The sequence below is a fragment of the Streptomyces purpurascens genome (assembly GCF_045040895.1).
Lineage (GTDB): Bacteria > Actinomycetota > Actinomycetes > Streptomycetales > Streptomycetaceae > Streptomyces > Streptomyces purpurascens.
Window position 1 is genome coordinate 7,855,424 of record NZ_CP108341.1, and the last position, 114,198, is coordinate 7,969,621.

96 protein-coding genes and 5 pseudogenes (2 of these 101 only partly in view) are annotated in these 114,198 nt (G+C 71.6%); 48 read left to right on the forward strand and 53 right to left on the reverse strand.

Annotation, left to right across the window (positions count from 1 at the left end; all coding sequences use genetic code 11):
• The 5 genes from OHU35_RS35705 to OHU35_RS35725 form a co-directional block, all read right to left on the reverse strand.
• Positions 1-1,730, reverse strand: the 5' portion of a protein-coding gene (locus OHU35_RS35705; RefSeq protein WP_189726106.1) for a hypothetical protein. 1,477 nt of this gene lie to the left of the window's left edge; only the first 1,730 of its 3,207 coding nucleotides appear in the window; it begins with the start codon at positions 1,728-1,730; its stop codon lies off the left edge, out of view.
• A gap of 66 nt (positions 1,731-1,796) precedes the next feature.
• Positions 1,797-2,627: an IclR family transcriptional regulator gene (locus OHU35_RS35710; protein ID WP_405508253.1), complete on the reverse strand. Its 831-nt coding sequence runs from the start codon at positions 2,625-2,627 to the stop codon at positions 1,797-1,799.
• Complete coding sequence (locus tag OHU35_RS35715) at positions 2,624-3,994, reverse strand: alpha/beta hydrolase family protein (RefSeq protein WP_405508255.1); 1,371 nt, start codon at positions 3,992-3,994, stop codon at positions 2,624-2,626. Before OHU35_RS35715 ends, OHU35_RS35710 begins: the two co-directional genes overlap by 4 nt.
• Positions 3,991-5,280: an MFS transporter gene (locus tag OHU35_RS35720; protein ID WP_405508256.1), complete on the reverse strand. Its 1,290-nt coding sequence runs from the start codon at positions 5,278-5,280 to the stop codon at positions 3,991-3,993. Before OHU35_RS35720 ends, OHU35_RS35715 begins: the two co-directional genes overlap by 4 nt.
• A gap of 137 nt (positions 5,281-5,417) precedes the next feature.
• Entirely contained in the window at positions 5,418-5,843 is a 426-nt protein-coding gene (locus OHU35_RS35725; protein ID WP_189726318.1) for a MarR family winged helix-turn-helix transcriptional regulator, read from the reverse strand.
• A 196-nt stretch (positions 5,844-6,039) separates the two neighbouring features.
• On the opposite strand from OHU35_RS35725, the gene OHU35_RS35730 reads away from it, so the two are divergent.
• Genes OHU35_RS35730 through OHU35_RS35745 form a run of 4 tightly spaced genes read left to right on the forward strand, consistent with a single transcriptional unit; the run spans position 6,040 to position 9,830 of the window.
• A complete protein-coding gene (locus OHU35_RS35730; RefSeq protein WP_405508257.1) occupies positions 6,040-6,957 on the forward strand; it encodes an SDR family NAD(P)-dependent oxidoreductase in 918 nt (305 codons plus the stop codon).
• Positions 6,958-6,968: 11 nt separating this feature from the next.
• Positions 6,969-7,844, forward strand: a complete 876-nt coding sequence (locus tag OHU35_RS35735) for an amidohydrolase family protein (RefSeq protein WP_184588271.1) — start codon at positions 6,969-6,971, stop codon at positions 7,842-7,844.
• 10 nt (positions 7,845-7,854) lie between these two features.
• Positions 7,855-9,360: a long-chain fatty acid--CoA ligase gene (locus OHU35_RS35740; RefSeq protein ID WP_189726101.1), complete on the forward strand. Its 1,506-nt coding sequence runs from the start codon at positions 7,855-7,857 to the stop codon at positions 9,358-9,360.
• A 14-nt stretch (positions 9,361-9,374) separates the two neighbouring features.
• Positions 9,375-9,830 carry a MaoC family dehydratase gene (locus OHU35_RS35745; protein ID WP_189726100.1) on the forward strand — a complete coding sequence of 152 codons (456 nt, stop codon included), beginning with the start codon at positions 9,375-9,377 and terminating at the stop codon, positions 9,828-9,830.
• Here OHU35_RS35745 and OHU35_RS35750 read toward each other — a convergent pair.
• The 9 genes and pseudogenes from OHU35_RS35750 to OHU35_RS35790 all read right to left on the reverse strand — a co-directional run bounded on the left by OHU35_RS35750 (position 9,821) and on the right by OHU35_RS35790 (position 22,456).
• Entirely contained in the window at positions 9,821-10,648 is an 828-nt protein-coding gene (locus OHU35_RS35750; protein ID WP_405508260.1) for a PaaX family transcriptional regulator C-terminal domain-containing protein, read from the reverse strand. The genes OHU35_RS35745 and OHU35_RS35750 overlap by 10 nt on opposite strands.
• Positions 10,649-10,700: 52 nt before the next feature.
• Positions 10,701-12,368, reverse strand: coding sequence for a PHP domain-containing protein (locus OHU35_RS35755; RefSeq protein WP_405508261.1), 1,668 nt, complete (start codon positions 12,366-12,368; stop codon positions 10,701-10,703).
• A 20-nt stretch (positions 12,369-12,388) separates the two neighbouring features.
• Positions 12,389-14,215 (reverse strand): LamG-like jellyroll fold domain-containing protein, encoded by a 1,827-nt coding sequence (locus tag OHU35_RS35760; protein WP_189726097.1) that lies wholly within the window; start codon positions 14,213-14,215, stop codon positions 12,389-12,391.
• 54 nt (positions 14,216-14,269) lie between these two features.
• Positions 14,270-17,245: a glycoside hydrolase family 2 TIM barrel-domain containing protein gene (locus OHU35_RS35765; protein ID WP_189726317.1), complete on the reverse strand. Its 2,976-nt coding sequence runs from the start codon at positions 17,243-17,245 to the stop codon at positions 14,270-14,272.
• A 9-nt stretch (positions 17,246-17,254) separates the two neighbouring features.
• Positions 17,255-18,172, reverse strand: a pseudogene (locus OHU35_RS35770) (alkaline phosphatase family protein); the annotation flags it as partial.
• 51 nt (positions 18,173-18,223) lie between these two features.
• Positions 18,224-19,072 (reverse strand): carbohydrate ABC transporter permease, encoded by an 849-nt coding sequence (locus OHU35_RS35775; protein ID WP_189726096.1) that lies wholly within the window; start codon positions 19,070-19,072, stop codon positions 18,224-18,226.
• Complete coding sequence (locus tag OHU35_RS35780) at positions 19,069-19,953, reverse strand: sugar ABC transporter permease (protein ID WP_359890305.1); 885 nt, start codon at positions 19,951-19,953, stop codon at positions 19,069-19,071. The genes OHU35_RS35775 and OHU35_RS35780 overlap by 4 nt, the downstream gene beginning before the upstream one ends.
• Before the next feature lie 126 nt (positions 19,954-20,079).
• The gene (locus OHU35_RS35785; protein WP_189726095.1) at positions 20,080-21,357 is read right to left on the reverse strand and encodes an ABC transporter substrate-binding protein; all 1,278 of its coding nucleotides are present in this window, start codon (positions 21,355-21,357) and stop codon (positions 20,080-20,082) included.
• 46 nt (positions 21,358-21,403) lie between these two features.
• Positions 21,404-22,456, reverse strand: coding sequence for a carbohydrate kinase family protein (locus OHU35_RS35790; RefSeq protein WP_189726094.1), 1,053 nt, complete (start codon positions 22,454-22,456; stop codon positions 21,404-21,406).
• 147 nt (positions 22,457-22,603) lie between these two features.
• Between OHU35_RS35790 and OHU35_RS35795 the strand changes: the two genes are divergently transcribed.
• The 5 genes from OHU35_RS35795 (at position 22,604) to OHU35_RS35815 (ending at position 30,063) form a co-directional block, all read left to right on the forward strand.
• The gene (locus tag OHU35_RS35795; protein WP_189726315.1) at positions 22,604-23,368 is read left to right on the forward strand and encodes a DeoR/GlpR family DNA-binding transcription regulator; all 765 of its coding nucleotides are present in this window, start codon (positions 22,604-22,606) and stop codon (positions 23,366-23,368) included.
• Positions 23,365-24,702 (forward strand): 6-phospho-beta-glucosidase, encoded by a 1,338-nt coding sequence (locus OHU35_RS35800; protein ID WP_189726093.1) that lies wholly within the window; start codon positions 23,365-23,367, stop codon positions 24,700-24,702. The genes OHU35_RS35795 and OHU35_RS35800 overlap by 4 nt, the downstream gene beginning before the upstream one ends.
• Before the next feature lie 55 nt (positions 24,703-24,757).
• Complete coding sequence (locus tag OHU35_RS35805; RefSeq protein WP_189726092.1) at positions 24,758-27,799, forward strand: glycoside hydrolase family 38 C-terminal domain-containing protein; 3,042 nt, start codon at positions 24,758-24,760, stop codon at positions 27,797-27,799.
• A gap of 3 nt (positions 27,800-27,802) precedes the next feature.
• Positions 27,803-29,053, forward strand: a complete 1,251-nt coding sequence (locus tag OHU35_RS35810) for an alpha-L-fucosidase (protein ID WP_189726091.1) — start codon at positions 27,803-27,805, stop codon at positions 29,051-29,053.
• A 155-nt stretch (positions 29,054-29,208) separates the two neighbouring features.
• A complete protein-coding gene (locus tag OHU35_RS35815; RefSeq protein ID WP_189726314.1) occupies positions 29,209-30,063 on the forward strand; it encodes a sulfotransferase in 855 nt (284 codons plus the stop codon).
• Between the two features lie 6 nt (positions 30,064-30,069).
• Here the strand turns inward: OHU35_RS35815 and OHU35_RS35820 are convergent, their stop codons facing one another.
• Complete coding sequence (locus OHU35_RS35820; protein ID WP_189726090.1) at positions 30,070-31,197, reverse strand: ATP-grasp domain-containing protein; 1,128 nt, start codon at positions 31,195-31,197, stop codon at positions 30,070-30,072.
• A 258-nt stretch (positions 31,198-31,455) separates the two neighbouring features.
• Here OHU35_RS35820 and OHU35_RS35825 point away from each other — a divergent pair, with 258 nt between their 5' ends.
• Both OHU35_RS35825 and OHU35_RS35830 read left to right on the forward strand, forming a co-directional pair.
• Positions 31,456-32,316, forward strand: a complete 861-nt coding sequence (locus OHU35_RS35825; protein WP_189726089.1) for a metallophosphoesterase — start codon at positions 31,456-31,458, stop codon at positions 32,314-32,316.
• The gene (locus OHU35_RS35830) at positions 32,313-32,972 is read left to right on the forward strand and encodes a 4'-phosphopantetheinyl transferase (RefSeq protein ID WP_189726088.1); all 660 of its coding nucleotides are present in this window, start codon (positions 32,313-32,315) and stop codon (positions 32,970-32,972) included. The genes OHU35_RS35825 and OHU35_RS35830 overlap by 4 nt, the downstream gene beginning before the upstream one ends.
• Before the next feature lie 109 nt (positions 32,973-33,081).
• Here the strand turns inward: OHU35_RS35830 and OHU35_RS35835 are convergent, their stop codons facing one another.
• From OHU35_RS35835 to OHU35_RS35845, 3 genes are all read right to left on the reverse strand, one after another.
• The gene (locus OHU35_RS35835) at positions 33,082-33,306 is read right to left on the reverse strand and encodes a hypothetical protein (protein ID WP_189726087.1); all 225 of its coding nucleotides are present in this window, start codon (positions 33,304-33,306) and stop codon (positions 33,082-33,084) included.
• A gap of 158 nt (positions 33,307-33,464) precedes the next feature.
• Positions 33,465-33,995 (reverse strand): toxin-antitoxin system, toxin component, encoded by a 531-nt coding sequence (locus tag OHU35_RS35840; protein ID WP_189726313.1) that lies wholly within the window; start codon positions 33,993-33,995, stop codon positions 33,465-33,467.
• Positions 33,996-34,027: 32 nt separating this feature from the next.
• Positions 34,028-34,687 carry a helix-turn-helix transcriptional regulator gene (locus OHU35_RS35845; protein WP_189726086.1) on the reverse strand — a complete coding sequence of 220 codons (660 nt, stop codon included), beginning with the start codon at positions 34,685-34,687 and terminating at the stop codon, positions 34,028-34,030.
• Positions 34,688-34,925: 238 nt separating this feature from the next.
• Here OHU35_RS35845 and OHU35_RS35850 point away from each other — a divergent pair, with 238 nt between their 5' ends.
• The 7 genes from OHU35_RS35850 to OHU35_RS35880 all read left to right on the forward strand — a co-directional run bounded on the left by OHU35_RS35850 (position 34,926) and on the right by OHU35_RS35880 (position 41,074).
• Entirely contained in the window at positions 34,926-35,585 is a 660-nt protein-coding gene (locus OHU35_RS35850) for a hypothetical protein (RefSeq protein ID WP_189726085.1), read from the forward strand.
• Between the two features lie 70 nt (positions 35,586-35,655).
• Complete coding sequence (locus OHU35_RS35855; RefSeq protein ID WP_189726084.1) at positions 35,656-36,810, forward strand: FAD-binding oxidoreductase; 1,155 nt, start codon at positions 35,656-35,658, stop codon at positions 36,808-36,810.
• On the forward strand, positions 36,807-37,121 hold the full coding sequence (locus OHU35_RS35860) for a (2Fe-2S)-binding protein (RefSeq protein ID WP_189726083.1): 315 nt from the start codon (positions 36,807-36,809) through the stop codon (positions 37,119-37,121). Before OHU35_RS35855 ends, OHU35_RS35860 begins: the two co-directional genes overlap by 4 nt.
• Complete coding sequence (locus OHU35_RS35865) at positions 37,111-38,475, forward strand: FAD-dependent oxidoreductase (RefSeq protein ID WP_189726082.1); 1,365 nt, start codon at positions 37,111-37,113, stop codon at positions 38,473-38,475. Before OHU35_RS35860 ends, OHU35_RS35865 begins: the two co-directional genes overlap by 11 nt.
• Positions 38,472-39,362 (forward strand): dihydrodipicolinate synthase family protein, encoded by an 891-nt coding sequence (locus tag OHU35_RS35870; RefSeq protein WP_189726081.1) that lies wholly within the window; start codon positions 38,472-38,474, stop codon positions 39,360-39,362. The genes OHU35_RS35865 and OHU35_RS35870 overlap by 4 nt, the downstream gene beginning before the upstream one ends.
• 5 nt (positions 39,363-39,367) lie before the next feature.
• Entirely contained in the window at positions 39,368-40,369 is a 1,002-nt protein-coding gene (locus tag OHU35_RS35875; RefSeq protein ID WP_189726080.1) for a proline racemase family protein, read from the forward strand.
• Between the two features lie 30 nt (positions 40,370-40,399).
• Positions 40,400-41,074: a GntR family transcriptional regulator gene (locus tag OHU35_RS35880; RefSeq protein WP_189726079.1), complete on the forward strand. Its 675-nt coding sequence runs from the start codon at positions 40,400-40,402 to the stop codon at positions 41,072-41,074.
• Between the two features lie 9 nt (positions 41,075-41,083).
• Here the strand turns inward: OHU35_RS35880 and OHU35_RS35885 are convergent, their stop codons facing one another.
• Genes OHU35_RS35885 through OHU35_RS35895 form a run of 3 tightly spaced genes read right to left on the reverse strand, consistent with a single transcriptional unit; the run spans position 41,084 to position 43,274 of the window.
• Complete coding sequence (locus OHU35_RS35885; RefSeq protein WP_189726078.1) at positions 41,084-42,019, reverse strand: PDR/VanB family oxidoreductase; 936 nt, start codon at positions 42,017-42,019, stop codon at positions 41,084-41,086.
• Positions 42,016-42,207: a hypothetical protein gene (locus tag OHU35_RS35890; protein ID WP_189726077.1), complete on the reverse strand. Its 192-nt coding sequence runs from the start codon at positions 42,205-42,207 to the stop codon at positions 42,016-42,018. The genes OHU35_RS35885 and OHU35_RS35890 overlap by 4 nt, the downstream gene beginning before the upstream one ends.
• Positions 42,204-43,274, reverse strand: coding sequence for an aromatic ring-hydroxylating dioxygenase subunit alpha (locus OHU35_RS35895; protein WP_189726076.1), 1,071 nt, complete (start codon positions 43,272-43,274; stop codon positions 42,204-42,206). Before OHU35_RS35895 ends, OHU35_RS35890 begins: the two co-directional genes overlap by 4 nt.
• 178 nt (positions 43,275-43,452) lie before the next feature.
• Between OHU35_RS35895 and OHU35_RS35900 the strand changes: the two genes are divergently transcribed.
• Together OHU35_RS35900 and OHU35_RS35905 are read left to right on the forward strand one after the other, a co-directional pair.
• The gene (locus OHU35_RS35900) at positions 43,453-43,896 is read left to right on the forward strand and encodes a peptidoglycan-binding protein (protein ID WP_189726075.1); all 444 of its coding nucleotides are present in this window, start codon (positions 43,453-43,455) and stop codon (positions 43,894-43,896) included.
• A 350-nt stretch (positions 43,897-44,246) separates the two neighbouring features.
• Positions 44,247-45,122, forward strand: a complete 876-nt coding sequence (locus OHU35_RS35905) for a hypothetical protein (protein WP_229873101.1) — start codon at positions 44,247-44,249, stop codon at positions 45,120-45,122.
• Here the strand turns inward: OHU35_RS35905 and OHU35_RS35910 are convergent.
• Entirely contained in the window at positions 45,101-46,384 is a 1,284-nt protein-coding gene (locus tag OHU35_RS35910) for an MFS transporter (RefSeq protein WP_189726074.1), read from the reverse strand. The two genes, OHU35_RS35905 and OHU35_RS35910, sit on opposite strands and share 22 nt — an antisense overlap.
• Positions 46,385-46,553: 169 nt before the next feature.
• Here OHU35_RS35910 and OHU35_RS35915 point away from each other — a divergent pair, with 169 nt between their 5' ends.
• Positions 46,554-48,605 (forward strand): phosphocholine-specific phospholipase C, encoded by a 2,052-nt coding sequence (locus OHU35_RS35915; protein WP_189726073.1) that lies wholly within the window; start codon positions 46,554-46,556, stop codon positions 48,603-48,605.
• On the opposite strand, the gene OHU35_RS35920 is transcribed toward OHU35_RS35915, so the two are convergent.
• Positions 48,595-49,548, reverse strand: coding sequence for a hypothetical protein (locus tag OHU35_RS35920; protein ID WP_189726072.1), 954 nt, complete (start codon positions 49,546-49,548; stop codon positions 48,595-48,597). The two genes, OHU35_RS35915 and OHU35_RS35920, sit on opposite strands and share 11 nt — an antisense overlap.
• Complete coding sequence (locus tag OHU35_RS35925; RefSeq protein WP_189726071.1) at positions 49,545-50,375, reverse strand: phosphatase PAP2 family protein; 831 nt, start codon at positions 50,373-50,375, stop codon at positions 49,545-49,547. Before OHU35_RS35925 ends, OHU35_RS35920 begins: the two co-directional genes overlap by 4 nt.
• 165 nt (positions 50,376-50,540) lie before the next feature.
• On the opposite strand from OHU35_RS35925, the gene OHU35_RS35930 reads away from it, so the two are divergent.
• A complete protein-coding gene (locus tag OHU35_RS35930) occupies positions 50,541-51,149 on the forward strand; it encodes a TetR/AcrR family transcriptional regulator (RefSeq protein ID WP_184588197.1) in 609 nt (202 codons plus the stop codon).
• Positions 51,150-51,309: 160 nt separating this feature from the next.
• Here OHU35_RS35930 and OHU35_RS35935 read toward each other — a convergent pair whose 3' ends face one another.
• From OHU35_RS35935 to OHU35_RS35950, 4 genes and pseudogenes are all read right to left on the reverse strand, one after another.
• Positions 51,310-52,443 carry a hypothetical protein gene (locus OHU35_RS35935; RefSeq protein WP_372498758.1) on the reverse strand — a complete coding sequence of 378 codons (1,134 nt, stop codon included), beginning with the start codon at positions 52,441-52,443 and terminating at the stop codon, positions 51,310-51,312.
• Between the two features lie 252 nt (positions 52,444-52,695).
• Positions 52,696-52,812 (reverse strand): annotated as a pseudogene (locus OHU35_RS35940) (DUF2510 domain-containing protein); the annotation flags it as partial.
• Between the two features lie 57 nt (positions 52,813-52,869).
• Positions 52,870-53,334, reverse strand: a pseudogene (locus OHU35_RS35945) (anhydro-N-acetylmuramic acid kinase); the annotation flags it as partial.
• A pseudogene (locus OHU35_RS35950) lies at positions 53,321-54,049 on the reverse strand (MFS transporter); the annotation flags it as partial. The pseudogenes OHU35_RS35945 and OHU35_RS35950, both read right to left, overlap by 14 nt.
• Positions 54,050-54,229: 180 nt before the next feature.
• On the opposite strand from OHU35_RS35950, the gene OHU35_RS35955 reads away from it, so the two are divergent.
• Positions 54,230-56,914, forward strand: a complete 2,685-nt coding sequence (locus OHU35_RS35955) for an ATP-binding protein (protein ID WP_405508268.1) — start codon at positions 54,230-54,232, stop codon at positions 56,912-56,914.
• A 1-nt stretch (position 56,915) separates the two neighbouring features.
• Here OHU35_RS35955 and OHU35_RS35960 read toward each other — a convergent pair whose 3' ends face one another.
• From OHU35_RS35960 to OHU35_RS35995, 8 genes are all read right to left on the reverse strand, one after another.
• A complete protein-coding gene (locus OHU35_RS35960; protein ID WP_189726069.1) occupies positions 56,916-57,707 on the reverse strand; it encodes an SDR family NAD(P)-dependent oxidoreductase in 792 nt (263 codons plus the stop codon).
• A 78-nt stretch (positions 57,708-57,785) separates the two neighbouring features.
• Positions 57,786-58,904 (reverse strand): 3-oxoadipate enol-lactonase, encoded by a 1,119-nt coding sequence (gene pcaD / locus OHU35_RS35965; RefSeq protein ID WP_189726068.1) that lies wholly within the window; start codon positions 58,902-58,904, stop codon positions 57,786-57,788.
• Positions 58,901-60,199, reverse strand: a complete 1,299-nt coding sequence (gene pcaB, locus OHU35_RS35970) for a 3-carboxy-cis,cis-muconate cycloisomerase (protein WP_189726067.1) — start codon at positions 60,197-60,199, stop codon at positions 58,901-58,903. Before pcaB ends, pcaD begins: the two co-directional genes overlap by 4 nt.
• Positions 60,196-60,801: a protocatechuate 3,4-dioxygenase subunit alpha gene (gene pcaG, locus OHU35_RS35975; protein ID WP_189726066.1), complete on the reverse strand. Its 606-nt coding sequence runs from the start codon at positions 60,799-60,801 to the stop codon at positions 60,196-60,198. The genes pcaB and pcaG overlap by 4 nt, the downstream gene beginning before the upstream one ends.
• A 6-nt stretch (positions 60,802-60,807) precedes the next feature.
• The gene (pcaH, locus tag OHU35_RS35980) at positions 60,808-61,581 is read right to left on the reverse strand and encodes a protocatechuate 3,4-dioxygenase subunit beta (RefSeq protein WP_189726065.1); all 774 of its coding nucleotides are present in this window, start codon (positions 61,579-61,581) and stop codon (positions 60,808-60,810) included.
• An 88-nt stretch (positions 61,582-61,669) separates the two neighbouring features.
• Positions 61,670-62,872, reverse strand: coding sequence for a thiolase family protein (locus tag OHU35_RS35985; protein ID WP_405508271.1), 1,203 nt, complete (start codon positions 62,870-62,872; stop codon positions 61,670-61,672).
• Positions 62,869-63,513: a CoA transferase subunit B gene (locus OHU35_RS35990; protein ID WP_189726063.1), complete on the reverse strand. Its 645-nt coding sequence runs from the start codon at positions 63,511-63,513 to the stop codon at positions 62,869-62,871. Before OHU35_RS35990 ends, OHU35_RS35985 begins: the two co-directional genes overlap by 4 nt.
• Positions 63,513-64,268, reverse strand: coding sequence for a CoA transferase subunit A (locus OHU35_RS35995; protein ID WP_189726062.1), 756 nt, complete (start codon positions 64,266-64,268; stop codon positions 63,513-63,515). The genes OHU35_RS35990 and OHU35_RS35995 overlap by 1 nt, the downstream gene beginning before the upstream one ends.
• A gap of 207 nt (positions 64,269-64,475) precedes the next feature.
• On the opposite strand from OHU35_RS35995, the gene OHU35_RS36000 reads away from it, so the two are divergent.
• Entirely contained in the window at positions 64,476-64,940 is a 465-nt protein-coding gene (locus OHU35_RS36000; RefSeq protein ID WP_189726061.1) for a MarR family winged helix-turn-helix transcriptional regulator, read from the forward strand.
• Between the two features lie 23 nt (positions 64,941-64,963).
• Here OHU35_RS36000 and OHU35_RS36005 read toward each other — a convergent pair whose 3' ends face one another.
• Positions 64,964-65,944 (reverse strand): DUF3048 domain-containing protein, encoded by a 981-nt coding sequence (locus OHU35_RS36005; protein WP_189726060.1) that lies wholly within the window; start codon positions 65,942-65,944, stop codon positions 64,964-64,966.
• A 204-nt stretch (positions 65,945-66,148) separates the two neighbouring features.
• On the opposite strand from OHU35_RS36005, the gene OHU35_RS36010 reads away from it, so the two are divergent.
• Entirely contained in the window at positions 66,149-67,339 is a 1,191-nt protein-coding gene (locus OHU35_RS36010; protein ID WP_189726059.1) for a zinc-dependent alcohol dehydrogenase, read from the forward strand.
• A 15-nt stretch (positions 67,340-67,354) separates the two neighbouring features.
• On the opposite strand, the gene OHU35_RS36015 is transcribed toward OHU35_RS36010, so the two are convergent.
• A complete protein-coding gene (locus OHU35_RS36015) occupies positions 67,355-68,419 on the reverse strand; it encodes an ATP-dependent DNA ligase (RefSeq protein WP_189726058.1) in 1,065 nt (354 codons plus the stop codon).
• Positions 68,420-68,583: 164 nt separating this feature from the next.
• On the opposite strand from OHU35_RS36015, the gene OHU35_RS36020 reads away from it, so the two are divergent.
• Both OHU35_RS36020 and ligD read left to right on the forward strand, forming a co-directional pair.
• A complete protein-coding gene (locus OHU35_RS36020; RefSeq protein ID WP_229873100.1) occupies positions 68,584-70,347 on the forward strand; it encodes a SpoIIE family protein phosphatase in 1,764 nt (587 codons plus the stop codon).
• 52 nt (positions 70,348-70,399) lie between these two features.
• Positions 70,400-71,428, forward strand: coding sequence for a non-homologous end-joining DNA ligase (ligD, locus tag OHU35_RS36025; RefSeq protein ID WP_189726057.1), 1,029 nt, complete (start codon positions 70,400-70,402; stop codon positions 71,426-71,428).
• Here ligD and OHU35_RS36030 read toward each other — a convergent pair.
• The gene (locus tag OHU35_RS36030) at positions 71,415-73,556 is read right to left on the reverse strand and encodes an OmpL47-type beta-barrel domain-containing protein (protein ID WP_229873115.1); all 2,142 of its coding nucleotides are present in this window, start codon (positions 73,554-73,556) and stop codon (positions 71,415-71,417) included. The two genes, ligD and OHU35_RS36030, sit on opposite strands and share 14 nt — an antisense overlap.
• A gap of 47 nt (positions 73,557-73,603) precedes the next feature.
• The gene (locus OHU35_RS36035; RefSeq protein ID WP_189726055.1) at positions 73,604-76,081 is read right to left on the reverse strand and encodes a ThuA domain-containing protein; all 2,478 of its coding nucleotides are present in this window, start codon (positions 76,079-76,081) and stop codon (positions 73,604-73,606) included.
• 189 nt (positions 76,082-76,270) lie between these two features.
• On the opposite strand from OHU35_RS36035, the gene OHU35_RS36040 reads away from it, so the two are divergent.
• Together OHU35_RS36040 and OHU35_RS36045 are read left to right on the forward strand one after the other, a co-directional pair.
• Positions 76,271-77,242 (forward strand): multicopper oxidase domain-containing protein, encoded by a 972-nt coding sequence (locus OHU35_RS36040; RefSeq protein WP_405508275.1) that lies wholly within the window; start codon positions 76,271-76,273, stop codon positions 77,240-77,242.
• Between the two features lie 79 nt (positions 77,243-77,321).
• A complete protein-coding gene (locus OHU35_RS36045; protein ID WP_189726053.1) occupies positions 77,322-78,371 on the forward strand; it encodes a LacI family DNA-binding transcriptional regulator in 1,050 nt (349 codons plus the stop codon).
• Between the two features lie 40 nt (positions 78,372-78,411).
• On the opposite strand, the gene OHU35_RS36050 is transcribed toward OHU35_RS36045, so the two are convergent.
• The gene (locus tag OHU35_RS36050) at positions 78,412-79,194 is read right to left on the reverse strand and encodes a VOC family protein (protein WP_405508276.1); all 783 of its coding nucleotides are present in this window, start codon (positions 79,192-79,194) and stop codon (positions 78,412-78,414) included.
• A 224-nt stretch (positions 79,195-79,418) separates the two neighbouring features.
• On the opposite strand from OHU35_RS36050, the gene OHU35_RS36055 reads away from it, so the two are divergent.
• Entirely contained in the window at positions 79,419-79,664 is a 246-nt protein-coding gene (locus OHU35_RS36055) for a WhiB family transcriptional regulator (RefSeq protein WP_184590142.1), read from the forward strand.
• 79 nt (positions 79,665-79,743) lie between these two features.
• On the opposite strand, the gene OHU35_RS36060 is transcribed toward OHU35_RS36055, so the two are convergent.
• The 5 genes from OHU35_RS36060 to OHU35_RS36080 all read right to left on the reverse strand — a co-directional run bounded on the left by OHU35_RS36060 (position 79,744) and on the right by OHU35_RS36080 (position 88,294).
• Positions 79,744-80,724 (reverse strand): acyl-ACP desaturase, encoded by a 981-nt coding sequence (locus OHU35_RS36060; RefSeq protein WP_189726051.1) that lies wholly within the window; start codon positions 80,722-80,724, stop codon positions 79,744-79,746.
• Between the two features lie 188 nt (positions 80,725-80,912).
• On the reverse strand, positions 80,913-81,689 hold the full coding sequence (gene ddaH, locus OHU35_RS36065) for a dimethylargininase (protein WP_189726050.1): 777 nt from the start codon (positions 81,687-81,689) through the stop codon (positions 80,913-80,915).
• A gap of 148 nt (positions 81,690-81,837) precedes the next feature.
• Complete coding sequence (locus tag OHU35_RS36070; protein WP_405508279.1) at positions 81,838-84,222, reverse strand: Orn/Lys/Arg decarboxylase N-terminal domain-containing protein; 2,385 nt, start codon at positions 84,220-84,222, stop codon at positions 81,838-81,840.
• Between the two features lie 126 nt (positions 84,223-84,348).
• Positions 84,349-86,658 carry an excinuclease ABC subunit UvrA gene (locus OHU35_RS36075; RefSeq protein WP_359889536.1) on the reverse strand — a complete coding sequence of 770 codons (2,310 nt, stop codon included), beginning with the start codon at positions 86,656-86,658 and terminating at the stop codon, positions 84,349-84,351.
• 10 nt (positions 86,659-86,668) lie between these two features.
• Positions 86,669-88,294, reverse strand: a complete 1,626-nt coding sequence (locus OHU35_RS36080) for an ABC-F family ATP-binding cassette domain-containing protein (RefSeq protein WP_189726047.1) — start codon at positions 88,292-88,294, stop codon at positions 86,669-86,671.
• 292 nt (positions 88,295-88,586) lie between these two features.
• Here OHU35_RS36080 and OHU35_RS36085 point away from each other — a divergent pair, with 292 nt between their 5' ends.
• The 3 genes from OHU35_RS36085 to OHU35_RS36095 all read left to right on the forward strand — a co-directional run bounded on the left by OHU35_RS36085 (position 88,587) and on the right by OHU35_RS36095 (position 89,924).
• Positions 88,587-89,240: a GPP34 family phosphoprotein gene (locus tag OHU35_RS36085; RefSeq protein ID WP_405508281.1), complete on the forward strand. Its 654-nt coding sequence runs from the start codon at positions 88,587-88,589 to the stop codon at positions 89,238-89,240.
• Positions 89,241-89,386: 146 nt separating this feature from the next.
• A complete protein-coding gene (locus OHU35_RS36090; protein ID WP_405508283.1) occupies positions 89,387-89,728 on the forward strand; it encodes an isocitrate lyase/phosphoenolpyruvate mutase family protein in 342 nt (113 codons plus the stop codon).
• Entirely contained in the window at positions 89,712-89,924 is a 213-nt protein-coding gene (locus OHU35_RS36095) for a hypothetical protein (RefSeq protein WP_372498759.1), read from the forward strand. Before OHU35_RS36090 ends, OHU35_RS36095 begins: the two co-directional genes overlap by 17 nt.
• A gap of 102 nt (positions 89,925-90,026) precedes the next feature.
• Here the strand turns inward: OHU35_RS36095 and OHU35_RS36100 are convergent, their stop codons facing one another.
• Positions 90,027-90,443 carry an SsgA family sporulation/cell division regulator gene (locus OHU35_RS36100; RefSeq protein WP_184588159.1) on the reverse strand — a complete coding sequence of 139 codons (417 nt, stop codon included), beginning with the start codon at positions 90,441-90,443 and terminating at the stop codon, positions 90,027-90,029.
• 247 nt (positions 90,444-90,690) lie between these two features.
• On the opposite strand from OHU35_RS36100, the gene OHU35_RS36105 reads away from it, so the two are divergent.
• Positions 90,691-91,794, forward strand: coding sequence for a WD40/YVTN/BNR-like repeat-containing protein (locus tag OHU35_RS36105; protein WP_405508285.1), 1,104 nt, complete (start codon positions 90,691-90,693; stop codon positions 91,792-91,794).
• Between the two features lie 70 nt (positions 91,795-91,864).
• Complete coding sequence (locus OHU35_RS36110; protein WP_189726044.1) at positions 91,865-92,188, forward strand: plasmid stabilization protein; 324 nt, start codon at positions 91,865-91,867, stop codon at positions 92,186-92,188.
• Between the two features lie 10 nt (positions 92,189-92,198).
• Here the strand turns inward: OHU35_RS36110 and OHU35_RS36115 are convergent, their stop codons facing one another.
• Positions 92,199-92,492, reverse strand: coding sequence for a YciI family protein (locus tag OHU35_RS36115; RefSeq protein WP_189726043.1), 294 nt, complete (start codon positions 92,490-92,492; stop codon positions 92,199-92,201).
• A gap of 62 nt (positions 92,493-92,554) precedes the next feature.
• On the opposite strand from OHU35_RS36115, the gene OHU35_RS36120 reads away from it, so the two are divergent.
• Positions 92,555-93,247, forward strand: a complete 693-nt coding sequence (locus OHU35_RS36120; protein WP_405508287.1) for an endonuclease V — start codon at positions 92,555-92,557, stop codon at positions 93,245-93,247.
• A gap of 103 nt (positions 93,248-93,350) precedes the next feature.
• Positions 93,351-93,497 (forward strand): morphogenic membrane protein MmpA, encoded by a 147-nt coding sequence (gene mmpA, locus OHU35_RS36125; RefSeq protein ID WP_184588153.1) that lies wholly within the window; start codon positions 93,351-93,353, stop codon positions 93,495-93,497.
• Positions 93,498-93,519: 22 nt separating this feature from the next.
• On the opposite strand, the gene OHU35_RS36130 is transcribed toward mmpA, so the two are convergent.
• Positions 93,520-94,698: a saccharopine dehydrogenase family protein gene (locus OHU35_RS36130; RefSeq protein ID WP_405508289.1), complete on the reverse strand. Its 1,179-nt coding sequence runs from the start codon at positions 94,696-94,698 to the stop codon at positions 93,520-93,522.
• A 92-nt stretch (positions 94,699-94,790) separates the two neighbouring features.
• Here OHU35_RS36130 and OHU35_RS36135 point away from each other — a divergent pair, with 92 nt between their 5' ends.
• The 4 genes from OHU35_RS36135 to OHU35_RS36150 all read left to right on the forward strand — a co-directional run bounded on the left by OHU35_RS36135 (position 94,791) and on the right by OHU35_RS36150 (position 99,876).
• Positions 94,791-95,171: an MmcQ/YjbR family DNA-binding protein gene (locus OHU35_RS36135; protein WP_405508290.1), complete on the forward strand. Its 381-nt coding sequence runs from the start codon at positions 94,791-94,793 to the stop codon at positions 95,169-95,171.
• Between the two features lie 111 nt (positions 95,172-95,282).
• Entirely contained in the window at positions 95,283-96,428 is a 1,146-nt protein-coding gene (locus OHU35_RS36140) for a CaiB/BaiF CoA transferase family protein (protein ID WP_405508292.1), read from the forward strand.
• A gap of 11 nt (positions 96,429-96,439) precedes the next feature.
• The gene (locus tag OHU35_RS36145; protein ID WP_189726037.1) at positions 96,440-97,654 is read left to right on the forward strand and encodes an acetyl-CoA C-acetyltransferase; all 1,215 of its coding nucleotides are present in this window, start codon (positions 96,440-96,442) and stop codon (positions 97,652-97,654) included.
• A gap of 35 nt (positions 97,655-97,689) precedes the next feature.
• Positions 97,690-99,876 (forward strand): 3-hydroxyacyl-CoA dehydrogenase NAD-binding domain-containing protein, encoded by a 2,187-nt coding sequence (locus tag OHU35_RS36150; protein WP_405508294.1) that lies wholly within the window; start codon positions 97,690-97,692, stop codon positions 99,874-99,876.
• Here OHU35_RS36150 and OHU35_RS36155 read toward each other — a convergent pair.
• Positions 99,862-100,578 carry a MerR family transcriptional regulator gene (locus OHU35_RS36155; RefSeq protein WP_405508296.1) on the reverse strand — a complete coding sequence of 239 codons (717 nt, stop codon included), beginning with the start codon at positions 100,576-100,578 and terminating at the stop codon, positions 99,862-99,864. The genes OHU35_RS36150 and OHU35_RS36155 overlap by 15 nt on opposite strands.
• A 269-nt stretch (positions 100,579-100,847) precedes the next feature.
• Here OHU35_RS36155 and OHU35_RS36160 point away from each other — a divergent pair, with 269 nt between their 5' ends.
• The gene (locus OHU35_RS36160; RefSeq protein WP_359889558.1) at positions 100,848-102,314 is read left to right on the forward strand and encodes an amino acid permease; all 1,467 of its coding nucleotides are present in this window, start codon (positions 100,848-100,850) and stop codon (positions 102,312-102,314) included.
• A gap of 74 nt (positions 102,315-102,388) precedes the next feature.
• A pseudogene (locus OHU35_RS36165) lies at positions 102,389-102,725 on the forward strand (Appr-1-p processing protein); the annotation flags it as partial.
• A 51-nt stretch (positions 102,726-102,776) separates the two neighbouring features.
• On the opposite strand, the gene OHU35_RS36170 reads toward OHU35_RS36165, so the two are convergent.
• Together OHU35_RS36170 and OHU35_RS36175 are read right to left on the reverse strand one after the other, a co-directional pair.
• Complete coding sequence (locus OHU35_RS36170) at positions 102,777-103,664, reverse strand: arginase family protein (RefSeq protein ID WP_405508298.1); 888 nt, start codon at positions 103,662-103,664, stop codon at positions 102,777-102,779.
• A 96-nt stretch (positions 103,665-103,760) separates the two neighbouring features.
• A complete protein-coding gene (locus tag OHU35_RS36175) occupies positions 103,761-105,284 on the reverse strand; it encodes a M1 family metallopeptidase (RefSeq protein WP_405508300.1) in 1,524 nt (507 codons plus the stop codon).
• Between the two features lie 201 nt (positions 105,285-105,485).
• Here OHU35_RS36175 and OHU35_RS36180 point away from each other — a divergent pair, with 201 nt between their 5' ends.
• The 3 genes from OHU35_RS36180 to OHU35_RS36190 all read left to right on the forward strand — a co-directional run bounded on the left by OHU35_RS36180 (position 105,486) and on the right by OHU35_RS36190 (position 110,522).
• A complete protein-coding gene (locus tag OHU35_RS36180; protein WP_359889567.1) occupies positions 105,486-107,441 on the forward strand; it encodes a Xaa-Pro dipeptidyl-peptidase in 1,956 nt (651 codons plus the stop codon).
• On the forward strand, positions 107,438-108,715 hold the full coding sequence (locus OHU35_RS36185; protein ID WP_405508301.1) for a M14 family metallocarboxypeptidase: 1,278 nt from the start codon (positions 107,438-107,440) through the stop codon (positions 108,713-108,715). The genes OHU35_RS36180 and OHU35_RS36185 overlap by 4 nt, the downstream gene beginning before the upstream one ends.
• Positions 108,716-108,842: 127 nt before the next feature.
• Positions 108,843-110,522, forward strand: a complete 1,680-nt coding sequence (locus OHU35_RS36190; protein WP_372498756.1) for a BCCT family transporter — start codon at positions 108,843-108,845, stop codon at positions 110,520-110,522.
• Between the two features lie 161 nt (positions 110,523-110,683).
• On the opposite strand, the gene OHU35_RS36195 is transcribed toward OHU35_RS36190, so the two are convergent.
• Positions 110,684-111,634, reverse strand: a complete 951-nt coding sequence (locus OHU35_RS36195; RefSeq protein WP_189726028.1) for an FAD-dependent oxidoreductase — start codon at positions 111,632-111,634, stop codon at positions 110,684-110,686.
• A gap of 66 nt (positions 111,635-111,700) precedes the next feature.
• Between OHU35_RS36195 and OHU35_RS36200 the strand changes: the two genes are divergently transcribed.
• Positions 111,701-112,723, forward strand: coding sequence for an oxidoreductase (locus OHU35_RS36200; RefSeq protein WP_405508303.1), 1,023 nt, complete (start codon positions 111,701-111,703; stop codon positions 112,721-112,723).
• 25 nt (positions 112,724-112,748) lie between these two features.
• Positions 112,749-114,198, forward strand: partial view of an ABC-F family ATP-binding cassette domain-containing protein gene (locus tag OHU35_RS36205; RefSeq protein WP_189726026.1) — the 5' portion only. The gene runs 191 nt beyond the window's last position; the window shows 1,450 of its 1,641 coding nt (coding positions 1-1,450); the start codon lies at positions 112,749-112,751; the stop codon falls past the right edge of the window.

A 114,198-nucleotide genomic window follows, 5' to 3' on the forward strand; every position in this document is an offset into this window, starting at 1 on the left:
GCGGAGGCCGAGAACTCCACCGTGGGGCCGTACTTGCCGGTGACGGTCAGTCCTGCCTTCAGCGCCGCGTCCTCCTTGATGACGGCACTGGCCTCCCTGGTCATCTCGAACCGGTCGGTCGACTCCAGCTCGCGTTCCTCCGAGGTGATCGTCTCCGTCTCGGTGACGGTGGTCTGCTCGGTCTCCTCGCGCCGGGTGTGCTCGCGCAGCTTGGTCTCGCCCTTGAGGACGTTCTCGATGTGGGCGACGTCGGCGCCCTCGTAGCCGGTCAGCTGCTGGCGGACCACGAGCAGGTCGGCGACGCCGGACGGCTTCACGCTGCCCCGCGTGGTGGGTATGGGGCCGGCCTCCAGGGGGATCTGCTCGATCGGGTCCAGGTCTCCGATGCTGATCGCGTTCCAGACGGACGGCACGGGTGTGGAGGTCATGACCAGCGTGTCCCCGAGCCGCCGCACGCTGCGCTTGACCGGCTTGCCGAACAGTCTCTCCAGCTCCGCCGCTGTCCGGTCGGCCTCGCTCTGGAGGAGGGCGACGACGCGGTCCAGGGGCTGGGCCGTGACGTCGATGCCGCGTGCCGTCAGCAGGGCCCGGGTGGCCTCCGACAACTGCTGCACCGCTGCCGGCTCGAGCCGGAAACCGAGGTCCTTCAGCAGGGCCGGGACGAACCCGGGGGTGCCGGCGAGGAGGTCGGGCCTGGCGCCGAAGACCTGCCCGGCGAGTTGGGCGGCTCCCGCCACGGCGGTGGGCTCCGGGGGGTTCGGAGCGGGTTCCTCGGCCGCCGCTTCCGGAGTGCCGCCACCGCCGGTCCCGCCGCCCGTGCCGCCGCCTGTGCCGGTGCCTCCGGCCAGGGCCCGCAGGTTGGCCTCCGAGAGGAGCTTGTGGAAGGTGATCTGGCGGGCCAGTTCGGCGGGCGGGGTGTACTCGGGCGGCGGCAGCACCTGCTCCGACCGGTTCTGCGGGGAGATGCTGAAGTGCTCACCGCCGAGTCCGGTGAGTTCATCGATGGCGGTGCGCAACTGCCTGAAGACGGTGAGCAGTCGCTCGGCGCGCTGCCGTCGCTCCCCGGCCGCCTCGGCCTCCTTCTCCCGCTGCCGGCGCTCGGCCTCGACGGTGGACAGCACGGGTTCGAGGCCCGTGGCCCCCGGCAGCCGCAGGGGACGCCTGCGGGCCCGTCGCAGTTCCCGAGGGGCGGCGGGGAAGGCGGTGTGCGTCACGAGGCGGGCGACGATCTCCAGGTGGCGCAGGCGGCGGACCAGTTCCTCCAAGGGCCTGGTGTGCTCGGCGGGCAGGTACTTGACGGCCAGCACGCTGTCCCGGAGCCGGGCCACCGCCTCCTTGTACGGCGCACCCTGCACCACATCGGCCGGGGCCGCGCCGAACGCGTCCCGGACGGCGGCGATCACCGTGTCCCGCAGCGAGGGCGGGGGAGGCGCGGCGGCTCCCGGGCGGGCGTCGGCAACAGCCCCCGCCAGAGCGGGCAGCCGGTCCAGCGCGGCCACGAACCTGGCCGTCTCCTTGGCCAGCGGAGCCTGCTCGGGCTTTCCGATGAACAGCGGGCCGGCGACGTACTCGCCGACCACGCGCCGCAGTTCGGCCCGTGGGTCCGCCGCGCCGGCCGCGGCGGTCAGCGCCCGCTGGAAGTCCGTCTGCTGAGCCAGTTCGATGCCGGTGTCGTCGGGTTCCGGTGCGATCGCGGGTCGCAGCAGGGCGAGGCGGAAGAGCGGCTCCATGGTGACCCCCCGTCGGGAGGGCGGGGCACTGGTCGCGTCCCGATTCCGCGCCTCCCTGTCACCCCACTATGCGGTCGTTCGCCGCTGACCGGACGGAAGTTCACTCTCACGAGTGCTCTGGCTGTCATCGCGGAGCGTTCCGCCCTGGGCTCGCTCCGGCTGCCACCCCAGGGCCCGTGAGATCCCCCGCGCCGCCACCCGTACCGCGGGGGCCAGCACGGGCACCTGGGCGTCGGCATGCGGCACCACGATGGACACGGCGGCGGTCACCGTGCCGTCCGCCGCCCGCACCGGGGCGGCCACCGACAGGGCGTCGTCCGTGATCTGACGGTCGCTCACCGCGACACCGGTGCGGCGTACTTCGGCCAGCTCCCGCCGCAGCCGCGCCGGCTCGGTGATCGTGTACGGCGTGAAGGACTCGAGTTCGCCCGCGCAGTACTCCTGCTGGAACCGCGGGTCGCCGTGGGCCAGCAGGGCGAGCCCGACGCCGGTGGCGTGCAGCGGCCAGCGGGCGCCGACGCGTATGTGCACGCCGACCGCCGACCGGCCCGAGAGCCACTCGATGTAGACGACGTCGGACCCGTCCCGCACGGCCAGTTGCACGTTCTCGTGCGTCGCCTCGTACAGGTCCTCCAGATACGGCAGCGCGATCTGCCGCAGGGCGAGGCCGCGCGGTGCCAGCGCGGCGAGCTCCCACAGCCGGAGCCCGACGTGGTAGACGCCGGACTCGTCCCGCTCCAGGGCGCCCCACTCGGTGAGCGCGCCCACCAGCCGGTGGGTGGTGGTCAGGGTCAGCCCGGCCCGCCGGCTGATGTCCGTCAGGCACAGCGCCGGGTGCTCGTGGTCGAAGGCCGCGAGCACGGACAGCAGCCGGTCGGGCGCGGTGGGGCCGGTCATGGCCGGTTGTCTCCCGGGTGGGCGAGGTCGTGGGGGCGGGGGTAGGCGGTCGGGCGGTAGGGAACGTAGCGGGCCGCGGTCGTCGGGTCCTCCTGCCCCGCGCGGGAGTTGAGCGTGCCGGGCGTCACGTCCCAGCGGCCCGTGTCCAGGCGGTCTTCCAGGGTGTCCAGGGCGGCCAGCGTCTCGCCGGTGGTGAAGGTGCAGTGGCCGGGGCCGTCGACGTACGCCTGGCGCAGCAGCCCCGCCGAGCCGCCGGCCGTGGCCGCCCGCCGATAGGCGCTCTCGGCCTGCACCGGGATCAGCGCGTCACCCGTTGTGTGGATGTTCAGCTGGGGGTCGGTGAGCCGGCCGGAGAGCACGCTGGTGTTCCGCATCCACCCCACGGCCGAGGGGTCGGCGGAGATCCGGGGCGCCCGGGCCAGGGCCGAGAGGTCGGTACGCAGGGACAGACCCGCCTCCTTGTAGAGCTCGGTCACCTCTTTGTACAGCGGGGACCGGGCGAGCAGGGCGGTGTAGTCGACGCCGGTGTTCCAGGACGGGTTGCCGCCCGCCCGGCTCTCGGCCTCCTGCCGCCAGCTGAAGGCGGGCCTCTGGATGAGCCCTCGGACGGCGGCCAACTGGTTGGACTGCTGGGTCCCCCAGTCGGTGGGGCCCGGCTTCGGCTGCGAGGCGTCGTTGTAGCCGGGGATGTTGTGCAGGGCGGCGGCGAGGCCGATGCGGGCCCGGCCCTCGGGGGTCTGCTGGGCGGCGTCGACCTTCGTGGTGAGGCTCTTCGCGGCGGCGACCGCCTCGGCCTGGTCCGTGAACCCGGCGAGCCGGATGCCGGAGTCCGGGGCGAGCAGTGTGCGCAGCGCGAACACCGGGTCCAGGGTGCTGTTCCAGTTGGCGACGCCGCCCTGCACCAGCCCGCACATCGACAGCGAGCCGTCGAAGCGGTCGGCGTGCCGCTCGGCGAGCATGGTGGTGACGAAGCCGCCGTACGAGGTGCCCCAGGCGAGTGTCCGCCGGGCCGGTCCGAACTTCTCGGTGAACAGGTCCAGCGTGGCGAGCTGGTCGGGCACCGCTTCGGTGACCGCCCAGCCGTTCGTCGCGTACGAGGAGCCGATCAGGGCGTAGCCCTCGGCCAGCAGCTTGTCCAGGGCGGCCGTGCTCGGCGTGTTCTGGGCCCGCTTGGGGGATCCGGCCGGGGCGTAGCCGTGGCTGTACAGCAGCACCGTGCCGTTCCAGGACGCGGGTACGTCCATCACGTAGACCGCGCCGGAGGAGAGCTCGCCCTCCAGGTGGGCGTCGGTGGCGTCGGCCGCCTGCGCGGGCAGGGCGGTGGCCACGGACAGGCAGGTGGTCAGGAGAGCGAGGCGGATCCTCAACGCGGGGTTCCTTCCAGAGTGGGGGTGGCGGCGGGGGAGTCCAGGGCGTCGGTGTGCGTCTCGCGCAGCCGCCACACGGTCACGGCGGTGATCGCCGCGCCGGCGCACAGCAGCAGCGAGACGGGCGTGCTGCCACCCCCGTACGAGGCGAGGAGGCTGCCGGCGATCAGCGGGGAGAAGCCGGCGCCGACCAGGGTGGCCGCCTGGTAGCCGAGGGAGGCGCCGGTGTAGCGGACGCGGGTGCCGAACATCTCGGTGAGCAGCGCGCCGAGCGGCCCGTACATCGTGGACTGGGCGACACCGTGACCGAGGGCGAGCGCGAGGATGAGCAGGCCGGGGGAGCCCGAGTCGACCAGGGCCAGCACGGGGAAGGCGAGCGCGGCCGAGGCGATGGCGCCGGCGAGCACGACGGGGCGGCGGCCGACCCGGTCCGACAGCACGGACGCGGCGGGGAGGACGGCGAGGGCCACGCAGGAGGCGACGGTCACCGCGGTCAGCACCTGCGGCCGGGTGTACCCCTCGTCGACGGCGTAGGAGATCATGAAGCTCGTCAGCAGCGACTGCGTGGTGAACGCGCCGATGCCGACGCAGGCGGCGAGCAGCACGGGCTTCGGGCGGCGCAGCAGCTCCACGATCGGCGGCTTGTCCACCGGCTCCCGCTTGGCCTGCGCGAACAGCGGGCTCTCGGCGACCTTGAGGCGCACGAACAGCCCGACGGCCAGCAGCACGATGCTGAGCAGGAACGGCACCCGCCAGCCCCAGGAGCGGAAGTCGTCGTCGGGCAGGCCGGCGACGAGGGTGACCACACCGGCCGACAGCACGGAGCCGAGCGGTGCGCCGAGCTGGGTGAAGCTGGACCACAGACCGCGCCGGGAGCCCTGCGTCTGCTCGGCGTGCTCGACGACCATCAGCATGGCGCCGCCCCATTCGCCGCCGATCGCGATGCCCTGCACGACGCGCAGGGCGACGAGCAGGACGGGGGCCCAGACGCCGATCGCGTCGTAGGTGGGCAGCAGGCCGATGAGGAAGCTGCCCAGGCCCATCAGGACCATGGTCAGCAGCATCATCGACTTGCGTCCGATCCGGTCGCCGAAGTGGCCGAAGACGATGCCGCCGAGCGGGCGGGCGAGATAGCCCGCGGCGAAGGTCCCGAAGGCCGCGATGGTGCCGACGGCCGGGTCGGCCTGGGGGAAGAACAGGTCGCCGAAGACGAGCGCGGCGACCGTGCCGTAGACGAGGAAGTCGTAGAACTCGACGGTCGTGCCGAGCAGGCCGGAGATGGCCACGCGGCGCAACTGCCGTGAATCCGGGGCGGGTTGAGCGGCTGAGGGGGATGGCTGCACGGGGAGCTCCCTGGGGACGGGTCTCGGATAGCCCGTGAAGTTATGCACCCATCGTGCAGCAGTCAATCATTTGCACAACATCAGTTCAGGCCGTCCTCCGCGATCCGCAGCAGCAGCGCGTGCAGCGTCTCCCGCTCGGCCTCCTCCAGCGGGCCCAGCAGTTCGTTGGTTACCCGCAGCCCGGCCTCGTCGGTGTCGCGCAGGAACGCGCGGCCGCTCTCGGTCAGGACGACGATCCGGCTGCGGCGGTCGTCGGGGGAGGGGCGGCGCTCGGCGAAGCCCAGCTTCTCCAGGTCGTCGACCAGGCCGACGATGGCGCTCGGGTCGTAGCCGAGCCGGGTGCTCAGCTCGCGCTGGAGGGCGCCCTCGGTGGTGGCGAGGAAGCGCAGCACCGCGTAGTGGCGCAGGCGCACGCCCGACTCCTGGAGGCAGGCGTTGAAGAGCTGCCCCGAGCGCAGGCCCAGGCGGTAGAGCAGGTAGCCCGTGTCGGCGTGCAGCCCGCGCATCCACGGCTCGTGCGCGTCGATGGGCTTCGGGGTGACGTTCTGGCGTGCGATGGCGGGCTCCCTGTGCTCGTTGCGTCCTGGGATTCCAGCATCTCGCACCCGTGGGTCATCAACAACTATTGACGTCAACAATTATTGCTCTTAGCTTCGATCTCGAAGCCGCACCACCCGCATCAGCTCGTGAAGGGACCCACCCGTGCCCAGCATCGATCTCTCCGGCAAGGTCGCCGTCGTCACCGGCAGCGGCCGGGGCCTCGGCCTCGCCTACGCCCATGCCCTGGCCGCCCACGGCGCGTCCGTGGTGGTCAACGACGTCGACGAGGCCGTGGCCGAGGCGGCCGTGAAGTCCATCGGGGAAGCGGGCGGCAGGGCCGTCGCCGAGGTCGTCCCGGTCGGCACCTCCGAGGCCGCCGAGCGGCTGGTGAACCGCGCGGTCGAGGAGTTCGGCCGGCTGGACGTCCTCGTCACCAACGCGGGCATCCTGCGCGACAAGGTGCTGTGGAAGATGACCGACGAGGACTTCGACGCGGTGATCACCACCCACCTCAAGGGCACCTTCACCTGCGCCCGCGCCGCCGCCGTCCGGATGCGCGAGCAGGGCGAGGGCGGCTCGCTGATCCTGGTCGGCTCCCCGGCCGGACAGCGCGGCAACTTCGGCCAGACGAACTACGCCGCCGCCAAGGCCGGCATCGCGGCGATGGCCCGCACCTGGTCCATGGAGCTGGGCCGCGCGAACATCACCGTCAACGCGATCGTGCCGGTCGCGGCGACCGCGATGACCGAGACGATCCCGGCCTTCGCCCCGTACATCGAGGCCATGCGCGGCGGCGAGCCGCTGCCGGACTTCCTGCGCAAGGGCGAGGGCTTCGGCACCCCGGAGGACTGCGCGGCCCTGGTCCCGTTCCTCGCCTCCGAGTCCGCCCGGGGCATCACCGGCCAGGCCATCGGCATCGGCGGCGACAAGGTGGCACTCTGGTCGCATCCGCAGGAGATCAGGGCGGCGTACGCCGACGGCGGCTGGACCCCCGGCGCCCTGGCCGACGCCTGGCCCACCTCGGTCGGTGCCGAACCCCAGTCGGTCGGCATCCCGGCGCCGAAGTTCCCGGAGGCGTGATGGCCCCCTCGATGAACGCAGACGACCTCGTCGCGATCGACGTCCACACCCACGCCGAGGTGTCCTCCAAGGGCCACTCCTCGCTGGACGACGACCTGCACGACGCCTCCTCCGCCTACTTCAAGGTCGAGGGCAAGCGGAAGCCGACCCTGGAGGAGACCGCCGCGTACTACCGCGAGCGGAAGATGGCCGCCGTGATCTTCACGGTCGACGCCGAGTCCGCCACCGGTACCCCGCCCGTACCCAACGAGGAGGTCGCCGAGGCGGCCGCCGCCAACGCCGACGTCCTCATCCCCTTCGCCTCCATCGACCCCTTCCGGGGGAAGGCGGGTGTGAAGCAGGCCCGCCGCCTGGTCGAGGAGTACGGGGTGAAGGGCTTCAAGTTCCACCCCAGCATCCAGGGCTTCTTCCCCAACGACCGCTCGGTGGCGTACGACCTGTACGAAGTGATCGAGGAGACGGGCACCATCGCCCTCTTCCACACCGGCCAGACGGGCATCGGCGCCGGAGTCCCCGGCGGAGGCGGTATCCGCCTCAAGTACTCGAACCCCCTCCACGTGGACGACGTCGCCGCCGACTTCCCGCATCTGAAGATCATCCTGGCGCACCCGTCGTTCCCCTGGCAGGACGAGGCCCTGGCCGTCGCCACGCACAAGCCGGGCGTGCACATCGACCTGTCCGGCTGGTCGCCGAAGTACTTCCCGCCGCAGCTCGTGCAGTACGCGAACACCCTGCTGAAGGACAAGGTCCTCTTCGGCTCCGACTTCCCCGTCCTCACTCCCGACCGCTGGCTCGCCGACTTCGACAAGCTGACGATCAAGGAAGAGGTCCGGCCGAAGATCCTCAAGGAGAACGCCGCCCGCCTGCTCGGGCTGACGAAACCGTAAGGGGCGTGACATGCGCAACGAGGGACTGGGGTCATGGCCCGCACGCCGGGCCCGCAAGACCCCGCACCGCACCGCCCTGATCCACGGCGACACCACCCGCACCTACGCCGGCCTGTACGAGCGCACCACCCGCCTCGCCCACGCCCTGCGTGAGAGGGGCATCCGGCGCGGCGACCGCATCGCCTACCTCGGCCCGAACCACCCCTCCTACCTGGAGACCCTGTTCGCGGCCGGCACGCTCGGCGCGGTCTTCGTCCCCCTCAACACGCGCCTGGCCGGACCCGAGATCGCCTACCAGCTCGCCGACTCCGGCGCCAAGGCCCTGCTCTACGGCCCGTCACACGCCGGACTGGTCGCGGGACTCCCGGGCAGCACCGATGTGCGTACGTACGCCGAGGTGGGCGCCGAGTACGAGGAGGCGCTGGCGTCGGCCTCCGAAGAGCCCATCGACACACCGGTCACTCCGGACGACACCTGCATCATCATGTACACCTCGGGCACGACCGGCCGCCCCAAGGGCGCCATGCTCACCCATGGCAACCTCACCTGGAACGCGGTCAACGTCCTCATCGACCATGACCTGGTCACCGACGAACGCGCCCTGGTCTCCGCCCCGCTGTTCCACACCGCCGGCCTGAACATGCTGACGCTGCCGGTCCTGCTGAAGGGCGGCACCTGCGTCCTGGTCGAGGCCTTCGACCCCGACGCCACCTTCGACCTGATCGAGCGGCACCGGATCACCTTCATGTTCGGCGTGCCGACGATGTTCGACCAGGTGGCCAGGCACCCGCGCTGGCCGGGGGCGGACCTCTCCTCGCTGCGGATCCTGACCTGCGGCGGCTCCCCGGTCCCCACCCCGCTGATCGCGGCCTACCAGGAGCGCGGGCTGACCTTCCTCCAGGGCTACGGCATGACCGAGGCCGCGCCCGGCACCCTGTTCCTGGACGCCGAGCACGCCGTCAGCAAGGCGGGTTCGGCGGGTGTACCGCACTTCTTCAGCGACGTACGCGTCGTACGGCCGGACCTCGGCCCGGTCGACGTCGGCGAGGTCGGGGAGGTCGTGGTGCGCGGACCGCACGTCATGCCCGGCTACTGGGGACTGCCCGAGGAGACGGCCGCGTCCTTCGTGGACGGCTGGTTCCGCAGCGGCGACGCGGCCCAGGTCGACGAGGACGGCTACGTCCACATCGTCGACCGCCTCAAGGACATGATCATCTCAGGCGGGGAGAACATCTACCCCGCCGAGATCGAGGACCAGCTCCTCGCCCACCCGGACATCGTCGAGTGCGCGGTCATCGGCGTGGCGGACGACAAGTGGGGCGAGGTGCCGCGGGCGGTCGTCGTCCCCCGCGAGGGCTCCGCGCTCGACCCCGACGAGGTGCTCGCGTCGCTCGCGGGACGCCTCGCCAAGTACAAGATCCCGAAGTCGGTCGTCGTCGCGGACGAACTGCCGCGCACCGCCTCCGGAAAGCTCCTCAAGTCCCGCGTGCGCAAGCGCTACGGCACCAACTCCTAGCGAAGGACAGCTGTATGAGCATCACCGTCAACGGTCTCGACGAACTGAAGAAGCTCGCGGGCGGCGACCTCGGCACCAGCGAGTGGATCGAGGTCACGCAGGAGCGGATCGACACCTTCGCCGACGCGACCGGGGACCACCAGTGGATCCACGTGGACCCCGAGAAGGCCAAGGAGGGCCCCTTCGGCGCCCCCATCGCGCACGGCTACCTCACGCTCTCCCTCTTCATCCCGCTGTTCACCGAGCTGCTGGACGTCCAGGGCGTGACGACGAAGGTCAACTACGGCCTCAACAAGGTGCGTTTCCCCTCACCCGTGAAGGTCGGCTCCCGCATCCGGCTGACGGCCAGGCTCGCCGAGGTCGAGGACGTGCCGGGCGGCGCGCAGATCACCGTCGAGGGCGCCATCGAGATCGAGGGCGGCTCCAAGCCGGCGGCGGTGCTGCAGAGCCTGTCGCGGTTCTACGCCTGAGGCCGCGCGGGCACCAGGTCGAGCAGGCGTTCCGAGGCGTCGCGGGCGAGCGGTGACAGCCGGTCGTGCACGGACCGGAACGTCTTCTCGGCCTGGTCCGCCGGCCAGTCGTCCGGGAGGTGTTTGACGGGCAGGCGCGGATCGCGCCGGACGATGCCCAGCCACTCCGTCTGCAGCCGCAGCCGCAGCACGAGCGCGTCGTCGGCCTCCGGCAGGCCGTCCTCCCAGGGCTGCCAGCGTCGTACGAACGCCTCGTAGTGCCCGGCCAGGTCGGACAGCTCCCAGGTCTCCTCGATCATCTGGCCGATGTCCATGCCGGTGTCCGCGTGGGCCCGGAAGACCTTCACATGGGCGGACAGGCCGAGCTCGGCGACCAGTGCCGACACGTCGACCTCGCCCGGGGCGATCCACAGGCCGTTGAACAGCGGGCCGAAGCCGCTCCAGGTCAGCTGGGAGCGCAGGTCGTGGCGCTGGCGCTGCCAGGACTCGGGCAGGGAGAAGCCGAGCAGGGTCCAGGTGCCGTCCCAGTGCCGGTTGACGGCGCCGGTCTGCCAGATGCGCCGCTCGCCGTCGCGCAGCACCGCCGCCGAGCGATCGGTCAGCCCGAAGTACATCCGGCGGCCCTCGCGCTGGCGGCGCAGCAGGTCACGGCCCACCATGCGGGTCAGTGTCGAGCGGGTCGCCTGCTCGCCGATCCCGGCCCGGGCGAACACGTCGATGACGCTGCCCGAGTACACGCACACATCACGCCCGAGCACCTGGTCGCCCAGGAACGTGAGCATGAGGGACTGGGGCCGCAGCGACTCTTCACCGGTCACGCGGCCCACCGTACCTCCGCCGGATCGGTCCGTGACCTGCTGGTACCCGGGGTCAGGAACCCTCGACATCGACGAACACCGGGTTCGTATAGAACCACGTGTCCGCCCACGGGTCACCGTCCCCGGGCGCGTGCGGGACCGGCCCGTGCGGGTCGACCGAGGCACCGAGGTAGCCGGTGCCGTTCCGGTTGCCGTCGCTGCCGCGCAGCCGGACGTAGAAGGACTCGTCCCCGGCGGTGAGCGGGATGCGCAGTGTGTACGTGCCCTTGCGGCCGCTGACGTCCTTCGTGTGTACGACCTTGGTGTCCGGCGCCTTCCAGGTGTCCCGGTCGGTGACGGGGCCCCGCACCGCGCCCCGGATCACGTCGATGTGCCGGAGCTCGGGCAGGATGCCCTGCGCGTTGGGGCGGGAGGCGGTCGTGACGGTGACGTACAGGCTGATCCTCTCGCCCTTGCGAACGCGCAGCCGGCCGCCCAGGGTGACGCCGCGACCGGCGTCGCGGTCCCGCTTGACCCGGACGTCGAGCCCGTCGAGCAGATGCCCGTGGTCCAGCCAGACGCGGCCCGCGCGCAGGCCCGCCATGACCGCGCGGTAGCCGTAGCGGGTGACACCGACGTGGGTGCGACTGAACTGGCCGGGCCAGAAGTCGCTGCCGGGCTGCGGGGTGTCGGTGTTCACGGGGTCGGGGAGCTTGCCGGTGTTGTCGAAGTTCTGTCCGGTCGGCCAGTCGCCGTTCTTCCAGGTGTCGAAGACGGTCCGGTGGTTGTCGGAGTTGGTGGTGATCGAGAACAGTCTGCCCTCGGCGAGCAGCGCGTCCCACAGCCCGCCGACGGTCGCCGTCGCCCAGTCGAAGCCGCCGTACGTCAGGTAGGCGTCCGCCGGGTAGCCGGACCAGGACTGGGCGGACGGCTTGTTCTCGTACTCGCCGCGGATCGAGGTCGTGCCGCGCCAGCCGGGGATGGCGGCACCCTGGGCGCCGGGGGCACCCTCCATGCCGATCATGATCTCGGGAGCTGCGTCCCGCCAGTTGCGCAGCTCGTGCGGGGAGTCGATCCCGAGCCGCAGCGGGTGGTTGGCGAGCACGAGGACGTCGTCGACATAGCCCGAACGGCGCTGCTCGGCCAGCCACTTGATCGCCTTGACGGCGTGCGCCTCGTTGCGGGCCGTGTCGGTCGCGCCGGCCGAGCCCTCGGTGTAGTTGAGCAGCTTGCCGTCGTAGGCGAGCTCGAACCGCGTGAGCAGATCCACCTCGTGGGGGCCGGGCGCCGCGAACACCGTGCAGTGCTCGGCGGCCGGGATGTACCACTCCAGGCCCTGGAAGATCAGCTGACGCGGGTTCTCCGCACGGGCTTTGAGGATCTCCTTGTGCTCCAGCCGCGCGCCGTAGTAGGCGTGCCCGAAGTTGGAGTGCTCGTTGAACACCATCCAGTCCAGGCCGTACTCGGCGGCGGCTTTCGCCTGCTGGGAGAACGTGTACTTGGCGTCGTGGCTGTAGACGGAGTGGACGTGGTGGTCGCCCACCAGATACGCAAGCCGCGGGTCGTCGCCGCCGAGGCGCTGCGGTGAGGCCGCGGCGGGCACGGCGGCCGAGCCGAGGGTGAAGGCGGCGCCGAACAGGCCCGCGCGGCGCAGGAGTCCGCGCCTGGACAGGCCCTGCGGATCGAGTGCGGAGGGCGAGACGGAGGGGTCGGCCCAGTCGGGCAGCTGCTGCTCGGTCATGGTGATCCTCGAGAAGGGAGTCAGTGCGTCATGAAGGAGGTGACGGGCAGCGCCCGTTCGACGATGCGGACGTCACCGAGACGTCCGTGCAGGATCTGGTCGATCTTCCCGCCGTACTCGTAGCCGCCCAGCAGCCACGGCAGCCCCACGGAGGTGATGCCGACGGAGGCCGCCTTGGGGTTGCGGAGCACCGGGCAGCCCTCGACGTACAGCGTGCTGTGCTTGCCGTCGTTGACGACCGCGAGGTGCCACCAGGTCTCCAGCGGGGTCTCCTGGGCCCAGTTGGTGGCGATGCCCTGCTGGTTGAGCGGGCGCATCGCCCACTGCGGTTCACGGTCGTTGGACAGCGACAGTGTGGCCAGCGGCTCGTCCGGGTCGTCGGCGGTCTTGCCGGCGGCGCCGCCCGTGCCTGTGCGCGAGACCAGGCCCGACCAGGCGTTGTGGTCCGGGTCCCAGTCGGCGGGCAGACGGTAGAACGCCTCGATGGTGTAGCCGTCCCCGAAGGTGGCCGAGTTCAGCGGGGCGCCGTCGACCGTGCGCAGATAGGCGCCCTTCAGCGGCGACTTGAAGCCCTGGAACTCCAGGCTGCCGTGGCCCGGCTGGTCGGGGTGGTGGTCCGCCGACCAGCCCAGGGTGCCGCCGCCCACCGTGACGAGGGAGAGGTCGTTGCCCCGCCCGGACAGGTCGCGGACCGTGCCGTCGGCGGGCTTGTCGAAGCGCCAGTACGCCATCGTGCCGGGGACCAGCAGCTTCGCGGCGGGCCGGGCCGGCCGCGCGGGCACCGGGGCGAAGCCGGAGAAGCGCCGCTGGAAGTCGATCTCGACGGAGAACCGGTCGGCGTCGCCGCTCAGCTCCATCTCCTGCCGCTCCAGCTCGTTGAGCCCCTTCCCGGCCCGGCCCAGGATCCAGGGGGAGACCGTCTCCACGTCGATGACGTTCCGGTCCAGGTCGAAGCGGTAGAGGCGGATCATCGCCGCGCCGCCGAAGTAGCGGTTCTGGTAGTTCGTCAGATGCAGATGGACATCGTGCCCGGCCGCGTTCTTCCGCGTCGCGCGGGCGGCGGGCCAGTAGTGCCCGTTGAGGGTGAGGAAGATCTGGTCGTGCTCCTGGACCAGCTGGTCCCACAGCTGCTGCCCGTACTCCGACAGGGAGTCGTCCTCGACGACCAGTTCGTGCGTCGTGAGGATCACCGGCGTCTTCGGGTGCTTCGCCAGAACCTCCTTCGCCCAGGCGTAACCCTGCGGCGACAGCCGCCAGTCCAGCGCCAGCACCATCCACTCCCGGCCGCCCGCCGTGAACAGGTGGAAGGTGTTGTAGCCGTCCGCGGAGGCGCCGCCGAACGTCGGCTTCCCCTTGAACCGCCGCGGACCGAAGGCGTCCAGGTACGGCGTCGCCCCGCGCTGGTCGGTCGTCGACGACTTCACGTCGTGGTTGCCGGCCAGGACGCTGTAGCCGACGCCCCGCCGGTCCAGCAGCCGGAACGCCTCGCCGATCGCCGCGAACTCCTCCTTCGCGCCGTTCTGCGTGAGGTCCCCGAGATGCGACAGGAAGACGAGGTTCTCCTCCTTGCCGTGCTCCAGCAGATAGCGCAGCGACGCCTCGACCGGGGCCTTGTCGATGCTCGGCCCGTCGAAGAGGTACTGGGTGTCGGGCATCACGGCGAGCGTGAAGCGGCGGCTGTGCGGATCGGGACGCCAACTCGACGGCGCCGCCACGGCGGTGGCGGCCGGCAGCGCGGCCACCACCCCGGCGGTCGCGCCGAGCAGCGCCGTGGCACGAAGGAAACTGCGTCTTCCGGCACCGGCCTGGGGCGCCTCGCCCAGGTCGTGGTCATGCGAAGTGCACACGGGTGCTCCATGAGGTGACAGAGAAGAGAGGTGACAGAGAAGGGAGGGAAGAACTCAGAGAACGCGCAGCGTCCAGCTCCAGCGATGGACGCCGGCCGCGACGAGATAGGAAGCGAAGGTGTCGGGCCCGCACGACGCCGTGCCAAGACCGCGGTGCGCCGCGTCGAGGTGCACCACGCACCCGGCACGCGGCACCAGTTCGTCGTGATGCGCCGCCGAGGCGAGGTCGGCCGCGCGATGGCGGGTCACGGACACCTGGCAGGGCCGGTCCAGCCGCACCGCCAGCCCGGTGGCGTCCGGCGCGGACAGCGTGAACCGCCGTACGCCGTGCCGCCCACCGCTCTCCTGCGGCCGCAGATACGGCGTGAACAGCTCGTCCACCGGCAGACCGTGATGGCCGACGGGCGCGCCCGCGCCCCGGTCCGGATACGACTCCCAGGGGCCCTGCCCGAACCACTCGAGCAGGTTCAGCCCGGCGACCGTCTCGAAGACCGACCCGACCCGGGCCACATCGTCCAGCGCCTCGGGCAGCTCGGCGCTCTCCTCCACCAGCAGCCCGCCCTCGACGGCCGTGAACACCTGCTCGTGCCGGACGGTCCCGCCCGGGCAGAGATGGTCGGCGACGACGGCCACCCGTCCCGGGTCACGCCGTACGGCGACGACCTTCCGGGTGGGCGCGTCCAGCCCCCAGTCCCGCCAGCGGCCCGCCATGCCGCCCAGTTCGTCGTTGTCGGTCGGCGCCCGCCACAGGGACAGCGTGGGCGCGGCCGCCAGCAGCGGATGGACCAGCAGCCCGTCCTCGTCGACCTCCACCGGGCGGTTCGTGACCGGGGTGTGCCGCACCGGTTCCGCCGCCCGCAGCCGCACCTGCGGCAGGCACACGACCGTGCCGCGCGGCGCCCAGGCCTCGTCCCCGGCCGTCGTGACCCGCAGCGTCAGCCAGGCCTCGCCGCCGTCCTCCGGCAGCTCGAACGGCAGCGGCACGGCGGCCGTCTCGCCCGGCCGCAGATCGGGCAGCTCGGCGGGAGCGGTCAGCGTGCCACCGTCGGCGAGGGACAGCTCCCACTCGCCGGACAGCCAGTCCAGGCCCCGGAAGTGCTGGTGGTTGCCCAGGACGATGCCCTCGTGCCGGTAGCACTCGATCCGCACCGGCGCGGCGATCTCCCGGTGCTCGAACATCACGGGCTTGGGGGTGCGGTCGGGGAAGACCACCCCGTCGGCGATGAAGGCGCCGTCGTGGTCGCTCTCCCCGAAGTCGCCGCCGTACGCCCAGCGATGCCCGGGCGCGGCGACACCGTTGTCATAGAGCCCGGCGCCCCCACGCCCGGCCGGTCTGCCGTCGTTCACACGCTGGAGGATGCCGTGGTCCCAGAACTCCCAGATGAACCCGCCCTGAAGACCCGGGGTGGCCTCGATGGCCTCCCAATGGTCGGCCAGCGTGCCGTTGCTGTTGCCCATGGCGTGCGAGTACTCGCACTGGATGAGCGGCTTGGTCTGGGTCCCGGACATGGCGTGCGCCAGGCACTCCTGGAGGGGCGCGTACATCGGGCAGGCGATGTCGGAGGCCAGGTCCGGATCGGCCCAGCCCAGCTTGGCGGCGCCCTCGTACTGCACCGGGCGCCGGGCCGGGTCGTGCCGGCGTACCCAGCCCGCCGCCGCGTCGTGGTTGGCGCCGTAGTCGGACTCGTTGCCCAGCGACCAGATGATGACGGAGGGGTGGTTCTTGTCCCGCAGCACCATCCGCGCGACCCGGTCGACGAAGGCACCCAGATAGCGCGGATCGCCGGCGATCTCGTGCGCGTGGTCGTGGGACTCGAGGTCGGCCTCGTCGACGACGTAGAAACCGAGCTCGTCGGCCAGGTCGTACAGGGACGGGTCGTTCGGGTAGTGCGCGGTGCGGATCGCGTTGAAGCCGAACCGCTTGAGCAGGACGAGGTCCGCGCGCATGTCGTCGTAGGACACCGTCCGGCCGGTCAGCGGATGGAAGTCGTGCCGGTTGACGCCCCGGATGAACACGCGCTCGCCGTTGACCAGCAGGTCCCGGCCGGAGATCTCGACGTCACGGAAGCCGATCCGGTGGTGCGAGGTGTCGGCGACCGTGCCGTCGGCGCGGTGCAGCCGTACGGTCAGCCCGTACAGCTCGGGCGTCTCGGCACTCCAGGTGCGCACGTCCGGTACGGCGGTCCGCAGCCGGGCCTCGCCGAGGAAGTCCGAGACGCGCTCGTCCTCGGCGTTGGCGCGGTCGAACTCCGTGTCCTGGGTGAGCAGGTGCCCGTCCAGCTCCCCGCTGACGTACCAGCCCTCGGGCAGCGCCCCGCCCGTGTCCCGCACCCGGCAGTCCACCCGCAGGTCGCCGTCCCGCCGGGCCCGCACGGCCACGTCCGCGAGATGCAGCGGGTCCCGCGCGTACAGCAGCACCGAGCGGGTGATCCCGCCGTGCCACCAGTGGTCCTGGTCCTCGATGTGCGACGCGTCCGACCACTTCACGACGGTCAGGCGCAGGGTGGCCCTCCCCCAGCCTTCGGCCGGGGGGACCCCCATCTCGCTTCGCCCGCCGGGGCGCAGCACCGGCGTCAGGTCGAACTCGGCGGCCAGATGGGAGTCCTTGGAGATCCCGACCGGCCGCCCGTCCACATGCACCAGCAGCACGCTCTCGGCGGCCCCGACCTGGAGCACGATCCGCCGCCCGGCCCACTCGGCCGGCACGTCCACCGCCCGCTCGTACACCCCCGTCGGATTGGCCGCGGGCACCTGAGGCGGGAACTCGGCGAACGGCATGCGGATGTTCAGGTACCGGGGAAGGTCGTCCGTCCCCTGCATGGTCCACACGCCCGGCACATACGCCGACGACCAGACCTCCCCGGGCGGGGCGTCCGGCGCGGGCAGCAACTGGAAGCGCCAGTCGCCGTCCAGGGAAACGGCCCCGGCCCGCCGGTCGACGGCGTTCATGGGCAGCCGCCCCCAGGAGGTCACCTCGGGTGCCTCCCAGGGGCGCAGGGCGATCAGGGGATCGAGGGGTGCGTCGTTCATGACCATTCTCGGAGTCGGTGCGGTGGGCCTGGGCAGGACACGGCCCCGCAGGCCCCAGGCGGGGTCGACGGGGATGCCGAGACGGTCCAGGACGGTGGGGGCGATGTCGATGAGACGGGGCGCGTCGAGCCGGATGCCCGCCGGGCCGCCGGGCTCGGCGAGGATGACGAAGACCTCCCGCTCGGCACGCGTGTCACCGCCGTGGCCGCCGGAGTCGAGGTGACCGTGGTCCGTCGTCACCAGCACGGTCCAGCGCTCCCCGGCGCGTGCCGGGTTCGAGCGCCGGGCGTCGATCGCCTCCAGCAGCCGTGCGAGGTGCGCGTCCTGGGCGAGGAGGGCGCGATCGTAGGCGGGGGAGAGGGGGCCCGTGGCGTGGCCCGCCTCGTCGGTGGCGCCGAAGTAGACGAACACCACGTCCGGGTCGTCCTCGGTGAGCCAGCGTGCCGCGGTGTCGGCGACGCGGCGGTCCGCGCTCGCGTAGCCGTCGGACTCGCCGTCGTAGGACACCCGCCGGCCGATCGCGGGGCCCAGGACACCGCGGCGGACCAGCTCCGGCCAGGACACCGCGGCCGCGGTGCGCAGACCGGGCCTGGCTGCCACGGCGCGGCTCAGGAAGTCGGGGTGGCGGGTGTAGTCGGCGCCGGTGAAGTCGTTGCCGGTCACCCCGTGACGGTCGGGCCACACCCCGGTCAGCACGCTCGACCAGCCCGGCCCGGAGTCGGTGTAGGCCATGCTGGTCGACGGCCCGTTCCCGGCCTGGCCGTCGGCCTCCCCGTAGGGCAGCAGGCTCGTGCCGTGGGCACCCGAGGCCATCAGGCCGTGCAGCACGGGTGCCGCGGACGCGGAGAGGGCCAGCCGGTCGAAGCGCAACCCGTCCATGCCCACCACGAGCACCTTGCCGTACGCGTTCGCGTCGCCGTCCGCCACCGCCTGCCCCTCTCTTCTCTCGTGCTCGCCGCACGGCCTGTGCCGAGCGGGTCAGGTGCCCTGCACGGCCCCTTCGGTGGCGCCCGCGATGAACCCGCGGGCGAAGATGGTGAACACCACGACCAGCGGAATCGACGCCATGAGCACACCGGCCATGACCATGCTGTAGTCGGTGGTGTGGCCGACGTGGAGCTGGGCGAGCGTCACCTGGAGGGTGAGGTGGCTGGGGTCGGTGAGCACGACGAGCGGCCAGATGTAGTCGTTCCAGGCACCGACGAAGGCGTAGATGGCGAGGAAGGACAACGCGGGCTTGATCATCGGCAACACGATGTTCCAGTACTGGCGGAAGAACCCCGCGCCGTCGATGCGCGCGGCGTCGAGGAGTTCGTCCGGCACGCCGTTCTCGATGTACTGGCGCAGCCAGAAGATGCCGAAGGCGTTGGCGAGGGCGGGCAGGACCAGCGCCTTGAGCGTGCCGACCCAGCCGATGTCGGACATGAGGATGAACTGCGGGAGTACGGCCAGCTGGAGCGGCAGCATCATGAACCCCACCAGCATGGCGAACAGCACCTTGCGTCCGGGGAAGTCGAACTTGGCGAAGGTGAAGGCCGCCAGGGAGTCGATGAACAGGACCAGGACGGTGGTGACGGTCGCGACGACGAGGGTGTTCACCATCGACCCGAAGAAGTCGATGGTGTCGAGCACGTGCCGGACGTTCTCCAGCAGGTGGGAGCCGAAGGTCAGCTTCGGCGGGCTCTTGTAGATGTCCTCGGTGGTGTTCGTCGCCATGACGATCGTCCATACGAACGGGAAGACCGAGATCAGCACGGCCAGGCCGAGGAATATGTGCGCGGTCAGCCCCTTGGGGCGCCGTGACCGCCTCTTGACCACTGCGGTCATGACTTCCTCCCGCGCTGGACGACGCGCCAGTTGACGACGACCAGCAGCATGATCAGTACGAAGAAGGCCCACACGATGGCCGCGCCGTAGCCGTAGTCGTTGTTGACGAAGGCCGACTGGTAGAAGTACAGCAGCGTGGTCAGGCCCGCCTGGCCCGGGCCGCCGAGGTTCGGGTTGGCGGCGTTGCTGCCGAACAGCACCTGGGGCTCGCTGAAGCTCTGCAGGCCGTTGATGGTCGAGATGACGACCGTGAACAGGATGATGGGCCGCATGATCGGCATGGTGATCTGGAAGAACGTGCGGATGGGCCCGGCTCCGTCCAGCCTGGCCGCCTCGTAGATCTGCGTGGGGATGGCCTGGAGGCCGGCCAGATAGATGATCATGTTGTAGCCGGTCCACATCCAGGTCATCAGCAGCGCGATGACCAGTTTGATCAGCCACGGATTGCTCATCCACGGGACGGGTGAGATGCCGACCGTGCCCAGAATCGCGTTGACCAGACCGAAGTTGTTGCTGAACACCGCGCCGAAGAAGATCGACACGGCGACGATCGAGGTGACGTTCGGCAGGTAGAGGGCGATGCGGTAGAAGCCCTTGAAGCGCCGCACCGAGTGCAGCAGCGTCGCCAGCACCAGGGCGCCGAACAGCGTGGGGACGGTGGACAGGACCCAGATCACCAGGGTGTTGCGGATCGACATCCAGAAGATGGGGTCGTCCCACAGGAACCGGAACTGCTGCAGGCCGACGAACTGGATGGTGCCCATGCCGTCCCAGCGCTGGAAGGCCAGGTACAGCGAGTAGAAGACCGGGAAGAACGAGAAGGCGCCGAAGATCAGGAAGAAGGGGGAGATCGCCAGATACTGCCGCCAGTGGGACAGCACCCCGCGACGCCTCGGCCGCAGGGAGCCCGCCGGCGGCGTGCGCCGGGGGCGGAAGCGGGCCGGGACCGGCCCGCCGTGGCGCCGGGGCACCGCGGCGGGACCGGTGACCGGAGGTGACGCCATCGCTCAGCTCACCCCCTGGCGACGGGCGATCTGCTTGGCCTGGCTGACCGCGTCCTTCCACGCGTCGTCGGGCTTCTTGCCCTTGGACTCGATGCTGGTCAGCTCGGTCATGAACGGAGCCATGACGGCGGCGTCAGCGGGTGCCTCGTAACTGGCCGGTATGGCCTTGGCGGCCGGGCCGAACACCTCGATGACCTTCTGCCCGCCGAAGAAGGGGTCGCCGCCCGTCATGGCCGGCATGGCGTACGCCGCCGGCGCGGCCGGGAAGATCGCGGCGTCGGCGAAGCCGCGGGCGTCGTTCTCCGGACTGAGGATCCAGCTGATGATCTTGAACGCTTCTTCGGGGTTCCGGCACTGCTTGGGCAGGGCCAGATAGGAGCCGCCCTGGTTGGCCGGTCCGCCGGGCATCGCGCAGACCCGCCACTTCCCCTTGGTCTTCGGGGCCGCCTGCTCGATGTCCAGCGCGTGCCAGGCCGCGCCGAGTTCGGTGCTCAGGCTCTTGCCGACGGCGGCGTTCCAGCTGTTGTCGTTGATCTTGGCGTCGAGACCGAGGGTGTAGGGGCGGACCGCCGTGGTCCACGCCTTGCGGATGTGGTCCTGGTCGCCGATGAAGTGGTTGTCCTTGTCGATGAACCGCTCGGTGCCCTGCCCGACCACCATGTTGAACACCGAGCCGATGTTGTTGACCAGGTAGGTGCCGGACACCTTCTCCTTCAGCTCGGTGCCGAGCGCGAAGTACTCCTCCCAGGTCCCCGCCCGGGCGGCGACCTTGTCGGGGTCGGTGGGCAGCCCGGCCTTGTCGAACAGGTCCGCCCGGTAGAAGAGCGCGGTGGGGCCGATGTCGATCGGGAAACCGATCTGCTTGCCGTCCTCGGTCCGGGCGAGCTTGGTCTTCCAGTCCAGGTACTGGGACGAGATGTCCTTGAAGCCCAGGTCGTTCAGGTCGAGGAAGCGGTTCGCGTTGGGCAGGAAGGACGCCATGTCCTCGCCCTTGATGCCGGTGATGTCGGGCACGGAGGTACCCGCGGCGAGGGTGGTGGTGAGCTTCGACTTGAAGTCGCCGCCGATGGAGGCGACGGTCAGCTTCACCTCCTTGCCGAAGTGCGTCTTCGCCTCGGCGACCACCTTGTCGCTGAGCGCGCCTCCCCAGTACCACAAGGTGAGGTTCTTGCCGTTCTTGCTGCCGGCCGAATCCGAGCCGTTGCCGCATGCCACGGTCAGACCGGAGGCGGCCGCGGTGAACGCTGCGGCCTGGAGGAAGCGTCTGCGGGAAAGGTCCACGGGTCACTCCTGTTGTTGCTGTTCGACGTGGAGAGGGGTGCGGGGATCAGTGCCGCCGTTCGGATGCGCGTGGGCCGACGGACGTGTGAGGGGCCGGCGGGGTGAGGGGGGCGTACGCGACCGCCGGCCCGGGGTCCGCCGGGAGCCGGTCGGCCAGGAAGCCGTACGACCGCTTCAGTTCGGGATCGGTCAGGGAGTGCCACCAGCGGTGCACGCCGTACCAGCCGGGGGCGGCCAGCGCCCCGCCGTGGTGCCCGACGGACAGCCCGGCCGCGAGCACCGCGAACCGCAGCCGTTCCGCCAGCGGCCAGCCGCCGAGCGAGGCGGTGACGAAGGCGGCGCCGAAGACGTCTCCGGCACCCGTCGCGTCGAGCACGTCGACGTCGAGGGCGGGCACGTCCGCGTACTCGCCGGTGATCTGGTCGACGGCCAGTGCGCCGTCCCCGCCCCGGGTGACCACGGCGACCGGCACCAGCTCGGACAGCGTGCCGAGCGCGGCCACCGCGCTGTCGGTGCGGGTGTAGGCCATGGCCTCCGTCTCGTTCGGGAGGAAGGCGTGGCACAGGGCCAGCTGCTCCAGGAGAGCGGTCGGCCACTCCTGGGTGGGGTCCCAGCCGACGTCGGCGTAGACCTGCGTGCCGTTGGCGGCGGCCTTGGCGAGCCACTCGCGCGGTTCGGCCTCGAGGTGGACGAGGGCGGTGCGTGCCGCGGGCGGGTCGCCCATCAGCACGTCCTGCGAGTACGGCGGCTCCTGGCCATGGGTGAGCAGGGCGCGGTCGTGGCCGAAGGCGACGGAGACGGTGACCGGGGTCGGCCAGCCGTCCGCCGTCCGGGAGAGCGAGAGGTCGATGCCCTCCTGGTCGCACAGGACGTCACGGCAGTGTTCGCCGTAGAAGTCGTCGCCGAACACGGTGGCCAGGGAGGTCCTGAGGCCGAAGCGGGAGGCCGCCACCGCGAGGTTCGCGATGCCTCCCGGGCCGCAGCCCATGCCCTCGGTCCAGATCTCCTCGCCGGGCGTCGGCGGCTTCCCGAGCCCCGTGAGGACGAGGTCGTAGAAGAGCAGCCCGGTCAGCAGCACATCGGGCCGGTCGTCGTCCACGGATGTGTCCTCTCGCTCGAGTTCGACGGAGATCGTCAAAACTCTTCATTTCCGTGACCGGAATCGTGCGCCGCTCGGAGAGATTGGTCAATACCCGAGCAGAACTGAGCATGGAAATGATTGAAGATGACGAGTAGTGTTCCGGCCGTGCTGGCAGAACGACGACACCAACTCATCCTGCGGGCCCTTCGCTCCGGAGGCCCCGCGGCTGTGACCGACCTCTCCGAGCGGCTGGGTGTGAGCCCCGCCACTATCAGGCGTGACCTGGTCAAACTGGAAGAAGACGGTCTTCTCACCCGCGTCCACGGCGGCGCCGTCGTCGAGGAGGGCGACCAGCCCTTCGCCGAGGTCGCCGAGGTGCGCGTGTCCGAGAAGGACGCCATAGCCGAGCGCGCCGCGGCGCTCATCGAGGACGGCCAGTCGGTCCTGCTGGACATCGGGACCACCGCCTACCGCCTGGCCCGGCAACTGCACGGCCGCCGGCTCACCGTGATCACCAGCAACCTGGTGGTCTACGAGGAACTCGCCGACGACGAGGGCATCGAACTGGTCCTGCTCGGCGGCATGGTCCGCCGCGAGTACCGCTCCCTGGTCGGCTTCCTCACCGAGGACAACCTGCGCCAGCTGCACGCCGACTGGCTCTTCCTCGGCACCAGCGGAGTACGGCCCGGCGGGCAGGTCATGGACACGACGGTCGTGGAGGTGCCGGTCAAGCGCGCCATGATCAAGGCCAGTGAGAAGGTCGCCCTGCTCGCCGACACGGCGAAGTTCCCCGGGCACGGGATGGCGAAGGTCTGCGGTCCCGAGGACCTGGACGTGGTGGTGACGAACGCGCCGGTCGACACGGCGACGCGGGCCTCCCTTCAGGAGGCAGGCGTCGAGGTCGTCGTGGCGGGAAAGGTGCAAGCGTGAAGCTGACGATTCTGGGCGGCGGAGGATTCCGCGTACCGCTGGTGTACGGGGCGCTCCTCCAGGACCACGCCGAGGGCCGGGTGACACACGTCGTCCTGCACGATCTGGACGCCGGACGGCTGTCGGCGGTCACCCGTGTCCTCGCGGAGCAGGCGGCCGGCGTCCCCGACGCGCCCGAGGTGAGCGCCACCACCGACCTGGACGAGGCCCTGCGCGGCGCCGACTTCGTGTTCTCCGCGATCCGCGTCGGCGGCCTGGAGGGCCGCGCGAACGACGAACGGGTGGCCCTGGCCGAGGGCGTCCTCGGCCAGGAGACGGTCGGCGCCGGCGGCATCGCCTACGGCCTGCGCACGGTCCCGGTCGCCGTCGACATCGCGCGGCGGGTGGCCCGGCTCGCGCCCGAGGCCTGGGTCATCAACTTCACCAACCCGGCCGGCCTGGTCACCGAGGCCATGTCCCGCCACCTCGGCGACCGCGTCATCGGCATCTGCGACTCACCCGTAGGCCTCGGCCGCCGCATCGCGCGCGTGCTCGGCGCGAACCCCGAGGAAGCCTGGATCGACTACGTCGGTCTCAACCACCTCGGCTGGGTGCGCGGTCTGCACGTCGCCGGGCGTGACGAACTCCCGCGCCTGCTCGGCGACCCGGATCTGCTCGGCTCCTTCGAGGAGGGCAAGCTCTTCGGCGTCGACTGGCTGCGGTCCCTCGGCGCGATCCCCAACGAATACCTGCACTACTACTACTTCAACCGCGAGGCCGTACGGGCGTACCAGCAGGCCGAGAAGACCCGCGGCGCCTTCCTGCACGACCAGCAGGCCCGCTTCTACGCCGAGATGAAGAACCCGGACGCCCCCGCCCTGAAGGTCTGGGACGACACCCGCGCCGAACGCGAGGCCACCTACATGGCCGAGAACCGCGAGACGGCGGGCGCCGGCGAACGCGACGAGGACGATCTGTCCGGCGGCTACGAGAAGGTGGCCCTCGCCCTGATGCGGGCCATCGCCCGGGACGAGCGCACGACCCTGATCCTCAACGTCCGCAACCGGCGCACCCTGTCGGTCCTGGACACCGACGCCGTCATCGAGGTCCCCTGCCTCGTCGACGCCAACGGCGCCCACCCCGTCACCGTCGAGCCGCTGCCCGACCACGCCACCGGACTGGTCTGCGCGGTCAAGGCCGTCGAGCGCGAGGTGCTGTCCGCCGCCGACTCCGGCTCGCAGGCGAGCGCCGTGAAGGCCTTCGCGCTGCACCCGCTCGTCGACTCCGTCAATGTGGCCCGCCGGCTGGTCGAGGGCTACACCGAGGTCCATCCCGGGCTGGCGTACCTTAGGTGAGCGCGGATCGGTAAGCGCTTTCCCTCCCCGCTCTTCCCGTTTCTGGAGACACTTCATGCACGACGAACGCAGCCGCATCGAGGAGCGCGTGCAGCGCCTTCACGACCAGCGCATCAAGGCCGCGATCTACGCGGACACCGTCCCCTTCGAGGTGGAGGCCTGGCAGGCACCGGGGGAGCCGGTCCCGTTCGAGGAGGCCGCCGCCGCCTCGTACGAGCCCTTCGCGATGGGCACCCCGTGGGGCCCGCCCTGGGGCACCACCTGGTTCCGCATGCGCGGCCAGGTGCCCGCCGAGTGGGCCGGCAAGCGCGTCGAGGCCGTCATCGACCTCGGCTTCGTGGGCGACTGGCCCGGCAACCAGGCCGAGGCCCTGGTGCACCTCACGGACGGCACCCCGCTGAAGGCCGTCAACCCGCTCAACCAGTACGTGGCGATCGCCAACCCGGCGACGGGCGGGGAGACGGTCGACTACCTGGTCGAGGCCGCCTCCAACCCGGACATCCTGGCGGACAACTTCTCGAAGATCACCCCGCTCGGCGACAAGCTGACCGCGGGCGACCAGCCGATCTACACCTTCCGCAGCGCCGACATCGCGATCCTCGACGAGGAGGTCTGGCACCTCGACCTCGACGTCCAGGTGCTGCGTGAGCTGATGCTGGAGCTGGGCGAGCACGACCCGCGCCGGCACGAGATCGCCCACGCGCTCGACCGGGCGATGGACCTGCTCGACCTGGACGACGTCTCCGGCTCCGCACCCGCCGTCCGCGCGGCGCTCCAGCCGGTCCTGTCCCGCCCCGCCCACGCCAGCGCGCACACCGTCTCCGGCGTCGGCCACGCCCACATCGACTCCGCCTGGCTCTGGCCGATCCGCGAGACCAAGCGCAAGACGTCCCGCACGTTCTCGAACGTCACGTCCCTGGCCGACGAGTACGACGACTTCATCTTCGCCTGCTCCCAGGCCCAGCAGTACGAGTGGGTGCGCGACAACTACCCCAAGGTGTGGGCCCGCATCCAGGAGTCGGTCAAGAAGGGCCAGTGGGCGCCGGTCGGCGGCATGTGGGTCGAGGCCGACGGCAACCTGCCAGGCGGCGAGGCCGTCGCCCGCCAGTTCATCCACGGCAAGCGGTTCTTCATCGAGCACTTCGGCATCGAGACCAAGGGCGTGTGGCTGCCGGACTCCTTCGGCTACAACGCGGCCTACCCGCAGCTCGCCAAGCTCGCCGGGAACGAGTGGTTCCTCACCCAGAAGATCTCCTGGAACCAGACCAACAAGTTCCCCCACCACACCTTCTGGTGGGAGGGCATCGACGGCACCCGCATCTTCACCCACTTCCCGCCGGTCGACACCTACAACGCCCGCTTCAGCGGCGAGGAGATGTCCCGCGCGGTCCGCAACTACTCGGAGAAGGGCGGCGCCAGCCGCTCCCTGGCCCCCTTCGGCTGGGGCGACGGCGGTGGCGGCCCCACCCGCGAGATCATGGAACGCGCCCGCCGGCTGGCGGACCTGGAGGGCTCGGCGAAGGTCGTCGTCGAACACCCCGACGAGTTCTTCGCCAAGGCCCGCGAGGAGTACCCGGACGCGCCCGTCTGGGTCGGCGAGCTCTACCTGGAGCTGCACCGCGCCACCTACACCTCCCAGGCCCGCACCAAGCAGGGCAACCGCCGCTCCGAGCACCTCCTGCGCGAGGCCGAGCTGTGGGCGACGACGGCCGCGCTGCACGCACCCGGGTACGCGTACCCCCACGAGAAGCTGGACCGCCTCTGGAAGACGGTGCTGCTGCACCAGTTCCACGACATCCTGCCCGGCTCCTCCATCGCCTGGGTGCACCGCGAGGCCGAGGCCGAGTACGCCCGCGTGGCCGGTGAACTCAAGGAACTCACGGCCGAGGCCCTCGCCGCCCTCGGCGCCGGCGGGCCCCGTGCCTTCAACACGAGCCCCTACGACCGCGCCGAGGTGGTCCGCACCGCCGACGGCGCACCGGCGTACGTGGAGGTGCCCGCGAGCGGCTCCGCACCCCTCGCCGACGCCCGGCCCCCGCAGCCCGTGACGGTGAGCGGCCGGGTGCTCGACAACGGGCTGGTCCGCGTGGAGATCGCCGAGGACGGCACCCTGTCGTCCGTGCGCGACCTGCGCGCCAACCGCGAGGTCCTGGCCGACCAGGGCAACCTGCTGCGCCTGCACACCGACCTGCCCAACTACTGGGACGCCTGGGACATCGACAAGCACTACCGGAACCGCTACACGGACCTGCTGGACGCCTCGTCCGTCACGGTCGTCGAGCAGGACCCGCTGGTCGGCGCCATCCGCGTCGAGCGGTCCTTCGGCAAGGGCTCCACGATCACCCAGACGATCACCGTCCGCGCCGGCAGCCCCCGGATCGACATCGAGACGGACATCGACTGGCACGAGACCGAGAAGATCCTCAAGGCGGCCTTCCCGGTCGACATCCGCGCCCCGCACTCCTCCGCCGAGATCCAGTTCGGCCACATCCAGCGGCCCACCCACACCAACACCAGCTGGGAGGCGGCCCGCTTCGAGGTCTCCGGCCACCGCTGGGTGCACCTCGGCGAACCCGGCTACGGCGTCGCCGTCATCAACGACTCGACGTACGGCCACGACGTCTCCCGCACGGTCCGCGAGGACGGCGGCACCACGACCACCGTCCGCCTCAGCCTGGTCCGCGCCCCGCGCATCCCGGACCCCGAGGCCGACCAGGGCCGCCACCGCTTCACCTACGCGCTGCTGCCCGGCGCGAGTATCGAGGACGCCGTCGCCGAGGGCTACGCCCTCAACCTCCCGCTCCGGGTGGCCGAGACGGCGGGCGCCCCCGCACCGGTCGTCTCCGTCGAGGGCGAGGGCGTGACCGTGGAGGCGGTCAAGCTCGCCGACGACACCTCGGGCGATGTCGTCGTACGGCTCTACGAGTCCCGCGGCGGCCGCGCCCAGGGCGTCCTGCGCACCGGATTCCCGCTCGCCGGCGCACAGATCACCGATCTGCTGGAGCGGCCCCTGGAGGACGCGGACCTCGCCGACGGCGAGGTCTCCGTCACCCTGCGGCCCTTCCAGATCCTCACACTGCGTCTGCGTAGGGGCTGACCCATGGCCGTACAACCCTGGTTCACCGACGCCAAGCTGGGGATCTTCATCCACTGGGGCATCTATGCCGTCGACGGCGTGCAGGAGTCCTGGTCGTTCTACGACGACATCGTCCCGTACGACCAGTACATGTCCCAGTTCGACCGCTTCACGGCCTCCCGCTACGACCCGCGCGACTGGGCGAAGCTCTTCGCGCGGGCCGGCGCCCGGTACGCCGTGCTGACCAGCCGCCACCACGACGGCGTCGCCCTCTGGGACACGGCCCACGGCGACCTCAACGTGGGCCGCGATCTGATCGCCGGCTACGCAGACGCCCTGCGCGAGCAGGGACTCAAGGTCGGCCTCTACTACTCGCACTCGGACTGGAGCCACCCCGACTACGCCTCCACCCGCAAGCCCGGCCGCCCGCCGGAGCTGGAGGACAACCGCTACTCCGAGGTCGCCGCCGAGTTCGAGGACCTGGCCGCCTGGGAACGCTTCCTGGCCTACCGGGACGGCCAGATACGGGAGCTGGTGTCCCGCTACAGGCCCGACCTGCTGTGGTTCGACGGCGAGTGGGACCGCAGCGAGGAGCAGTGGCGCATCCCCGAACTCGCCGCCCTCATCCGCTCCGAGGTCCCGGACGTCGTCTTCAACGCCCGCATGCTGAGCGAGGGCGACTACGCCACCCCGGAACAGGGCGCACCCGTCATCCCGCCGGAGGGCCCCTGGGAGCTCTGCCTCACGATCAACGACTCCTGGGGCCACCAGCACCACGACCACAACCACAAGTCGGTCGACCAGCTGATCCGCTACTTCACCGAGACCATCGGCGGCGGAGGCAATCTGCTCCTCAGCGTCGGCCCGCGGGAGGACGGCACCATCCCGGCCGAGCAGGCGGAGCGGCTGGAAGGACTCGGCGCCTGGATCGCCAAGCACGCGGAAGCGGTGTACGGCACCGTCCGGGGACTCCCGCCCGGCCACCACTACGGCCCGAGCACCCTCTCCAAGGACCGGCGCACCCTCTACCTGACCCTGTTCGACGCCCCACGCGCCGAGATCAACGTCCGCGGTCTGCTCAGCAAGGTGCGCGGGGTCTCGGTCCTGGGCAGCGGCACGGAACTGCCCCACCGCGTCACCGGCGGTCTGCACGAGACACCGGGCATCCTCTGGATCGAGCCCCCCGCTGCGGCGGACCTCGACCCGTACGCCACGGTGCTGGCCGTCGAACTGGAAGGGGAACTGGAGCTGTACCGCGGCGCGGGCCGGTTCTGACGAAAGTTTAAGAAAGCGGTGAAAGGCCTGCTCACGGGCGGTATGTGGACGCCCGTGAGCAGGCCGGTTCGCCTGTGCGACACCTGCGGTTCGCCCGGTCCCCCTGGGATCGGGACGCACAGCGAAAGAAAGGTGTCACCGTGCGAGACCCGCGCATGTCCGTCATCGGCAAGGGACTGAAGCGTCGCGGAAGGCTGGTGATAGAGGCGGTCAGTCCCCCGCGCCGGAACCTCGACGCCATCCCCGGCCCCCGCCCGGACACCGACACCTACACCGCCCCGACCGCTCCCCGGCTGGTGGACTCGCCCGTCTTCGTGCTGTCGTCGGTGCGCTCCGGCTCGACCCTGCTGCGCGTCCTGCTGAACAGCCACAGCCGCGTCCGCGCCCCGCACGAGATGCACCTGCGCACCGTGCACGTCAGCCTGTCCCGCGACTTCACCGCGGACGCCATGCGGGCACTCCACCTCGACAAGGACGAGCTGGAACACGTGCTGTGGGACCGGGTGCTGCACCTCGAACTCACCCGCAGCGGCAAGGACGTCATCGTCGACAAGACCCCGCCGAACACCCTCATCTGGCCCCGCCTGCGCCGATGCTGGCCGAACGCCCGCTACATCCTGCTGCTCCGCCACCCCGGCGCGGTCGTCGCCTCCCTCACCAGCCGGCGCACCGACCCCGATCACGAGGCCGTCCGCGCCGAGGTCCTCGAGTACAGCGAGAAGCTGGAGGAGGCCCGCCGGAACCTCGACCCGCACGTGATCACGTACGAGGAGCTCACCGCCGAACCGGAGAAGGTCACCCGCGGCATCTGCGACCACCTCGGCGTGTCCTGGGAGCCCGGCATGCTCGACTACGGCAGCAAGGACCACGGCACCTTCCGCCCCCAGCTCGGCGACTGGTCCAGCACCATCAAGTCCGGCCGCATCCAGACGGCCCGCACCGCCGACCCGGACGTCGAACTGCCCCCACGCCTGAGGGAACTGGCCCAGGCGTGGGGGTACAGCGCCTAGAGGGAGCTAGAGGGGCAGGGCCCCGAGCGCGGCCTGCGGGGCCGCCCCGACGGAGTCGACCGGCACCGGCGGCAGCGGCTCGGCCGCCTCCGCCCGCTGCTGCGGCAGCGCCACCGGACGCAGCGGGCGCGGCCCCGACACCACGGCGTAGTCCTGGCCCAGGAACGGCGGAACCACCTCGCCCGGGTCCTCGCCGAGCGCCAACTGCACAGCCGCCCAAGGGGCGTTGATCCCGCACAGGGACAGCTGGTGCAGGCCGCCGGCCGGGCGGGTGTTGACGTCCATGAGGACCGGACGGTCGCCGAACATCCGGAACTGGATGTTGGACAGGTAGTGCAGACCGAAGCCCTCCGCGAGCCGCCGGGCCGGGTCGAGCCACTGCTCGTGCAGCGTGAAGCCCCGGCGGCGGCCGTTCTTGGTGCGGCCCACGGCCATCCGGACCCGGTTGTCCGGACCGGTCAGGCAGTCCACCGACACCTCGGGCTGCTCCAGGCGCGGCATCACCAGCCAGTCCACCGGCTCCTCGGCCTGCCGCAGCGCCTCCAGCACCAGGTCGAGCGGCACGTACGGGCTGGGGAACCCGTCCAGGTGTGAGAGCGAGAAGGGTGAACGCGTGATCACGCGGAAGCCCACCCCGCCCGCTCCGGACGCCGGCTTGAAGCACGCCTTGTGCCCGCCTGCCTCCAACTCCTCGACAGCGGCGACCAGTTCGCCCTCCGAGCGGACCCGGTACCACGGCGGCACCGGCACGCCGATCGCCTGGACCGCCTCGTAGGCGATCACCTTGTCGTGGAAGACGGCCACCGCCTCGGGCGGGGGCGCCAGCACCGCCGTACCGGCCGCCTCGAACTCGGCGCGGTGCGCCACGATCGCCGACTGGTGCAGCCGGGGCACGAACACATCGATGCCGCGCCGCGCGCACTGCACCAGCGCGTACTCGACGTACCCGGCCGGGGACAGGCCCTCGGGCTCCAGCTCGGCGGTGTCGGCGGCGGCCAGCACGGGGGAGTCGGGGTCGCCGTGCGTGGCATGGATCTCGACGGCCCGGTCGCTGGGATTTCTCCGCAGCTGATCCATGAAGAACACGTTCTCCGCGTACGTGCGGTTGAGCCAGACGCGTACGCGAGAGACCATGCAGGCCGCCTTTCACGGTTCGCGGGCAGGACTCAGCGGCCCGTGCCCGGGCAGGTTGAATGTGGGTACACCAAACCGCCCCTGCGAAAGGGAAGTTTTCAGCGGTGGTGTTGGGGCCGATCATACGGCTTCGGCGGGCCCTCTCGTGCAACGCGCGTGTGAAGGATTCCTCCCGTCGCGGCCGGCCGGCCGGTCTTGTCCCCGAGCGCCGAGATGTGATCTCTTGGTGGCGTTCGTGTGTGCGGAGGGGGATGAAGGGTGACATCGACGGCCGGTGGTGCCGGACAGCTGCTGGCCATCAGCGATCTGCACATCGGCTATCCGGAGAACCGCGCCCTGGTCGAGCGCATGGCGCCCGTGACGGACGACGACTGGCTGCTCGTCGCCGGTGACGTCGCGGAGACCGTGGCCGACATCCGCTGGACCCTCAAGACGCTCGCGGGCCGCTTCCGCAAGGTCGTCTGGGTGCCCGGGAACCACGAGCTGTGGACCCATCCGAGCGATTCCGTCACCCTGCGCGGCGTCGCCCGGTACGAGTACCTGGTCGAGCTGTGCCGGGAACTCGGCGTGACGACACCCGAGGACCCCTACCCCGTCTGGGACGGCCCCGGCGGCCCGGTGGCCGTCGCCCCGCTGTTCCTGCTGTACGACTACTCGTTCCTGCCGGCCGGGTGCACGACCAAGGAGCAGGGCCTGGAGTACGCCCACGGCACGGGGATCGTGTGCTCCGACGAGTATCTGCTGCACCCCGACCCGTACCCCAGCCGGGAGGCCTGGTGCCGGGCTCGGGTCGCCGAGACCGAACGCAGGCTCGCCGAACTGCCCGAAGACCTGCCCGTGATCCCGGTCAACCACTACCCGCTGGACCGGCACCCGATGGACGTGCTGTGGCACCCCGAGTTCGCCATGTGGTGCGGCACCGGCCTGACCGCCGACTGGCACCGCCGGTTCCGCGTCCACACGATGGTCTACGGCCATCTGCACATCCCCCGCACCACCTGGCACGAGGGCGTGCGCTTCGAGGAGGTGTCGGTGGGCTATCCCCGGGAGTGGCGCAAGCGGTCCGAGCCGCCGGGCCGGCTGCGGCGCATCCTGCCGAGGGAGGGCGAGGAGAGGTGATCGAGGAACTGCTGCCCGCGAGCGTGGTCACCGTGGAGGCCTACGGCCGGGACGGCGCGGACACCCCGCTGTACCCGGAGGAGGCGGCGCTCGTGGCGCGGGCGGTCGCCAAGCGCCGGCGGGAGTTCGCCGTCGTACGCTCCTGTGCCCGCCGCGCCATGGAGAAGCTCGGTGTGCCGCCGCAGCCGATCCTGCCCGGGGAGCGCGGCGCCCCGGGCTGGCCTGCCGGGCTGGCCGGCAGCATGACCCACTGCGACGGCTACTGCGCCGCCGCCCTGGTCCGCGCCGCCGACCTGGCCTCCCTCGGCATCGACGCCGAGGTCCACGGGCCACTGCCCGAGGGGGTCCTGCCCTCGGTGTCCCTGCCGTCCGAGGCGGAGCGGCTGCGCCGGCTGGCGGCACAGCGCCCCGACGTCCACTGGGACCGGCTGCTGTTCAGCGCGAAGGAGTCCGTCTACAAGGCGTGGTTCCCCCTCACCGGGAAGTGGCTGGACTTCATGGAGGCGGACATCGAGATCTCCGTCGACGGCGGCTTCCGCGCGGCGCTCCTCGTCCCCGGACCGCTGGTGGGCGGCCGCCGCGTCGACCGCTTCGAGGGCCGCTGGACGGCGGGGCGGGGCCTGGTGGCGACGGCGGTCGCGGTACCGCACGCCTGAGGCGCCGCGCCCCTCAGGGGCGCGGAGAACTGCGCGACCGACCCCGAACAGGCCGCACCCGGAAGACCACCTGCACTCCCGAGCTCGACTCCGCCCCCCCGCCCCGGCGCTACGACTCGGGACACCAATTCCGCAGCAACCGGAAGAACTCCTCCTCGTTCCCGGTCAACCCCGCCCGTTCGAGAGCCGCCTCCGCCTCGGCGAGGACGGCGGGCGGCACGATCGCGGGACGGCTGCCGGTCTCCAGATCGAACGCGGCCCGGATGGTGTGCAGCAGTCGCAGATAGGCCTGGACGGCGGTGCGCTCACGGTCGGTCGGTACGGCGGTCTGCATCGGTCGGCTCTCCCCGTGTCGGCGTCATCGGTCCCGCGCCGGTGCGGCACGCACGCCCCGCACAGAAGGGGCGCACCTCCAGCTTGCCGTCCACCACTGACAATCCGGCCCCGCCGCCCCCCGGTTCGCCCGCTCGGCGGAAGAACCCGGACGGCCCGTCAGCCCTGCGGACCCCGGTACCCCAGCGACGCCTCGATCCGCCCCGCCAGATGGTCCCGCTGCACCGGCCCCCGCGACGACGAACCGGCCAGCCACGCACGGCACTTGCTGGCCAGCAGCAGACCGAAGCTCTCGGCCTCCTTCTCGTCGTCCTGGTCGAAGCGGGTGCGCGCCGCGACCTTCAGGACCGTAGCCTGGAGATCGGCGTTGTCGTCGAGCAGCCGGGCCGCGACCGCCGCGCCCTCGACGTGGTGGGAGCAGTGCCCGGCGTTCATGTGCCACAGCTCGTGGCCCAGGATCACCAACTGGTGGTCCGGCGCGGTGCGTTCCTCGATCACGACGAGATCCTGCTCGGCCATGTCGAGCCACAGCCCGCTGGCGGTCCCGACCGGGAAGGCGGCCGTACGGAAGTGGACGGGCCGGCCACGGCGTCTGCTCATGGTGTCGCACAGCGCGGCGTACAGCTCGTCGGGCCGCGCCGGCGCGGGGAGGGTCAGCTCCGCGACCAGCTCGCCGCACAGGCGGCGCATTTCCTTACCGATGCCCACAGTTCTCCCCACGGTCACGAATCGGGCCGCTTGACGCTCTCCAGGAGCATGTCCAGCCACTCCGCGACCTTGTCACGGTGCTGGTCGGTGGGCAGCTGCGCGGCCCGCCAGGCGATGCCGCGCACGCCGTGGTCCTGCAACAGCCGCTCCAGCGGGTCGTCGGCCGCCGCGGCCGCCTCCCGCTCGCGGTCGGCGAGCTTCTGCAGCAGCTCCTGCTCGATGTGCTGGAGGGCGCTCACCAGCGCCTCGGGGTCCTCCGCCGTGAGGAAACCGGCGTGCACCCGGAAGAACCGCTGGAGGGCGTCGCAGTGCTCCATGGTCGGCCGCCGGTCGCCGTTGATGAGGGCGCCGGCCTGCTGCCGGGACATGCCCGCGCCGTCGGCGATCTCCTGCTGGGTGTACTTGCGGCCGGTGGGCTTGAGCCGGGTCCGGCGCAGCAGGTCCAGGCGCTGCAGGAACCGGGCCTGCACATCGGGCTCGCCCGCGGGCCTGCCGCAGAGCAGGGCCTTCACCACCGGCTCCGGAACCCCGGAGGCGACGGACAGCCGGCCGATGCCGAAGACCTCGGCGTGCGGCACGCCGAGCCGGTCGGCGAGCGCGGTGACACGGGAGACGACGGCCGGTAGCACGGCCGTCGGCGTGGCGCCCGGACTTTCGACGAAGCCACCCGTCACCGACAGATCTCCTACGTCTCTCACAGGCTTCTCACAAGTGGATGCCGTGACTTTCCCCGGCGTGAACTTCCCGGAGCGTAGCCGGTGCTTCGAACTCACATCCAGGTCTCGCCACAACTGTGGCCAATTTCAGCCGTCAACAGGCATGAAATGCCACGATAGTTGACACGCCTCAGCTCCGGGCAGCAGGATCGGGGCGCCGCGTCAAGGCCGCACAGGCAAGAGGGGTGACCTCCCGATGGCATATCAGGCAGGAGGGCAGCGGCCGGCACCGCGGCCCGTCGCCGAGACTCCAGAGGCCCAGGCCTATCTGGAGGACTACGCCGGGCTTCTGGAGGCCGTCTCCTCCCCCTCGCTCGTCGTCGACCACTGCTGGGACGTGGCGCTGACCAATAGCGCGTTCCGGTCACTTTTCGGTGGCGTGGGTCCGCACCCGACGGCCATGCCGGGCGACAACTTCCTCAGGTTCGTGCTGTTCCACCCCGACGCCCCCACGGTGCTCGGCGAGCACGAGTCGAGCTGGTGTCTGCCGATGCTCGCGCACTTCGCGCGCACCGTGGAGAGCCACGGCCCCGACCACGGGCTCCAGGCCATCCGCCGTGACATCGCCCAGGACCCGATCATGGAGGCCGCGTACCGGCAGGGCCTGCCGCACTGGATCCGCTCGGTCGGCGAGGACGCCGTCGAGCACGACGGAGCCGTACGCCCACTGGTGCACCCGGACCCGCGCCGGGGTGCCACCGAGTGCCGGGTCGTCGTCGAGACGTCCAGGACGCTCGAGGAGCTGGGCTGCACCCGGCTCACGTTCGTGCCGCGCGAGGCCCGCCGCACCCCGTCCAGGGAGCGCGGGACGCGTCGTGGCGCCTCCCACCTGAGGGTCGTACCGGCGGCCGACTGAGCGCTTCCGGCCTCGCTCAAACGACGTTCGCCCCATTCCCAGACGATGTGATGTGTGACATAGTACTGGCGTGAGCGAGTCGCTGACCTGCGATGTCGTGGTGGTCGGAGCCGGAGTGGTCGGCGCCGCCTGTGCCTTGTACGCGGCCCGCGCCGGCCTCGATGTCGTCGTGGTGGACCGGGGCGCGGTGGCCGGCGGTACGACCGGCGCGGGGGAGGGGAACCTCCTCGTCTCCGACAAGGAACCCGGACCCGAGCTCGAACTCGCCCTGCTTTCTGCCCGGCTCTGGGCCGAACTGGCCCGGGAAGGGCTGGGGAAGGCCGTCGAGTACGAGGCCAAGGGCGGTGTCGTCGTCGCCGGCACCGACGGGTCCCTGGCCGGTCTCGAGGAACTCGCCGCCGGGCAGCGCGCGGCCGGGGTCGAGGCCGTCGCCGTGCCGCCCGACCGGCTTCCCGACCTGGAGCCGTACCTGGCTCCCGGTCTCGCGGGCGGCATGCACTACCCGCAGGACGCCCAGGTGATGCCCGCCCTCGCGGCGGCGCACCTGCTGCGCGCCTCGAACGCCCGGCTGCTCACCGGCCGGGAGGTGACCGCGGTGCCGCGCGGCCCCGGCGGTGCGGTGCGCGGGGTGCGGACCGACCGGGGCCACATCCACGCCCCGGCCGTCGTCAACGCGGCCGGCACCTGGGGCGGCGAGATCGCCGCCCGCGCGGGCGTGTCCCTGCCGGTGCTGCCCCGGCGCGGCTTCGTCCTGGTCACCGAGCCGCTGCCGCCCCGCATCCGGCACAAGGTGTACGCCGCCGACTATGTGGGCGATGTCGCGAGCGACTCGGCGGCGCTGCAGACCTCCCCGGTGGTGGAGGGCACGCCCGCCGGGCCGGTCCTGATCGGCGCCAGCCGCGAACGGGTCGGCTTCGACCGGTCGTTGTCGCTCCCGGCACTGCGCGCGCTGGCGGCGGGCGCGACAGACCTCTTCCCGTTCCTCGCCGATGTCCGGGCCCTGCGCACCTACGTGGGCTTCCGGCCGTATCTGCCGGACCATCTGCCCGCGATCGGCCCGGACCCCCGGGCGCCCGGACTTCTCCACGCCTGCGGGCACGAGGGCGCGGGCATCGGTCTCGCCACCGGCACGGGCCGTCTGATCGCCCAGGCGCTGACCGGGCAGGCGCCCGACCTGGACCTCGGCCCGTTCCGGCCCGACCGCTTCACCGAGGAGGCCGAGTGAATCCGCTGGAGCTGGCGGGAGCCAGGCCCGGCCCCGCCTTCACGGTCACGTTCGACGGGCGGCCCGTCGAGGCGCTGCCCGGGCAGACGGTCGCCGCCGTGCTGTGGGCGGCGGGCATCACCTCCTGGCGCGCCACCCGGGGCGAGGGCCGTCCGCGCGGGGTGTTCTGCGGGATCGGCGTCTGCTTCGACTGCCTGGTGACCGTCAACGGCCGCCCCAACCGACGCGCCTGTCTGGTGCCGGTGCGGCCGGGGGACGTGATCGGCACACAGGAGGGCACGGGCCATGAGGGGGTGTGCCATGCGGACTGACCTGGTCGTGATCGGCGCAGGGCCGGCCGGTCTCGCCGCGTCCCTCGCGGCGGCCGCGCGGGGCACCCGGGTCGCGCTCGTCGACGGGGCGACGGAGCCGGGCGGGCAGTTCTACCGGCAGCCCGCCGCCGGGCTCGGGGCCGGGCGGCCCGAAGCGCTGCATCATCAGTGGCGGACCTGGGAGCGGCTGCGCGACGGACTCGCCGCCAGTGCCGTAGGGGTGCTGACCGATCATCATGTGTGGTGTGTGGAGCGCGGGTCCGGCCGCTTCGTCGTGCACGCGCTGCTCGGGCCGGAGCAGGAGGAGCCGGCCGAGGTGCACGCCCGTGCCGTGCTCCTGGCCACGGGCGGCTACGAGCAGGTGCTGCCCTTCCCCGGCTGGACCCTGCCGGGCGTCGTCACCGCCGGGGGCGCCCAGGCCATGCTCAAGGGCGGCCTGGTGGTGCCGGGGCCCCGAGCCGTCGTGGCCGGGACCGGGCCGCTGCTGCTGCCCGTGGCGACCGGGCTCGCGGCAGCCGGCGTCGAGGTCGCCGCGCTCGTCGAGTCCGCCGACCCCAAGCGCCTCGCCCGCCATGGCCCGGCGCTGGCCGGCAAGCTCCCCGAGGGCGCCGGATACGCCGCCCGGCTGCTGCGCCACCGCGTGCCGTTCCTCGCCCGTCACACCGTCGTCCGCGCCCACGGCGACGAGCGGCTGACCGGCGTCACGGTCGCCGCCCTCGACAGCCGCGGACGCGTCAGGACCGGCACCGAGCGGCACCTGCCCTGCGACACCCTGGCCGTCGGGCACGGCATGCTTCCGCACACCGACCTGGCGGAGGGTCTCGGCTGCGGCCTCGACGGCCTCGCCGTGGCCGTCGACACCGAGCAGCGCACGGACGTACCCGGCGTGTGGGCGGCCGGCGAGGCCACCGGCATCGGCGGCGCGGCCCTCGCCCTCGCCGAGGGACACATCGCCGGGTGCTCCGCCGCGGCGTACCTGCACGGCACCGCCCCCGACCCGGCCCCCGCAGCCCTCAAGGCCCGTACGCGGCTCAGGAGATCGGCCGCCGCCCTCGACGCCGCCTACGCGCCGCCCGCGCACTGGCCCGAGCAGATCACCGACGACACCGTGGTCTGCCGCTGCGAGGAGGTCACCGCCGGTGCCGTGCGCGACGCCCTGGACCTCGGGGCGGGTGACGTGCGCACCGTGAAGCTGCTCACCCGGGCCGGGATGGGCTGGTGCCAGGGCCGGATGTGCGCCGGCGCGGTCGCCGGCCTCGCCGGATGCCCGCCCGCCCCGGCCAGAAGGCCCCTCGCCCGTCCCGTGCCGCTCGGCGTCCTCGCACGGCAACATCCCCAGGAGGGACAGTCATGACCGATCACCGCCCCTGGCGCGGCGTCCTCGTCGCCACCGCGCTCCCGCTGAACGACGACCTCTCCGTGAACTACGACCAGTACGCCGAACACTGCGCCTGGCTCGTCGAGAACGGCTGCGACGGCGTCGTGCCGAACGGCTCCCTCGGCGAGTACCAGGTGCTCACCCCCGAGGAGCGCGCCCGGGTCGTCGAGACGGCCGTCGCCGCGATCGGCGGGCAGCGCGTCATGCCCGGCGTCGCCGCGTACGGGTCCGCCGAGTCCCGGCGCTGGGCCGAACAGGCGGGCGAGGCGGGCTGCGAGGCGGTGATGCTGCTGCCGCCGAACGCCTACCGCGCCGACGAGCGGTCCGTCCTCGCCCACTACGCCGAGGTCGCGAAGGCCGGCCTGCCGGTCGTGGCCTACAACAACCCGATCGACACCAAGGTCGACCTGGTGCCCGAGCTGCTCGCCCGGCTGCACGGCGAGGGGCACATCCGAGGTGTGAAGGAGTTCTCCGGCGATGTCCGCCGGGCCTACCGGATCGCCGAACTCGCCCCCGAACTGGACCTGTTGATCGGCGCGGACGACGTCCTGCTGGAGCTGGCCGTCGCGGGCGCCAAGGGCTGGGTCGCGGGCTACCCGAACGCGCTGCCCCAGGCCTCGGTCGAGCTGTACCACGCGGCCGTCGACGGCGACCTCGACACCGCGCGGGACCTGTACCGGCAGCTGCATCCGCTGCTGCGGTGGGACTCGCGGGTGGAGTTCGTCCAGGCCATCAAACTGTCCATGGACCTCGTCGGCCGCCACGGCGGGCCCTGCCGCCCGCCGCGCATGCCCCTGCTGCCCGAGCAGGAGGCCGCCGTCCGGGCCGCCACCGAGAAGGCCGTAGCGGCCGGATTGTCGTAGGGATCATGCGCAGCAGACTCGTCCTGCACGCCGTCGACTCGCACACCGAGGGCATGCCCACCCGGGTGATCACCGGCGGCGTCGGCAGCATCCCCGGCGCCACCATGAACGAGCGGCGGCTGTACTTCCGCGAACACCGCGACGACATCAAGCAGTTGCTGATGAACGAGCCCCGCGGCCACTCCGCCATGAGCGGTGCGATCCTCCAGCCGCCGACCCGCCCCGACTGCGACTGGGGCGTCGTCTACATCGAGGTCTCCGGCTATCTGCCGATGTGCGGGCACGGCACGATCGGTGTGGCGACCGTGCTCGTCGAGACGGGCATGGTCGAGGTCGTCGAGCCGGTCACCACCATCCGGCTCGACACCCCGGCGGGTCCGGTCGTCGCCGAGGTGGCGGTCGAAGACGGCGTCGCCAAGGCGGTGACGCTCCAGAACGTGCCCTCCTTCGCCGTCGCCCTCGACCGCGAGGCCACCCTCGCCGACGGGCGGACGGTGACGTACGACCTCGCGTTCGGCGGCAACTTCTACGCCATCCTGCCGCTGGAGCGGTTCGGTCTGCCCTTCGATCGGTCCCGCAAGGACGACATCCTCCAGGCGGGCCTGTCCCTCATGGCCGCCGTCAACGCCGAGGACCCGCCCGTCCACCCGGAGGACCCGTCCATCCACGGCCTCCACCACGTCTACCTGGCCGCCCCCGGCTCCACCGCCCGCCACTCCCGGCACGCCATGGCCATCCACCCCGGCTGGTTCGACCGCTCGCCCTGCGGCACGGGCACCAGCGCCCGCATGGCACAACTGCACGCGCGCGGCGAACTCCCGCTGCACACCGAGTTCGTGAACGAGTCCTTCATCGGCACCCGGTTCACCGGCAGACTGCTCGGCACGACCGAGGTGGCCGGCCGCCCGGCCGTACGGCCCAGCTTCACGGGACGCGCCTGGATCACCGGCACCGCCCAGTACCTGCTGGACCCCGACGACCCGTTCCCCGCCGGGTTCGTCCTGTAGCCCCGACCACGAGAGGACACAGCGACCGTCATGGCTGCCCCGCGGCACACCCCCGCCCTGCCCCTGCTGGGCAGCAGGAAGCCCAGCCACCGGGAGCGGGTGGCGGACGCGCTGCGGGCCGCCCTGATCGCCGGTGAACTGCGCCCCGGCGAGGTCTACTCGGCCCCCGGCCTCGCCGCCCGCTTCGGGGTCTCCGCCACCCCCGTGCGCGAGGCCATGCTCGACCTCGCCAAGGAGGGCCTGGTCGACACCGTGCCCAACAAGGGCTTCCGCGTCACGGCCGTCTCCGAGCGCCAACTCGACGAGTACACCCACATCCGGGCGCTGATCGAGATCCCCACGACGGCCGGCCTGGCCGTCACCGCCGACCCGGTGGCGCTGGAGGCACTGCGCCCGGTCGCCCAGGAGATCGTCACCTCCGCGGCGGCCGGTGACCTCATCGCGTACGTCGAGGCCGACCTCCGCTTCCACCTCGGCCTGCTGGCCCTCGCCGGCAACGACCATCTCGTCGACGTCGTACGGGACCTCAGACGCCGCTCCCGGCTGTACGGGCTGACCGCACTCGCCGGGCAGGGGCGGCTGGAGGCGTCGGCGGAGGAGCACCTGGAGATCCTGGACGCGCTGCTCGCCCGGGACGAGGAGGCCGTACGGACGGTGATGACCCGGCACCTCGGGCATGTCCGGGGCCTGTGGGCAGCGCCCTGACCGTCCGGATCACAGGTCCAGCACGAGGCGCTTCCCACGGCAGCGGGACACACAGATGAGCATGGTCTCGCCCGCCGCGCGTTCGTCGTCGGTGAGTACCGAGTCGCGGTGGTCCGGTTCGCCCTCCAGGACGTCGGTCTCGCACGTGCCGCAGGTGCCCTCGGTGCAGGAGAACAGCACCTCGACCCCGGCGGCGCGTACGGCGTCGAGCACGGACACGTCCGGTGCGACCGTGAGTGTTCTGCCGCTCTGTGCCAGCTCCACCTCGAACCCGGTGTCGCCGCCCGTCTCCTGCTCCTTCGGCCGGAACCGCTCGACGCGCAGCCCCCCGGACGGGCTCCTGGCCTCCACCGCGTCCAGCAGCGGGCCGGGCCCGCAGCAGTAGACCAGCGTGCCCTCGGGTACGTCGTCCAGCACCGAGGGCAGGTCCAGCAAGCCCGTCTCGTCCTCGGGAGCGATCGTCACCCGGTCGCCGTACCGGCCCAGTTCCTCGCCGAACGCCATGGACCGGCGGGTGCGACCGCCGTAGAGCAGCGTCCACTCGGCGCCCGAGGCCTCGGCCGCCGCCAGCATCGGCAGGATCGGGGTGATGCCGATGCCGCCCGCGACGAACCGGTAGCTCGGGGCGGGCTCCAGGCCGAAGTTGTTCCGGGGACCGCGCACCCGGACCTTGTCGCCCGGCCCCACCTGCTCGTGCACATGGGCTGATCCACCCCGCCCGTCGGGCTCGCGCAGCACCGCGATCCGCCAGGCCGACCGGTCCGCCGGGTCGCCGCACAGCGAGTACTGCCGCTCCAGGCCGGGGCCGAGCACGACATCGATGTGGGCGCCCGGTTCCCAGCCCGGGAGCGGCTCGCCCAGCGGGTGGCGCAGGGTGAGGGCGAGCACGCCGTCGGCGGCGAACTCACGCCGCTCGACGACGAGTTCGGCTTCGTACACGCTCATGAGCTGTTCCCTCGCGGCTCGTGGACGGAGTGCCCCTGCGGGTGGGCGAGCATCCACTCCCACATCTCGACCGGGTCCTGCGCGGTGTGCTCACGGCCGCAGTGGCAGGTGCCGTGCAGGACGTCGGTGCCGGGCAGCCAGTCGATGCGGTAGATCTCGCCGGTCCTGGACGAAGAGGCTGACGTCACTGGACCTTCTCCAGGGGCTTGTCGCCCTCCTCGACCAGCCGGGCGAGGATACGGCGGGCGGCCAGACCACCGGTGTCGATGTTGATGCTGAGTTCCTGGTAGCCGGTGCGCTCGGTGCCGAGCGTCTTCTGCAGCAGGTTGAGCGCGGTGACGTCCTGCATCACGACCGTGTGGTTGTTGCCCCGCAGGAACTCGGTGACCTCGGCGTCGTCCGTCGCCCAGTCGCGCGAGACGGCCCAGAAGTCGTACACCTTGCCGTCGCCGGACGGAGTGATCGCGTAGGTGATCTCCGTGTGGAAGCCGTTCGGGTCGCTGCCGTCCGGCTCGGGCAGCACCCCGACCGGGGCGATGCGGCTGTGCAGCAGATACAGGCAGGGGGCGTGGTACTCGATGTCCTGCCAGCGGGTGATCCGGCCCTCGATGCCGGTGGACTTGGCGTAGAACGGCGGGCAGTCTGCGTCGTCCATGTGCCGGCTCACCCGGACGATCCCGGCGCCCTCGTCGACCTCCGTGGTGATCGGCGTCTCGGCGACCTCGGGGGTGCCGATGTACCCGCCGTGCAGATACGTCTCGTGGGAGAGGTCGAGGAGGTTGTCGACGAGCAGGCCGTAGTCGCAGTCGATGGGCTCCATGCCGCGCACGGTGACCCAGCCGGGGGAGTCCAGGTGCCGGGCGCGGGGGATGGTCTGCGGGTCGGCGAGCGCCGGGTCGCCGATCCACACCCAGATCAGCGAGTCCTGCTCGACGACCGGGTAGGAGGCGACCCGGGCGGTGCGCGGCACCCGTTTCTGTCCCGGCACGTACACGCACGTACCGGTCGTGTCGTAGGTGAACCCGTGGTACCCACACACGATCCGGTCGCCGTCCAGCCGCGTCGGCGCCTCGGAGAGCGGATACCGGCGGTGCACACACCGGTCGTGCAGGACGACCGGCGTGCCGTCCTCCTCGGTCCGGTACAGCACGAGCGTCTCACCGAGGATCGTCCGGCCGAGCAACTCCCGCCCGACCTCGTGACTGTAGGCGGCGACGTACCACTGGTTCCTGGCGAAGGCGGTCATGTGAGGCATGGGGGTCGGCTCCCGTCTCTGGTGGTGCCGACATCGTCCTGGCGGCCTTCGGGGCGCCGCAACGGGCCTTCCGTCAGGCGGAAGTCCCTTCCGGGGAAAGCAGTTTCCGAATCAAAAAGTGAAATCGAAACGGAATTCTGGACTTTATTGTCGCGGCGGATTGTCTTAGTCTGGATGCATGGAAAAGACAAGAACGCAGTTCTACGTAGTGAAACGCGGTGACAATCTCACCAAGATCGCGCGGATGCATCACGTGACCCTGGATCAGATTCTGGAGTGGAACCCTCAGATCGAGGATCCTGACCTCATTCATCCCGGCCAGCGAGTGCGCGTGGCCCCGCCCCAAGAACAGGACGGTGAGGACGGCGAGTACGCGCCCTTTCCAGGCGCAGACTTCTTTCAAGCGTCAGTGACGAGTCCCGTCATCGAGGCCATGGGCTACCGCCTCATCGACGAGAACTGCTCGGTGTATTCCGGCGGTCCTGATGCGACCTGGAGCCCGGCGGACCAGAAGTCGTACGCCAAGTGGCAGCGCAAGCTCGGTTTCAGCGGCGCCGACGCCGACGGTATTCCGGGTCGGACATCCTGGAACAAGCTCCATGTGCCCGCAGTGTACGAATGACCAGAACCGAAAGCCGGACGGCCCGTACGCGCAGCCGGATGAACGGCTCGCGTAACGGGCCGCCGCGGACCGCTTGGCGTGCCCGGGCCCGGGCGCGTATCGCCTATCTCGAAACGGAGCTGCACCACGAGAGCACCAGACGGGTTCGTGGCGACCGGACGGCGCTCGTCGAGGGAATGCGAGGGCATCTCGAAAAAGCCCGGGCGGCTGCGGACGAGGATTTCGGATGGCGGAAACTGTGGTCGGGATCGGCGGCCCGTGAAGGCGTGTGCTCGAATATTCGCAGCGCCGAGGTATTGCTGATTCAACTGGTTTCCGATGCGGAAGTCGCGGGCCGCGCCAGTGAGATCATGGCACTGGTCAAGGATCACCTGGAGACCGACGACCCCCGCCGTACACGGCTCGCCCTGCGGCTGCGCCCCGTCATCGCAGGCGACATCACACCGAGCGACCGGGATCTCATGGCCAGGGCGCTCGACGCCGCCTACAGCAGCCTGGACGACGAACTGGCCCGGGTGCGCAGCCTGCGCAACATCCTCTGGGCCGCCACCGTCCTGGTGATCATCGGCGTGGTCAACCTGGCCCTCTACGGATGGCTCTCGCCCAGTTCGCTGAGCCTGTGCTTCTCGCCCCAGGGCGGCTCCACAGGCGCGGTGACGGTCGTGTGCCCCACCGCCGAGTACCACAACGAGCCCGCCGACACCGACCCGAGCAGGCTGGCCGGCGCGACGGACATCCTGACCGTCGAGATCGCCGGGCTCGCCGGTGCCGCCCTCACCGTCATCGCGTCGCTGCGCCGCATCCGGGGCACCGACTCCCCCTACATGCTCCCCCTGGCGTCGGCGGTGCTGAAGCTCCCCACCGGTGCCCTGTCGGCCTTCCTCGGACTGCTGCTGATCCGGGGTGCCTTCGTCCCCGGGCTCAGTGACCTGGACAGCAGGGCGCAGGTCCTCGCCTGGGCCGCGGCCTTCGGCGCAGCACAGCACCTGGTGACCCGGCTCGTCGACGACCGCGCGCAGATGACGCTGTCGGAGGTGGGCAAAACCACCGAAGCCGTGCTCGATCCCGAGAGGGTCGCCGTCAAGGAGGGGCTACCGGCGTCTGCCGCCGGATCGCCCAACGGAGCGGGACCGCACGACGAGCCGGAAGAGGCGGCGAGCGGGGACGGCGACGACGACGGGCCCGCCCCCGACGGGAAACCCGCTCACCGCCGCAGCGGTGCGTGAGCCGTCTCCGGCAGCCGCAGATACACCAGCGACGACAGCAGGCAGAGCACGGCGACGTACCACGGGAACAGCCCAGAGTGCCCCAGCTCCTTGAACAGGGTGCCGACGTACGGAGCCGTGCCGCCGAAGAGGGCCACCGTCAGCGAGTAGGGGAAGCCGATACCGGCCGCGCGCACCCGGGGCGGGAAGATCTCCGCGTTCACGGCCGCGCTGATCGAGGTGAAACCGGTCAGCAGCACCATGCCCGCGCACTGCACGAGCAGCAGCACGGCGAACGAGTCGCGCAGGCTGTGCAGCAGCGGCACCGTGAGCAGGGCGAAGCCCAGGCCGAAGAAGAGCAGCAGGGGGCGGCGGCCGAAGCGGTCCGAGAGCAGTCCGCCGAGCGGCTGCAGCAGGGCGAAGAAGGCCAGTGAGATCGTGCCGGCGAGCAGCGCGTCCGACTTCTCCAGGCCCGCGTTGAGTTCGGCGTACGTCGGCAGATACGACGTCCATGTGTAGTAGGCGATGGTGCCGCCCGCCGTGATGCCGCAGATCAGGAGCGACTCGCGCGGGTGCCGGCGCAGCGCCTCGAACAGACCGGGGCGCGGGGCCTGCTGCTGCTCGGTGCTGCGGGTCTCCTGCGCGCCCTGCCGGATCCAGAAGCCGACCAGGCTCAGCACGGCCCCGAGCACGAACGGGACCCGCCAGCCCCAGCCGTTCATCTGCCCGTCGCTCAAGCTGTCCACCAGCAGCGTGGCGATGCCGGAGGCGACGAGCTGCCCCACGGTCGTCGACACGTACTGGAAGCTGGAGAACAGCCCGCGCCGGCCGGGGCCCGCCGACTCCACCAGGAAGGTCGTCGAGGCCGCGAACTCGCCGCCCACCGACAGGCCCTGCAGCAGCCGGGCGAGGACGAGGACCACCGGCGCCAGCACGCCCACCGAGGCGTAGGTCGGGGTGAGCCCCACCAGCAGGCTGCTGCCGCCCATCAGCAGGATGGTGACCGTCAGCGCGGCCCGCCGCCCGTGCCGGTCCGCGACCGCGCCCATCAGCAGCCCGCCGACCGGCCGCATGAAGAAGCCCACCGCGAAGACCGCGAACGTGGACAGCAGCGGCACCAGCGAGTTGTCCGCGCTCGCGGGGAAGACCTGGGCGGCGATATAGGTCGCCAGGAACGTGTAGGCGTACCAGTCGTACCACTCCACGGCGTTGCCCACGGAGGCGGCGAGGAGCTGGCGGACGGGCCGTTTCGTCGGCGGGGAAACCGTCTGCGTCTCTGTCACGCCCCTCACCCTCCCCTGCCAACGCCCGGGCACACCTTCCGTACCGGCGACTTTCACATGAGTGTCACCAGCCCCTTCCTTGGCGTTTGGTGTCCCTGAAACACTCCTTCCGCGCAGATTCCGTCATGTTCCGGCCATCCAGCACCTCAGGATGAGAGGTCTGTCCTTCATGTCCGAAGTAAACCGGCGCCGCTTTCTTCAACTCGCGGGTGCCACCACGGCCTTCAGTGCGCTGTCCGCCAGCATCCAGCGTGCCGCCGCGCTTCCGGCGAACCACCGCACCGGGTCGATCGAGGATGTCGAGCACATCGTCGTCCTGATGCAGGAGAACCGTTCCTTCGACCACTACTTCGGGACCCTGAGAGGCGTCCGCGGCTTCGGCGACCCGCGTCCGGTCACGCTCGACAACGGCAAACCGGTCTGGCACCAGGAGAAGGACGGCAAGGAGATCCTGCCGTTCCACCCGGACGCCGACGACCTCGGCATGCAGTTCCTGGAGGGCCTGCCGCACTCCTGGCCCGACGGCCATCAGGCCTACCGCGGCGGCAAGTACGACCGGTGGGTGCCCGCCAAGGGCACCACGACCATGGCGTACCTGACCCGCGAGGACATCCCCTTCCACTACGCGCTCGCCGACTCCTTCACCGTCTGCGACGCCTACCACTGCTCGTTCATCGGCTCCACCGACCCGAACCGCTACTACATGTGGTCCGGATACACGGGCAACGACGGCACCGGCGGCGGCCCGGTCCTCGGCAACGACGAACTCGGCTACGGCTGGACGACCTACCCCGAGCGCCTGGAGCAGGCCGGCATCTCCTGGAAGATCTACCAGGACATCGGCGACGGCCTGGACGCGGCCGGCTCCTGGGGCTGGATCGAGGACGCCTACCGGGGCAACTACGGCGACAACTCGCTGCTGTACTTCGACAAGTACCGCAATGCCAAGCCCGGCGATCCCTGGTACGACAAGGCCCGCACCGGCACGAACGCCAAGGCGGGCGAGGGCTACTTCGACCGGCTGAAGGCGGACGTCAAGGCGGGCAGGCTGCCCCAGATCTCCTGGATCGCCGCCCCGGAGGCCTTCTCCGAGCACTCCAACTGGCCGTCGAACTACGGAGCCTGGTACATCGCGCAGGTCCTGGACGCCCTCACCTCCAACCCGGAGGTCTGGTCGAAGACCGCCCTGTTCATCACGTACGACGAGAACGACGGCTTCTTCGACCACGTGGTGCCGCCGCTGCCGCCCAAGGACGCCTCCCGCGGCCTGTCCACCGTCGACGTCTCCCTCGACCTCTTCCCTGGCGACGCCAAGAACACGGCCGGTCCGTACGGCCTCGGCCCCCGGGTGCCGATGCTGGTCGTCTCGCCGTGGAGCAAGGGCGGCTACGTCTGCTCGGAGACCCTCGACCACACCTCGATCCTGCGGTTCATGGAACGCCGCTTCGGTGTGGGCGAGCCCAACATCTCGCCCTGGCGCCGGGCCGTCTGCGGTGATCTGACGGCCGCGTTCGACTTCTCCCGCAAGGACCCGCGGCCGGTCCCGCTGCCCGGCACCGACGCGTACGAGCCGCAGGACCGCGAACGCCACCCCGACTACAAGCCGGCCCCGCCCGCCGATCCGCGCATGCCCCGGCAGGAACGCGGCCTGCGCCGCACCCGGCCGCTGAAGTACGCCCCGCACGTGGACGCCTCGGTCGACGCCGCCGCCGGGAAGCTCACCCTCGCCTTCGCCTCCGGGCTGAAGGCCGGCGCCGCCTTCCACATCACCTCAGGCAACCGCTCCGACGGCCCCTGGATGTACACCACGGAGGCCGGCAAGTCCCTCTCCGACACCTGGAACTCGGCCTACTCGGCGGGCTCGTACGACCTGACCGTGCACGGCCCGAACGGCTTCGTGCGGGTCTTCAAGGGGTCGAACAAGAAGGCCGGCTGCGAGGTCACCGCACGCCACACCGGTGACGACGTGGAACTGACCTTCACCAACAAGGGCTCCGGCACGGCACGGCTGAAGCTCTCCGACCGTTACGGCACCAAGCCCTCGACCGTCACCGTCCGCCCGGGCGCGACGGTACGGCGGACCGTCGACCTCGACCGCAGCCGCCGCTGGTACGACCTGACCGTCACCGCCGAGGGCGACGCGGCGTTCCTGCGGCGGTTCGCGGGGCACGTCGAGAACGGCCGGCCGGGTGTGAGCGACCCGGCGATCGTCACCGGGTAGCCGGGAAGAGGTGCCCCGGATCGTGCGGCCGGGGCACCAACGCCGGTTCGGCCGTGGCCGAGCCGGGTTCCAGGGCCAGGACGGCGGCCACCGGATGGTCGTCGTCCACCGGACGGTCGTGGTCCACGGGCGCCGCCCTGCTGAGCAGCACCACGCCCCAGGACGCCAGGCCGGCCCCGGCGAGCGCGAGCAGCACGCCCGCCGCGCCGCCCTGCAGGCGTTCGCCCAGCAGCGACAGCCCGATCACCGCGGCGGCCAGCGGGTTGGCCAGGGTCACCATCGCGAGCGGGGCCCCCAGACCGCCCCGGTACGCCACTTGCGACAGCAGCAGCCCGCCGGCCGCGAAGGCCGCCACGAGCAGTGCCACCCCGACCACCTGGACGCTCAGCAGCGGACCCGAGCGGTCCGTCGCGGCCACCGTCACGGTCTGGGTGAGGGCCGAGGCGACTCCCGACGCGATGCCGGACGCGGTCGCGTGCCGCAGCCCCGGGCGGGCGCCCGGCCGGGACAGCACCCCGAGGAGGGCAGCGGTGGCACCCGCCACCGCCAGCGCCTCGGGAACGCTCAGCACGTCGTCGGGCGCCGGGCCGGACGCCGTGACCAGGATCGCGCCCAGGCCGAGAAGCGTCAGCGCGGTGCCCTTCCACTCCACCGCGCTCACCCGCCGCCCCGCGAGCCGCGCCCCCATGGGCACCGCCGCGACCAGGGTGAGCGCGCCGAGCGGCTGGACCACGGTCAGCGGTCCGTACCTCAGGGCCACGACGTGCAGCAGCGCGGCCGACGCGTTCAGTCCGACCGAGCACCACCAGGCGCCGCTGCCGAGCAGCCGCAGCACGCCCGAGCCGGGGGAGCGGGAGGCGAGCCGCTCCTGGGCGACCGCCGCTGCCGCGTAGGCGACGGCGGAGACGAGGGACAGGGCGACGGCGACGGCCACGGCGTTCATCGGCCTGCCCCCGCGAGTGCCTGCTCCTCGGATCGCGCCTGCGCCGGTACGAGCCTGCCCTGCGCGCGGCCCGCCGTGGTCGCCGTGCGGTGCGGCGCGTGCACGACCGCGAGCGCGAGGCCGAGCAGGGCCGTCGCCACGATCGCGTCCAGCCAGTAGTGGTTCGCGGTGCCGACGATCACCAGCAGTGTCAGCAGCGGATGCAGCAGCCAGAGCCGGCGCCACCGTGACCGGGTCGCGACGATCAGGCCGATCGCCACCATCAGGGCCCAGCCGAAGTGCAGCGACGGCATCGCCGCGAACTGGTTCGAGAGGGAGTCGGTGGCGGGATCGCCGTAGACCGACGGCCCGTACACGCGCGCCGTGTCCACCAGGCCGGTCGCGGCCAGCATCCGGGGCGGCGCGAGCGGGAACAGCAGGTGCAGCGCCAGCGCGGCGGCGGTGACGGCGGCCAGGACCCGGCGGGCCCACACGTAGTGGGCCGGGCGGCGCAGATAGAGCCAGACCAGGAAGGCGACGGTGGCCGGGAAGTGGACGGCCGCGTAGTAGGTGTTCGCGACATGCGCCAGACCGTCGCCGTGCAGCAGCAGGGACTGCACCGCCCCCTCGCCGGGCAGATGGACCGCTCGCTCGAAGTCCCACACGCGGTGCGCGTTGTGGAAGGCCTCGCCGGTGTGGCCCGTGGCGAGTTGCCGCCCGAACTTGTAGACGAGGAAGAGCCCCGCGACGAGCAGGAGCTCCCGGACGAGCGGCGGTCGGGCTATGACGTGCGGCGGTCGCGCTGTCGCGTCGGACCCCGCCGGCGCAGGCTCGGTGCGGGCATTCATCCCCCGGCCCCTTCGGTCACGGTGGTGCTGTTATCGGTACGAGTGCGTACCGATACGCCAGTGTACCGATACGGTCGCGTTCCGGTACACTGGCGTATCGATAGACGTAGAACACACTGCCGGCCGGAATTTTTCGGCCGCCCGACGAAAGCCAGGAGCAGAGCCATGACGTCGCAGGCTGGGGACCGACCCGAGCCGGTCGGTGCCACGCGCCGCTCCAAGATCACGCCCGAGCGTGAGCAGGAGTTCTTCGAGGCCGTGCTGGAGCAGCTCCGCGAGTGCGGCTACGACTCCGTCACCATGGAGGGGATCGCCGCCAGCACCCGCTGCAGCAAGTCCACGCTCTACCGGCAGTGGAAGACCAAACCCCAGTTCGTGGCGGCGGCGCTGCGCTCCCACCGGCGGACGCGCTGCATCGACACCGGCTCGCTCGCGGACGACCTGCGCGAGGCCGCCCGGGCGGCGGGAGAGCTGTCAGGCCGGGACACCAAGCTCCTCCAGGCGCTCGCCCACGCGGCCCCGCAGGACCCGGAACTGCAGCGCGCGTTGCGCGAGGCGCTGGTCGAACCGGAGATCGCCGCGCTGAAGGAGATCATCCGGCGCGGGGTCGAGAGGGGAGAGGTGCCCGCCGATCATCCGGCGCTGGAGTACATCCCGGCGCAGATGTTCGGCGTCCTGCGCATCCGGCCCGTCCTGGAGGGTGAGTACGCGGACCCGGACTACCTGGTGCGCTTCGTGGAGGCCGCCGTGCTCCCGGCTCTGGGCCTGAGATGAGACCCGGGCCGCCGTCCGTCGGATGACAGGACGGTGACCCGACCGCGCCGACCCGTGGGGACGGGGGCGGCGCGCACCCCCCGGCCGGGTGGGGTTCCCCTGTGAGCGGCGGGGGCGCCCCACCCGGCCGACCGGTTGCGGGCGGGGCGGTCGTTCCTTGTCAGACGTCCTGGCCGTTGCCGCTGCCCGTCGACACCTTGATGCCCTTGGCGATGTCGTCGAGGACGGACTCCTTCTGGCCGGCGTCCACGCCGAACCGGACGACGACCATCTGCTTCGCGTTCGCGGGGGAGGGGAACGCGAGCGACTCCACGATGCCGTCGGCGCCCTTGGTGGTGACGGCCTTCCAGCGGACCAGGTAGCCCTTCTGCCCGGCCACGGTCACCGCCTTGGAGGCCAGTACGTCGTGCGAGGTGATCCCGCCGTAGGACTTGCCGCCGTAGGACTCGTCGGCGTTGGCCGAGATGTCCGCCTTGGCGATCTCTTCGGCGGTGCTGCCCTTGGTGCCGAGGGCCAGGGCCGGTGCGGAGTAGGCTCCGCCCTTCGTGCAGGTCGAGGAGGTGTCGCCGGGGCACTTGTAGGAGTCGTCGGACGTGAGTTGCGCGCCGACCGTGATCTCCTGGCCGTACCAGCCCTCCGGGATCGGCATGCTGATCCCGCTGACGCCGTCGGTCACCGACCCGCTCCTGATCTTCGGCGGCTCGGACTGCTCGGGAGACGGGCTCTGACCACCGGGTCCGCCGGAACCTCCGGAGCCGCCATTGCCTCCGGATCCCCCCGACCCGCCCGGCCCGCCGAACGGCCCGCCCTGGCCACCGGTTCCGCCCGGGCCGCCCGGTCCCTGCGAAGTGGCCGAACCGCCGCCCGAGCCGCCGTTGTCGGTCAGCGCGTACACGCCGACACCGATGCTCGCGAGTACAACGACGGCCGCCGCGACGGCAATCCCGATCCGCAGCCGGCTTCCACGGGCGGCCGGGGGTGTGGCGGGGTAGCCGGGATAGGCACCGGCGCCCGGGTACCCGGGGGTGTTCGGGTACGGGGCCGGCCCTGGGGGTTGGCCGGGGGTGCCCGGGTATCCAGGGGTGCCTGGGTATGCGGTGGCGCCGGGGTGTCCGGGGGCGCTCGGATGTCCGGTGGTGCCTGGGTATCCGGGAGGGCCCGGGTGCCCGGCGGCGCTGCCATGCCCGGCAGCGTCTGGATGTACGGCAGCGGTCGGATCCCCCGCCGGGGCTGAACCACCTGCGGCGCCCGAGTCTGTCGCGGCCGCCGGGTCTCCCGCAGCCGCCGGATTCACCGCGGAGCCGGAGCCTGCCGCAGGGGCGTGATCGCCTGCAGCGGGCGAGTGCCCCGCAGCGGAACTCGTGGCAGCGGCCGAGCTGTCCGCGGTGTTCGAGTCCCCCGCGCGCGCCGAGCCCTCGGCAGCGGCCGGATCCCCCGTGGCGGAGCCTATGGCGGGAGCCGGGCCGGGCGTGGTGCCCGAGTCCTTCGCCGCACCCGGATCCCCCGCAGAAGCCGAACCCTCCTCAGCCGCCGGATGCGTCGGCGGTTGTGCCGGACGGATGCGGGCCGTCCAGGCCTTGCCGTCCCACCAGCGCTCGGTGGCGGGCCCGTCACTTTTCTGTCCGGGGTCCGGGTACCACCCGGAAGGAGTCTCCTGCGTCATGCCCCCACCGTATGAGGCGTCGGTGAAAGAGGCATGAGAGGAGTCGACCAGGATCGGTCATTCCAGGAGCAAGCGGGTCGGACGCAGGCGGGTGGGCGGTGGCAGCCGCAGCCCGTCCCGGCCCGGGGTCACCGACCCCAGCACGCTGGGATGCCGGGCACCGGTGCTCGCGGGTGAGGTGCCGGGCAGGCCGTGCAGGGTCAGGAATCCCAGGACGGCGAAGGCGTAGGCCTCCTTCGCCCCGGACGGCAGCCCCAGTTCGTCCGAGGCGCGCACCGCCACCCCGGGCAGCAGATCCCCGAGCATCCTCATCAGGACCGGGTTGCGCGTCCCGCCGCCCGAGGCGACCACCTCCGTCGCGCCCACCGCCCGCACGGCGTCCGCCACGGTCCGGGCCGTGAGCATCGTCAGGGTGGCGACGACGTCCTCGGCGGGCAGCGTCCCGAACCCGGCCAGCGCGTCCCGCAGATGACCGAGATGGAACAGTTCCTTGCCCGTCGTCTTGGGCGCGGGCAGCGCGTAGCGCGATCGCCCTCGCGACCTCGCGCGGGGGAGGCGTCTTCTGGGACCGCTCCGCCGCGAACTCCGGTGTCTCGTCCAGCCGCAGCCTGAGCCACAACGCCCCGAGCCCCAGCGGCAGCGTCAGCAGGAACGGCAGCCGCCAGCCCCACGCGCCGAGCTGCTCCTCGGTCAGCGCGGTGGCGAGCAGCGCCGCGGCGCCCGCACCGCCCAGCAGCCCCAGTGCCACCGTGAACGACTGCCACGATCCGTACAGCCCCCGCCGGCCCGGCGGTGCGAACTCGGTCATCACCGACACCGCACCGCCGAACTCCCCGCCGGCCGACAGCCCTTGGAGCACCCGAAGGAAGGTGAGCAGCCAGGGCGCCAGCGCGCCCGCCTGGGCGTACGTCGGCAGCACGCCGATCAGCGTCGTCGCCACCGTCATCAGCGTGATCACCAGGACCAGCACCGGCCGACGGCCGACGCGGTCCCCGAGACGGCCGAAAAGCGCCGCCCCGACCGGTCGGAAGAAGAACGCGAGCGCGAACGACGCGTACGTCTTCACCAGAGCCTCGATCTCGCTGCCGCCCTCCGGTGTGAAGAACCGCGCCGCGATGATCGTCGCGAAGTAGCCGTAGACGCCGAACTCGTACCACTCGATGAGATTGCCCACCGACCCCGCGACCAGCGCCCGCCGGCCGCGCCGTGTGTCCCGTCCCTGGTGAATGGACGTCACCTCCCGTACCGTTGTGCCTTGTTGACCCGAAGGCGGCTGGTGACGGGCCGAATGCGTCGTCCGATCGCCGTCGGCTTCACCCGTCACGGCAACAGGTGCCCGGACCGCCCTCCACTCAGGCAATCGGACGGCTACGCTCGACGTCTGTACGTCGTTCGGGCGACTTGGGGAGGTAGCGGGATGACGGAGGTACGGCCCACGGCCGGCGCCTCGGCTTCCCTTTGGGAGCGCGACGACGAAGTCGCCGACGTCGCGCGGGCGGTCGACGGCCTGTGCGCGGACCGCTCCTCGTCCGGCGGACTGCTGGTCTTCCGGGGCGAGGCCGGACTCGGGAAGACCACGCTGCTGGCCGAAACCCGCCGCATCGCCGAGGCCCGCGGCTGCACGGTCTGGTCGGCACGCGGCGGCGAGACCCTCAGGTCGGTCCCCTTCAACGTGGTACGGCAGTTGCTGCAGCCGGCACTGGTGTCGATGCTCCCCGAGGAGGCACGCGAGTACCTCGGCGACTGGTACGACATCGCCGGCCCCGCCCTCGGCATAGCGGACCCCGGCGACCGGCAGGCCGACCCGCAGGGCGTGTGCGACGGACTGGTCGCCGCCGTGCGCCGGCTCGCCCGCCGGGACTGGCCGCTGGTGCTGCTGATCGACGACGCCCACTGGGCCGACCAGGAGACCCTGCACTGGCTCGCCGGGCTCGCCGAGCGCCTCGACGAGATGTCCGTGCTGGTCGTGGTCACCCGCCGCCCCGGCGAGGTCTCCGGCACCAGCGCCCGCCACCTCGACACCGTCGCCGCCGCCGCGGACGGCCCCGTCGCGACGCTGAGCGCCCTCACTCCGGACGCGACGGCCGGACTCACCCGCGCCACCCTCGGCCCGCACGCCGACGCCGCGTTCTGCCGCGAGGTCTGGGCCGTCACCGCCGGAAACCCCTACGAGACCGTCGAACTCCTCGCCAAGGTCCAGGACAGCGAACTCGAACCGGTCGAGGCCCGGGCCGGGGACTTGCGCGAACTGAACCGCTCGGCCCGCGGCGGCGGCCTCGTCGCCCGCCTGGAGGAACTCGGCATCGACGCGACGCGGTTCGCCTGGGCCGCCGCGATCCTCGGCACCGACATCTCCACCGACCTGGTCGCCAAGCTCGCCACCCTTGGGCCCGACGACGCCCGCCGCTGCGCCGAACTGCTGCGCACCGCCCGCATCCTCACCACACCCGACCCCGCGACCGGCCGCAGCGCCGACGGCGACCTGGAGTTCGTCCACCCGCTGATCGCCACCGCCGTCTACAACTCCATACCCGACGCCCTGTGCACCGCCATGCACGGCATCGCCGCCCGGATCGTCACCGACGAGGGGCGCGGCGCCGCCGCGGCCGCCCGCCACCTCCTCGAAGTCCACCCGGACGACGACGAGGAACTCGTGGGGCAGCTGCGCGAGGCCGCCCGCGAGCACCTCGCCGTCGGCGCCCCCGACGCCGCCCGCCGCTGCCTGGAGCGCGCCCTGGAGGAACCGCCCCGGCCCGAGTCCCACCCGCACGTGCTGTACGAACTGGCCGAGGCCACCTTCCTGACCGCGCCCGCCCGCACCATCGGCCATCTGCGGACCGCGCTCGGCATGCCCGGCCTCGGCGGGGACAAGCGGGTGGACGCCGTCTTCCGGCTCTCCCAGGCGCTGCTCCACAACGACCAGCTGGAGGAGGCGGTTCGCACGGTCGAGGCGGAGGCCGCGCGGCTGAGGCCCGGGCCCGCCCGGATGCGGCTCCAGGCCGTGCACTTCATGTGGGAGGGCATACACGCCGGCGAGGCCACCTCGCCCGACCGCTCCCGGCGGCTCGCCGACCTCGCCGCCACCTGCACCGGCCGGGACAACTCCGAACGCGCGCTGCTGATGCTGCGCGGCTTCGACGCCCTCATGCACGGCGAGAACGCGGAGGAGGTCGCCGAACTGTGCGACCGCGCCCTCGTCAACGGCCGCCTGGCCCCGGGGCTCGGCTGGACCGACACCGAGTGGGGCATCGAACTGCTGCTGATGCTGGCCAACGCGTACGCCTTCACCGACCGCCTCGACCGCGCCGAGACCCTCTACAACGAGGCCCTGCGCGCCTACGAGACGGCCGGCTGGAGCGGCGGCCACCTCGCCCTCGCTCATGCCTACGTCGGGCTCGGCCACCGCAGGCGGGGCCGTCTGAAGGAGGCGGAGTCGTCCCTGCGCGAGTCGCTGCGCCTCGCCGAGCGCGTCGGCCGTGGTCTGCCGCTGTACTGGTCCGCGACCTGCAACCTCGTCGACACGCTGCTCGCCCGCGGCCATGTCCAGGAGGCCTGGGAGGTCGCCGAACGGTACGGCTTCGCCCCGCCCTACCCCTCCACCATCGTCCTGCCGGACCCGCGTTCGGTGCGCGGGAGGCTGCTGCTGGCCGTCGGCCGCACCAAGGACGGCATCAACGAACTGGAGGCCGCCGAGAAGGCGGCGGCGGCACGCGGCCACCACAACCCCGTGCTCGTCCCCTGGGCGGCCGATCTCGCCCGGGCCCTCAGCACCGCGGACCCGGCCCGTGCCGCCCGGCTCGCCGTCGACGTCCGCCGGCAGGCCGAGCGCTTCGGCACGGACACCGCCATCGGCGAGGCCCTGCGCTGCGCCGCCGCCCTGGAGACGGGCCAGCGCGCGGTCCGGCTCGCCGCCCAGGCGGTCACCTACTTGGAGGCGTCGCCCTGCCAGTACGAGCACGCGGCGGCCCGCATCGAGTTCGGCATCGCGGCCCGCTCGGTGAGCGACCTCGAACGCGGCCTGGACCTGGCGGTCTCGTGCGGCGCGGACGGACTGGCGGAGCGGGCGCGGGCCGTGCTCAAGGCCGGCGTCGGACCGGCGTAGCTCAGACGCGGAGCAACTGGTCGGTCACCGCCGCGAGCCGCGCCCGCACTCCCGGGTCGTACGCCGCCTCGTGGGCCCGTGCCGGACTCGTCCCGTCGAAGTACCGGCCGCTGCCCGACTCCCGCGTGGCCAGGGCCAGCACGCCCGCCGCGCCGTCGGCGACCGTGTTCCAGGGCGTGACATCCGCTTCGCGGACCATCCCCGTGTCCATGTAGGTCGCCGGGTGCAGCACGTTCACCGAGACGCCGGTGCCGTTCAGCTCCTCGGCGAGGGCGAACGTGTGCGCGGCGAGCGCGAACTTGCTGCGGCAGTACGCCGAGACGCCGCTGTAGCGGCGGGTGAACTCGGGATCGTCGAAGGAGAGGGGTTCCTGACCGGCCGACCCGACGTTGACGATCCGGGCCGGCGCGTTCGCCCGCAGCACGGGCAGCAGAGCCCGGGTCAGCACCACGGGTGCCAGATAGTTCACCGCGAGCCGTAGCTCATGCCCGTCGGCGCTCAGCTCACGGCCCGCGTCGGGCGCCCCGAAGCCCACGCCCGCGTTGTTGACCAGCACGTCGAGCTCGGGATGCGCGTCGGTGACATGCCCGGCCAGTTCCCGTACCTGGGACAGCGAGGCCAGGTCCGCGACGAACGCCTCCGCGTCCCCCTCCGTGCGCAACTCCTCCGCCAGCCGTTCGGTCCGGCCCGCGTCACGGCCGTGGACGAGGACGACATGTCCGGAACGGGCCAGTTCGAAGGCGACGTGGCGGCCGAGGCCCGAGGTGGCGCCGGTGATCAGGATGGTGGACATGACTCCACCGTAGGCATGCGGTGCGGGCCCGGGCGAGCTACCGCTGAGGCTACGACCAGCAGGATCACCCTCCGGCGCCTACGAAGAGCCCTCCTCCTCCGCCAGTACCCGCTGGGCCGTCGCGAACGCCGAGTTCGCCGCCGGCACCCCGCAGTACACGGCCGTCTGCAGCAGCACCGCGCCGATCTCCTCCGGGGTGAGCCCGTTGCGGCGGGCCGCCCGGACGTGCATGGCCAGCTCGTCGTAGTGGCCGTGCGCGACGAGCGCGGTGAGGGTGATCATGCTGCGCTCGCGGCGCGACAGCGTCGGGTCGGTCCAGATCTCGCCCCAGGCGTAGCGCGAGATGAAGTCCTGGAAGCGCGCGGTGAAGGGCGTCTGCCGGGCCTGCGCCCGGTCGACGTGCGCGTCGCCGAGCACCTCGCGCCGCACCTCCATCCCGCGTCCGACGGGCCCGCCGAAGTGGGCCCGCAGCGCTGTCAGTACCGCCTCCGGGCACTGTGCGGGCGCCAGGTGCGAGGCGCCCGGGAGCTCGACGAGCGTCGAGCCCGGCACCGCGTCGGCGATCTCCCGCAGATGCGCGGGCGGCGTCGCCGGATCCTCGCGGCCGGCGACCAGCAGCGTCGGTACGGCGATCTCGGGCAGCCGGTCCCGCAGATCGAACGCGGCGAGCGCGTCACAGCAGGCGGCATACGCGTCCGGGTCGGCGTCCCGGTGGTCCCGCACCAGCTCCGGCACGGTGAACCCGGAGGTGAACCAGCGCGCGTCCGCCCCCTCCGCCAGCCCGGCCAGCCCCTCCCGCCGCACCAGCGCGGCCCGCTCCTGCCACGGCCCGGCCCCGTTGAAGTGCGCCGACGAGCAGATCACGGCGAGCGACGACAGCCGCTCCGGACGGTGCACCGCGAGCTGCAGCCCCACGGCCCCGCCCAGCGACACACCCGCGTACGCGAACCGCTCGATGCCGAGCGAGTCGGCGAGCGCCAGCACCAGACCGGCGAGGTCACCGACCGTCGCGCCCGCCTTGATGAGCTCGGCCGCCGAACCGCCGTGCCCCGGCAGATCCCAGCGGACCACCCGGTGGGTGATCGACAGCTCGGGCGCCACCTTGTCCCACAGGGCGTACGACGTGCCGAGGGAGGGGCCGAGCAGCAGCGGGGGAGCGGAGGCGGGCCCTTCGGTGTGGTGGTTCAGGAGTGTCAACGTCGCTCCAGAGCGCGGTCGGTGAGGGCTCCGGCGGAGCCGGTGTAGTGGGTGGGATCGAGGTCGGCGTCCGCCAGCTCCGGTGCCTCGGCGAGCGGGCGTCCCTCGGCGGCCAGCCGGGTGAGGAGTTCCTTGGCGCGGGCGCGGCCCAGCACCGGAGCCAGCTCCGCGGAGAGCCGTTCGGAGACGATCAACCCGCCGGTCAGGTCCAGGTGTGCGCGCATGGCCTCGGGCCTGACCAGCAGTCCCTCGGCCAGCTCCACGGCGTCCCGGGCGGCCCCGCCGACCAGCCGCAGCAGGTCCCGCAGCGGTTCCCACTCGGCGTGCCAGGACCCGGCCGGCCGCTCGTCCTCCGCGGCCAGCGAGCCGTACAGCGTGGCCGCGAGCTGGGGTGCCCGTCGCGCGGCGGAGGCGATGAGGGTGGACCGTACGGGGTTGGACTTGTGCGGCATGGCGGACGAGCCCCCGCCGCTGCCCTCCGCGACCTCGGCGATCTCGGTGCGCGACAGGGTGAGGACGTCCACGGCGAGTTTGCCGAGCGCCCCCGCCGTGAAGGCGAGGCACCCGGCGAGATCGGCGACGGGCGTCCGCAGGGTGTGCCAGGGCAGTTCGGGTGCCCTGAGGCCGAGTTCACCGGCGTACGCCGCCGGCAGTCCGGTCGGATCGCTCGCGCCGTACGCGCCGAACGCCGCCAACGTGCCCGCCGCGCCGCCGAGTTGGGCGGGCAGCGAATCCCGTACGGCCGTCGTCCGGTCCCGCGCGTCGAGGACCAGCGCCCGCCAGCCGGCCGCCTTCAGCCCGAAGGTCGTCGGTACGGCGTGCTGGGTGAGCGTTCGTCCCGGCATCGCGGTGTCACGGTGCTCGGCGGCCAGCCGGGCGAGAGCCCGCTCGGTGCGTCCGAGGTCGGCGAGGACCAGGTCCAGGGTTCGCGCGGCGACCAGCATCGTCGCCGTGTCCATGATGTCCTGGCTGGTCGCGCCCCGGTGGACGTAGGGACCGTAGGTCTTGCCGACGGCCTTCGTCAGCTCCGCGACCAGCGGGATGACGGGGTTGCCGCCCGCGCGGGCCCGCTCGGTGAGGGACGGTACGTCGAAGGCGCGGGCGCCTGCGGCCGCCTCGGTCACCGCCGTCGCCGCCTCGGCCGGGGCGAGCCCCAGCGCGGCCTGGGCCCGGGTCAGCGCGGCCTCCGCGTCGAGCAGCGCCCGCAGATACGCGTGGTCGCTCGTCGCGGACGCGGCCGCCGAGTCGGCCCACCCGGGGGCGAGCAGGCCGGTGTCGCCGTGCGCAGCTGTCACTGGAACTCCAGGAAGACCGTCTCGCCTTCGCCCTGAAGGCGGATGTCGAAACGGTACGTGCCGGGCGTCTCCTCCGCGGCGATCAGCGTGTCGCGGCGCCCGTCCTCCAGCCGGGACAGCAGCGGGTCGGCGGCGAGGACCGCCGCATCGCCCGGCAGGTAGATCCGGGTGTACAGGTGCAACAGGAGCCCTCGCGCGAAGACGCACACGCTGAGGTACGGGGCGTTGCGCCCGCGCGCTCCGGGCCGCAGCGTGCGCGCGTACCAGTGGCCGTTCGCGTCGGTCTGGATGCGTCCCCAGCCCGTGAACTCCACGCCGTTGCGCCCCAGGAAGCCGCCCGAAGCCGGGTCGCGGCGCATCGAACCGTCGGCCGTCGGCAGGGTGCCCTCCGGGTCCGGGCCCCACAGCTCGATCAGGGCGTCGGGCAGCGGATCGCCCTCGCCGTCGGTGACGTACCCGTGCACGGTGACCGTGTCCGGATGTCCGGCGGGCGCGATGTCCTCGCCGCCGCGGAACGGCAGGGCATGGCCGTAGAACGGGCCGACGGTGTGCGAGGGGGTGGGCAGCACGCTCTCGGGCCTGCTGGTGTCGATCTTCGTCATGGCAGGTCAGCGCCCTTCTTCGATCCAGGTGGCCTGCGGTCCGTCGAGCACGATGTCCCAGTGGTAGCCCATCGAGAACTCCGGCACCGACAGGCTGTGGTCGTACGTCGCGACCAGCCGCTGCCGGGCCGCGTCGTCCGTCACCGACTGGATGATCGGGTCGTAGGGGAAGAGCGGGTCGCTCGGGAAGTACATCTGCGTCACGAGCCGCTGGGTGAACGCCGAGCCGAAGAGCGAGAAGTGGATGTGGGCCGGCCGCCAGGCGTTGACGTGCTGGCGCCACGGGTACGGGCCCGGCTGGACGGTCGTGAACCGGTAGTGGCCCTCGGCGTCGGTGAGGGTGCGGCCCACGCCGGTGAAGTTCGGGTCCAGCGGGGCGTCGTGCTGCTCGCGCTGATGGGCGTAGCGGCCCGCCGAGTTGGCCTGCCAGATCTCCACGAGCTGGCCGCGCACCGGGCGGCCGCCGCGGTCCAGCAGCCGGCCGGAGACGGTGATGCGCTCACCGATCGGCTCGCCGTCGTGCTGCCGGGTGAGGTCGTTGTCGATCTCGGTGATGTCCCGCTCCCCGAACGCCGGGGAGGACAGCTCGACCAGTTCCGGGTCCTTGCTGACGTCGATGGTGACCGGCGGCTGCTTCGGGTGCCGGAGCACCGAGGAGCGGTACGGCGCGTAGTCCCGCCGCGGCTGGTGCTCGACGGGCCCGCCGTCGGCGAGGCGCTTCTCGTACGCGGCGTGCTCGGCCGCGATCTCCTGATCGATGTCGTGCTGAGTGAGAGTCATGGAAATCCCTGAGGTTCTTGAGGATCGTGCCCCGTCAGGGGCGCGGGGAACTGCGCGACCAGCCACACACGGCCCCGCAGCCGAACGCCTAGCGTTCAAGGACGAGCGCGAGTCCCTGGCCCACCCCGATGCAGAGCGTGGCGACACCGACGCCACTCCCACGCCGGGCGAGCTGATGGGCAACCGTGCCGGCGAGCCGGGCACCCGATGCACCGAGCGGATGCCCGAGGGCGATCGCCCCGCCCTGCGGGTTGAGGACCGCGGGGTCGAACTCGGGCCACTCGGCCACACACCCCAGCACCTGCGCCGCGAACGCCTCGTTCAGCTCCAGCACCGACAGGTCGTCGAACCCCTTGCCCGCCTTGGCCAGCGCCCGGTTGACGGCCTCGACGGGCGCGAGCCCGAAGTAGTGCGGGTCGGTCGCGGAGACACCGGTGGCGGACACCCGGGCCAGCGGCTCGCGACCTGTGGCCTTCAGGCCCTCCGCGTCGACGAGGAGCAACGCGGCAGCCCCGTCGTTGAGCGGTGAGGCGTTGCCCGCCGTCACCGTGCCGCCCTCCGTACGGAACGACGGCTTCAGCTTGGCCATCGACGCCAGGGAGGCATCCGGACGGACACACTCGTCGGCGGCGAAGACCACCGGATCGCCCTTGCGCTGCGGGACCGCCACCGGCGTCGACTCACGCTCGAACAGTCCCTGTTCCCGCGCCCGCGCGGCCTTCTCATGGCTGTGCAGCGCGAACTCGTCCTGCTGCTCGCGGCTGATCTTGTGCTTGTCGGCGATGAGTTCGGCCGACTCGCCCAGCGGGATCGTCCACTGCGGCTCCATGCGCGGGTTGACCATCCGCCAGCCCAGAGTCGTGGAGTACAGCTCGGTGTGCCCGGCCGGGAAGGGCCTGTCGTTCTTGGGCAGCACATAGGGCGCACGGGTCATCGACTCCACACCACCCGCCAGCGCGATGGAGGCGTCGCCGACCGCGATGGCACGGGCCGCCTGGATCACGGCCTCCAGCCCGGAGGCGCACAGCCGGTTGACGGTCACGCCCGGCACCGAGGTGGGCAGGCCCGCCAGCAGCGCCGCCATGCGGCCGACGTTGCGGTTCTCCTCACCGGCGCCGTTGGCGTTGCCGAAGTACACGTCCTCGATCCGGCCCGGATCCAAGTCCGGGGTGCGGGCGAGCAGTTCGCGGATCGCGTGCGCGCCCAGGTCGTCCGGACGGACCGAGGCCAGAGCGCCGTTGTAGCGTCCGATCGGCGTGCGGACCGCGTCGACGATGTAGACGTCCTTCACTTCACACCCTCCGGCACGCTCAGTTCGGCGTCGGTCCTGGCGACGACCTCCTCGGCGCTCACGCCCGGCGCGGTCTCGACCAGGACGAGCCCGTCCTCGGTGACGTCCAGGACGCCGAGGTCGGTGATGATCCGGTTCACACACCCCTTGCCGGTCAGCGGCAGGGCGCACTCGGTGAGGATCTTCGGCGAGCCGTCCTTGGCGGTGTGCGTCATGACGACGACGACCGTACGGGCCCCGTGCACCAGGTCCATCGCCCCGCCGATGCCGGTGATCAGCTTGCCGGGGACCGCCCAGTTGGCCAGATCGCCCCGCTCGGACACCTGCATCGCGCCCAGCACCGCCACGTCGATGTGCCCGCCCCGGATCATCGAGAAGGACAGCGCCGAGTCGAAGAAGGACGCGCCCGGCAGGACCGTCACGGTCTCCTTGCCGGCGTTGATCAGGTCCGGGTCGACCCTGTCCTCGGTGGGGTAGGGGCCGGTGCCGAGGATGCCGTTCTCCGATTCGAGGACGACCTCGACGCCCTCGGGCAGGTAGTTGGGGATGAGGGTGGGCAGGCCGATGCCCAGATTGACGTACTGGCCGTCCCGCAGCTCGTGCGCGGCCCGCGCGGCCATCTGTTCACGCGTCCAGGCCATCAGTCGCTCACCGTCCGCTGCTCGATCTTCTTGTCCGCCGCCTGCTCAGGAGTGAGCGCGAGCACCCGCTGCACGAAGATGCCGGGCAGATGCACCGCGTCCGGATCGATCTCTCCGGGCTCCACCAGCTCCTCCACCTCGGCGATCGTCACCCGCCCGGCCATCGCGGCCAGCGGGTTGAAGTTGCGGGAGGACTTGTTGAAGACCAGGTTCCCGTGCCGGTCGCCCTTCGCCGCCCGGACCAGGGCGAAGTCGGTACGGATGCCCCGCTCCAGCACGAACTCCGTGCCGTCGAACTCCCGCACCTCCTTCGGCGGCGAGGCCAGCGCGACCCCGCCCTCACCGTCGTAGCGCCACGGCAGACCGCCGTCGGCGACCTGGGTGCCCACCCCGGCCGGGGTGTAGAAGGCGGGGATCCCGGCGCCCCCGGCCCGCAGCCGCTCGGCCAGCGTCCCCTGCGGGATCAGCTCGACCTCCAGTTCCCCGGCCAGGTACTGCCGCGCGAACTCCTTGTTCGCACCGATGTAGGACCCCGTCACCCGGGCGATCCGGCCGGCGGCGAGCAGGACCGCCAGGCCCGACTCCATCGCCCCGCAGTTGTTGGAGACCACCGACACCCCGGCCACCCCGCGCTCGTACAGCGCCTGGATCAGCACGTTCGGCACACCGCTCAGCCCGAAACCACCCACCGCGAGCGACGCGCCGTCCGGCACATCGGCCACCGCCTCCAGGGCTGTGGCGACCACCTTGTCCATCCGAGAAGCCCCATCTCTTCCGAGCGCCCCGACGTGATTTAGTCAGCGCACTGAGTATTTCCGTGAAGCTCCTCTCACGCTGCCATCGCCACAGCAGGGCGTCAAGACCTCGGCATATGCGCCCCTGATCCCTTGTGCAGTCAGCAGACAGCCCGGGAGCGGGCCGGTATTGTTCAGTGCACCAACGAAAACGACCGAGGGGTGCACATGGCGGCGGCCGACCTCACCACCCACCCCGGGCACCTGGCCCGGCGGCTCCAGCAGGCGCACTACCTGCTGTGGAACACGATGGTCTCCGAGGAGATCACCTCGCCCCAGTACGCGGTCCTCAACACACTCGTCGCCGAGCCCGGCCTGGACCAGCGCACGGTGGGGGAGCGGGTGGGGCTCGACCGGTCCACCATCGCCGAGGTGATCAGCCGGCTCATCAGGCGGGGACTGCTCGACAAGGTCCGCGACCCGCAGGACGGCCGCCGCTTCCTGCTGCGCCTCACGGACGAGGGCGTACGCACCCACCGCAAACTGACCGTGCGCACCGCCCGGATGAACCAGATCTTCCTCGCGCCGCTGACCGCCGAGGAGCAGACGGTGTTCTTCGACCTCATCCGGCGCGTGTCGGACGCGGCCGAAGGCCTGCGCAACCCGGGGGAGCCCCTGGTGGCGCCCCGCTGACCGGCGCGGCCCGCGCGGGCCGGTCAGGGCGCCTTGGCGTACACCACCCACACCTGGCCCTTCGCGAAGTTCACGGGTGTGCCGTCGCGGGTGGTGAACGCCGTGCCGTCCGTGGCGTCCTCGCGCTCCCAGTTCACGTCGTAGGCGCGCCCGTCACGCAGCACCTTCGCCTTCCCCGAGCCCACCGTCTCGGTGTACGGCGTGTTGTTGCCGAGGAAGTCGCGGAAGGCGGACTCGCGCACCTGCACGTACTGCACGACGACCGTCGCTGCCGCCATCCGCTTGCCGTCGGCCGTGGTGGCGGGCGTGCCGTCCATGCCGACCAGCCAGCGGTCCCGGGAGTCCGACCAGGTGAAGGTGAAACGGGCCGCCGGATAGCGCACCGTCTGCGAGGTCGTCGTGGTGCCGCCCGCGGGGGCGGAGCCGTAGCGGAAGCCGGTGGTCAGGGCGGCCCGGCCCGGGGCATCCGGCACGATCCGCTCGGGCCGCACATAGAGGTTGTGCGGGGCGGACCTGTCGGGGTCACGGAAGAAGGCGTCGGAGGCGCTGCCCGGCGTCGCCGTCCGCAGCGGTGCCTTGTCGATCAGCGGCAGGAGCTTCGTCTGGGCGCCGGAGAAGGCGAGGGTGGGCCGGTCGAACTGGCGCAGCAGCTCCAGATCCGACTCGCGGGCGCTGCGCACCGGGCCGACCGCCTTCGGCAGCTTCGTGGCGTACACCGCCATCAGGCGGCTCAGTCCGCCCTCGACCTGCTCCACGTACACCACGTCCGCGGCGTCGACACCCGTGGGCGGCCGGGCCGTGCCGGCGTTGTCGATCTTGACGGCGAGCACGGAGCCGTCGGTCGGGGTGGGTGACGCGCCGCGCTCCGACGCGGCGGCCGATCCCCGCCCGTCGTCGGGCGGCCCGCCCCCGCTCGTGCAGCCCGCCGACAGCGCCGCCGTCACCGTCGCGGCCAGCAGCGCCGCTGTCGTCACGGCCCGCCGCCCGCGTGCCTCTCGTCCCATGCCCACCGTCGCCACCGCGTCTCATGTCATCTGTTTGTTCTGATTGTGCGCTTATCTGAGCATCGATGGCCATGTCCGATCGTTTCCGACGGGACGTTGTCCCCGTCGCGTCCGTCGATCGGCTCAAGGTTCAGCGCGGGGCACCCGGGTACCCGGGCCCCGCCGACCGACCGACGCGCACGCTGACGGAGGGAGCGCGAGGCGATGAGGGCAGTGACCTGGCAGGGCAAGCGTGACGTGCGGGTGGAGAACGTGCCCGATCCGACGATCCAGGAGCCGACGGACGCGGTCATCCGCATCACCTCAACCGGGTTGTGCGGGTCCGACCTGCATCTGTACGAAGTGCTCACGCCGTTCATGACACCGGGGGACATCCTCGGCCATGAGCCCATGGGCATCGTCGAGGAGGTCGGCGCCGGTGTACCGGACCTCCAGGCCGGGGACCGGGTCGTGGTGCCGTTCCAGATCGCCTGCGGCAACTGCTGGATGTGCCTCACCGGCCTGCCCACCCAGTGCGAGACCACCCAGGTCAGCGGCGAGGGCATGGGCGCCGCCCTGTTCGGCTACACCCGCCTGTACGGCGCCGTGCCGGGCGCCCAGGCCGAGTACCTGCGGGTCCCGCAGGCGCAGTTCGGCCCGATCAAGGTCCCGGAGGGCCCGCCCGACGACCGCTTCGTCTACCTCTCCGACGTCCTGCCCACCGCCTGGCAGGCAGTCGCCTACGCCGACGTCCCGCAGGGCGGCAGCGTCGCCGTGCTCGGCCTCGGACCCATCGGCGACATGGCCTGCCGCGTCGCCCGGCTCCGGGGCGCCGGACGGGTGTTCGGCGTGGACCGGGTCCCGGAGCGGCTGCGCCGGGCCCGCGCGCGGGGCGTGGAGACGTACGACCTCAGGTCCTTCGACGACGAGAAGGAACTCGTCGCCGCGATCCGCGACGAGACCGACGGCCGAGGCTTCGACGCCGTGATCGACGCGGTCGGCACCGAGGCCCACGGCAGCGCGGCCGCGCGCATGGTGCAGAACGCCTCGTCGATCCTGCCCCGCAAACTGAGCGGCCCGCTCGCCGAGCGCTTCAGCATCGACCGGCTCACCGCCCTCCACACCGCCATCGACCTGGTGCGCCGCGGCGGCACCCTCTCGCTGTCCGGGATCTACGGCGGCCTGGCGGACCCGCTGCCGCTGCTCACCCTGTTCGACAAGCAGGTCCAGATACGGATGGGCCAGGCCAACGTCCGCCGCTGGAGCGACGACATCATCCCGTACCTGACCGACGAGGACCCGCTCGGTGTCGGGGACTTCGCCACCCACCGGCTGCCGCTGTCGGAGGCCCCGCACGCCTACGAGATGTTCCAGCGCAAGCAGGACGGCGCGGTCAAGGTGCTGATGCGGCCCTGAGCGCCCCGAGCGTCCTCAGGCGCCGAGGATCTCCGCCAGGTCGTAGCGGACCGGCTCCTGAAGCTGCGCGTACGTGCAGCTCTCGGGGGTCCGGTCCGGGCGCCAGCGGCGGAACCGGGCGGTGTGCCGGAAACGCTGCCCGTTCTCCATGTGGTCGTACGCCACCTCGGCCACCCGCTCCGGCCTGAGCGGCACCCACGACAGATCCTTGCGGCCCGACCAGCGGCTCGGCGCCCCGGGCAGCCGGGCCTTCTCGTGCGCGGCCTCCTCGGACCAGGCCGCCCACGGATGCCCCTGCGCGTCGTCCAGGCGCAGCGGCTCCAGCTCCTCCACCAGCTCGGCACGCCGCTTCATGGGGAAGGCGGCGGACACACCCACGTGCTGGAGGGTGCCCCGGTCGTCGTACAGGCCGAGCAGCAGCGAGCCCACGACGGGGCCGCTCTTGTGCAGGCGGTACCCGGCGACGACCACGTCCGCCGTGCGCTCGTGCTTGATCTTGAACATCGCGCGCGCGTCCGGGCGGTAGCGCACCGTCAGCGGCTTGGCGATGACACCGTCCAGGCCCGCCCCCTCGTACTGCTCGAACCACTGCCGCGCCACCTCGATGTCGGTGGTCGCGGGCGCCAGGTGCACCGGCGCCGTCACCCCCGCCAGCTCCCCGGCCAGCAGCTCCCGCCGGTCGGTCATCGGGACGTCCATCAGCGACTCGTCCCCCAGCGCCAGCAGATCGAAGGCGACGAGTGAGGCCGGCGTCCGCTCCGCCAGCATCCGCACCCGCGAGTCCGCCGGATGGATCCGCTCCGTCAGCGCGTCGAAGTCCAGATGCCCCTCCCGCGCGATCACGATCTCCCCGTCCACCACACAGCGCTCCGGCAACCGCTCCCGCACAGCCGTCACCAGCTCGGGAAAGTACCTGGTCAACGGCTTGCCCGTACGGCTGCCGAGCTCGACCTCGTCCCCGTCGCGGAACACGATCGCCCGGAACCCGTCCCACTTCGCCTCGTACTGCATGCCCGCCGGGATCGCCGCCACGGACTTGGCGAGCATGGGCAGCACGGGGGGCATCACCGGGAGATCCATGCCTTGACTCTAAGAGCCGCTCGCTGGCTCCGCCTGTTGAGCGGACCCGTGAAAGCCGCAGGTCAGGGCGAGTTCCTGCGGAGCTGCGGATGCGCGGCCCCGCCCCGGGCGACACACTGGACCGTGGCGTGTTCCGATCAGGGAGGGGGACGAGGAGGAGCCGCATGGGCTTCGACCAGCTTCCGCCGACCTGGCTCTTCTCGGGGGCCGACGACGCGCTGCTGTCGATGGTGTCCGACGCGCCGACGGAGGCGCTCGAGAAGGCCCACGAGTACAAGATCCTCCGCAACGTCCTGGACGGCACGTCCGCCGCGGTGGCCATCCTGGACGAACGGCTGCGCTATCGGTACGTCAACGGCGCCATGGCCCGGATGAGCGGCGTGCCGCCCGACGCCTTCCACGGCCGGACCATGGCCGAGGTCCTGCCGGACGTCCACCGCTCGGAGGACACCCTGCGCATGATCCTCGGCGACGGCCGGCCCCGGGCGCTGTCCGTCACCGGTATGACGCGTGTGAGTTCGCCGTTCAGACACCGGCAGTGGAGCGCGGTGTACCACCGCCTCCAGGACGGCGACCGGGTGCTCGGGCTGTGCGGCATCGCGGTGGAGGTCAGCGGACTGCGCCAGTACCTGGACGACCTGGAACGGGCCCACCAGCGGCTGGCCCTGCTGGACACCGCCGCCACCCGGGTGGGCACGACCCTGCGGGTCGAGCAGACCTGTGCCGAGCTGGCCGAGTTCGTCGTGCCGAGCCTGGCCGACCGGGCGTCCGTGCGGATCGTGGACACGGAAGGGGCCGACGACCTGCCGCCGCCGGCCCCCGGCGTCCTCCGGCTGCGCATCATGGCCTCGGCGGGCGGCCCGGACATCGTCGCCCGCATCGGACTGACCGCGAAGAGCGGATACTACTTCGACGTCCCGCGCGACTCGCCGGTCCGGAGCTGCCTGGACACGGGCCGCCCGTGGGTGGGGAACCTCGCCTCGGACGACGTGCTGCTGAAGATGCTGCGCACGCCACTCGACCTGGAGGTGATCCGAGAACTCGGAGTCCACTCCATCGTCGTGGTTCCGCTGCCGACACGGGAGCACCCGGTCGGTGTCCTGTACCTGCTCCGTGCCGGCGATTCGGCGCCCTTCACCGACGAGGACGTGGTGGTGGCCCAGGAACTGGCCGCCCGAGCCGCCGTTGCCATCGACAACGCCCGCCAGTACACCCTCGAACACTCGATGGCGCTGGAACTGCAACGTGCCCTGCTGTCCGAGCCGGGCGGTCCGCACCCGGACATCGAGACGGCCTCCCGCTATCTCCCCGCCGGGCAACGCGCCCTCGTCGGCGGGGACTGGTTCGACTCGATGGCCCTGCCCTGCGGCCGCACCCTCCAGGTGATGGGCGACGTCATGGGCCACGGCTTCACCGCCGCCGTCGCCATGAGCCAGTACCGCTCCCTGCTGCGGACCATCGCCGCCTCCGGCGCCCCCGTCGAACGGATCCTCCAGGAGGCCGACCACCGGCTGGCGAGCATCGGCCTCGACCGGGTGGCCACCTGTCTGCTCGCCCTCGTCGACCCCGGCCAGGGCACCTGCACCTTCGCCGGCGCCGGGCACCCGCCGCCCGTGCTCCTGCATCCCGACGCCCCGGCCGAACTCGTGCACGTCCCGACCGGACCTCCCCTCGGCACCGACCTCGGCGGGTACGAGGCGCTGACCCTTCCGGTGCGGCCCGGAACCGTGCTGCTCATGTACACCGACGGCCTGATCGAGGACCGCCGGAGGGACATCGACTCCTCGTTGCGGCGGCTGACCCATCTGCGCCTCGACGACATCGGCGGCCCCCTGGAGAGCGTCGTCGACGCCCTCCTCGCACGCCTCGTGCACGGCACCACCGAGGACGACGTCACCCTGCTCGCCACCCGGCTGCGCGCCCCGTGACGTCTGAACGCTCCGCGTGCGAGGCCCACGCGCTGCGCCTACCGTGGCGAGCATGGGTGACGCGGTGGAACTGGAGGCGGGAGGCCGGACCGTACGGCTGTCCAGCCCGGACAAGATGTTCTTCCCTGAGCGCGGCTTCACCAAGCTGGACCTCGCCCGCTACTACCTGGCCGTCGGCCCCGGCATCCTGCGCGCCCTGCGCGACCGGCCCACGACCCTGGAGCGCTACCCCGAGGGGCTGAACGGAGAGAACTTCTTCCAGAAGCGGGCGCCCAAGAACATGCCCGACTGGATCCCGACCGCGCACATCACCTTCCCCAGCGGCCGCAGCGCCGACGAGATGTGCCCCACCGAGGCCGGAGCGGTGGTGTGGGCCGCCCAGTTCGGCACCCTCACCTTCCACCCCTGGCCGGTACGCCGCGACGACGTCGACCACCCGGACGAACTCCGCATCGACCTCGACCCGCAGCCCGGCACCGATTACGACGACGCCGCCCGCGCCGCCCACGAACTCCGGGCGGTGCTCGACGAGTTCGGCGGACTGCGCGGCTTCCCCAAGACCTCGGGCGGACGGGGCCTGCACGTCTTCGTGCCCATCGAACCGCGCTGGACCTTCACCCAGGTCCGGCGCGCCGCCATCGCCGTCGGCAGGGAGCTGGAGCGGCGCATGCCCGACCAGGTGACCATCAAGTGGTGGAAGGAGGAGCGGGGCAGACGCATCTTCGTCGACTACAACCAGACGGCACGCGACCGCACGATTGCCTCCGCCTACTCGGTACGGCCCCGCCCGCACGCCCCCGTCTCCGCGCCCCTGAGCTGGGACGAGGTGGGTCTCGCGCACCCCCAGGACTTCGACCTCGCGACCATGCCCGCGCGCTTCGCCGAACTCGGCGACGTGCACGCGGACATGGACGACCACCGCTATTCGCTGGAGACCCTGCTCGACCTCGCCCGCCGTGACGAGCACGACCACGGGCTGGGGGACCTGCCGTACCCGCCCGAGTATCCGAAGATGCCGGGGGAACCGAGGCGGGTACAGCCGAGCAGGGCCCGCAAGGAGAAGCCCCCTACAGCTCCTTGATCCGGATGTCCCGGTAGGACACCACATCCGTCGTGCCGTGCACCTGGAGCCCGAGGTAGCCGGAGGCGAACCGCCGCCCGTCCGTGCCCGGGTCGTCCGAGCGGGGCGGGGTGAACGCCTGGCCGCCGGTGTTGTCGAACTCGTTGATCAGCACACCGTTGCGGTACACCGAGTAGTGCTGGTCGACCACGCGGATCTCGTAGTCGTTCCAGGTGCCCTTCTGTGTCACGCCGGCACCGGCGAGCCCCACCCGGTCGAAGCCGTAGACCGACCCCGTCTTGTACATGTCGCCGTCGGGCCGGTCGAGCACCTGCACCTCGTGCCCGTACTTGATGGCGACCCACTCCGGCCGTGACTCCTCCGGGTGGTCGTGGACCCAGGGGAAGCGCACGAACACACCGGAGTTGGCGTTGCCCGTGCCCGGAGCGTCGTCACGCCACTGGAGCCGCAGCGAGAAGTCGCCGTACTTGCGCTGCGGGAACCACAGCATGCCCATGCCGGGCGTCGTGGTGCTGGAGGTGATCGTCCCGTCGGCGTTCAGCCCGAACGAACCGCCGCCCACCTGCTGCCACTTGGCCAGCGACTCCGCGCTGCCGTCGAAGAGCGCGCGATAGCCCTCGGTCTGCCCCGGCTTGCCGATGCCGGACTGGCGGGCGGCCTTCCGGACGGCGTTGTACTCGCGCTGGTCGATCACGCCCTCCTTCAGCAGCGCGTCGAGGACGGACGTCACGTGCTTGAGGAACAGGGCGTGGGACGTCCACTCCTTCTCGTCCTCGATCAGCTCGCCGATCCGGCACCGGTTGTCGGTCACCCGGTTGCGCACTCCCGAGTCGACCGAGCCGACGATCACCGTCAACCGCTCGTCGTACTCCGGGCAGTCGGGCGCCGGAACCTGGCCGGAGACGACCGTGAAGGTCACGGTGCGTGCCGCCGAGGTGTTGCCCGCCTTGTCGCTCGCCCGGTACGCCACCGTGTGCCCGCCCGCCCGGTCGACCACCACCGGGGCCGAGTAGGCGAGATACGGCCCGCCGTCGAGCGAGTACTCGATCTTCTCGACGCCCGAACCGTGCTCGTCGGTCGCCGTGACGGTCACCCGGGCACTGTTGACATACGCCCCGGCGGAGTTCTTCGTGCCCTCCACGGACACACCCGTCACCGGCGGGGTCGTGTCCTGCGGCGGTGCCGCGACGACCGTGAAGCGCACGTTCTTCTCGGCCGCCACATTGCCCGCCTTGTCGGTGGCGCGGTAGCGGACGGTGTGGGTGCCGACCTGGTGCACCATCACCGGTGCGTTGTACGGCTGCCAGGCGCCGGAACCGACCGCGTACTCGATCGTGTTGACCCCGGACCCCGTGTCGGAGGCGGAGACGGTGACCGTCGCCATGTCGATGTACGCCCCGTCGGGATCGCGCTCACCGCTCACCGTCGCCGAGGTCTCCGGCGCGGTCGTGTCGTCCGACTGCGGCGCCACGACCGTGAACGCCGCGCTCTTCTCCGCGGAGACGTTCCCCGCCTTGTCGAAGGCGCGGTAGCGGACCTTGTGGGCGCCGACCTGGTCGACGACGACCGGCGCGGTGTACGGCTGCCAGGCACCCGCGTCGCCGATCGCGTACTCGATCTTCTCGACGCCCGAGCCGCCCTCGTCCGTGGCCTGCAGCGCCACGCTCGCCGAGCCGACGTACTCGCCCTGGGTGTTCTGCGTCCCGCTCACCTGCGCCGACGCCTCGGGCGCCGTGGTGTCCTCGCCGGTGCCCTCGGTCACCACGAGGATGCCCTGCATCTGGCCGTGGCCGGGGATCGTGCAGTGATAGAAGTACCGGCCGGGCGTGAGCGTGACCTGGGCGGTGTGCTTGCCGCCCTGGGCGTCGTTCGGGTTGGCCAGGATGTTGAGCGTGACGTCGTCGTTGAACTCGGGATCGCTCGTCACGAACGTCAGCGTGTGCGGCATGCCCGTGGTGTTGCCGGTGGCCACACTGTTCTCGAACACGATCGTGGCCGTGCCCGCGACGGCTGTCTTGGGCGCCGAGAGGTACTTGTCGATGTCGTTGCCGGCCGTCCAGGTGAGGACCTGTTCGGCGGCCTTCGCCTCCGGCTGCCCGGACGCCGGCATCGCCTGCACGCCGAGCATTATGAGCAGGGCGGCCAGCAGGGCGGCCCAGATTCTTCGTTGCCGGGTCACTCGGTCCCCCTAGCCAGCTGGTCGGCGGCCGGGGTCGGCCCGCCGCCCTTGTAGGTGACCCGCCACAGGGCCGACTTGGAGTCCGAGGTGAAGAAGCCGCGGCCGTAGTCGAGGACGTACAGCGCACCGTCCGGACCGAACTTCCAGTCCATGAGGTTCTTGATGCCGTCGTTGCCGATCGGCACGATCTTCTTCAGCGACTCCGAGTGCACCGGCAGACCGCCGTCGCCCTGCGTCTTCGGGTCCATGAGCACCGCGTTGCGCGGCTGGTCGGCGTCGTAGAAGTCACCGACGAACCACTTGCCGTCCCAGTAGGCGGGCCACTTGGCCGCGCTCGTGCCGGCGGCGTCGTACCGGTAGACCGGCCCGTTCATCGCGGCCTGGCCGCCGCCCTTCAGCCAGGGCAGCCGGTACGTCGCCTCCTCCGCCTTGTACGAGGGGACGCCGTTCGCGTCCCGCGGGTAGTCCGGCGCGCCGCCCTGCGGCGAGTACCAGATGTTGTTTCCGGTGACGGGCGGCAGATTGACCAGGCCGTCGTTGTTCGGCGACTCGTTCTTCGGGCGGTCGCAGTCGTACCAGCCCAGCGGCTTGGACGGGTCCGGCAGATTGCGGTCCCGGTAGGGCTGCTTGTTGCCCATGCAGTACGGCCAGCCGCGGTTGCTCGCCTTGGTGATGGCGGCGAACGTGTCGTACTTGGCCGGACCCCAGGTGGTCGAGGGCGCGCTCGCGTCCGGACCGACCCAGCCCGCGTAGAGAACATCGGTCGACTTGTCGACGAAGATACGGGCCGGGTTCCTGACCCCCATCACATAGATCTCGCCGCGGGTCTTGCCGCCGCCCTCGTCGGTCTCCTTCCCGGTGAAGAGGTTGCCCTCGGGAAGCGTGAACGTTCCGTCCGGCTCCGGGTGGATGCGCAGGATCTTGCCGTTGAGGTTGTTGGTGTTGCCGGCCGTGCGGCGCGCGTCCGCGAAGGAGACGCCCTTGTAGTTCGGCTGCGGGTTGTTGCCCGAGTAACCGGCGCTGAACCCGCTGGAGTTGTTGTCACCGGTGGCGATGTACAGATTGCCCTTCGAGTCCCAGGCCATCCCGCCGCCCGAGTGGCAGCAACTGTGGATCTGCACCGGCCACTTCAGCAGCACCTTCTCACTGGCCAGGTCCAGCTTGTTCGTGGCCAGGTCGAGCGTGAAGCGGGAGACGCGCCGTTCCGCCATCCGCGTGTCGCGGTTGATCCCGGAGTGGGGCGTGTAGTGCAGATACACCCAGCCGTTCTGCGCGAACCCCGGGTCCAGCTCGATACCGAGCAGCCCCTCCTCGACCTTGATCAGCTCGTCGCCGCCGCCCTTGTTGCCGAAGACGTTGAGCGCACCCGCGAGCGTGACCTGCTTGGTCTTCGGGTCGTAGACGTGGATCTCGCCCTTGCCCTTGCCGATGTCGGGGTTGTTCCAGTCGGTGACCACCGGCTGCGAGGAGTCGGCGCCGCCCCGGCCGATGTAGAACACCCGGCCGTCGGGCGCGGTGACCAGGCCGTGCGGTTCGCCGATCTGGTCGTTCTGCCCCGGCTGGTTGGGCTTGGTCAGCCGTTCCGCCTGGTAGTTGGCGTTGATGGTCGCCTTGCAGTCGGCCTGCTCCAGCCGGGTCGTCCACAGCAGCGCGCCGCGCAGATGGGCGCGGAAGTCGGTCTCGTCGTACGACGACACCGTGCCGCCCATGCCGGTGTAGAAGGAGCGGCCGCCGTCGTAGTCACGGCACCAGCTGACCGGATGGTCCCAGCCGTTGGCACCTGCGCCCGGCTGGTAGCTCGACTCCCGTACCCGGGCCACCGTATGGACGTCACCCGACGGGTTCTTCGCCCAGTTCAGCCACTTGTCCGGGTGTTTCCACTGCACCGGCAGGTCCTTGGTGGCCGGGTGCCGGCGGTCGCCGACCTCGACGGTCGCCCGCTGCACGGCCGAGGGGCTCGACGCGGCCGGGCGGGCTCCCACCAGCCCGGTGAACCAGTCCGAGTACGGCTCCGCGCGCGCCGCGTCGTGGAGGCCGACGAAACCGCCGCCGGCCTCCATGTACGCCTCCAGGCCCGCCTCCTGCTCCGCGTCGAGGACATCGCCCCCGCCGGTCAGGAACACGATCGCGTTGAAGCGGCCGAGCCTCGTCTCGTTGGTGAACACCGAGGCGTCGGCGGTGGCTTCGACCTTGAAACGGCGGTTCGCCGGGCCCGAGAGCCCGATCGCCTCGATCGCCTCGATCCCGGCGTTCACGACCGGGGACTCCTCCCCGGCCGCGGCGGAGCCGTGGAAGAGCAGCACCTTTACATTCGCGCCGCCCGGCGGCGACTTGATCGACATCGTTGTCAGCGGGGGTTCCGGATACGGCCTCGCGTTCGCGGCCGGCCCGGACAGCAGCCCGGCGGTCACGACTCCGGCGGCCACGGAGGCCGCCCAGACACGTCTTCCCTTGCTCAACCCTCGTAAGTGCATGGGCACCTCCTCGGTCACAGCAACACCGCCAAGGAAGCTAAACCCCTTTGCATCTCTCGCCAATACCTATGACCGGGATGACTCCAACTTTGTCTTGAGTGTGGATAAACGGGGGCGTGGCCGGTACCGTCGCACAGGTTCATCACAGGTACGCCTCTGCAAAAGCCTTACCAGGGTGGGGAGTTCCGCATGGACAGACGCAGCTTCAACCGGCGGGTCCTGCTGGGCACTGCGGCAGTCGCGACATCGTTGTCCGTGGCGCCGGAGGCCATCAGCGCCGACGGACCGGCGAAGACGGCACCCGCCGGAGGCGAGGTGAAGCGCATCAAGCTGTACGCCGAGAAGCTCGCCGACGGCCAGCTGGGCTACGGGCTCGAGAAGGGCAAGGCGACCGTCCCCGGCCCGCTGATCGAGCTCAACGAGGGCGACACCCTGCACATCGAGTTCGAGAACACCATGGACGTCGCGGTGAGTCTGCACGTCCACGGCCTGGACTACGAGATCACCAGCGACGGCACCAAGATGAACCGCAGCCATGTCGAACCGGGCGGCACCCGCACCTACACCTGGCGCACCCATGCCCCCGGCCGCCGCAAGGACGGCACCTGGCGGGCGGGCAGCGCGGGTTACTGGCACTACCACGACCATGTCGTCGGCACCGAACACGGCACGCAGGGGCTCCAGAAGGGCCTCTACGGCCCGGTGATCGTCCGCCGCAAGGGCGATGTCCTGCCGGACCGGACGCACACGGTCGTCTTCAACGACATGCGCATCAACAACAGGCCGCCGCACTCCGGGCCGAACTTCGAGGCCACGGTGGGGGATCGCGTCGAGTTCATCGTGATCACGCACGGCGAGTTCTACCACACGTTCCATATGCACGGTCACCGCTGGGCGGACAACCGCACCGGCATGCTGACCGGCCCCGACGACCCCAGCCAGGTCATCGACAACAAGATCACGGGCCCGGCCGACTCGTTCGGCTTCCAGGTGATCGCGGGGGAGGGGGTCGGGGCCGGGGCCTGGATGTACCACTGCCATGTGCAGAGCCACTCCGACATGGGGATGGTGGGGCTGTTCCTGGTGAAGAAGCCGGACGGGACGATTCCCGGGTACGACCCGCACGAGCACGGGGGTGAACAGCCGGGGCACGAGCACTGACCTCACGCGCGAGAGCGCTCTCACGGAGCTCGTCGCCCGGGGCTATCCTGATCCGCAACCGCAGATGAGGAGCCCCGAAGTGACCGACACCGCGCCGCGTCCCACGCTGGAGGCCGTGGCCGCCCGGGCCGGTGTCTCGCGGGCCACCGTCTCGCGCGTGGTCAACGGCGGGGACGGGGTGCGGGACGCTCTCGTGGAGCGGGTCCGCAAGGCCGTGGACGAGCTCGGGTACGTGCCCAACCAGGCCGCCCGCTCCCTGGTGACCCGGCGGCACGACGCGATCGCGGTCGTCGTCGCCGAACCCGAGACCCGGGTCTTCGCCGACCCGTTCTTCGCGCTCCAGCTGCGCGGCATCAGCAAGGAGCTCACGGCCCACGACAACCAGCTCGTCCTGCTGCTCACGGAGGGCCGGGACGATCACGCCCGGGTCGGCCGGTACCTCGCCGGCGGACATGTCGACGGGGCCCTCGTCTTCTCCCTGCACCTCCACGACCCGCTGCCCGAGCTGATCCAGCGGGCCGGTGTCCCCACCGTCTTCGGCGGCCGCCCCGGCTGGAGCGGCGACCGGCAGGGCGTGGTGTATGTCGACAGCGACAACCGCGGCGGCGCCCGCGACGCCGTCCGCCACCTGGCCGGCCTCGGCCGCACCCGGATCGCGCACATCACCGGCGCACTCGACCAGACCTCCGCGGCGGACCGGCTCGACGGTTACCGGGACGTCATGGTGGACGCCGACCCGCGGCTGATCGCCGAGGCCGACTTCACGCCGGCCGGGGGCGAGCGTGCGATGCGCGAGCTCCTCGACCGCTGCCCGGACGTGGACGCGGTGTTCGCCGCCAACGACCTCACGGCCTCCGGTGCCCTGCGCGTCCTGCGCGAGTCCGGCCGCCGCGTCCCCGACGACATCGCCGTGATCGGCTTCGACGACATGCTGCCGGTCGCGGAACAGACCGATCCGCCCCTGACGACGGTCCGTCAGGACATCGAGGAGATGGGCCGCCTGATGGCCCGCCTGCTGCTGCGCGAACTCGACCGCGGCACCTCGCACGGGGGCTCGGGCGAGGCCACCGGCGACACGCCCTCCAGCGTGGTCCTGCCGACGACGTTGGTCCGACGCGCGTCCGCCTAGCCGGTCGGTGTCGTTCGGCGGAGGCCGCCCCGAGTCGGCCTCAGGCCCGCGGCTCGCTGCGGATCACCGCGAAGCGTGCCCCGTACGGGTCCGCGAGCTTGGCGAGGCGGCCTGCGCCCGGCATCTCCGTGGCGGGCAGGCGGATCGTGCCGCCCCGCTCCCGGGCCCTGGCGACGAGGGCGTCCGGGTCGGTGACCTCGAAGTACGGCAGCCAGTACGCCTCCTCCTCGACCGGGTCGTCGGCCAGCGGCACGACGCCGCCGAACATGGCGTCCTCGGGTTCTCCGGCGGGGACGAAGGTGGTGTAGGCGCCGCCGGGGAAGTCGACGCCGAAGGTCTCCAGGCCGAGCACGGAGTGGTAGAAGGCGGCCGCCGCGGGGACGTCCGCCGTGTACAGCTCCACCCAGCACAGCGAGCCGTGCTCCTGGACGACGTCCAGGCCCTTGTTGCGTCCCGGCTGCCACAGGCCGAACTGCACCCCCGCCCGGTCGGCGAGGATCGCCATGCGGCCCAGGTCCAGCACGTCCATGGGCTGCGTCAGCACCGAGCCGCGCGCCTGCCCCGCCGTCTTCGCCGTGGTGTCCGCGTCCGGGGCCTGGAAGTACACCGTCCAGGAGGGCGGGCCCTGCTCAGGCGTGGTCTGCATGCCGCCGGCGGCGGTTCTGCCGCCCAGTTGGAAGAGACCGTACCCCCCGACCTCGGGGTCGCCCGGCTGGAACCGCCAGCCGAACAGGTCCCCGTAGAAGGCGGCGGCGCCGTCGATGTCGGGTGTGCCGAGATCGATCCAGTTCGGAGCGCCGGTGACATAACGGGTGGTGAGCATGGTCGCCCTCCTCGCACAGGGTCCCGTCGTCTCTCTGCCGAGTCTCGCACCGCCCACTGACAAGCGCCGCCGGAGCACCGCCGGGGCGTGGTGCGCGACGCTCCCGCGCGCCGCCGTGCGTCGGCTCGTCCGGGAGGTGATGATCGGAGTGGCCGGGGGCCGTTGAACGCGGTGTTGATCCCGCGTTGATCGAACGTTTTTCGCCGACCGCGACGCTTCTGGCCATGCACATCGACACCATCACCTCGCCCGAACTCGCCTGGCAGCAGGAAGCGTTGTGTGCGCAGACCGGGGCGGACTTCTTCTTCCCCGAACCGGGCAGTTCGGTGCGGGAGGCGAAGCGGATCTGCGGCCTGTGCCCGATCCGCGCGGCGTGCCTCGAGTACGCACTGGACAACGACGAGCGTTTTGGCGTCTGGGGCGGCCTGTCGGAGAAGGAACGGCTGGAGCTGCGGCGCAGGTCGAGCTAGGTCCTGTCGCACGCCGAGCCCCTTGGCGGGGTGTCCTGCCAAGGGGCTCGGGTGTGTGGCTGTCTACAGGGCTACAGGGTCAGGCGCCGGCCGCGCGGGCCGCCATGCGGGCCTTGCGTGCGGCCAGCTTCTCGTCGAACTTCGACGCCTCGGAGTCCAGGCCGCCCATGAACAGGCCGAGTTCCTCCTGCGCCTTGAGGCCCTCGGGGCCCAGGCCGTCGATCTCCATGATCTTCAGGAAGCGCAGCACGGGCTGGAGCACGTCGTCGTGGTGGATGCGCATGTTGTAGACCTCGCCGATCGCCATCTGCGCGGCGGCCCGCTCGAAGCCGGGGATGCCGTGACCGGGCATCCGGAAGTTCACGACCACGTCCCGCACCGCCTGCATCGTCAGGTCGGGCGCGAGCTCGAACGCCGCCTTGAGCAGGTTGCGGTAGAAGACCATGTGCAGGTTCTCGTCGGTCGCGATGCGGGCCAGCATGCGGTCGCAGACCGGGTCACCGGACTGGTGGCCGGTGTTGCGGTGCGAGATGCGGGTGGCCAGCTCCTGGAAGGCGACGTAGGCGACCGAGTGCAGCATCGAGTGCCGGTTGTCCGACTCGAAGCCCTCGCTCATGTGGGACATGCGGAACTGCTCCAGCTTGTCCGGGTCCACGGCGCGCGAGGTGAGCAGGTAGTCCCGCATCACGATGCCGTGCCGTCCCTCCTCCGCCGTCCAGCGGTGCACCCAGGTGCCCCAGGCGCCGTCACGGCCGAAGAGCGAGGCGATCTCGTGGTGGTAGCTGGGCAGGTTGTCCTCGGTCAGGAGGTTGACGATCAGTGCGATGCGGCCGATCTCGGTGACCTTGGACTGCTCCTTCTCCCAGGCCTCGCCGTCCTCGAAGAGGCCGGGGAAGTTGCGCCCGTCGCTCCACGGCACGTACTCGTGCGGCATCCAGTCCTTGGCGACCTGCAGATGCCGGTTGAGCTCCTTCTCGACCACTTCCTCCAGTGCGTACAGCAGCTGAGCGTCGGTCCAGGCGCCGGCGGGACTGCCGAGGTGGGGAGTGGCGATCGTCATGGACTCTCCAGGGGACATACGTACGAGCGGTGAGCGGTAACTTACGGAATCGTAGGCTACGTTTCCGTAGGTTACGATGCCGTAGGTTAAGAGCGCTGTAAAGGCCGCTGATCAGCGGGTCGCTCGTGGGCCCGGCGCCGTCCCCGGACCCGCAGGTCGAGGGCCGGAAGAGTGAGGCGCCGGCCCGGTCAGGTGTACAGCTCCCGCAGCCGCACCGAGAGGCATGTCACACATCCCTCGAGTTTCTCGAACTCGCTGATGTCCACGACGACCGGTTCGTACCCGAGGTCCGAGAACAGCTCCGCGGTCTTCGGCGCGCTCGCCGCCATCAGCAGTTTGTCACCGCCGAGCAGGACCACGTGCGCCCCGGCCTCCTCGGGCACCGGCAGGAAGCGCGCGAACAGCGACGGCGTGTCCATCTTCGGGATGTGCCCGATGACCGTGCCGTCCGGCAGCGCCGTCACCGCCGACTTCAGGTGCAGCACCTTGGTCACCGGTACGGCGACGACCCGCGCGCCCAGCGGCTCGAACGCGGCGCGCAGCTGCTGGACGCCGGCGGCATTGGTGCGCCCGCCCCGGCCCACGTACACCGTGTCGCCGATCTTCAGGACGTCGCCGCCCTCCAGGGTGCCCGGCTCCCAGATCCAGTTCACCGAGCAGCCCAGACCGGCCACGGCCTCCTCGACCCCGGCGGTCTCCGCACGCCGGGACTCGGCGCCGGGGCGGGCGATCAGCGCCACGTTCCGGTACATCACGACCGTGTCCTCGACGAACACCGAGTCCGGGCAGTCGTCGGCCGGATCCACCTCGATGGTGTCCCAGCCGTGCGCGCGCAGCGCCGTCACGTACGCCTCCCACTGCTCGACCGCGAGGTCGGCGTCGACCCTCTCCCGCTCGATGTGCGTCACCAGCCCCTCGGCAAGACGTGGGCTGGGGCGGCGGACGAGGGCCTTCTTGCTGGGCACGAGCGTGACTCCGTATCGGATGGGACGTGTCGGGACCGCACCGACGGGGCCTCCGGGATCGACCGGAACGCATCGGGCGTCAGCCGACCATGATGCAGGGCGATCCCGCGAGACGACACCCCTGGGCCCGGCACCGTTGGCCCAGGACTCACCCCACCGGCCTGGCTCCCCCCGGGGCGCTTCGCTGTGCCGGTGTCGCCGCACCCTCGGCCCGCTCCGGCCCGGCAGGGCGCAGGCACTCGATCAGGTAGTCGCCGGTGTCGGGGTCGCGGGTCACTCCATGGGTCTCGCTGCCGAAGCCGGGGAAACGGCGGTCGAAGGACTCCAGGGCGCGGAGGTAGCGCAGGAGGGGGCCGTCCGGGGCTCCGACGCTCTCGCCCGGCATGAGTACGGGGATTCCGGGCGGCGTCACGGTGACCATCGCGGCGGCGACGCGTCCGGGCGCGTCGCTCAGCCGGATCCGTTCCGTCCCGTCGCGGATCAGGCGCTGGTAGCAGAGCTGCGGCGGGGCGACCGGCTCCGGGAGCTGCTGGAAGGCGGTGTCGAGGAGCTCGACCAGGCGGGCCTCGCGCAGCTGGTCGTGCATCTCCTGGCAGAGTCCGCGCAGCGTCCGCCCGGCGTAGCGCCGCGGGTGCTCGGCGACCAGCCCGGGCAGCACACGGTCGAGCGGGGCGTCACCGTCGTAGAGATCCTTGAAGTCCATCAGGGCGTCCAGCAGCGTGCCCCACTTGCCCTTGGTGATGCCCATGGAGAACAGCACGAGCGTGGTGTAGCTGTCGGTCTTCTCCACGACGATGCCGCGCGTGCCCAGATACGCGGTGAGCACCCGGGCGGGGATGCCCCAGTCGGCCATGTCGCCCCTCGCGTCGATCCCGGGGCAGGTCAGGGTGACCTTGATCGGGTCGAGCATGCAGTAGCCGTCGGTCAGCCCGGGGAAGCCGTGCCAGTCCGCGCCGGGCTCCAGATGCCAGCAGGACGGCTCGGTCCGCAGCAGGTCCGCCGGCGCCTCGTCGAAGGGCAGGCGGGTGCCGCTCTCCGGATCGGTCACCTCACCGGGCTGCCACACGCCGAAGAACCAGGAAGGCCGGTCCCCGGCGGCCTCGATCCGCCGCCCGAGGCGCACCATCTCCTGGCGGAACCGGACCGCCTCGGTCACCGCCTCGTCGACCAGCCACTGTCCCTGCGGACCGTCCATCATCGCCGTGGCCACGTCCAGCGAGGCGATCATCGGGTACAGCGGTGACGTGGTGCCGTGCATCATCAGCGCCTCGTTGAACCGGTCGTGTTCCACCGGCGCCCGGGGTGCCGGCCTGACGTGCACCATGGCGCCCTGCGACAGCGCCGCCAGCAGCTTGTGGGTCGACTGCGTCGCGAAGACCGTCGGCCGGTCGGGGCCGGGGAAGGCCTCCTGGTCCACCGACATGCCGTAGCGCCCCGCGTAGAGGGGGTGGAAGCGGGCGTAGGCGAACCACGCCTCGTCGAAGTGCAGCCGTGGCGTGCCGGCGGCGAAGGCCCGGGCCGCCGCCACCGCGTCGTAACACAGGCCGTCGTACGTGGAGTTCGTGAACACCGCGTACTGGGCGCGCGACGACACCGCGTCCGCTGTCAGCGGGCTCGCGGCGATCCGCGCCGCCACCGAGTCCGCCGAGATCTCCGCCGGGGGCAGCGGGCCCGCGAGGCCGTAGCCGTTGCGGGTGGGGATCAGGTACACCGGCCGGGCGCCGGAGACGACCAGGCCGTGCAGGACCGACTTGTGGCAGTTGCGGTCCACCAGGGCGATCTCGTCGCGGGTCACGCTGAAGTGGCCGACCAGACGGTTGCAGGTGGAGTCGCCGTGCAGCACGAAGTACGTGTGCTCGGAGCCGAAGACCCGCGCGGCGTTGCGCTCCGCCTCGCCGATCGGCCCGGTGTGCTCGAAGAGCGAGCCGAGCTCCTCGACCGAGATCGACAGGTCGCTGCGCAGCAGCCGCTCCCCGAAGTAGTCGTGGAACGCCCGGCCCACGGGCGACTTCAGGAAGGCGACACCGCCGGAGTGCGCCGGGGTGTGCCACGAGTACTCGTGGGCGTCGTCGAAGCGGCGCAGCGCCTTGAAGAACGGCGGGAGCAGAGCGTCCTGGTAGGCGCGCGCGGCGGTGGCGATCCGCCCCGCGATGAACGCCGGAGTGTCCTCCAGCGGCCACACGTAGCCCACCACCGACTGCGACACCCACAGCGGCAGGTCACGCAGCTCCTCGCCCGCCATGACCAGGAACACCGGCAGGTTCTGGAAGCGGCGCCCGATCCGGCGCAGTACCGCCGCACCGCCCGGTTCCTTCTCGGCCCCCGGCCCGGGCGGCAGATCCCAGGCGACCATCGCGGCGGCGAGCCCCGCCTCGGTCCTGAGCACCGCCTCGGCATCGGCGACGCCCACCACCCACCGCACCTGTAAGCCGCGCGCCCGGATCGCCTCGGCGATCCTCGCCAACTGCCCCGCGGCGGCACCCCCGTCCTCCGGATGCTCCGCGACCGCGACCAGGACCGTGCTGTCGCCCATGTGGTTCCCCTCCCTCGGCGGCCCGCGCCGCCCCCACCTCCAGTCTTCGCGGGCCCGCACGCGTGATCGGCCTGCCGAGCGCCAAACCACCCCATCGGTCCACGGCGCGGACCGCGGCTTGACGCGTCAACGCCCGGGATCGACCTCCGGAGGCACGCCCGCCGCACCCTGCACCGCCCTCCTCAGATGCTCCCCGGTGAACGAACCCTCCGCCTCCAGGAGCTGCCGCGGCGTGCCCTCGAAGACGATCTCGCCGCCGTCCCTGCCGCCGTCCGGACCGAGGTCGATCACCCAGTCGGCGCGGGCGACGACGTCCAGGTTGTGCTCGACGACGATGACCGTGTTGCCCGTGTCGGCCAGCCGGTCCAGCAGGGCGACGAGTCCCTCCACGTCCGCCATGTGCAGGCCGGTCGTCGGTTCGTCGAGCACGTAGACCGCGCCCGTCCGGTGCAGCCGCGTGGCCAGCTTGATGCGCTGCCGCTCGCCCCCGGAGAGGGTCGAGAGGGGCTGGCCGAGCGTCAGATACGTCAGCCCGACGTCCCGCAGGGCACGCAGCCGGCGCCGTACGCCCGTGTCGTCGAAGAAGCCGAGCGCCTGCTCGGCCGTCATCTCCAGGACGTCGGCGATGGAACTGCCCCGCACGGTGAGCCGCAGGACCTCGTCCCGGAAGCGCCGCCCCTCGCAGTCGTGGCAGGTCGTCGTCACCGGGTCCATGAAGGCGAGGTCGGTGTAGCTGATGCCCCGGCCCTCGCAGGTGCCGCAGGCTCCGCTCGAGTTGAAGCTGAAGAAGCCCGCCTCGGCCCCCGTCTCGCGGGCGAAGATCTTCCGTACCGTGTCCATGATCCCCAGATAGGTCGCCGGAGTGGACCGGCCCGAGATCCCGATCGACGACTGGTCGACGACCACGGCCTCGTCGTGGGCGGCGGTGAACTCCGCGACCAGGGTGCTCTTTCCCGACCCGGCGACCCCGGTCACCGCCGTGAGCACACCGGCCGGGAACCGTACGGTGACGTCCCGCAGGTTGTGCCGGTCGGCGCCCTTGACCCACAGGTCGCCGACGGGCCGGCGCACCTCGCCCTTGACCGTCGTACGGGTGCGCAGACAGCGGCCGGTGAGCGTGCCGGACGCGGCCAGCTCGTCCGGCGTTCCCTCGAACACGACCGTGCCGCCGCCGGTACCGGCCCCCGGCCCCATGTCCACCACATGGTCGGCCAGCGCGATCACGTCCGGGTCGTGCTCGACGACCAGCACGGTGTTGCCCTTGTCGCGCAGCCGCAGCAGCAGATCGCCGAGGCGGCCCACATCGCGCGGGTGCAGTCCGACGCTCGGCTCGTCGAAGATGTAGGTCATCCCGCTCAGGCTGGAACCGAGGTGCCGCACCGTCTTCAGCCGCTGCCCCTCCCCGCCGCTGAGCGTCGCCGTCTCCCGGTCGAGGCTGAGGTAGCCGAGCCCGATGGTCTCGATCCGCTCCAGCGCGGCCACCGCCGCCCCCGCGATCACCCCGGCCACCGGGTCGTCGATCTCCTTCAGTACGGCGATGAGGTCGGTGACCTGCATCCGTGCGCAGTCGGCGATGGACCGGCCGTCGATCCGGGTCGCGAGCGCCGCCGCGTTGAGCCGGGCTCCCCGGCAGGCCGGGCAGGCGCCCTCCACCAGGAACTCCCTGACCAGGTCGCGGGTCTTCTGGCTCATGGCCGACAGGTCCCGCTTCAGGTACAGCCGCTCGAAGCGGTCGGCCAGCCCCTCGTACTCGGTGGTCCAGGTGCCGCCGGTGCCGTTGACGGTGACCTTGCTGCCGCCGGGCCGCCCGCGCATCAGGAACTCCCGCTCGGCGGCCGTGAACCGCCCCACCGGCTTGTCCGGGTCCAGGTCGGCGCTGTTCGTGTACGCCTGCCCCTGCCAGGTCCCGGCGGCGAACGGCGGGAAGCGGACCGCCCCGTCGGCGAGGGAGCGGTCCGGGTCCAGGATGCGGTCCCAGTCGGGACGGACCGTACGGCCGAGGCCGTCGCAGTCGGGGCACATGCCCGACGGGTCGTTGAACGAGTACGCCGTCGCCGGCCCGGCGCTCGGGGTGCCGTGCCGGGAGAACAGCACCCGGATCACCGAGTAGACATCCGTCATGGTGCCCACCGTCGACCGGGAGTGGCCGCCGACGGGCCGCTGGTCGACGACGATCGCGGGGGAGAGGTCCTCGAGACCGTCCGCGTGCGGCCGCTCGTACTTGGGCAGCCGGTTGCGGACGAACCACGGATACGTCTCGTTCAGCTGGCGCTGCGACTCCACCGCGATCGTGTCGAACACGACGGACGACTTCCCCGACCCCGAGACGCCGGTGAACACGGTCAGCCGGCCTTTCGGGATGCGGAGGGTGACGTCCTTGAGGTTGTTCTCGCGAGCTCCGGTCAGGGTGATGACATCGTGCGTGAAGTCGGTCATGCCGCCGACGCTAGGCGGAATACCCGACAGCCTCTGGCGTGATTTCCTTCAGTTCTCCGTCCTCCAGCTGCAGCCAGCGCGTGATGCCGATCGACTCCAGGAACGGCAGGTCGTGACTGGCCACGATCAGCGCCCCCTCGTACGACTCCAGGGCCGTGGTCAGCTGCCGCACGCTCGCCATGTCGAGGTTGTTGGTCGGCTCGTCGAGCATGAGCAGCTGCGGCGCGGGCTCCGCCAGCATCAGCGCGGCCAGCGCCGCCCGGAAGCGTTCGCCGCCGGACAGCGTCGCCGCCTTCTGGTCGGCCCGGGCGCCCCGGAACAGGAAGCGGGCCAGCCGCGCCCGGATCCGGTTGTTGGTGGCGTCCGGGGCGAACCGGGCCACGTTCTCGGCGACGGTCAGCTCCCCGTCGAGAACGTCGAGCCGCTGCGGCAGGAACCGCAGCGGCACATGCGTCCGCATCTCGCCCGACTCCGGATCCAGCTCGCCGGTGATCGTGCGCAGCAGCGTGGTCTTGCCCGAGCCGTTGCGCCCGATCAGCGCGACCCGCTCCGGACCGCGCAGCTCGAAGCCGCCCTCCACCCGGGCGCCGTACCGGAGCCCGAGATCCTGGAGGGTGAGGACGGTACGCCCCGGCGGCACGGCCGTGTAGGGCAGGTCGACACGGATCTCGTCGTCGTCCCGTACGGCCTCCACCGCCTCGTCGAGCCGCTCCCTGGCCTCGGCGAGCTTCTCCTCGTGCATGATGCGGTGCTTGCCCGCGGACTCCTGCGCCGCGCGCTTGCGCGCCCCCATGACGATCTTCGGCTCGCGCTTCTGTTCGAACATCTTCTGTCCGTACCGCTTGCGGCGGGCCAGCTTGACCTGGGCGTCGGCCAGTTCGCGCTTCTGTTTGCGGAAGTCGGACTCGGCGACGCGCACCATGCGCTCGGCCGCCTCCTGTTCCACGGCGAGGGCCTCCTCGTAGTCGGAGAAGTTGCCCCCGTACCAGGTGATCTCGCCGGAGCGCAGATCCGCGATCTGGTCCACGAGGTCCAGGAGTTCGCGGTCGTGGCTGACGACCACCATCACGCCCGGCCAGGACTGGACGGCCGCGTACAGCCGCCTGCGCGCGTACAGGTCGAGGTTGTTGGTCGGCTCGTCCAGCAGCAGCACATCGGGGCGGCGCAGCAGCAGCGCGGCCAGTCGCAGCAGGACCGACTCGCCGCCCGAGACCTCGCCGATGGTGCGGTCCAACTCGATGTGCCCGAGCCCGAGTTCGCCCAGGGTGGCCAGGGCGCGCTCCTCGACGTCCCAGTCGTCGCCGACGGTCTCGAAGTGCGCCTCGGACACGTCGCCCGCCTCGATGGCGTGCAGCGCTGCCCGCTGTGCGGCGATGCCGAGCGCCTGGTCGACGCGCAGGGTGGTGTCGAGCGTGACGTTCTGCGGGAGGTAGCCGACCTCGCCGGCCACCCGGACGGCGCCGTCGGCCGGGGCCAGCTCACCGGCGATCAGCTTCAACAGGGTCGACTTTCCCGACCCGTTGACGCCGACCAGGCCGGTCCGGCCCGGCCCGAACGCGACGTCCAGGCCCTCGAAGACGGAGGAGCCGTCGGGCCAGGTGAAGGAGAGGGACGTGACAGTGATGGAAGTAGGCATGCGGGCCTCTTTCGCGGTTGCTTGATGCGGTCAGGGGCAAACGCGTATCGAGACACCTGCGACCAGGGAGGAGGGACTCCACGGGCATGAGAAAAGCCCTGCACCGGAGGACGGCTCAGTCGCCGAGGTCGCACGCAGCGCACACACCACAGGTGTGTGACGCGGTGTCTCAGGACCTCAGACGAGCAACGTCCTTCTCCAATCGGCGGCAACAGGACGCTGAACAACGTACGAGGGGGCGTCGGGCCTGTCAACGAATTAACGTGCGGCCCGAGCTTCCCGAGGAGGCCCCGTGACCGACGGCCCGCTCTCGTTGCCGGCCCGGCTCTGCCTGCTGGCCTGGGGCTCCGCGCGGCCGACGGCCGCCGGCACCGGCCATCCGGCCGTCCTGGTGCGGGCCGGTGCCCTCACCGAACTGGCCCAGCGCGGCCTGCTCACCGACGAGGACGGCATCGCCACGCCGGTCGACCTCGACGCGCGTACCGGTGACGCGGTCCTCGACGGGCTGCTGGAACTGGTCCACGAGTCGTGCCCGCACCCCTGGCGGACATGGGTGACGCTGCGGGCCCGAGTGACCCTCGACGCCGTGCGGGAGCAGCTCGTGGCCGGGGCGTATCTGCGGGCGGAGAAGAAGCGGGTCCTCGGCGTGTTCCCCTCCGTCGACTACGCGCTGGAGCGCGTCGCCGCCGTGGACGCGCTGCGGGAGGAGACGCGGCAGGCGCTCCAGGGGCCGCCGCCCGTCGCCGAGACTTCCTGGCGTGACGCGGCGCTCGTCGCCCTCGCCGCGGCGGCGGACCTGCTGCCCGAGAGGGACGTCCGCGCCCACGAGCAGCGCGTCGAGGAGCTGACCGAGCGTGCCGGGGGTACGGCGCCCGGGCTGCGGAAGATCGTGCGCGAGGTGCGTACGGCGGTGGCGGCGGAGTCGACAGCGTCCGTCCTGCGCTGACCACGTCCAGGTCGGACTCCTGCCAGCCAAGGCCCCCGTCCCGCTGCTTGGGTTGCCGGCATGACGAACCAGAGCGACCGAGCCGCGGCCTTCCGTGCCCTGCACCTCCCCGGGACCCCGCTGGTTCTGCCCAACGCCGGGACGCCGTGAGCGCCCGGCTGGTCGAGGAGGCGGGAGCCGCCGCCGTGGCGACGACCAGCGCCGGGCTCGTCCGGGCGCTCGGCGCGCCGGACGGCGAACGGGTGGACCGCGACGCGGCCCTCGAAGCCGTCGCCCGTATCGCCCGCGCCGTGACCGTCCCCGTGACCGCGGACATCGAGAGCGGCTACGCCGAGGACGCCGCGGGCGTCGCCGCCACCGTCCGAGCGGTTCTCGCCGCGGGAGCGGTGGGGGTGAACATCGAGGACGCCGTACGGCGTCGGCGCCGGAGCGGGCGGTCCGCTGCGGGACCTCGAAGAGCAGGCCGAGCGGATCGCCGCCGCCCGTGAGGCGGCCGACGCGGCGGGTGTGCCGCTGTTCGTCAACGCCCGGACCGACACCTTCCTGAGTGGCGCTGGGGTGGGGGCACCTCCCACGCCTTTCGGGCAGTGGGGGAGGACCTCACCTTGGAGCGGGCCGCCGCGTTCCGCGCCGCCGGGGCCGACGGGATCTTCGTCCCCGGGGCCGTCGACCCGGAGATCGTGAAGGAAGCCGCGCGGGAGCTGCTGGACACGGGGACATACGGGTCACTTGCGGGCGCTCTGGACTACAACGAGGTCAACGCCCTGCCGGCGCAGGGGCGTTGGCTCAGCACGCGTCGCGCATCAGCTCCGCCAGGCCGTGGTCCAGATCCAGCTGGAGGTGCTCGAGACCGACGGGCACGAGCTCGCTCGTGGCCTCCAGGAACCGGCGCACCTCACTGGAGCGGACATGCACGACGGCGGTGCCCTCGGGCGCGTGGAACTCCAGCACGGTGCGGTCGTACCCGTACGGCCGCACCCGCACGTCCCCGTGTCCCTCGGCCTCCTTCAGGCCCGCGGCGAGGAGCTCGCGGGAGAAGGTCCAGCAGACCTCGACACCCTCCAGCGTGGCCGGGGCGGGGAAGGTCATGCGGACGGCGAACGGGTCGCGTCGGTCGTAGTGCAGCGTCGCGGGAATGCTCGGCATACGCGGCGCGGCGGCGACGAGACGGGCCTCCACGGGCTGCTCGATGACGATGGACAACGCCTTGCTCCCTTGTGACGGCTGGACGGACTTCCGGTCGGATTGCGGCCGGGCATTGGAAGAGACGCCGGATTCAGCCAATCCGTGCACACGAAGTGCGAGTGACCTCTGTCACCGTGTTCATGCACCAGAGTGACGTGACTCTCCTCATGTGCCACGGCGGGCACTTGTGGCGCTCACCGGAACAACCGCCGCGGCCGCGAGGCCGTCTGGACGGCGCCCGGGCGGTGGGCTAGCTTCCCCGGCCATGAGGCCCTTGGGGAGCACGCGACGGACGGGACGAACACGGCGCAGGGTGACCGCTGCGGCGGCCTGCGCGGCGGCACTGGCCGCCCTGACCGCCGTACCGGCACAGGCGCACGAGCCGGAGCGCCGGGTGCCGCACTGGGAACTGAAGGACACCGGCACCCCGGACGTTCGGTTCCGCGGCCTCGCCGCCGTCAGCCGGAACACCGCCTGGGTCGCCGGGACCGGCGGCACCGTCCTGCGCACCACCGACGGCGGGGCGAACTGGCGGAACGTCTCGCCCCCGGGTGCGGCGGAGTTGCAGTTCCGGGACGTCGAGGCGTTCGACGCGCGCCGGGCCGTGGTCCTGGCCATCGGTGAGGGCGAGGCGTCCCGGGTGTACCGGACCGACGACGGCGGGGCGACCTGGACGGAGTCCTTCCGCAACACCGACCCGAAGGCCTTCTACGACTGCCTCGCCTTCTTCGACTCCCGCCACGGCCTCGCGATGAGCGACCCGGTGGACGGGAGGTTCCGCATCCTGTCGACCGGTGACGGCGGCCGTACCTGGAAGGTACTGCCGAACGCGGGTATGCCGGCCGCGCAGGAGGGCGAGGCCGGATTCGCGGCGAGCGGCCAGTGTCTGGTCACCTCCGGGCCGAAGGACGTCTGGCTCGCCACCGGCGGGGCCGCACGCGCGCGTGTGCTGCACTCCGCCGACCGAGGGCACACCTGGACGGCCACCGACACGGCCCTCCCGGCGGGCGACGCGGCCCGCGGCGTCTTCGCACTGGCTTTCCGCGACCGCGGCCACGGCCTCGCCGTCGGCGGCGACTTCCGCCCCGACCAGCCCTCCCCGCAGGCCGCCGCGCGCACCTCCGACGGCGGCCGCGCCTGGCGCCCCGCCGCCACATCCCCGCCCGCCTACCGCTCCGGCGTCGCCTGGCTCCCGCACAGCCGCACCGCCGCCCTCGCCGTCGGCCCCACCGGCACCGACCTCACCGCGGACGGCGGCCGCACCTGGCGGACGGTCGACGCCGGTTCCTACGACACCGTCGACTGCACCCCGCACCGAGGGTGCTGGGCCGCCGGTGAGAAGGGCCGGGTTGCCCGCCTGGAGCACTGAGCATGCGGACTGCCCTGATCGTTGGCAGTGTGGGTACTCGTTCACTGGTCGTGAGAGGAAGTGAGCGGTGATGCCACGCGGTTCGAGCTCCAAGCGGGAGCGTCAGTACGAGCACATCAAGGACAGTGCGCGGGACCGGGGCGAGAGCACCGGCCGCGCCAAGGAGATCGCCGCGCGGACGGTGAACAAGGAACGCGCCCGCTCCGGCGAGTCGAAGACCGCCGGCCGAACCTCCACCCAGGACATGTCCTCCGGCAAGCGTGGCGGGCAGCGGTCGGGCCAGGGGTCCCAGGGCCCCACCTACGACCAGCTGTACCAGGAGGCCAAGCGCCGCGGCGTCGACGGCCGCTCCAGCATGAACAAGAGCCAGTTGCAGCGCGCACTGGGCAAGTGAGGCGCACGCCTCAGAGGGTCTCCCGGTAGGCCTCCAGCGCGGGTGCCGTCTTCGTCGCGACGAACTCGGTGACGCGGTACGCGCACACGCCCGCGGTGACGAACGGGTCCCCGGCGGTGATCTCCTCGATCCGCGCACGGTCCCCCGCGACGGCGATGATCACCCCGCCGTCGCGGGGGTTCTTGCGTCCGGACGCGAGGAAGACGCCCCGCTCGTACTGCTCGTCGAGCCACGCCACATGCGCCTCCAGCACGGTGTCGACGGCGTCCAGCGGGGCGGTGTAGGTCAGCTCCAGCACGAACATGATCACGAGCCTACCCCCGGGCACCCGTGCGGCCGGCGGGAAGCCCGTAGGCTCAGGCCACCATGACGACCGTACGCATCCCCGAACACTGGCCCACGACCGAGGAACAGGCCCGCGCCGTCCAGGACGAACTGCGCGAGCGCGTGATCCTCGACGAACCCGGACCGCCGCCCGGCACGGGCCATGTGACGGGGGTCGACGTGGCCTACGACGACGCACGCGATGTCGTCGTCGCGGCGGCGGTCGTCCTGGACGCGTCGAGCCTCGAGGTCGTCGCGGAGGCCACGGCGGTGGGCCGCGTCTCCTTCCCCTACGTGCCCGGACTGCTCGCCTTCCGCGAGATCCCCACGGTCCTGGCCGCCCTCGACGCCCTGCCGCTCCCTCCGGGCCTGGTGGTCTGCGACGGCTACGGCCTGGCCCACCCCCGCCGCTTCGGCCTCGCCAGCCACCTCGGCGTCCTGACCGGCCTCCCCACGATCGGCGTCGCCAAGAACCCCTTCACCTTCGCCTACGACGACCCGGACACCCCGCGCGGCAGCAGTTCCGCGCTGCTCGCCGGCTCCGAGGAGGTCGGTCGCGCCCTGCGCACCCGGGAGGCGGTCAAGCCGGTCTTCGTCTCGGTCGGCCACCGCGTGACGCTCGCGGGCGCCTGCGCCCACACCCTCGCCCTGACCCCCGGGTACCGCCTCCCGGAAACCACCCGCAGAGCGGACGCCCTCTGCCGCAAGGCGCTGCGGGAGACCTACCCGGCCTGACCGGCCACCGCCGACCGAGGAGACCGGCCGGTGTGATCTGAGTACCGGCTCTGAGTACCTGTACGGATGCCCGGCCCCGGCCCTCGTCGGCAGGCTGGGGCGCATGACAACGCACCGCGCTCCCAAGCCTGTTGCCGGACCGACCCAGACGGTCGAGCGTGCCGTCACGATCGGGCTCGTCCTGGCCGTGCTGGCGGGGCTCGCCTGGATCGCCGGGATGATCTACACCATCGCCGAGTGGCCGATGTAGGACGGAGCCCCCTCGGCGTTCCTCAGCGGGTCGACGCGACGCGGAAGCGGATCCCCGCCGCGCGCAGCCGGTCGATCAGCGCGTCGCCCATCGCGACCGCCGTGGTGAGCTGACCCGCCCGCTCCGGCAGGTCGTCGAAGGCCAGGCACAGCGCCGACTCGGCGAGCATCTTCGCCGTCTCGTCGTACCCCGGATCGCCGCCCGAGACCTCCGTGTACACCCGCCTGCCGCCGCCCTCGCCCACGAAGCGCAGGGAGAACCAGCTCTTCGCCCGCTTCTCGGGGCTCGGCCCGTCCCCGGGCTTGAGCCGGTCCGACAACCAGCGCCGCGCGGGCGGCACCTGGGCCGCCGCGACCAGCGCGCCGACGGCCGCGACCCCGCCCACCGCGACGGGCAGGTGCCGGACGGCCGCGTACTGCCGGTAGCGGAAGTCGGGGCCGTACCGCTCGAGGGCCGCCGCCGACCGCCGCACTATCTGCGGGTCGATGGTCGGCATCGGCAGCGCCCAGGCGCCGACCTCCTTGGCGAACCGTGGCGTCCCGGTCGGCGCGGAGACCCGCCGTCCCACCAGCCGCGGCTCGTGCCGTCGCCGGTCCCGCACGGCCGCCGCCATCTCCCGCTGCCGCGCGAACTGGTTCAGGGCCGAGTTGAAGGTGCCGCCCGAGAAGGCCGCGTCGGCGGTCACGAAGCCGTCCACGGTCAGGGGCACGTCCTCGGGCAACTGCTGCACGGTGAAGTACACGCCCAGATCGTGCGGGATCGAGTCGAAGCCGGCGGCGTGCACCAGCCGGGCCCCGGTCTCACGCGCGCGTGCGTCGTGCCGGACGTACATCAGGTCCACGAACTCCGGCTCGCCCGCGAGGTCGAGGTAGTCGGTCCCGGCGTCCGCGCAGGCGGCCACGAGCTCCTCGCCGTACATCACGTACGGGCCGACCGTCGTGGCCACCACGCGCGCCTGCTCGGCGAGGGAGCGCAGCGAGGCCGGGTCGGAGACGTCCGCCCGCACCACCCCCACCTGCGCGTCGTCCGGCAGCCGCTCGCGCAGCCGCTCCAGCTTCTCCGCGCTGCGGCCCGCGATCGCCCAGCGCAGTCCGTCCGGTGCGTGCGCGGCCAGATACTCCGCGGTGAGCACTCCGGCGAAACTGGTGGCTCCGAAGAGCACGATGTCGTACGGACGGTCCGTCCTGTTCAGCCTGCTCATGACACCCCTCGGTCGTGCAGCCCGTGCCGCTGTCGGTGGCCGAGGCTAGCGTGAGGAGTGCGGAGCCCGACGACGAGCCCGGAGGAACGACGATGGCCGTGCCCAGGAATGCCCTGAAGAAGTGGGAGAAAGTGCGCGAGTTCGCGCTGGGGCTGCCGGGTGCCGTCGAGGAGTTCCCCTGGGGCGAGTCCGTCGCGAAGGCCAACAAGAAGGTGTTCGTCTTCCTCGGCGTCCAGGACGGCAGTTACCCCCTGGGTGTGACGGTGAAGCTCAAGGACGAGACGGCCCACGCCCACGCCCTGTCCAGCCCCGGCGCCGAGCCCGCCGGATACGGCCTGGGGAAGTCCGGCTGGGTGAGCGTCCCCCTGGAGCGGCCGGGCGCCCCGGCCGCGGAGATGCTCTGCGACTGGGTGGAAGAGAGCTATCGGGTGATCGCGCCGAAACGGCTGATAGCGGAACTGGACGAAGGCTGACTCCGTCGGGCAGATTACTAAGCGCTTGCTCTCTTCAGGTCTTGTGTCGATCGGAACGCGTTCTTAGCATCACTGGTGTTACATCAGTTGTGTCACAGCACTGGGGGCTGGATGACCACGGCAAGGACGCCAGGACACGGCCCGCTCGGCGGCGTGCGCGTCGTCGAGCTGGCCGGCATCGGGCCCGGCCCGTTCGCCGCCATGCTCCTGGCCGACCTCGGGGCCGACGTCGTGCGCGTGGACCGCCCCGGCGGCCCCGGACTGGCGATCGACCCGGCGTACGACGTCACCAACCGCAACAAGCGCTCGGTGGTCGTCGACCTGAAGGCCCCGGACGGCCCCGGCCGTGTGCTCGACCTCGCCGCACGCGCCGACATCCTGGTCGAGGGCTACCGCCCCGGTGTCGCCGAGCGCCTGGGCGTCGGCCCCGAGGCCTGCCACGCCCGCAACCCGCGCCTCGTCTACGGGCGGATGACCGGCTGGGGGCAGGACGGCCCGCTCGCCGGGCGCGCCGGGCACGACATCGCGTACATCGCCCCCACCGGCACGCTCGGCATGATCGGCCGGCCGGACGAGCCGCCGGCCGTCCCGGCCAACCTCCTCGGCGACTACGCGGGCGGCTCCCTGTACCTCGTCGTCGGCGTCCTGGCCGCGCTGAACCACGCGCGCGCGACCGGCACCGGCCAGGTCGTCGACGCCGCCATCGTCGACGGCACCGCCCACCTCGCCACGATGATCCACGGCATGCTCGCCGCCGGCGGCTGGCAGGACCGCCGCGGCGCCAACCTCCTCGACGGCGGCTGCCCGTACTACGGGACGTACGAGACGGCCGACGGCCTGCACATGGCCGTCGGCGCGCTGGAGCCGCAGTTCTACGAGGAGTTCCTGACCCTCCTCGGCATCGAGGACCAGGCCGCGGCCCGCAAGGACGTCACCCGGTGGGGCGAACTGCGCGAACAGATCGCGATCCGCTTCAAGACCCGGACGAGGGACGAGTGGACGGCCGTCTTCGAGGGCTCCGACGCGTGCGTGGCGCCCGTCCTGTCCCTGCGCGAGGCCCCGCACCACCCGCATCTCGCCGCCCGCGGCACCTTCACCGACCACGGCGGCATCACCCAGCCCGCCCCGGCCCCCCGTTTCTCAGCGACCCCGACCTCCGTCCGCACCGGCCCGGCGCGGCCGGGCGCCGACACGGCGGACGTCGCCCGGGACTGGGACGTCCCCGGGCTCCTCACAGCGCCCCGCAACCCTCAGTGAAAGGCCCCCTCGTGAGCACCGAAGCGTACGTGTACGACGCGATCCGCACCCCGCGCGGCCGCGGCAAGGCCAACGGCTCCCTGCACGGCACCAAGCCCATCGACCTGGTCGTCGGACTCATCCACGAGATCCGCGCCCGCTTCCCCGGCCTCGACCCGGCCGCCGTCGACGACATCGTGCTCGGCGTCGTCGGCCCGGTCGGCGACCAGGGCTCCGACATCGCCCGGATCGCCGCCATCGCCGCGGGCCTGCCCGACACGGTGGCCGGCGTGCAGGAGAACCGCTTCTGTGCCTCGGGCCTCGAGGCAGTCAACCTGGCCGCCGCCAAGGTGCGTTCCGGCTGGGAGGACCTCGTCCTCGCGGGCGGCGTGGAGTCGATGTCCCGGGTGCCGATGGCCTCCGACGGCGGCGCCTGGTTCAACGACCCGATGACCAACCTCGACGTGAACTTCGTGCCGCAGGGCATCGGCGCCGACCTCATCGCCACCATCGAGGGCTTCTCCCGGCGGGACGTCGACGAGTACGCGGCGCTCTCCCAGGAGCGCGCCGCCACCGCCACGAAGGACGGCCGCTTCGAGAGGTCCGTCGTCCCGGTGAAGGACCGCAGCGGCCTCGTCGTCCTCGACCACGACGAGTTCCCGCGCCCCGGCACCACCGCCGACTCCCTGGCCAAGCTCAAGCCGTCCTTCGCCGACATCGGCGAACTCGGCGGCTTCGACGCGGTGGCGCTCCAGCAGTACCACTGGGTGGAGAAGATCGACCACGTCCACCACGCGGGCAACTCCTCCGGCATCGTGGACGGCGCCTCGCTCGTCGCGATCGGCTCCAAGGAGGTCGGCGAGCGCTACGGCCTCACGCCGCGCGCGCGGATCGTCTCCGCCGCCGTGTCCGGCTCCGAGCCCACGATCATGCTCACCGGCCCCGCCCCCGCCACCCGCAAGGCCCTCGCCAAGGCCGGACTGACCATCGACGACATCGACCTCGTCGAGATCAACGAGGCGTTCGCGGCGGTCGTGCTGCGCTTCGTGAAGGACATGGGCCTGTCCCTGGACAAGGTCAACGTCAACGGCGGCGCGATCGCCCTCGGCCACCCCCTCGGCGCGACCGGCGCGATGATCCTCGGCACGCTCGTCGACGAACTGGAGCGCCAGGACAAGCGCTACGGCCTCGCCACGCTGTGCGTGGGCGGCGGCATGGGCGTCGCCACGATCGTCGAGCGCATCTGACCCCCTCCCAACGGATCACTACGGAGCACATCCCCATGAGCACTGAATCCACCACCATCCGCTGGGAACAGGACCGCACCGGCCTCGTCACCCTCGTCATCGACGACCCGAACCAGTCCGCGAACACCATGAACCAGGCGTTCCGCGACTCGCTCGCCGCCGTCACCGACCGCCTGGAGGCCGAGAAGGACTCCATCCGGGGCGTCATCATCACCTCCGCCAAGAAGACCTTCTTCGCCGGCGGCGACCTGCGCGACCTGATCCGCGTCACCCCCGGGACGGCCCAGGAGCTGTTCGACGGCGGCATGGCGATCAAGCGGAACCTGCGCCGCATCGAGACCCTCGGCAAGCCGGTCGTCGCCGCGCTCAACGGCGCGGCCCTCGGCGGCGGTTACGAGATCGCCCTGGCCTGCCACCACCGCGTCGCGCTCGACGCGCCCGGCTCGAAGATCGGCTGCCCCGAGGTCACCCTCGGCCTGCTCCCCGGAGGCGGCGGCGTCGTCCGCACCGTCCGCCTGCTCGGCATCGCCGACGCCCTGCTGAAGGTCCTCCTCCAGGGCACCCAGTACAGCCCGCGCCGCGCGCGGGAGAACGGGCTCGTCGACGACGTCGCCGAGACCCAGGAGGAACTGCTCGCCAAGGCCCGCGCCTTCATCGACGCCAACCCGGAGTCCCAGCAGCCCTGGGACAAGCCGGGCTACCGCATCCCGGGCGGCACGCCCGCCAACCCCAAGTTCGCCGCGAATCTGCCCGCCTTCCCGGCGAATCTGCGCAAGCAGACGGGCGGCGCCCCCTACCCGGCGCCGCGCAACATCCTCGCCGCCGCCGTCGAGGGCTCCCAGGTCGACTTCGAGACCGCCCAGGTCATCGAGGCCCGCTACTTCGTGGACCTCGCGGCCGGGCAGACGTCGAAGAACATGATCCAGGCCTTCTTCTTCGACCTCCAGGCCGTCAACTCGGGTGCCAACCGGCCCAAGGGCATCGAGCCCCGCAAGGTCCGCAAGGTCGCCGTCCTCGGCGCCGGCATGATGGGCGCGGGCATCGCCTACTCCTGCGCCCGCGCCGGCATCGACGTCGTCCTGAAGGACGTCTCCCTGGAGTCGGCCCTCAAGGGCAAGGGCTACTCCGAGAAGCTGTGCGCCAAGGCCGTCTCCAAGGGCCGTACGACCCAGCAGAAGGCGGACGCGCTGCTCGCCCGCATCACACCCACCGCCGAGGCGCAGGACCTGGCCGGCTGCGACGCCGTCATCGAGGCCGTCTTCGAGGACACGTCCCTCAAGCACAAGGTGTTCCAGGAGATCCAGAACGTCGTGGCGCCCGACGCGCTGCTGTGCTCCAACACCTCCACCCTCCCCATCACCGCACTCGCCGAGGGCGTCGAGCGCCAGAGCGACTTCATCGGACTGCACTTCTTCTCGCCCGTCGACAAGATGCCGCTCGTCGAGATCATCAAGGGCGAGCGCACGGGTGAGGAGGCCCTGGCCCGCGCCTTCGACCTGGTCCGGCAGATCAACAAGACCCCGATCGTCGTCAACGACTCGCGCGGCTTCTTCACCTCCCGCGTCATCGGGCACTTCATCAACGAGGGCGTCGCCATGGTCGGCGAGGGCATCGAGCCCGCGTCGGTCGAGCAGGCCGCCGCCCAGGCCGGCTACCCGGCCAAGGTGCTGTCCCTGATGGACGAGCTGACGCTGACGCTGCCCCGCAAGATCCGGGGCGAGACGAAGCGGGCCGTCGAGGAGGCGGGCGGCACCTGGACGGCCCACCCCGCCGAGGCCGTCATCGACCGCATGGTCGACGAGTTCGACCGCACGGGCCGCAGCGGCGGCGCCGGCTTCTACGACTACGGCGACGACGGCAAGCGCGCCGGGCTGTGGCCGGGACTGCGCGAGCACTACACCAAGCCCGGGTATCAGATCCCGTTCGAGGACATGAAGGAGCGCATGCTCTTCTCCGAGGCGCTGGACACCGTCCGGCTGCTGGAGGAGGGCGTGCTGACCTCGGTCGCCGACGCCAACATCGGCTCGATCTTCGGCATCGGCTTCCCGGGCTGGACCGGCGGCGTGCTCCAGTACATCAACGGCTACGAGGGAGGCCTGCCCGGATTCGTGGCACGCGCGCGTGAACTCGCCGAGCGCTACGGCGACCGGTTCGCACCGCCCGCGCTGCTCGTGGACAAGGCGGAGAAGGGGGAGCGGTTCAGCGACTCAGCCCGGGGCTGACTCTTCCGGAGGCTCCGTGAGCCACTCGCCCAGCTCTTCCTTCAGCGACCGCTGAAAGGCCGTGAGGAGCGCCTGCACCACCAGAGGGTGCATGTGCGCCGACAGGGACCGCACGTCCCGGGCGTCACGCTCAGCCACCTCGCCCCGGAAGAGCTGGGAGAGTTCACGGGCCGCGGCGCGCGTGTGTTCGATGAGAACCTTGCGCGCCGCGAAGATCGCCTCCTGGGAGAGCGGCACGTCCAGCAGTCCGACGCCCAGCCGGAGCAGACCGAGGTCGGCCTCGTACCCGTTGTCCCCGGGCCGGACCACGCCCATCGCGGCCAGCCGCTCGACGTCCTCGGCGCCGAGCGGCCGCCCGGCCCGCCGCTCCAGCTCCTGCCGCGTGACCGTCTCGACGGTGTCCGGCGCCCAGGAGGCCACCACGGCCCGGTGGATGGCGAAGTCGTGCGCGCTCAGGTCCGGCGGAAGTCGCCGCAGATAGCGCTCTATGCCCGAGAGCGTCATGCCCTGCCGCTGCAACTCCTCGATCAGCGCCAGCCGGTCCAGGTGCTCCTGCCCGTAGTGCCCCACCCGCCGGGGGCCGAGCACCGGCGGCGGCAGCAGCCCCTTCGTGCCGTAGAAGCGGACCGTGCGCACCGTGACACCGGCCCGGGCGGCCAGCTCGTCGATCGTGAGGGTCGGCTCCTCGGTGTCGGTCGTCATGTGCAGCAGTATCGCTGTCTCACCAGTGCTGTGAAACCTCGGTCGCATCCCCGCATGACCATGAAGTGAACAGCCGGTGATCGCTGTGCCTGTTCCTGGTGGACCTTGTGAGAAGTGACGCTGTGTGACGCCCGTCACCGAATGCGCGCAGACCGGTGTGGGAAGGTGCAGCCTTGGTCCGCGCCGCGTCATAAGGGTGGTGCGGGCCATCGCACTGTACGGACCCCGGGCCCACGACGTCCGGGGTGATCCAGAGAGTGGAACCACCCGTGAGCAAGGACGCCGTCAACACGGCTGCGGCGACGCCGCGTACCGATGCGGCCCAGGTGCCCGCGGACGCGGGCGACGCCGGCTACAGCAAGGACCTCAAGCCCCGCCACGTCAACATGATCGCCATCGGTGGCGCGATCGGCACCGGACTCTTCCTGGGTGCCGGCGGGCGGCTGCACAACGCGGGCCCGGCGCTGGCGATCGCCTACCTGGTGTGCGGCATCTTCGCCTTCTTCGTCGTGAAGGCCCTCGGCGAACTCGTGCTCTACCGCCCCTCCTCGGGCTCCTTCGTGTCGTACGCGCGCGAGTTCCTCGGTGAGAAGGGCGCCTACGTCGCCGGCTGGATGTACTTCCTGAACTGGTCGACCACCGGCATCGCCGACATCACCGCGATCGCGCTCTACACGCACTACTGGAGCCTGTTCACCGACATCCCGCAGTGGGTGCTCGCGCTGGTCGCGCTCGCGGTCGTGCTGGCCGTGAACCTGATCTCGGTGAAGATCTTCGGCGAGATGGAGTTCTGGTTCTCCATCATCAAGGTGGCCACGCTCGTCGGCTTCATGCTCATCGGCATCTTCCTGCTGGCCACGCAGCACAAGGTGGGCGGCCAGACGCCGGGCATGAGCGTGATCACGGAGAACGGCGGCGTCTTCCCGCACGGCATGATGCCCGTCGTCCTGGTCATGCAGGGCGTGATCTTCGCGTACGCCGCGCTGGAGCTGGTCGGTGTCGCCGCGGGTGAGACCGCCGAGCCGGAGAAGGTCGTCCCGCGCGCGGTGAACTCGATCATGTGGCGGGTCGGGCTCTTCTACGTCGGCTCGGTCGTCCTGCTGGCCCTGCTCCTGCCCGGCTCGGTCTACTCGGCCGACCAGAGCCCCTTCGTCACGGTCCTGTCGAAGATCGGCATCCCCGCGGCGGGCGACGTGATGAACCTGGTCGTCCTGACGGCCGCCATGTCCTCGCTGAACTCGGGCCTGTACTCCACGGGCCGCATCCTGCGCTCCATGGCGATGGCCGGTTCCGCGCCCAAGTTCACCGCCCGCATGAACCGCAGCCAGGTCCCCTACGGCGGCATCCTGCTCACCTGCGCGGTGTGCGTGCTCGGCGTCGGACTGAACTACCTCGTGCCGGCCCAGGCCTTCGAGATCGTGCTGAACGTCGCCTCCCTCGGCATCATCAGCACCTGGGTGATCATCATGATCTGCCACCTGGTCTTCGTCCGCCGTGCCAAGGCGGGCCTGGTCGACCGCCCCTCCTTCCGCCTCCCCGGCAGCCCGGTCACGGAGATCACCACGATCGTCTTCCTGCTGGCCTGCCTCGCCATGATGTGGAACGACCCCGAGGTCGGCCGCAAGACACTCCTGCTCGTCCCGCTGATCGCGGCCATGCTGGTCGCGGGCTGGTTCGGCATCCGCCGCCGGGTGTCCGCGACGGCCGACCAGGAGCTGTCCCAGCTCACGAAGTAGCAGGCCGGGGCCATGGTCAGTGGCCGCGTCCACGGTGGCGTCATGTCGGGGATCAGGTATGTCCGGGGTGACGCCACCGTGCCCGGCACCGGGGCCGCGCGGCGAACGACTTCGGGCTGGGCGCGGTGCGGTTCGTGCAGGTCGAGCCGTATGTGTGGGTGGCCAACATGATCGGCCGGCGCGGCATCAGGGCCGGCAGCAAGGGCGCCCCCGTCCGCTACGAGGCGATCGACACGGCCCTCGGCTCCCTCGCCGGCAAGGCCGCCGAGCTGGGCGCGTCCGTGCACATGCCGCGCATCGGCTGCGGCCTGGCCGGCGGGAAGTGGTCCCGCGTCGAGCCGCTCGTCGAGGAGCGGCTGGTGCGACAGGGGATAGGGGATACGGGTGACGGTGTACGACCACGGGGACTGAGGCGACGCGGCTCGGACCGGCTCAGCCCTTGCCCCCGCCCCCCGACAGGGGTCAGCCCTGCCCGTCGAAACCCCGCAGCAGGCACTCGGCCAGGCGTTCCGCGAGCGACCCGTCGGGATCCAGCCGGGGGTTGAAGATCGCGACGTCGAGGCCCACCGCTCCGCCGTCGGACAGTGCCGTGCGCAGGACGGTTTCCAGTTCCTGCCAGGTCAGGCCGCCCGGCAGCCGGTAGTCGACGGCGGGCATGGCCGCGTCGTCCAGCACGTCGACGTCGAGATGGACCCAGTACCCGGCGCCCGCGCCGTCGCCCGTCAGCAGCCCGACCGCGCGCCGGGCCGCCTCGGCCGCCCCCAGGTCACGCACGGTGTCGAGCTCCATCGCGTGCAGCGCGGACGGCAGCGGCTGCATGCCGTACGCCGCGGACTCCTCCGTGTCCCGGAACCCCAGGGCGACGACGTCCTCGTCCCGCACCAGGGGGCCCCGGCCCTCCAGGTCGGCCAGGACGCGCGGACCGCGCCCGGTGGCCAGGGCGAGTTCCATGGAGGCCGCCTCACCGGCCGGTTCCGCCGACGGCTGGTAGAAGTCGGTGTGCCCGTCGAGGAAGAGCAGCCCGTGCCAATCCCGGCGGCGCAGCGCGAGCAGATTGCCGAGCAGCACGCTGCAGTCGCCGCCCAGCACCACCGGGAACCGGCCGTCGTCGAGGACAGCGGAGACGGCATCGGCCAGGGCGACGGAGTACGCGGCGATGCCGTCGGGGTTGAGCACCCCGGTCTCAGGATCCCTTTCCGGGTCGTACGCGGGTGGCTCCACCCGGCCCGCCCGCACCGCGCCGAGGCCTTCGGCCAGCCCGGCCCCGAGCAGCGCCTCCGGCAGTCCCTCGACCCCGGTCGGGCGCAGCCCCAGCACGGACGGTGCCTCGATGATCGCCGCATCCCGCACGCCCGGCTCCCTTCACCCGCCGGCCGACGCGCCGCCCGGGCCCATACGCCGGACGCGCATGGGCCCACCGTAGACCGCCGTGCGGGAGGAGGCGCGTCAGCGCTTGTGCTCGCCGCTCCCGTGCCGCGCGTGCTCGTGAACCCCGTCGGTCGCGGCGATCTTCTTCCACGACCTCGGCTGTGACACCGTCCCGCCGGCCTTCGCGACGGACACGGTCCGGGCCGCCGCCGACGCCGGCTTGGACGCCTGGAACAGCCATGTGTCGAACAGCGCGGCCAGGGGCTTCCCGGACACTTCCTCGGCGTAGCGCCGGAAGTCGGCGACCGACGCGTTGCCATGGGCGTACTTCTGCGGCCAGCCCTTGAGGATCGCGAAGAACGCCTCGTCACCGATCTCGTTGCGCAGCGCCTGCACGGCCAGCGCGCCCCGGTCGTAGACCGCCGCGTCGAACTGGTTCTCCGGACCCGGGTCCCCGGGCTTCACCGTCCAGAACGAGTCGTCCGCCGGATGCGAGGCGTACACGTAGTCGGCGAGTTCCTGAGCGGTGCCCTCGCCCTCGTGCTCGGACCACAGCCACTGCGCGTACCGCGCGAACCCCTCGTTGATCCAGATGTCCTGCCAGCGCTTGAGGGACACGTCGTCCCCGTACCACTGGTGGGCGATCTCATGGACGACGAGGGACACGTTCGACCCGTTCGCGAACTGTCGCGGGCTGTAGTACGGCCGGGTCTGGGTCTCCAGCGCGTACCCCGTGGTGGTGTTCGGCACATAGCCGCCGAGCGCGTTGTAGGGGTACGGCCCGAAGTACCCGGCCAGCCAGTCCGCGATCTCCCCGGTCCGTTCGATGCTCGCCCGCGCCGCGCCGGCGTGGTCGCCCAGGTCCTTGCTGTAGGCGTTGAGGACCGGAATGCCGCTCTCGGTCGTGCCCGTCGTGATGTCGAACTTCCCGACCGCCAGCGTGGCGAGGTACGTGGCCTGCGGCTTGTTCGAGCGCCAGTTCCAACGGGTCCAGCCGAGGCGCGAACTCGTCGACTGGAGCGTGCCGTTGGAGATGGCCTGCGTGCCGTCCGGGACCAGTACGGACACGTCGTAGGTGGCCTTGTCGAGCGGGTGGTCGTTGCCCGGGAACCACCACGCCGCGGCCTCGGGCTCGTTCGCCGCGACACCGCCGTCCGGAGTGCGGTGCCAGCTGGTGAAGCCGTAGGCCTTCTTCGACGACGGCACCCCGCGGTAGCGCACGACGACCGTGACGGACGCGCCCTTGGCCAGCGGCGTCTTCGGCGTGATCTCCAGCTCGTGCTCGCCCGACGTCGTGAACGAGGCCTTCGCGCCGTTGACGCGCACCTCGCCGACATCCAGCAGGAAGTCCAGGTTGAACCTCGACAGCTCCTGCGTGGTGCGGGCCACGAGGGTCGCCGTGCCCTCCAGTTCGTCCGTGGCCGGCTGGTACTTCAGCCGGAGGTCGTAGTGGGAGACGTCGTATCCGCCGTTCCCGTAGGCCGGGTAGTAGGGGTCACCGATACCCGGCGCGCCGGGGGAGTGGGGCGCGGCCGACGCCGGGATCGCCAGCAGGAGAACGGCCGCTGCCAGGGCTCCCGGCGCGATGATTCTGCGGTGCACGCAAGGCTCCAAGTCGTAGGTCCCGAAATGCTGTCCGGAGCCTATTGACTCCCTGTGTCACTAGTCATGTCCATGGTCCCTGCTGTCACACGATCGCCATTCGGCCGACATGAGGCACCCGCCCCTCGGGCCCCTCCCGGACACGCCGGTCCGTCAGCTGCCCTCTTCTGAACAGGAGTTCACCGATGTAGCGTCCGGCGCATGCCGAAACGCACGCGCTTCACGACCTGGAGACCGCTCGCGACGGCGGCCACGGCCGCCCTCTTGGCCACACTGCTCACCCCGGCCGCGGCACAGGCCGCCCCGCGCGGGAGCGAACCCGTCTACTCGTACGAGAAGGCCATCCGTGAGGCCGTCTGGGTGGACACCGGACTCGACGGCGACGGCGACGGAAAGGCCGACCGGGTCGCCGTCGACATCGTCCGCCCCCGCGAACCCGCCCGGCAGGGCCGCAGGATCCCCGTCATCATGGACGCCAGCCCGTACTACTCCTGCTGCGGGCGCGGCAACGAGAGCCAGCGCAAGACGTACGACGCGAACGGCGACGTCGTCCAGATGCCGCTGTACTACGACAACTACTTCGTGCCCCGCGGCTACGCCTTCGTCGGCGTCGACCTGGCCGGAACCAACCGCTCCGACGGCTGCGACGACGTCGGCGGCCGCTCCGACATCCAGTCCGCGAAGGCCGTCGTCGACTGGCTGAACGGCCGCGCCAAGGCCTACACGACCCGCTCCGGCACCACCCGCGCCAAGGCCGCCTGGAGCAACGGCCGCACCGGCATGATCGGCAAGAGCTGGGACGGCACCATCGCCAACGGCGTCGCCGCCACCGGCGTCAAGGGCCTGAAGACCATCGTCCCGATCAGCGCCATCTCCTCCTGGTACGACTACTACTTCCAGCAGGGCGCCCCGCTCTACGACTCCGGCCCCGAGTGGCTGTCCGACTACGTCAACAGCCCCGACGCCCGCGAGAAGTGCGGCGCTGTGCAGCAGAAGCTCGTCGACGGGGCCCCGCGCACCGGCGACTGGACCCCGCTGTGGACCGAGCGCGACTACGTGAAGAACGCGAAGAAGGTCAGGGCCAGCGTCTTCCTGATCCACGGCACGCAGGACCTCAACGTGCGCATGAAGCACGTCGGCCAGTGGTGGGACGCCCTCGCGAAGCACGGCGTCGAGCGCAAGATCTGGCTCTCCCAGACCGGCCACGTCGACCCCTTCGACTTCCGCCGCGCCACCTGGGTCGACACCCTGCACCGCTGGTTCGACCACGAACTCATGGGCTACGACAACGGCATCGACCGCGAGCCCATGGCCGACATCGAACGCCGTCCCGACCAGTGGAGCACCTCCACGGTCTGGCCGCCGGCCGGCACCCGGGCCACCACCCTGCGTCCCGACCGGGGAGCCCAGCCCGGCGTCGGCACCCTCGGCCTGGACCGCGGTCACGGCACCGAGACCTTCACCGACGACCCGAAGCTGAGCGAGACCGACTGGGCCGCACAGATCGACAAGTCGACACCGGAGAAGGCCGGATTCGTCACCGGACCGCTCACCCGCGAGCTGCGCCTGTCCGGCTCCTCCGAGGTCACCGTCACCGCGACGCCCTCCACCCCGACGGCCCATCTCTCCGCCGTCCTCGTGGACGTCGGCCCCGACACCATCCGCGACTACGCCGACGCCGGCGAAGGCATCACCACCCTCACGAACCGCACCTGCTGGGGCGCGAGCACCGCCGGCGACAGCTCCTGCTTCAAGGAGGCCAAGGCCAAGACCGCCGACGTCGACTACACGGTCGTCAGCCGCGGCTGGGCCGACCTCGGCAACCACGCCTCGGAGGGGAAGGGTTCCCCGCTCACCCCGGGCAAGCGGTACACGATCACCCTCGACCTGGCGGCGACCGACCATGTCGTCCCGAAGGGCCACCGCCTGGCGCTGATCGTCGCGGGCACCGACCAGGGCCTCATCGACCCTCCCGCCGACACGCCGAAGCTCGCGCTCGACCTCTCCCGCACCTCGGCCGACGTGCCGTTCGTCGGCGGACCCGCCGCCTTCGCCCGCGCCACCGCGGGTGCCGCGCTCACCACGCCCGTCGCCGCGCTACTGGACGGCGTCCGGGAACCGCGCACCACCCACCGCGTCCCGGAGGGAACCCAGTGAACCGCGTCCGCGCCCTGACCCTGACCGCCGCCCTCGCCGCATCCCTGGTCGCCGTCCCCGCCCAGGCGGCCACGGCCACCGACTCCCCGCCGCGCACCGGCTTCGAGCGGACCGGCGGTGCCCGGTGGACCACCCAGCCCGAGGAGCAGGAGTTCCTCAAGGCCGTCGACCGGTCGAGCAGCCGGGTCTCCATGACCCGCTTCGGTACGACGAAGCAGGACCGGCCGCTCCAGCTCCTGCGGATCGGCACCGGCCCGAGCCCGAACAAGGTGCTCCTCGTGTGCAGCCAGCACGGCGACGAACCCTCCGGCCGCGAAGCCTGTTTGACCACCGTCCGTGACCTCGCCCACGCCCGTGACAGCCGCACCCGGCGCTTCCTGGACCGCACCACCGTCCTCGTCGTGCCCACCGCCAACCCCGACGGCCGGGCCGCCGACACGCGCGGCAACAGCGACGGCGTCGACATCAACCGCGACCACCTCGCCCTTCAGACCGCCGAGGGCCGCGCCCTGGCCGCGCTCATCCGCGACCAGCGCCCCGACATCATCTACGATCTGCACGAATACGGAGCAACACCCCAGTACTACGACAAAGCCCTCTTCGACCTGTGGCCGCGCAACCTCAACACCCACGACGCGGTCCACGACGAGGCGAAGACCCTCTCCGAGGCCTACGTCCGCCCCGCGGCACAGCGGGCCGGCCACTCGACCGGCACCTACGGCATCTGGACCGACCCGGAAACGGGCGAACCGGTCAAACAGGTCGCCGGAGATGGGCAGGAGCGCATTCTGCGCAATATGTCCGGTGTAAAGCATTCGATCGGACTGCTCATCGAGAGCCGTGTGGACCCGCTCACCGAAGCGGAGAAGGCGGACGAGGCGCTGAACAACCGGCGCCGGGTCACCTCCCAACTGGACGCGCTCAAGGGCCTGTTCGGATACACCGATCAGCGCCGGGGCCGCATCGAGGCGACGACGGCCAAGGCCCGGCTCGCCGGCTACCTGGCCACCGGCCCGGTCTACGTCGGCGGCGCCGACAACGACACGCCCGAACCCGCCGAGGTGATCCAGAACCCGCCCTGCGGCTACCGGCTCACCGCCGCGCAGTACACCGAGGTCGGCGACGAACTCGCGCTGCACGGTGTGCGCGTACGACGGGGCGCCGAGGGCGTGCTCGTACCCCTGCGCCAGCCCCTGCGGGCGCTCGTCCCGTTGCTGCTCGACGCACGGGCCACGTACCACCTCACGGCAGCCGAGTCCGAAACGCAATGTTGAGGAGGATGAATTTGCGCCACACGTGGTAGGGGCGTTACGGAGGACTTACGTTCCTCCTACGTTTCAATGAAAGGTGCCGCCTGTGACACACGACCGACCAAGCGAGAGCGATCCCCATGGGGGAGGCGTGCTGCCGGGATCGGAAGCGGGCCTCCCCGGTCAGGAGAGGCCCCAGACCGACCGGATCGTCTTCGGTGTCACGGCGGCGCTCACGCTCGCCTTCGTGATCTGGGGTGCCACGGCGACCGACTCGCTCGAATCCGTCTCCACCAGCATGCTCAGCGGGCTGATGCACAACGGCGGCTGGGCGTTCATGCTCGCCGCCTCCGGCTTCGTTGTGTTCGCCCTCTGGCTCGCGGCCAGCCGTTACGGCCGTATCCACCTCGGTGCGGAGGGTGAGGAGCCCGAGTTCCGCACGGTGTCCTGGGTCGCGATGATGTTCAGCGCGGGCATGGGCATCGGCCTGATGTTCTACGGCGTGAGCGAACCGCTGTCGCACTACTCGACGGCCCCGCCGGGCACGAACCCCGCCGACTCCGGTGAGCGCATGGAGACGGCCATGGCCACCACCCTGTTCCACTGGACGCTCCACCCCTGGGCGATCTACGCCGTGGTGGGCCTCGCCATCGCCTACAGCACCTTCCGCAGGCGGCGCCGCCAGACCATCAGCGCCGTCTTCACCCCGCTCATCGGCAAGAAGCACGCGAACGGCGCCGCCGGCCGGGTCATCGACATCCTCGCGATCGTCGCGACCATCTTCGGCTCCGCCGCCTCCCTGGGGCTCGGCGCGCTGCAGATCGGCTCCGGAGTGCAGGAGCTGGGCTGGATGGACAAGGTGAGCACCGGGCTGCTCGTCGCGATCATCGCGGTGCTGACCCTGGCCTTCGTCGCGTCCGCGATCTCCGGTGTGGAGAAGGGCATCCAGTGGCTGTCCAACACCAACATGGTGCTGGCGCTGATCCTCGCCCTGTTCGTGTTCGTGGCGGGCCCGACCATCATCGTCCTCGACCTGCTGCCGACGTCGGTCTTCGCCTACCTCGGTGACCTGCCCCAGCTGGCCGGCCGTACGGAGGCCAGCGGCGGGGAGGGCGTCGCGGACTGGCTGGGCAGCTGGACCGTCTTCTACTGGGCGTGGTGGATCTCCTGGACGCCGTTCGTCGGCATGTTCATCGCCCGGATCAGCCGGGGCCGGACCATCCGGCAGTTCATCGGCGGCGTCATCCTCGTGCCCAGCACGGTCAGCCTGATCTGGTTCGCGATCTTCGGCGGCTCGGCGATGAAGATGCAGGAGGAGAACAAGCTCGGCAAGGAGGCGACCCCCGAAGGCCAGCTCTTCGACGTGCTGCAGCAGTTCCCCATCGCCACCGCCACCAGCCTGCTGGTGATGGTCCTCGTCGGCATCTTCTTCGTCTCGGGTGCCGACGCGGCGTCGATCGTCATGGGAACGCTCTCGCAGAAGGGCGCGCTCGAACCCGGCCGCCTGGTGGTGGTGTTCTGGGGCGTGGTCACCGGAGCGGTGGCCGCGATCATGCTGCTCGTCGGCAGCGGCTCGGGCGACGCGCTGACAGGTCTGCAGAACCTCACCATCCTCGCGGCGGCGCCGTTCGTCGTCGTGATGACCTTCATGTGCGTCGCGCTCATGCGCGACCTGCGCCGTGACCCGGTGATCGTGCGTGAGCAAATGGGTTCCGAGGCCGTCGAAATGGCCGTCATGGCAGGCCACGAGAAGTACGACGGCGACTTCGAGTTCCGTGTCGGCCCGGGCGTCGGCCCGGACGTCGAGGGCGACCCCATCGGCAAGCACTGACCCGGGCGACCGCCCTGCCGGATGCCCCCGACCGGGGCGTCGGAGCCCGACAGCTCCGATGCCCTCGGCCGGGGGCATCCGGCTTCGGCGGACCGGGCGTCTCGGCCGGGGTGCACAGCCGTGCGGCGACCCGCGACCTCGGCCGCGCGGCCACCCGCCCCTCAGTCGCACACCAGCCGCGCCGCCTCCTCCGCGCACCCCCACGCCACCGTGACCCCCGCGCCGCCGTGGCCGTAGTTGTGCACCAGGAGCCGGCCGTCCGGCAGGGCGTCGCGGTCCAGGCGGACCGCGGGGCGGGTGGGGCGCAGTCCGACCCGGTGTTCCAGGACGCGTGCGCCGGTGATCTCCGGCCGTAGCGCCGCGCAGCGGCGGACGATCGCCTCGGCCGTCGCGGGGTCGGGCTCCGGCGACCACGCGTCCTCCTCCGCCGTACCGCCGAGGACGAGTCCGCCCGGCTGCGGAAACAGGTACGCGTGCTCCCCGGCCGCGTCGGTGGTGACGAGAAAGGTGTCGATCCCGGGGTTCTCCACGACCACCAACTGCCCCCGCACAGGCCGCACGGACGGATCCGGCACCAGCTCCCGCGCCCCCAGCCCCGCGCAGTTGACCACGACCGGCGCGTCGGCCTCCGCGAACGAGGACACCGTACGAGCCTCGACCACCCCGCCCGCCGCCACGAACCGCTCCCGCAGCCACGGCAGATGAGCCGGCATGTCGATCAGCGGCAGCCGTGCCCGGACGCCCGTCCCCGCGTACTCGCCGGCCGTGGCCGGCCGCAGCTCCGGCACACGCCCCGCCAGCCACCCGCCGACCTCGTCGAGTCGGGTCTCGCCCAGTACCCCTGCGACCATGCGTACGCCGGTCGGTTCGGGCCGCGCCGCCAGCTCCTCGTAGATCTCCAGCGACCGCAGCGCCCACTCACGCGCGAGCCCGAGGGGCTCGATCCGGTAGGGCCACCACAGCGCCCCCGCGACCGCGGAGGTGGTCGCCTCCACGGCATCCCGCGTCCACACCCGCACCCGCCGCCCGCGTTCGGCCAGTACCACCGCGGTCGTCAGCCCGACGACCCCGCCACCGACCACCAGGATCTCGTCACTTCGCTCGCCCGCCATGCCGGGACCGTAGCGGAATGTGTCATGCCGTGCTCACATCACGCGCAGTATGGGGATACTCACAGCATGTGTGCCGAATACGCGACCTTCGGCCTGGCACCCGCGATGCGGGCCGGCGGAGTTCTCCACGACGGTGGTTACCAGGTCCACCGGGACTTCGTGGACTTCATCGTCGACGGACGCCCGCTGCTGTTCCGGCTCTCCGACCTCGACGCCGTCTCCCCGCTCGCCTCCGACGTCCCGCCCGCCATCTTCACCGCGCAGGTCCGCAGCCTGCTCCTGGAGAGCCCGGCACCCCTGCCCGGCGGCCGCTACGTCGTCTACGGCTGCCCCGAGTGCGAGGACCTGGCCTGCGGCGCCGTCACCGCGGTCATCCGGCGGGACGGTGAGGACTTCATCTGGCGGGACTTCGCCTGGCAGACCGACGAACACGCCGACCTCGACCTCAACGGCTATCACGGCATCGGCCCGTTCCGCTTCCGCGGCGCCGAGTACCGGACGGCCCTGAGCGCCCTGCTGAACGGCTCCGCCCCCGACACCCGGCGCCGCGTCCTGCTGATCGGCGCCCGTGTCGCCGTCCTGGCCAAGCTCGCCGCGGCGTTACGCACCATCGGCGTCGGCGCCGACATCGCCCACGACGCCGACGGAGTGCCCGCCGACGAACTGCGTGGCTACGGCGCCGTCGCCTTCGGCCGCGCGACCGGCGAGCGGGACCGGGCCGCCGTCCGCCGCGCCTTCGAGCAGGCCGAGGTCCCCGTCGTCTACGTCGATGGCCTCGCCCCGATCGTCCCCCTGCTCGTCGCCCAGATCGAACACGCCCTGGACCGCGGGCCGGTGGCACAGCGCCGCCTCACCGGCCTGACCGCCGCCGACGGCGGGGCGGACATCGAGGTCACCTCCGCCTGCCGGGTCACCCTCACCGCGTACCGCCTCGACCGGCTCTCCCGCACCCACACCCACGAGATCTTCGACGGGGTCCTCGAACCCGGCCGTCACCACATCGCCCTCGACCCCAGGGCGGTGAAGGGGCGGTCCTACATCGTGGCGCGCACCTCCGGAAGCGTCCTGGTGACGGCGGTGACCCAGTGAGCGGCCCATTAAAATCAGCGACCTGATGACTGCCACCCTCGTCGCCAAGAACCTCGCCGCCGGCCACGGCGACCGCTCCCTGTTCACCGGGCTCGACCTCGTTGTCGCGCCCGGCGATGTGATCGGCCTGGTCGGAGCCAACGGCGCCGGCAAGTCCACCCTGCTCAGGATGCTCGCCGGACTCACCGCACCCGAGCAGGGCGAACTGCGCCTGTCCCCACCGACCGCCACCGTCGGCCACCTCCCGCAGGAGCCGGACCGCCGCCCCGGCGAGACCGTACGGGCGTTCCTGGCCCGCCGCACCGGCGTCGCCGAGGCCCAGCGGACCATGGACGAGGCGACCCAGGCCCTGGTCGAATCGGCTCCCGGCGCCGACGACGCCTACGCCACGAGCCTGGAGCGCTGGCTCGGGCTCGGCGGCGCCGACCTCGACGAACGCGCCGAGGAGGTCGCCGACTCCCTGGGCCTCGCGATCGACCTGGACCAGCCGATGACGTCCCTGTCCGGCGGCCAGGCGGCCCGCGCCGGCCTCGCCTCCCTGCTGCTCTCCCGCTACGACGTCTTCCTCCTCGACGAGCCGACCAACGACCTCGACCTGGACGGCCTGGAGCGCCTCGAACGCTTCGTGAGCGGCCTGCGCGCCGGCACGGTGGTCGTCAGCCACGACCGCGAGTTCCTCACCCGCACCGTCACCAAGGTCCTCGAACTCGACCTCGCCCAAGGGCAGATCAACCTCTACGGCGGCGGCTACGACGCCTACCTCGAGGAGCGGGACGTGGCTCGCCGGCACGCCCGCGACGAGTTCGAGGAGTACGCCGACAAGAAAGCGGCCCTCCAGGACCGCGCCCAGACCCAGCGGTCCTGGATGGACAAGGGCGTGAAGAACGCGCGCCGCAAGGCGGGCAACGACAACGACAAGATCGGCCGCAAGTTCCGCAGCGAGGCCAGCGAGAAGCAGGCCGCGAAAGCCCGCCAGACCCAGCGCATGATCGAGCGTCTGGACGTCGTCGAGGAGCCCCGCAAGGAGTGGGAACTGCGCATGGAGATCGCGTCGGCCCCGCGCTCGGGCGCCGTCGTCGCGACCCTGCGGGACGCCGAGGTGCGCCGGGGTGACTTCGTCCTCGGCCCGGTGTCCCTCCAGATCGACTGGGCGGACCGGGTGGCGGTGACCGGCGCGAACGGCGCCGGCAAGTCCACGCTGCTCGCCGCCCTGCTCGGCCGCGTCCCGCTCGACGCCGGGCACGCCGCGCTCGGCTCGGGCGTCCTGCTCGGCGAGGTCGACCAGGCCCGCAAGCTGTTCCACGGCCAGGAGGCCCTGCTCGAGGCCTTCCGCGCGGCCGTCCCGGACACCGAACCGGTCGAGATCCGCACCCTCCTGGCCAAGTTTGGCCTCAAGTCGGAACACGTCCTGCGCCCCGCGGCGACCCTCTCCCCGGGCGAGCGCACGAGAGCCGCCCTGGCGCTGCTCCAGGGCC

Excerpts from the sequence above, each read along its gene's own strand:
- ligD (WP_189726057.1), top strand. The coding sequence starts at position 70,400 with ATGGGTGACGCGGTGGAACTGGAGGCGGGAGGCCGGACCGTACGGCTG.
- OHU35_RS35775 (WP_189726096.1), bottom strand. The coding sequence starts at position 19,072 with ATGACCGCAGTGGTCAAGAGGCGGTCACGGCGCCCCAAGGGGCTGACC.
- OHU35_RS35820 (WP_189726090.1), bottom strand. The coding sequence starts at position 31,197 with ATGGTCTCTCGCGTACGCGTCTGGCTCAACCGCACGTACGCGGAGAAC.
- OHU35_RS35995 (WP_189726062.1), bottom strand. The coding sequence starts at position 64,268 with ATGGACAAGGTGGTCGCCACAGCCCTGGAGGCGGTGGCCGATGTGCCG.
- OHU35_RS36005 (WP_189726060.1), bottom strand. The coding sequence starts at position 65,944 with ATGGGACGAGAGGCACGCGGGCGGCGGGCCGTGACGACAGCGGCGCTG.
- OHU35_RS35955 (WP_405508268.1), top strand. The coding sequence starts at position 54,230 with ATGACGGAGGTACGGCCCACGGCCGGCGCCTCGGCTTCCCTTTGGGAG.
- OHU35_RS35710 (WP_405508253.1), bottom strand. The coding sequence starts at position 2,627 with ATGACCGGCCCCACCGCGCCCGACCGGCTGCTGTCCGTGCTCGCGGCC.
- mmpA (WP_184588153.1), top strand. The coding sequence starts at position 93,351 with ATGACAACGCACCGCGCTCCCAAGCCTGTTGCCGGACCGACCCAGACG.
- OHU35_RS35895 (WP_189726076.1), bottom strand. The coding sequence starts at position 43,274 with ATGCCTCACATGACCGCCTTCGCCAGGAACCAGTGGTACGTCGCCGCC.
- OHU35_RS35990 (WP_189726063.1), bottom strand. The coding sequence starts at position 63,513 with ATGGCCTGGACGCGTGAACAGATGGCCGCGCGGGCCGCGCACGAGCTG.
- OHU35_RS36180 (WP_359889567.1), top strand. The coding sequence starts at position 105,486 with ATGCCGAAACGCACGCGCTTCACGACCTGGAGACCGCTCGCGACGGCG.
- OHU35_RS36200 (WP_405508303.1), top strand. The coding sequence starts at position 111,701 with ATGTGTGCCGAATACGCGACCTTCGGCCTGGCACCCGCGATGCGGGCC.
- OHU35_RS35755 (WP_405508261.1), bottom strand. The coding sequence starts at position 12,368 with ATGACCGAGCAGCAGCTGCCCGACTGGGCCGACCCCTCCGTCTCGCCC.
- OHU35_RS35875 (WP_189726080.1), top strand. The coding sequence starts at position 39,368 with ATGCGCAGCAGACTCGTCCTGCACGCCGTCGACTCGCACACCGAGGGC.
- pcaG (WP_189726066.1), bottom strand. The coding sequence starts at position 60,801 with ATGACGAAGATCGACACCAGCAGGCCCGAGAGCGTGCTGCCCACCCCC.
- OHU35_RS36070 (WP_405508279.1), bottom strand. The coding sequence starts at position 84,222 with ATGGGCGACAGCACGGTCCTGGTCGCGGTCGCGGAGCATCCGGAGGAC.
- OHU35_RS35960 (WP_189726069.1), bottom strand. The coding sequence starts at position 57,707 with ATGTCCACCATCCTGATCACCGGCGCCACCTCGGGCCTCGGCCGCCAC.
- OHU35_RS35765 (WP_189726317.1), bottom strand. The coding sequence starts at position 17,245 with ATGAACGACGCACCCCTCGATCCCCTGATCGCCCTGCGCCCCTGGGAG.
- OHU35_RS36195 (WP_189726028.1), bottom strand. The coding sequence starts at position 111,634 with ATGGCGGGCGAGCGAAGTGACGAGATCCTGGTGGTCGGTGGCGGGGTC.
- OHU35_RS35835 (WP_189726087.1), bottom strand. The coding sequence starts at position 33,306 with ATGCAGACCGCCGTACCGACCGACCGTGAGCGCACCGCCGTCCAGGCC.
- OHU35_RS36110 (WP_189726044.1), top strand. The coding sequence starts at position 91,865 with ATGCCACGCGGTTCGAGCTCCAAGCGGGAGCGTCAGTACGAGCACATC.
- OHU35_RS36020 (WP_229873100.1), top strand. The coding sequence starts at position 68,584 with ATGGGCTTCGACCAGCTTCCGCCGACCTGGCTCTTCTCGGGGGCCGAC.
- OHU35_RS35870 (WP_189726081.1), top strand. The coding sequence starts at position 38,472 with ATGACCGATCACCGCCCCTGGCGCGGCGTCCTCGTCGCCACCGCGCTC.
- OHU35_RS35735 (WP_184588271.1), top strand. The coding sequence starts at position 6,969 with ATGAACGCAGACGACCTCGTCGCGATCGACGTCCACACCCACGCCGAG.
- pcaH (WP_189726065.1), bottom strand. The coding sequence starts at position 61,581 with ATGACTCTCACTCAGCACGACATCGATCAGGAGATCGCGGCCGAGCAC.
- OHU35_RS36105 (WP_405508285.1), top strand. The coding sequence starts at position 90,691 with ATGAGGCCCTTGGGGAGCACGCGACGGACGGGACGAACACGGCGCAGG.
- OHU35_RS35900 (WP_189726075.1), top strand. The coding sequence starts at position 43,453 with ATGGAAAAGACAAGAACGCAGTTCTACGTAGTGAAACGCGGTGACAAT.
- OHU35_RS35915 (WP_189726073.1), top strand. The coding sequence starts at position 46,554 with ATGTCCGAAGTAAACCGGCGCCGCTTTCTTCAACTCGCGGGTGCCACC.
- OHU35_RS35815 (WP_189726314.1), top strand. The coding sequence starts at position 29,209 with ATGTCCGTCATCGGCAAGGGACTGAAGCGTCGCGGAAGGCTGGTGATA.
- OHU35_RS35880 (WP_189726079.1), top strand. The coding sequence starts at position 40,400 with ATGGCTGCCCCGCGGCACACCCCCGCCCTGCCCCTGCTGGGCAGCAGG.
- OHU35_RS36035 (WP_189726055.1), bottom strand. The coding sequence starts at position 76,081 with ATGCACTTACGAGGGTTGAGCAAGGGAAGACGTGTCTGGGCGGCCTCC.
- OHU35_RS36140 (WP_405508292.1), top strand. The coding sequence starts at position 95,283 with ATGACCACGGCAAGGACGCCAGGACACGGCCCGCTCGGCGGCGTGCGC.
- OHU35_RS35925 (WP_189726071.1), bottom strand. The coding sequence starts at position 50,375 with ATGAATGCCCGCACCGAGCCTGCGCCGGCGGGGTCCGACGCGACAGCG.
- OHU35_RS36015 (WP_189726058.1), bottom strand. The coding sequence starts at position 68,419 with ATGGATCTCCCGGTGATGCCCCCCGTGCTGCCCATGCTCGCCAAGTCC.
- OHU35_RS35850 (WP_189726085.1), top strand. The coding sequence starts at position 34,926 with ATGGCATATCAGGCAGGAGGGCAGCGGCCGGCACCGCGGCCCGTCGCC.
- OHU35_RS36040 (WP_405508275.1), top strand. The coding sequence starts at position 76,271 with ATGGACAGACGCAGCTTCAACCGGCGGGTCCTGCTGGGCACTGCGGCA.
- OHU35_RS35745 (WP_189726100.1), top strand. The coding sequence starts at position 9,375 with ATGAGCATCACCGTCAACGGTCTCGACGAACTGAAGAAGCTCGCGGGC.
- OHU35_RS35740 (WP_189726101.1), top strand. The coding sequence starts at position 7,855 with ATGCGCAACGAGGGACTGGGGTCATGGCCCGCACGCCGGGCCCGCAAG.
- OHU35_RS35865 (WP_189726082.1), top strand. The coding sequence starts at position 37,111 with ATGCGGACTGACCTGGTCGTGATCGGCGCAGGGCCGGCCGGTCTCGCC.
- OHU35_RS36150 (WP_405508294.1), top strand. The coding sequence starts at position 97,690 with ATGAGCACTGAATCCACCACCATCCGCTGGGAACAGGACCGCACCGGC.
- OHU35_RS36055 (WP_184590142.1), top strand. The coding sequence starts at position 79,419 with ATGCACATCGACACCATCACCTCGCCCGAACTCGCCTGGCAGCAGGAA.
- OHU35_RS35930 (WP_184588197.1), top strand. The coding sequence starts at position 50,541 with ATGACGTCGCAGGCTGGGGACCGACCCGAGCCGGTCGGTGCCACGCGC.
- OHU35_RS36060 (WP_189726051.1), bottom strand. The coding sequence starts at position 80,724 with ATGACGATCGCCACTCCCCACCTCGGCAGTCCCGCCGGCGCCTGGACC.
- OHU35_RS36135 (WP_405508290.1), top strand. The coding sequence starts at position 94,791 with ATGGCCGTGCCCAGGAATGCCCTGAAGAAGTGGGAGAAAGTGCGCGAG.
- OHU35_RS36155 (WP_405508296.1), bottom strand. The coding sequence starts at position 100,578 with ATGACGACCGACACCGAGGAGCCGACCCTCACGATCGACGAGCTGGCC.
- OHU35_RS36130 (WP_405508289.1), bottom strand. The coding sequence starts at position 94,698 with ATGAGCAGGCTGAACAGGACGGACCGTCCGTACGACATCGTGCTCTTC.
- OHU35_RS35920 (WP_189726072.1), bottom strand. The coding sequence starts at position 49,548 with ATGAACGCCGTGGCCGTCGCCGTCGCCCTGTCCCTCGTCTCCGCCGTC.
- OHU35_RS35810 (WP_189726091.1), top strand. The coding sequence starts at position 27,803 with ATGGCCGTACAACCCTGGTTCACCGACGCCAAGCTGGGGATCTTCATC.
- OHU35_RS35725 (WP_189726318.1), bottom strand. The coding sequence starts at position 5,843 with ATGCGCGGGCTGCACGCCGACACGGGCTACCTGCTCTACCGCCTGGGC.
- OHU35_RS35885 (WP_189726078.1), bottom strand. The coding sequence starts at position 42,019 with ATGAGCGTGTACGAAGCCGAACTCGTCGTCGAGCGGCGTGAGTTCGCC.
- OHU35_RS36115 (WP_189726043.1), bottom strand. The coding sequence starts at position 92,492 with ATGTTCGTGCTGGAGCTGACCTACACCGCCCCGCTGGACGCCGTCGAC.
- OHU35_RS36000 (WP_189726061.1), top strand. The coding sequence starts at position 64,476 with ATGGCGGCGGCCGACCTCACCACCCACCCCGGGCACCTGGCCCGGCGG.
- OHU35_RS36030 (WP_229873115.1), bottom strand. The coding sequence starts at position 73,556 with ATGCTCGGCGTGCAGGCGATGCCGGCGTCCGGGCAGCCGGAGGCGAAG.
- OHU35_RS36075 (WP_359889536.1), bottom strand. The coding sequence starts at position 86,658 with ATGACCGACTTCACGCACGATGTCATCACCCTGACCGGAGCTCGCGAG.
- OHU35_RS36050 (WP_405508276.1), bottom strand. The coding sequence starts at position 79,194 with ATGCTCACCACCCGTTATGTCACCGGCGCTCCGAACTGGATCGATCTC.
- OHU35_RS36010 (WP_189726059.1), top strand. The coding sequence starts at position 66,149 with ATGAGGGCAGTGACCTGGCAGGGCAAGCGTGACGTGCGGGTGGAGAAC.
- OHU35_RS36080 (WP_189726047.1), bottom strand. The coding sequence starts at position 88,294 with ATGCCTACTTCCATCACTGTCACGTCCCTCTCCTTCACCTGGCCCGAC.
- OHU35_RS35905 (WP_229873101.1), top strand. The coding sequence starts at position 44,247 with ATGGCACTGGTCAAGGATCACCTGGAGACCGACGACCCCCGCCGTACA.
- OHU35_RS35840 (WP_189726313.1), bottom strand. The coding sequence starts at position 33,995 with ATGCGCCGCCTGTGCGGCGAGCTGGTCGCGGAGCTGACCCTCCCCGCG.
- OHU35_RS35805 (WP_189726092.1), top strand. The coding sequence starts at position 24,758 with ATGCACGACGAACGCAGCCGCATCGAGGAGCGCGTGCAGCGCCTTCAC.
- OHU35_RS36120 (WP_405508287.1), top strand. The coding sequence starts at position 92,555 with ATGACGACCGTACGCATCCCCGAACACTGGCCCACGACCGAGGAACAG.